The sequence below is a fragment of the Gordonia otitidis genome, from assembly GCF_020735545.1.
Taxonomy (GTDB): Bacteria; Actinomycetota; Actinomycetes; order Mycobacteriales; family Mycobacteriaceae; genus Gordonia; species Gordonia otitidis.
Genome location: NZ_CP085974.1, coordinates 2,994,119 through 3,109,461, shown reverse-complemented (window position 1 = coordinate 3,109,461; position 115,343 = coordinate 2,994,119). Strand labels below are relative to the sequence as shown.

110 protein-coding genes (2 of these 110 running past the window's edge) are annotated in these 115,343 nt (G+C 66.1%); 38 read left to right on the top strand and 72 right to left on the bottom strand.

Annotated features, from left to right (window positions below):
* Together LK459_RS14260 and LK459_RS14255 are read left to right on the top strand one after the other, a co-directional pair.
* On the top strand, positions 1 to 409 hold the 3' portion of the coding sequence (locus LK459_RS14260) for a hypothetical protein (protein WP_227919059.1). It extends 1,121 nt beyond the left edge of the window; 409 of the gene's 1,530 nt are visible here — the last part of the coding sequence; the start codon falls outside the window, past its left edge; its stop codon occupies positions 407 to 409.
* A gap of 36 nt (positions 410 to 445) precedes the next feature.
* A complete protein-coding gene (locus tag LK459_RS14255; protein WP_227919057.1) occupies positions 446 to 2,491 on the top strand; it encodes an acyl-CoA dehydrogenase family protein in 2,046 nt (681 codons plus the stop codon).
* Positions 2,492 to 2,563: 72 nt separating this feature from the next.
* On the opposite strand, the gene LK459_RS14250 is transcribed toward LK459_RS14255, so the two are convergent.
* The 9 genes from LK459_RS14250 to LK459_RS14210 all read right to left on the bottom strand — a co-directional run bounded on the left by LK459_RS14250 (position 2,564) and on the right by LK459_RS14210 (position 11,239).
* Positions 2,564 to 3,352 carry a hypothetical protein gene (locus tag LK459_RS14250; RefSeq protein WP_227919055.1) on the bottom strand — a complete coding sequence of 263 codons (789 nt, stop codon included), beginning with the start codon at positions 3,350 to 3,352 and terminating at the stop codon, positions 2,564 to 2,566.
* On the bottom strand, positions 3,349 to 3,888 hold the full coding sequence (locus LK459_RS14245; RefSeq protein ID WP_007237395.1) for a hypothetical protein: 540 nt from the start codon (positions 3,886 to 3,888) through the stop codon (positions 3,349 to 3,351). Before LK459_RS14245 ends, LK459_RS14250 begins: the two co-directional genes overlap by 4 nt.
* A 19-nt stretch (positions 3,889 to 3,907) precedes the next feature.
* Entirely contained in the window at positions 3,908 to 4,843 is a 936-nt protein-coding gene (locus LK459_RS14240) for a DUF4231 domain-containing protein (protein ID WP_227919053.1), read from the bottom strand.
* 204 nt (positions 4,844 to 5,047) lie between these two features.
* Positions 5,048 to 6,025, bottom strand: a complete 978-nt coding sequence (gene hemB / locus LK459_RS14235; protein ID WP_227919051.1) for a porphobilinogen synthase — start codon at positions 6,023 to 6,025, stop codon at positions 5,048 to 5,050.
* Between the two features lie 10 nt (positions 6,026 to 6,035).
* Entirely contained in the window at positions 6,036 to 7,724 is a 1,689-nt protein-coding gene (locus tag LK459_RS14230) for a bifunctional uroporphyrinogen-III C-methyltransferase/uroporphyrinogen-III synthase (RefSeq protein WP_227919050.1), read from the bottom strand.
* 53 nt (positions 7,725 to 7,777) lie between these two features.
* Positions 7,778 to 8,704, bottom strand: a complete 927-nt coding sequence (gene hemC / locus LK459_RS14225) for a hydroxymethylbilane synthase (RefSeq protein WP_227919048.1) — start codon at positions 8,702 to 8,704, stop codon at positions 7,778 to 7,780.
* Positions 8,701 to 10,095 carry a glutamyl-tRNA reductase gene (locus LK459_RS14220; RefSeq protein ID WP_007237390.1) on the bottom strand — a complete coding sequence of 465 codons (1,395 nt, stop codon included), beginning with the start codon at positions 10,093 to 10,095 and terminating at the stop codon, positions 8,701 to 8,703. Before LK459_RS14220 ends, hemC begins: the two co-directional genes overlap by 4 nt.
* 60 nt (positions 10,096 to 10,155) lie before the next feature.
* Positions 10,156 to 10,896, bottom strand: a complete 741-nt coding sequence (locus LK459_RS14215) for a redox-sensing transcriptional repressor Rex (protein WP_227919046.1) — start codon at positions 10,894 to 10,896, stop codon at positions 10,156 to 10,158.
* A gap of 85 nt (positions 10,897 to 10,981) precedes the next feature.
* Positions 10,982 to 11,239 (bottom strand): glutaredoxin family protein, encoded by a 258-nt coding sequence (locus tag LK459_RS14210; RefSeq protein WP_007237388.1) that lies wholly within the window; start codon positions 11,237 to 11,239, stop codon positions 10,982 to 10,984.
* Positions 11,240 to 11,354: 115 nt separating this feature from the next.
* Between LK459_RS14210 and LK459_RS14205 the strand changes: the two genes are divergently transcribed.
* A complete protein-coding gene (locus LK459_RS14205; protein ID WP_407648590.1) occupies positions 11,355 to 12,593 on the top strand; it encodes an HAD family hydrolase in 1,239 nt (412 codons plus the stop codon).
* A 64-nt stretch (positions 12,594 to 12,657) separates the two neighbouring features.
* Here LK459_RS14205 and LK459_RS14200 read toward each other — a convergent pair whose 3' ends face one another.
* From LK459_RS14200 to LK459_RS14155, 10 genes are all read right to left on the bottom strand, one after another.
* On the bottom strand, positions 12,658 to 13,821 hold the full coding sequence (locus LK459_RS14200; RefSeq protein ID WP_227919044.1) for a zinc-binding dehydrogenase: 1,164 nt from the start codon (positions 13,819 to 13,821) through the stop codon (positions 12,658 to 12,660).
* A 156-nt stretch (positions 13,822 to 13,977) separates the two neighbouring features.
* Complete coding sequence (locus LK459_RS14195; protein ID WP_007237346.1) at positions 13,978 to 15,135, bottom strand: lysophospholipid acyltransferase family protein; 1,158 nt, start codon at positions 15,133 to 15,135, stop codon at positions 13,978 to 13,980.
* Positions 15,136 to 15,350: 215 nt separating this feature from the next.
* Positions 15,351 to 16,415: an NAD-dependent epimerase/dehydratase family protein gene (locus LK459_RS14190; protein WP_227919042.1), complete on the bottom strand. Its 1,065-nt coding sequence runs from the start codon at positions 16,413 to 16,415 to the stop codon at positions 15,351 to 15,353.
* A 110-nt stretch (positions 16,416 to 16,525) separates the two neighbouring features.
* Positions 16,526 to 16,627 carry a 30S ribosomal protein bS22 gene (locus tag LK459_RS14185; protein WP_003402602.1) on the bottom strand — a complete coding sequence of 34 codons (102 nt, stop codon included), beginning with the start codon at positions 16,625 to 16,627 and terminating at the stop codon, positions 16,526 to 16,528.
* Positions 16,628 to 16,898: 271 nt separating this feature from the next.
* Positions 16,899 to 17,129, bottom strand: a complete 231-nt coding sequence (locus LK459_RS14180; RefSeq protein WP_007239748.1) for a helix-turn-helix domain-containing protein — start codon at positions 17,127 to 17,129, stop codon at positions 16,899 to 16,901.
* Positions 17,130 to 17,351: 222 nt separating this feature from the next.
* The gene (gene proC / locus LK459_RS14175) at positions 17,352 to 18,188 is read right to left on the bottom strand and encodes a pyrroline-5-carboxylate reductase (RefSeq protein WP_007239749.1); all 837 of its coding nucleotides are present in this window, start codon (positions 18,186 to 18,188) and stop codon (positions 17,352 to 17,354) included.
* Between the two features lie 35 nt (positions 18,189 to 18,223).
* Complete coding sequence (locus LK459_RS14170; protein ID WP_227919041.1) at positions 18,224 to 19,075, bottom strand: thioesterase family protein; 852 nt, start codon at positions 19,073 to 19,075, stop codon at positions 18,224 to 18,226.
* The gene (locus tag LK459_RS14165; RefSeq protein ID WP_227919039.1) at positions 19,072 to 20,016 is read right to left on the bottom strand and encodes a sugar phosphate isomerase/epimerase family protein; all 945 of its coding nucleotides are present in this window, start codon (positions 20,014 to 20,016) and stop codon (positions 19,072 to 19,074) included. The genes LK459_RS14170 and LK459_RS14165 overlap by 4 nt, the downstream gene beginning before the upstream one ends.
* 7 nt (positions 20,017 to 20,023) lie before the next feature.
* The gene (locus LK459_RS14160) at positions 20,024 to 21,805 is read right to left on the bottom strand and encodes a hypothetical protein (protein ID WP_227919038.1); all 1,782 of its coding nucleotides are present in this window, start codon (positions 21,803 to 21,805) and stop codon (positions 20,024 to 20,026) included.
* Between the two features lie 107 nt (positions 21,806 to 21,912).
* Positions 21,913 to 22,926: a Ppx/GppA phosphatase family protein gene (locus LK459_RS14155; protein ID WP_227919036.1), complete on the bottom strand. Its 1,014-nt coding sequence runs from the start codon at positions 22,924 to 22,926 to the stop codon at positions 21,913 to 21,915.
* Between the two features lie 128 nt (positions 22,927 to 23,054).
* Here LK459_RS14155 and LK459_RS14150 point away from each other — a divergent pair, with 128 nt between their 5' ends.
* The 3 genes from LK459_RS14150 (at position 23,055) to LK459_RS14140 (ending at position 26,252) form a co-directional block, all read left to right on the top strand.
* Positions 23,055 to 23,879 (top strand): hypothetical protein, encoded by an 825-nt coding sequence (locus LK459_RS14150; RefSeq protein WP_227923753.1) that lies wholly within the window; start codon positions 23,055 to 23,057, stop codon positions 23,877 to 23,879.
* 65 nt (positions 23,880 to 23,944) lie between these two features.
* A complete protein-coding gene (locus tag LK459_RS14145; RefSeq protein WP_227919034.1) occupies positions 23,945 to 25,039 on the top strand; it encodes a GGDEF domain-containing protein in 1,095 nt (364 codons plus the stop codon).
* A 94-nt stretch (positions 25,040 to 25,133) separates the two neighbouring features.
* Complete coding sequence (locus LK459_RS14140) at positions 25,134 to 26,252, top strand: GGDEF domain-containing protein (protein ID WP_227919032.1); 1,119 nt, start codon at positions 25,134 to 25,136, stop codon at positions 26,250 to 26,252.
* A gap of 28 nt (positions 26,253 to 26,280) precedes the next feature.
* Here LK459_RS14140 and LK459_RS14135 read toward each other — a convergent pair whose 3' ends face one another.
* The 7 genes from LK459_RS14135 to mshA all read right to left on the bottom strand — a co-directional run bounded on the left by LK459_RS14135 (position 26,281) and on the right by mshA (position 33,771).
* Positions 26,281 to 26,967, bottom strand: coding sequence for a response regulator transcription factor (locus tag LK459_RS14135; RefSeq protein WP_007239757.1), 687 nt, complete (start codon positions 26,965 to 26,967; stop codon positions 26,281 to 26,283).
* Positions 26,964 to 28,412, bottom strand: coding sequence for a sensor histidine kinase (locus LK459_RS14130; RefSeq protein WP_227919030.1), 1,449 nt, complete (start codon positions 28,410 to 28,412; stop codon positions 26,964 to 26,966). The genes LK459_RS14135 and LK459_RS14130 overlap by 4 nt, the downstream gene beginning before the upstream one ends.
* 119 nt (positions 28,413 to 28,531) lie before the next feature.
* A complete protein-coding gene (locus LK459_RS14125) occupies positions 28,532 to 28,870 on the bottom strand; it encodes a GNAT family N-acetyltransferase (RefSeq protein ID WP_007239759.1) in 339 nt (112 codons plus the stop codon).
* Between the two features lie 135 nt (positions 28,871 to 29,005).
* The gene (locus tag LK459_RS14120; protein ID WP_227919028.1) at positions 29,006 to 29,752 is read right to left on the bottom strand and encodes a phosphoglyceromutase; all 747 of its coding nucleotides are present in this window, start codon (positions 29,750 to 29,752) and stop codon (positions 29,006 to 29,008) included.
* Positions 29,753 to 29,939: 187 nt separating this feature from the next.
* Complete coding sequence (locus tag LK459_RS14115) at positions 29,940 to 31,547, bottom strand: AMP-binding protein (RefSeq protein ID WP_227919027.1); 1,608 nt, start codon at positions 31,545 to 31,547, stop codon at positions 29,940 to 29,942.
* 196 nt (positions 31,548 to 31,743) lie between these two features.
* Positions 31,744 to 32,391 carry a type III secretion system chaperone family protein gene (locus LK459_RS14110; protein WP_227919026.1) on the bottom strand — a complete coding sequence of 216 codons (648 nt, stop codon included), beginning with the start codon at positions 32,389 to 32,391 and terminating at the stop codon, positions 31,744 to 31,746.
* A gap of 42 nt (positions 32,392 to 32,433) precedes the next feature.
* Entirely contained in the window at positions 32,434 to 33,771 is a 1,338-nt protein-coding gene (gene mshA / locus LK459_RS14105) for a D-inositol-3-phosphate glycosyltransferase (RefSeq protein WP_007239763.1), read from the bottom strand.
* 183 nt (positions 33,772 to 33,954) lie between these two features.
* Here mshA and LK459_RS14100 point away from each other — a divergent pair, with 183 nt between their 5' ends.
* The 5 genes from LK459_RS14100 (at position 33,955) to LK459_RS14080 (ending at position 38,657) form a co-directional block, all read left to right on the top strand.
* Positions 33,955 to 35,295, top strand: coding sequence for a cytochrome P450 (locus LK459_RS14100; RefSeq protein ID WP_407648799.1), 1,341 nt, complete (start codon positions 33,955 to 33,957; stop codon positions 35,293 to 35,295).
* On the top strand, positions 35,292 to 35,876 hold the full coding sequence (locus tag LK459_RS14095) for a TetR/AcrR family transcriptional regulator (protein ID WP_227919022.1): 585 nt from the start codon (positions 35,292 to 35,294) through the stop codon (positions 35,874 to 35,876). Before LK459_RS14100 ends, LK459_RS14095 begins: the two co-directional genes overlap by 4 nt.
* A gap of 80 nt (positions 35,877 to 35,956) precedes the next feature.
* Positions 35,957 to 36,874: a metal ABC transporter solute-binding protein, Zn/Mn family gene (locus tag LK459_RS14090; protein ID WP_227919021.1), complete on the top strand. Its 918-nt coding sequence runs from the start codon at positions 35,957 to 35,959 to the stop codon at positions 36,872 to 36,874.
* A gap of 32 nt (positions 36,875 to 36,906) precedes the next feature.
* Positions 36,907 to 37,734 (top strand): metal ABC transporter ATP-binding protein, encoded by an 828-nt coding sequence (locus LK459_RS14085; protein ID WP_051997996.1) that lies wholly within the window; start codon positions 36,907 to 36,909, stop codon positions 37,732 to 37,734.
* Entirely contained in the window at positions 37,731 to 38,657 is a 927-nt protein-coding gene (locus tag LK459_RS14080; RefSeq protein ID WP_227919020.1) for a metal ABC transporter permease, read from the top strand. The genes LK459_RS14085 and LK459_RS14080 overlap by 4 nt, the downstream gene beginning before the upstream one ends.
* Before the next feature lie 967 nt (positions 38,658 to 39,624).
* Here LK459_RS14080 and LK459_RS14075 read toward each other — a convergent pair.
* A complete protein-coding gene (locus LK459_RS14075; RefSeq protein WP_227919019.1) occupies positions 39,625 to 40,164 on the bottom strand; it encodes a DUF2599 domain-containing protein in 540 nt (179 codons plus the stop codon).
* Positions 40,165 to 40,199: 35 nt separating this feature from the next.
* Between LK459_RS14075 and LK459_RS14070 the strand changes: the two genes are divergently transcribed.
* On the top strand, positions 40,200 to 41,327 hold the full coding sequence (locus LK459_RS14070) for a hypothetical protein (RefSeq protein WP_007239770.1): 1,128 nt from the start codon (positions 40,200 to 40,202) through the stop codon (positions 41,325 to 41,327).
* 55 nt (positions 41,328 to 41,382) lie between these two features.
* On the opposite strand, the gene LK459_RS14065 is transcribed toward LK459_RS14070, so the two are convergent.
* From LK459_RS14065 to LK459_RS14050, 4 genes are read right to left on the bottom strand one after another with little or no spacing between them, the layout of a single operon-like run.
* Positions 41,383 to 43,059 (bottom strand): ArnT family glycosyltransferase, encoded by a 1,677-nt coding sequence (locus LK459_RS14065; RefSeq protein ID WP_227919018.1) that lies wholly within the window; start codon positions 43,057 to 43,059, stop codon positions 41,383 to 41,385.
* Positions 43,056 to 44,642, bottom strand: a complete 1,587-nt coding sequence (locus LK459_RS14060; RefSeq protein ID WP_227919017.1) for a glycosyltransferase — start codon at positions 44,640 to 44,642, stop codon at positions 43,056 to 43,058. The genes LK459_RS14065 and LK459_RS14060 overlap by 4 nt, the downstream gene beginning before the upstream one ends.
* Entirely contained in the window at positions 44,639 to 46,177 is a 1,539-nt protein-coding gene (locus tag LK459_RS14055) for a hypothetical protein (RefSeq protein ID WP_227919016.1), read from the bottom strand. The genes LK459_RS14060 and LK459_RS14055 overlap by 4 nt, the downstream gene beginning before the upstream one ends.
* The gene (locus tag LK459_RS14050) at positions 46,174 to 48,105 is read right to left on the bottom strand and encodes a hypothetical protein (protein ID WP_227919015.1); all 1,932 of its coding nucleotides are present in this window, start codon (positions 48,103 to 48,105) and stop codon (positions 46,174 to 46,176) included. The genes LK459_RS14055 and LK459_RS14050 overlap by 4 nt, the downstream gene beginning before the upstream one ends.
* Positions 48,106 to 48,391: 286 nt before the next feature.
* On the opposite strand from LK459_RS14050, the gene LK459_RS14045 reads away from it, so the two are divergent.
* On the top strand, positions 48,392 to 49,210 hold the full coding sequence (locus LK459_RS14045) for an alpha/beta fold hydrolase (protein ID WP_227919013.1): 819 nt from the start codon (positions 48,392 to 48,394) through the stop codon (positions 49,208 to 49,210).
* Here the strand turns inward: LK459_RS14045 and LK459_RS14040 are convergent.
* From LK459_RS14040 to LK459_RS14015, 6 genes are all read right to left on the bottom strand, one after another.
* Complete coding sequence (locus LK459_RS14040; protein ID WP_227919011.1) at positions 49,181 to 50,791, bottom strand: carboxylesterase/lipase family protein; 1,611 nt, start codon at positions 50,789 to 50,791, stop codon at positions 49,181 to 49,183. The two genes, LK459_RS14045 and LK459_RS14040, sit on opposite strands and share 30 nt — an antisense overlap.
* 63 nt (positions 50,792 to 50,854) lie before the next feature.
* Entirely contained in the window at positions 50,855 to 51,808 is a 954-nt protein-coding gene (gene rlmB / locus LK459_RS14035; RefSeq protein WP_227919009.1) for a 23S rRNA (guanosine(2251)-2'-O)-methyltransferase RlmB, read from the bottom strand.
* Between the two features lie 27 nt (positions 51,809 to 51,835).
* Positions 51,836 to 53,224, bottom strand: a complete 1,389-nt coding sequence (gene cysS, locus LK459_RS14030) for a cysteine--tRNA ligase (RefSeq protein ID WP_227919003.1) — start codon at positions 53,222 to 53,224, stop codon at positions 51,836 to 51,838.
* Between the two features lie 56 nt (positions 53,225 to 53,280).
* Positions 53,281 to 53,745 (bottom strand): 2-C-methyl-D-erythritol 2,4-cyclodiphosphate synthase, encoded by a 465-nt coding sequence (ispF, locus tag LK459_RS14025; protein WP_227919001.1) that lies wholly within the window; start codon positions 53,743 to 53,745, stop codon positions 53,281 to 53,283.
* Positions 53,742 to 54,476, bottom strand: a complete 735-nt coding sequence (gene ispD, locus LK459_RS14020) for a 2-C-methyl-D-erythritol 4-phosphate cytidylyltransferase (protein WP_227923751.1) — start codon at positions 54,474 to 54,476, stop codon at positions 53,742 to 53,744. Before ispD ends, ispF begins: the two co-directional genes overlap by 4 nt.
* A gap of 31 nt (positions 54,477 to 54,507) precedes the next feature.
* The gene (locus LK459_RS14015) at positions 54,508 to 54,996 is read right to left on the bottom strand and encodes a CarD family transcriptional regulator (protein ID WP_005204805.1); all 489 of its coding nucleotides are present in this window, start codon (positions 54,994 to 54,996) and stop codon (positions 54,508 to 54,510) included.
* A gap of 354 nt (positions 54,997 to 55,350) precedes the next feature.
* Between LK459_RS14015 and LK459_RS14010 the strand changes: the two genes are divergently transcribed.
* The gene (locus tag LK459_RS14010) at positions 55,351 to 56,052 is read left to right on the top strand and encodes a hypothetical protein (protein ID WP_227918999.1); all 702 of its coding nucleotides are present in this window, start codon (positions 55,351 to 55,353) and stop codon (positions 56,050 to 56,052) included.
* Between the two features lie 84 nt (positions 56,053 to 56,136).
* Positions 56,137 to 57,522, top strand: a complete 1,386-nt coding sequence (radA, locus tag LK459_RS14005) for a DNA repair protein RadA (protein WP_227918997.1) — start codon at positions 56,137 to 56,139, stop codon at positions 57,520 to 57,522.
* Between the two features lie 138 nt (positions 57,523 to 57,660).
* Here the strand turns inward: radA and LK459_RS14000 are convergent, their stop codons facing one another.
* A complete protein-coding gene (locus LK459_RS14000; RefSeq protein WP_039994248.1) occupies positions 57,661 to 58,209 on the bottom strand; it encodes a PaaI family thioesterase in 549 nt (182 codons plus the stop codon).
* Positions 58,210 to 58,275: 66 nt separating this feature from the next.
* Here LK459_RS14000 and disA point away from each other — a divergent pair, with 66 nt between their 5' ends.
* Positions 58,276 to 59,376, top strand: a complete 1,101-nt coding sequence (gene disA, locus LK459_RS13995; protein ID WP_007239784.1) for a DNA integrity scanning diadenylate cyclase DisA — start codon at positions 58,276 to 58,278, stop codon at positions 59,374 to 59,376.
* Between the two features lie 22 nt (positions 59,377 to 59,398).
* Here disA and LK459_RS13990 read toward each other — a convergent pair whose 3' ends face one another.
* Entirely contained in the window at positions 59,399 to 60,151 is a 753-nt protein-coding gene (locus LK459_RS13990) for a hypothetical protein (RefSeq protein WP_007239785.1), read from the bottom strand.
* A gap of 129 nt (positions 60,152 to 60,280) precedes the next feature.
* Entirely contained in the window at positions 60,281 to 61,012 is a 732-nt protein-coding gene (locus LK459_RS13985; protein ID WP_227918995.1) for a carbonic anhydrase, read from the bottom strand.
* Between LK459_RS13985 and LK459_RS13980 the strand changes: the two genes are divergently transcribed.
* Together LK459_RS13980 and LK459_RS13975 are read left to right on the top strand one after the other, a co-directional pair.
* Positions 61,011 to 61,904 carry an HhH-GPD family protein gene (locus LK459_RS13980; RefSeq protein WP_227918991.1) on the top strand — a complete coding sequence of 298 codons (894 nt, stop codon included), beginning with the start codon at positions 61,011 to 61,013 and terminating at the stop codon, positions 61,902 to 61,904. The genes LK459_RS13985 and LK459_RS13980 overlap by 2 nt on opposite strands.
* A gap of 123 nt (positions 61,905 to 62,027) precedes the next feature.
* The gene (locus LK459_RS13975) at positions 62,028 to 63,269 is read left to right on the top strand and encodes a DUF2189 domain-containing protein (protein ID WP_227918990.1); all 1,242 of its coding nucleotides are present in this window, start codon (positions 62,028 to 62,030) and stop codon (positions 63,267 to 63,269) included.
* A gap of 39 nt (positions 63,270 to 63,308) precedes the next feature.
* On the opposite strand, the gene LK459_RS13970 is transcribed toward LK459_RS13975, so the two are convergent.
* A complete protein-coding gene (locus tag LK459_RS13970; protein ID WP_227923749.1) occupies positions 63,309 to 64,118 on the bottom strand; it encodes an alpha/beta fold hydrolase in 810 nt (269 codons plus the stop codon).
* Positions 64,119 to 64,183: 65 nt separating this feature from the next.
* Between LK459_RS13970 and LK459_RS13965 the strand changes: the two genes are divergently transcribed.
* The 3 genes from LK459_RS13965 (at position 64,184) to LK459_RS13955 (ending at position 66,807) form a co-directional block, all read left to right on the top strand.
* A complete protein-coding gene (locus LK459_RS13965; protein ID WP_227918989.1) occupies positions 64,184 to 64,492 on the top strand; it encodes an antibiotic biosynthesis monooxygenase family protein in 309 nt (102 codons plus the stop codon).
* Between the two features lie 69 nt (positions 64,493 to 64,561).
* Positions 64,562 to 65,173 carry an LON peptidase substrate-binding domain-containing protein gene (locus tag LK459_RS13960; protein WP_227923748.1) on the top strand — a complete coding sequence of 204 codons (612 nt, stop codon included), beginning with the start codon at positions 64,562 to 64,564 and terminating at the stop codon, positions 65,171 to 65,173.
* A gap of 140 nt (positions 65,174 to 65,313) precedes the next feature.
* Positions 65,314 to 66,807 carry an aldehyde dehydrogenase gene (locus LK459_RS13955; RefSeq protein WP_227918988.1) on the top strand — a complete coding sequence of 498 codons (1,494 nt, stop codon included), beginning with the start codon at positions 65,314 to 65,316 and terminating at the stop codon, positions 66,805 to 66,807.
* A gap of 18 nt (positions 66,808 to 66,825) precedes the next feature.
* Here the strand turns inward: LK459_RS13955 and LK459_RS13950 are convergent, their stop codons facing one another.
* The 14 genes from LK459_RS13950 to LK459_RS13885 all read right to left on the bottom strand — a co-directional run bounded on the left by LK459_RS13950 (position 66,826) and on the right by LK459_RS13885 (position 80,636).
* Positions 66,826 to 67,596, bottom strand: coding sequence for a glucose 1-dehydrogenase (locus tag LK459_RS13950; RefSeq protein WP_227918987.1), 771 nt, complete (start codon positions 67,594 to 67,596; stop codon positions 66,826 to 66,828).
* A 69-nt stretch (positions 67,597 to 67,665) separates the two neighbouring features.
* Positions 67,666 to 68,436, bottom strand: a complete 771-nt coding sequence (locus LK459_RS13945) for an SDR family NAD(P)-dependent oxidoreductase (RefSeq protein WP_227918986.1) — start codon at positions 68,434 to 68,436, stop codon at positions 67,666 to 67,668.
* A 263-nt stretch (positions 68,437 to 68,699) separates the two neighbouring features.
* Positions 68,700 to 69,485 carry a hypothetical protein gene (locus tag LK459_RS13940; RefSeq protein WP_227918981.1) on the bottom strand — a complete coding sequence of 262 codons (786 nt, stop codon included), beginning with the start codon at positions 69,483 to 69,485 and terminating at the stop codon, positions 68,700 to 68,702.
* A gap of 5 nt (positions 69,486 to 69,490) precedes the next feature.
* Positions 69,491 to 70,354, bottom strand: a complete 864-nt coding sequence (locus tag LK459_RS13935) for a hypothetical protein (protein ID WP_227918979.1) — start codon at positions 70,352 to 70,354, stop codon at positions 69,491 to 69,493.
* Positions 70,351 to 71,805, bottom strand: coding sequence for an MCE family protein (locus LK459_RS13930; protein WP_007239797.1), 1,455 nt, complete (start codon positions 71,803 to 71,805; stop codon positions 70,351 to 70,353). The genes LK459_RS13935 and LK459_RS13930 overlap by 4 nt, the downstream gene beginning before the upstream one ends.
* On the bottom strand, positions 71,802 to 73,112 hold the full coding sequence (locus tag LK459_RS13925) for an MCE family protein (protein ID WP_407648797.1): 1,311 nt from the start codon (positions 73,110 to 73,112) through the stop codon (positions 71,802 to 71,804). Before LK459_RS13925 ends, LK459_RS13930 begins: the two co-directional genes overlap by 4 nt.
* Positions 73,112 to 74,386 (bottom strand): MCE family protein, encoded by a 1,275-nt coding sequence (locus LK459_RS13920; RefSeq protein WP_227918975.1) that lies wholly within the window; start codon positions 74,384 to 74,386, stop codon positions 73,112 to 73,114. The genes LK459_RS13925 and LK459_RS13920 overlap by 1 nt, the downstream gene beginning before the upstream one ends.
* A gap of 1 nt (position 74,387) precedes the next feature.
* Positions 74,388 to 75,539 (bottom strand): MCE family protein, encoded by a 1,152-nt coding sequence (locus LK459_RS13915; protein ID WP_227918973.1) that lies wholly within the window; start codon positions 75,537 to 75,539, stop codon positions 74,388 to 74,390.
* Positions 75,536 to 76,603, bottom strand: coding sequence for an MCE family protein (locus tag LK459_RS13910; RefSeq protein WP_007239801.1), 1,068 nt, complete (start codon positions 76,601 to 76,603; stop codon positions 75,536 to 75,538). The genes LK459_RS13915 and LK459_RS13910 overlap by 4 nt, the downstream gene beginning before the upstream one ends.
* Complete coding sequence (locus tag LK459_RS13905; RefSeq protein ID WP_007239802.1) at positions 76,596 to 77,789, bottom strand: MCE family protein; 1,194 nt, start codon at positions 77,787 to 77,789, stop codon at positions 76,596 to 76,598. The genes LK459_RS13910 and LK459_RS13905 overlap by 8 nt, the downstream gene beginning before the upstream one ends.
* 4 nt (positions 77,790 to 77,793) lie before the next feature.
* A complete protein-coding gene (locus tag LK459_RS13900) occupies positions 77,794 to 78,645 on the bottom strand; it encodes an MlaE family ABC transporter permease (protein ID WP_007239803.1) in 852 nt (283 codons plus the stop codon).
* 1 nt (position 78,646) lies between these two features.
* Entirely contained in the window at positions 78,647 to 79,411 is a 765-nt protein-coding gene (locus LK459_RS13895; protein ID WP_007239804.1) for an MlaE family ABC transporter permease, read from the bottom strand.
* 60 nt (positions 79,412 to 79,471) lie between these two features.
* Positions 79,472 to 80,362 (bottom strand): 3-oxoacyl-ACP reductase, encoded by an 891-nt coding sequence (locus LK459_RS13890; RefSeq protein WP_227918971.1) that lies wholly within the window; start codon positions 80,360 to 80,362, stop codon positions 79,472 to 79,474.
* Between the two features lie 85 nt (positions 80,363 to 80,447).
* The gene (locus tag LK459_RS13885) at positions 80,448 to 80,636 is read right to left on the bottom strand and encodes a ferredoxin (protein ID WP_007239806.1); all 189 of its coding nucleotides are present in this window, start codon (positions 80,634 to 80,636) and stop codon (positions 80,448 to 80,450) included.
* A gap of 109 nt (positions 80,637 to 80,745) precedes the next feature.
* Between LK459_RS13885 and LK459_RS13880 the strand changes: the two genes are divergently transcribed.
* From LK459_RS13880 to LK459_RS13865, 4 genes are all read left to right on the top strand, one after another.
* The gene (locus LK459_RS13880; protein WP_227918968.1) at positions 80,746 to 81,948 is read left to right on the top strand and encodes an acyl-CoA dehydrogenase family protein; all 1,203 of its coding nucleotides are present in this window, start codon (positions 80,746 to 80,748) and stop codon (positions 81,946 to 81,948) included.
* Positions 81,949 to 81,986: 38 nt separating this feature from the next.
* Positions 81,987 to 83,141, top strand: a complete 1,155-nt coding sequence (locus LK459_RS13875) for an acyl-CoA dehydrogenase family protein (RefSeq protein ID WP_227918967.1) — start codon at positions 81,987 to 81,989, stop codon at positions 83,139 to 83,141.
* Positions 83,116 to 84,651: an AMP-binding protein gene (locus tag LK459_RS13870; protein WP_227923746.1), complete on the top strand. Its 1,536-nt coding sequence runs from the start codon at positions 83,116 to 83,118 to the stop codon at positions 84,649 to 84,651. Before LK459_RS13875 ends, LK459_RS13870 begins: the two co-directional genes overlap by 26 nt.
* Before the next feature lie 402 nt (positions 84,652 to 85,053).
* The gene (locus LK459_RS13865) at positions 85,054 to 85,893 is read left to right on the top strand and encodes a hypothetical protein (RefSeq protein ID WP_227918965.1); all 840 of its coding nucleotides are present in this window, start codon (positions 85,054 to 85,056) and stop codon (positions 85,891 to 85,893) included.
* 320 nt (positions 85,894 to 86,213) lie between these two features.
* Here the strand turns inward: LK459_RS13865 and LK459_RS13860 are convergent, their stop codons facing one another.
* A complete protein-coding gene (locus LK459_RS13860; protein WP_227923744.1) occupies positions 86,214 to 87,344 on the bottom strand; it encodes an NAD(P)H-dependent flavin oxidoreductase in 1,131 nt (376 codons plus the stop codon).
* Positions 87,345 to 87,363: 19 nt separating this feature from the next.
* Positions 87,364 to 89,010, bottom strand: a complete 1,647-nt coding sequence (locus tag LK459_RS13855; RefSeq protein WP_227918963.1) for an acyl-CoA synthetase — start codon at positions 89,008 to 89,010, stop codon at positions 87,364 to 87,366.
* Between the two features lie 110 nt (positions 89,011 to 89,120).
* Between LK459_RS13855 and LK459_RS13850 the strand changes: the two genes are divergently transcribed.
* Entirely contained in the window at positions 89,121 to 89,903 is a 783-nt protein-coding gene (locus LK459_RS13850; RefSeq protein ID WP_227918961.1) for a crotonase/enoyl-CoA hydratase family protein, read from the top strand.
* Positions 89,904 to 90,014: 111 nt separating this feature from the next.
* Complete coding sequence (locus LK459_RS13845; RefSeq protein ID WP_227918956.1) at positions 90,015 to 91,475, top strand: cytochrome P450; 1,461 nt, start codon at positions 90,015 to 90,017, stop codon at positions 91,473 to 91,475.
* Positions 91,476 to 91,556: 81 nt separating this feature from the next.
* Here LK459_RS13845 and LK459_RS13840 read toward each other — a convergent pair whose 3' ends face one another.
* Positions 91,557 to 92,594 carry an LLM class F420-dependent oxidoreductase gene (locus LK459_RS13840; protein ID WP_007239815.1) on the bottom strand — a complete coding sequence of 346 codons (1,038 nt, stop codon included), beginning with the start codon at positions 92,592 to 92,594 and terminating at the stop codon, positions 91,557 to 91,559.
* Positions 92,595 to 92,734: 140 nt separating this feature from the next.
* Here LK459_RS13840 and LK459_RS13835 point away from each other — a divergent pair, with 140 nt between their 5' ends.
* The 3 genes from LK459_RS13835 to LK459_RS13825 are packed head-to-tail and all read left to right on the top strand — an operon-like array spanning position 92,735 to position 95,987.
* Positions 92,735 to 93,715 carry a Zn-ribbon domain-containing OB-fold protein gene (locus tag LK459_RS13835; RefSeq protein WP_227923742.1) on the top strand — a complete coding sequence of 327 codons (981 nt, stop codon included), beginning with the start codon at positions 92,735 to 92,737 and terminating at the stop codon, positions 93,713 to 93,715.
* A 29-nt stretch (positions 93,716 to 93,744) separates the two neighbouring features.
* Positions 93,745 to 94,809, top strand: a complete 1,065-nt coding sequence (locus LK459_RS13830; protein WP_227918955.1) for a thiolase domain-containing protein — start codon at positions 93,745 to 93,747, stop codon at positions 94,807 to 94,809.
* Positions 94,809 to 95,987, top strand: coding sequence for a thiolase domain-containing protein (locus tag LK459_RS13825; protein WP_227918953.1), 1,179 nt, complete (start codon positions 94,809 to 94,811; stop codon positions 95,985 to 95,987). Before LK459_RS13830 ends, LK459_RS13825 begins: the two co-directional genes overlap by 1 nt.
* 113 nt (positions 95,988 to 96,100) lie before the next feature.
* On the opposite strand, the gene LK459_RS13820 is transcribed toward LK459_RS13825, so the two are convergent.
* The 5 genes from LK459_RS13820 to LK459_RS13800 all read right to left on the bottom strand — a co-directional run bounded on the left by LK459_RS13820 (position 96,101) and on the right by LK459_RS13800 (position 99,711).
* Positions 96,101 to 96,679: a hypothetical protein gene (locus tag LK459_RS13820; protein ID WP_227918951.1), complete on the bottom strand. Its 579-nt coding sequence runs from the start codon at positions 96,677 to 96,679 to the stop codon at positions 96,101 to 96,103.
* A 127-nt stretch (positions 96,680 to 96,806) separates the two neighbouring features.
* The gene (locus LK459_RS13815) at positions 96,807 to 97,052 is read right to left on the bottom strand and encodes a hypothetical protein (protein WP_227918946.1); all 246 of its coding nucleotides are present in this window, start codon (positions 97,050 to 97,052) and stop codon (positions 96,807 to 96,809) included.
* Between the two features lie 145 nt (positions 97,053 to 97,197).
* On the bottom strand, positions 97,198 to 97,659 hold the full coding sequence (locus LK459_RS13810; protein ID WP_007239820.1) for a nuclear transport factor 2 family protein: 462 nt from the start codon (positions 97,657 to 97,659) through the stop codon (positions 97,198 to 97,200).
* A gap of 3 nt (positions 97,660 to 97,662) precedes the next feature.
* Entirely contained in the window at positions 97,663 to 98,889 is a 1,227-nt protein-coding gene (locus LK459_RS13805) for a cytochrome P450 (RefSeq protein ID WP_007239821.1), read from the bottom strand.
* 189 nt (positions 98,890 to 99,078) lie between these two features.
* Positions 99,079 to 99,711 carry a hypothetical protein gene (locus LK459_RS13800; RefSeq protein WP_227918945.1) on the bottom strand — a complete coding sequence of 211 codons (633 nt, stop codon included), beginning with the start codon at positions 99,709 to 99,711 and terminating at the stop codon, positions 99,079 to 99,081.
* A 32-nt stretch (positions 99,712 to 99,743) separates the two neighbouring features.
* Between LK459_RS13800 and LK459_RS13795 the strand changes: the two genes are divergently transcribed.
* Positions 99,744 to 100,907, top strand: coding sequence for a steroid 3-ketoacyl-CoA thiolase (locus LK459_RS13795; RefSeq protein WP_227918944.1), 1,164 nt, complete (start codon positions 99,744 to 99,746; stop codon positions 100,905 to 100,907).
* A 34-nt stretch (positions 100,908 to 100,941) separates the two neighbouring features.
* Complete coding sequence (locus LK459_RS13790) at positions 100,942 to 101,433, top strand: nitroreductase family deazaflavin-dependent oxidoreductase (protein ID WP_227918943.1); 492 nt, start codon at positions 100,942 to 100,944, stop codon at positions 101,431 to 101,433.
* Positions 101,434 to 101,463: 30 nt separating this feature from the next.
* Here the strand turns inward: LK459_RS13790 and LK459_RS13785 are convergent, their stop codons facing one another.
* Entirely contained in the window at positions 101,464 to 102,084 is a 621-nt protein-coding gene (locus tag LK459_RS13785) for a TetR/AcrR family transcriptional regulator (protein ID WP_227918942.1), read from the bottom strand.
* Between the two features lie 243 nt (positions 102,085 to 102,327).
* Here LK459_RS13785 and LK459_RS13780 point away from each other — a divergent pair, with 243 nt between their 5' ends.
* Entirely contained in the window at positions 102,328 to 103,617 is a 1,290-nt protein-coding gene (locus LK459_RS13780) for a cytochrome P450 (protein ID WP_227918941.1), read from the top strand.
* 40 nt (positions 103,618 to 103,657) lie between these two features.
* On the opposite strand, the gene fadD8 is transcribed toward LK459_RS13780, so the two are convergent.
* The gene (gene fadD8 / locus LK459_RS13775; protein WP_227918940.1) at positions 103,658 to 105,295 is read right to left on the bottom strand and encodes a fatty-acid--CoA ligase FadD8; all 1,638 of its coding nucleotides are present in this window, start codon (positions 105,293 to 105,295) and stop codon (positions 103,658 to 103,660) included.
* Between the two features lie 150 nt (positions 105,296 to 105,445).
* On the opposite strand from fadD8, the gene LK459_RS13770 reads away from it, so the two are divergent.
* Positions 105,446 to 106,102, top strand: coding sequence for a GNAT family N-acetyltransferase (locus LK459_RS13770; protein WP_007239828.1), 657 nt, complete (start codon positions 105,446 to 105,448; stop codon positions 106,100 to 106,102).
* Between the two features lie 106 nt (positions 106,103 to 106,208).
* Here LK459_RS13770 and LK459_RS13765 read toward each other — a convergent pair whose 3' ends face one another.
* The 3 genes from LK459_RS13765 to LK459_RS13755 all read right to left on the bottom strand — a co-directional run bounded on the left by LK459_RS13765 (position 106,209) and on the right by LK459_RS13755 (position 108,419).
* A complete protein-coding gene (locus LK459_RS13765) occupies positions 106,209 to 106,604 on the bottom strand; it encodes a hypothetical protein (RefSeq protein WP_007239829.1) in 396 nt (131 codons plus the stop codon).
* Positions 106,605 to 106,668: 64 nt separating this feature from the next.
* The gene (locus LK459_RS13760) at positions 106,669 to 107,553 is read right to left on the bottom strand and encodes an SDR family oxidoreductase (protein ID WP_227923741.1); all 885 of its coding nucleotides are present in this window, start codon (positions 107,551 to 107,553) and stop codon (positions 106,669 to 106,671) included.
* Between the two features lie 56 nt (positions 107,554 to 107,609).
* Positions 107,610 to 108,419, bottom strand: coding sequence for an SDR family oxidoreductase (locus tag LK459_RS13755; protein WP_039994252.1), 810 nt, complete (start codon positions 108,417 to 108,419; stop codon positions 107,610 to 107,612).
* A gap of 88 nt (positions 108,420 to 108,507) precedes the next feature.
* Here LK459_RS13755 and LK459_RS13750 point away from each other — a divergent pair, with 88 nt between their 5' ends.
* From LK459_RS13750 to LK459_RS13735, 4 genes are read left to right on the top strand one after another with little or no spacing between them, the layout of a single operon-like run.
* Positions 108,508 to 109,278, top strand: coding sequence for an enoyl-CoA hydratase family protein (locus LK459_RS13750; protein ID WP_007239832.1), 771 nt, complete (start codon positions 108,508 to 108,510; stop codon positions 109,276 to 109,278).
* Position 109,279: 1 nt separating this feature from the next.
* A complete protein-coding gene (locus LK459_RS13745) occupies positions 109,280 to 110,221 on the top strand; it encodes a CoA transferase subunit A (protein ID WP_227918938.1) in 942 nt (313 codons plus the stop codon).
* On the top strand, positions 110,218 to 110,982 hold the full coding sequence (locus LK459_RS13740; RefSeq protein ID WP_227918936.1) for a CoA-transferase subunit beta: 765 nt from the start codon (positions 110,218 to 110,220) through the stop codon (positions 110,980 to 110,982). The genes LK459_RS13745 and LK459_RS13740 overlap by 4 nt, the downstream gene beginning before the upstream one ends.
* Positions 110,979 to 112,070: an NAD(P)H-dependent flavin oxidoreductase gene (locus LK459_RS13735; RefSeq protein ID WP_227918934.1), complete on the top strand. Its 1,092-nt coding sequence runs from the start codon at positions 110,979 to 110,981 to the stop codon at positions 112,068 to 112,070. Before LK459_RS13740 ends, LK459_RS13735 begins: the two co-directional genes overlap by 4 nt.
* 23 nt (positions 112,071 to 112,093) lie before the next feature.
* Here the strand turns inward: LK459_RS13735 and LK459_RS13730 are convergent, their stop codons facing one another.
* The 4 genes from LK459_RS13730 to LK459_RS13715 form a co-directional block, all read right to left on the bottom strand.
* The gene (locus LK459_RS13730) at positions 112,094 to 113,011 is read right to left on the bottom strand and encodes a TAXI family TRAP transporter solute-binding subunit (RefSeq protein ID WP_227918932.1); all 918 of its coding nucleotides are present in this window, start codon (positions 113,009 to 113,011) and stop codon (positions 112,094 to 112,096) included.
* Complete coding sequence (locus LK459_RS13725; RefSeq protein ID WP_227918931.1) at positions 113,008 to 114,495, bottom strand: sensor histidine kinase; 1,488 nt, start codon at positions 114,493 to 114,495, stop codon at positions 113,008 to 113,010. The genes LK459_RS13730 and LK459_RS13725 overlap by 4 nt, the downstream gene beginning before the upstream one ends.
* Entirely contained in the window at positions 114,488 to 115,165 is a 678-nt protein-coding gene (locus LK459_RS13720; RefSeq protein ID WP_227918913.1) for a response regulator transcription factor, read from the bottom strand. The genes LK459_RS13725 and LK459_RS13720 overlap by 8 nt, the downstream gene beginning before the upstream one ends.
* Positions 115,166 to 115,243: 78 nt before the next feature.
* Positions 115,244 to 115,343 carry the final stretch of an MFS transporter gene (locus tag LK459_RS13715; RefSeq protein ID WP_227918911.1) on the bottom strand. It continues 1,367 nt past the right edge of the window, so only the last 100 of its 1,467 coding nucleotides appear in the window; its start codon lies beyond the right edge, outside the window; the stop codon is at positions 115,244 to 115,246.

Here is a 115,343-nt window from a genome sequence, read left to right as displayed (position 1 = left end):
GCAGCTTCTCGACGACATCGGCGACTCGTTCAGCCCGCGGGGCACTCGCGCGGCAGAACCCGCCGCCGTGGCCAGCAAGAATCCCGGTCCGGCTGCACCCACGCACACGGCGGCCGCGTCGCATGTGGCGTCGCCAAGCACCGGGTCGTCGACTGAGCGCACCGTGGCGAACACACCGGCGGTTGTCACGCCGTCGACGTCTGCCGCTTCGGCACCCACACCCGCCGCCGACCCCGTCGGATCACAGATCGCACAGTTCGAAAAGGCGGCTCGCGATTTCCTCGCACCACTCACCGGAACTCCGACCGCCACGCCGTCCCCCGGGGCGCACGCCGCCGTGGCTGACGTGACTCGGTCGGCAAGCACCGCGCATCAGGGGGTGCCCACCGGGCGGCTTCCTGAGAAGTAATCCACGACACGCCCTCCGATCCGTAACGTGGACACCATGTCGACAACCGAGCATCCCTCGCCGCCCAGCACCGACAGCACCATCGACGATCCGCAGACCGACTCACAAAGTTCGACGACACCCGACGACGCAAGCGAGCTGTTCGGCGCCGATCGTGAGTTGCTGGTCGACAATCTCCGCTACGTCCTCGACGGGCGGTGGCGCGCGACTCGTGACGATGTCCGCACGCGCTCCAACCGCGCCGATCTCCTGCCTGATCCGTCGAGGACCCTCGAGCAGGCCAGGACACGCATTCTCGACGAGATGCGTGAACTCTCCGCGCAGGGGTTCGCATCTGCCGGGTTCGGCGCGGACCATGGGGGTACCGGCGATATCGGCGCGTCGATCACCGCGATCGAGATGCTCGGCTACGCCGACCTGTCGTTGATGGTCAAGGCAGGTGTGCAATGGGGCCTGTGGGGTGGAGCGGTCGAGAACCTGGGCACCGCAAGGCATCACGAGAAGTATGTCGCCGGCACCATCAATCTGGACCTCCTCGGTTGCTTCGCGATGACCGAAACCGGCCACGGCTCCAATGTCCAGGCGCTCGAGACCACCGCGACCTACGACGCCGCCACCAAAGAGTTCGTCATCCACTCGCCGACGCCGTCGGCGCGTAAAGACTACATCGGCGGCGCCGCCGAACATGCCCGCTATGCAGCGGTTTTCGCCCAGCTGATCACTGCAGGGCCCGGCCAGGAGCCGGAAAGCTATGGCGTGCACTGTTTCGTGGTACCGATCCGCGACGCCGACGGCAACGACCTGCCGGGCGTCACCACGAGCGACTGCGGCTACAAGGGCGGCCTGGCAGGCGTCGACAACGGACGCATTCTCTTCGACAGCGTCCGCATCCCCAGGGAGAACCTGCTCAACCGATACGCCGACGTCGAAGACGACGGTACGTACTCGTCGCCCATCGACAATCCCAACCGCCGGTTCTTCACCATGCTCGGCACGCTGATCCGTGGTCGGATCTCGGTTGCGGCAACGGCGGGCGCGGCCTCGCGCAAGGCGCTCGCGATCGCAACCCGATACGGATTGGTGCGCAGGCAGTTCGACGCTCCCGGCGACGAAGACGAGATCGTCGTGCTCGACTATCTCGGCCACCAGCGCAAGTTGCTGCCGCTGATCGCCAAGTCGTACGCGGTGGCGATGGCGCAGAACGAGTTGACCGAGGAGCTGCACGAGGTCCAGAGCGCTTCGCCCGACGATTCGGACGCGGGACGGCAGCGTGAACTCGAAGCGAGCGCCGCGGGGCTCAAGGCCTATGCGACATGGCACGCCTCGCACTCCATCAACGTGGCCCGCGAAGCGTGCGGCGGCGCAGGCTATCTCGACGAGAACCAGATCTCGATCATCCGCGGCGACATCGACGTCTTCACCACCTTCGAAGGCGACAACACGGTGCTCACGCAGCTCGTGGCCAAGGAGGTGTTGTCGGCATACGCCGACGACGTCCAGGGCCTTTCCGCGGGCGGTTGGGTGCGGTTCATCGCATCAATGGCGCGCGACGTCGTCGTCGAGAAAACTGCTGTGCGACAAGTGGTTCAGACGCTGCTTGAGAGCTCGGACGAAGACACCGAGAAGTCGGCGCTGACCAACCGCGGAACGCAGATCCGGCTGTTCCGAAATCGCGAGGACCACCTCGTACGCACCTGTGCGCAGCGTCTCCGTCGGGCCACCGACGACGACAACGACGCATTCGAGGTGTTCAACAACGCGCAGGATCATCTGCTCAAGGTCGGGCAGGCACGCACCGAACGCGTCGTGCTGGAGGCCTTCGTCCAGGCCATCAACGACTGCGATTCGCGTGCTGCGGCCGAGTTGCTCGGCAAGGTGTGCGACCTGTTCGTCTACTCGGCCCTCGAAGCCGACCTCGGCTGGTTCATGATGCACCGTCACATCTCCGTGGAGCGCGCCAAGGCGATTCGACGCGGCGTGAACGAACTGTGCCGCGACCTGCGCCCCTACGCGGCGACGCTCGTCGATGCATTCGGTATCCCCGAGGAGCTCATGGGCGCGCCGATGATCGAGAATCACTGACCCACGTCGTCGAGCGGATTCAGCTCGGGCAATCGCCCGGGGTGTCTCCGCTCGGCGCGGGTCGAAGGCTGGCTACTGCTCGGGCCCTCCGGGCCCGACACCGAGTTTCACCGCGAGATGCGCCTCGGTGAGTTCCTGTCGGAAGCGTTCGACGTCGCGTGCCCACGCCTGAGCGAGCTTGCCGTCGATGAGTTTCACACCCACACCCTTTCGGCGACGCGGAACTCCCGCCAACTCGCCGAGAGCGGGCGCACTCTCCCACTTCTCGTGTTCGCTGCCGTTGTTGGCGGGGTACACCGTGTCGATGTCGGCGAGCGGCATGAGCAGGGTTCCCTGCTGCAGGGTGGCCTCGGTGAGTTCGACGCCGACGTGCCGCCGGGCCGCATAGACCTGCACGATCGAGAACAGGGTGATGATCGCCCCGAGGATCGAGATCCACAGCCAGTGCACCCGACCGGGTCCGACGATGTCCATCACGAGCACCGCGCCCGCGAGCACCGGGCCGATCGCCACGACCCACCAGCTACCGCCCTGCTCGACGAACAGTGTCTCACCGCGATCCTCGGGCGCCGGGACACGATCGGCGGTGTCCGCGGTGCCGTCGGCGAGATCCGCGGTGCCCTCGGCGGGATCCCCGGTGCCCTCGGCGGAATCTCCGGTGCCGTCGGCGAGATCCGCGGTGCCCTCGGCGAGATCTCCGGTGCCCTCGGCGAGATCTCCGGTGCCCTCGGCGAGATCTCCGGTGCCCTCGGCGAGATCTCCGGTGCCGTCGGCGGTTTCTTCGGTGCCCTCGGCGGGATCCGCGGTGCCGTCGGCGGTTTCTTCGGTGCCGTCGGCGGGGTCGTCATCGGCAGGTGTCACGCAATGTCCCGTTTCCGGTCCTGCTTGCTACGAGCGGTGGCGGCGCTCTTGTCGCCCGACCTCTTCTCAGCAGGTCTGGTGTTGCCGCCCGGCCTGTTCTTGCCGGCCGACGAGCGACCCTTGGCGCCTGCTTTTCCCTTGCCCGCGGATGCCGACTTCTCCGGGCACTCCGGCGGACTGCCCGCGTTGAACCAGGCGTCTGCTTCGGGGCGGTATGCCAGCAGCGAGCCGAACAGTCCGATGACTGCGGCGAGCAGCGTGAACGCGAGGGCAGGATCGCCGAAACTCAACAAGACGAGCATGATCACCACGACGAGCGTGAGGGCCGCCAGCGAGGAACGCCATCGCGCGTCACCGACATACGCCTTGCTCCCGAGCAGCACGTACGCCACACCGACGGCGATCACGATGATGCCGATACCGATGGGCAGCAGCGTCGGGCCGGCCGCGAAGATACCGGCCACGATGTAGCCGACACCCAGCAACCCCAACAGGACACCCGACGCGATCCAGCATCGATACGCCCAGGTCACCATTTTCGGGCGTTTACTTGCATCAGGAAGGGTCACTGCTTTGCTTTCTCTCCGTCGGCGGCTGTGTGTGCGGCGTCGACTCGTTCGTGGGGGTGTCGAGGGGTGGCCCGTCGGAGTCGCCCTCTACCCGGGAAGAGTAGTCGCCATCGCGTGATCCCGACGGCATGCCGGTGGGATTCGGGTCGACCTGGGGAGATGTCGACGGACCTGTCGTCGGAGGTTGCCAACCCCGGCGGCGCGCTTCCTCCTCCCAGGAGGTCGGTGACGACGGGTACTGGGGATACACCGGCGGCTGCGGATACTGCTGCGACGTGGGCTGTTGACCGTACGAGGACTGCCCATACGGCCCCTGACCTGCGGGCGGTTGACCTTGACCGTACGGGGGCGGGTACGACTGCGGCGGGTACATCGGCTGGGGCTGGAACCGGGGCTGTCGGCGATACTCGGCCATCGCCCGACAGTAGGCATCGGACTCGCGCCGCAACAGCAAGACGGTCGCGCCCAGCGCGGCGATACCGGAGATGATCAGGGGGATTCCCACCCACCAGGGCTCGACCCCGGCGATCAGGGACGAGACCATGTCGATGAGGACGAAGGCGCCCATCGCGCCGAGCAGAACCCTGGCCCAGTTGTAGCCCTTGCGGGCGAACCAGACGAACGTCAACGAGATCGCCGACATCACCACGGCTGTGATGACGATTACCGTGACGATGAAACCCGTCGACGTGAACATGTCGGTCTCCGAGCGCGGGGTGTCGGCCGGGAGGTTGGCGACGTTCTCCTCCATGACCTTGCGGAGCGCCGGATACTGCAGGATGGCGGTGATCGTCCTGGCGATGACGACGACGATCCACAGCTCACACGCGATAGCGACCGAGTCGGGCAGCTTCGGGCGTTCACGGGTCACGTCGGGCCGCGAGGGTCCCTGGTCGCGACGCGGATCGAGGAATTGCGACATATCTCCAGCGTAATGAACGCAGCTTGGTGAACGATGAGCGCCCGCGAAGCGGACCTGCGTACACAACTCGTGCGTCAGCGCGAGGCCACGACAATAATCTCGACGGCGACGCGCTGGGGGCGCGATTGTGTACGGCGAGCGGCAGTGGACGGTCCGTTCGAGCGCTTCCTGGCCGATCGATGGGAGCGGCCCACCGCGACAGGCCTATGCCAACGCGGCAGCGACCTCTGCCGCCCAATACGTGAGGATGATCGAGGCACCGGCGCGCTTGATGGAGGTCAGTGACTCGAGGATCGCTGCGTCACGATCGATCCAACCGCGCTCGGCGGCGGCGGTGATCATCGAGTATTCGCCCGAGATCTGATACGCGGCGACGGGTACGTCCGAGATCTCAGCGACGTCGCGGACGATGTCGAGGTAACTCATCGCGGGTTTGACCATCACGATGTCGGCACCCTCATCGAGGTCGAGACGCACCTCACGGAGCGCTTCGGTGCGGTTCGACCCGTCCTGCTGATAGGTGCGGCGGTCGCCCTTGAGCGACGATCCGACCGCCTCGCGGAACGGTCCGTAGAACGCCGATGCGTACTTCGCGGAGTACGCGAGAATCCCTGTGTCGGTGAGTCCTTCGGCATCCAGCGCTGCGCGGATGGCCGCGACCTGGCCGTCCATCATGCCCGACGGGCCGAGTAGGTGCGCCCCGGCGCGCGCTTGCGCAAGGGACATCGAGACGTAGCGGTCGAGGGTCGCGTCGTTGTCGACGCGACCGTCGGCGGCGAGCACGCCGCAGTGGCCGTGGTCGGTGAACTCGTCGAGGCAGGTGTCGGCCATCAGCACCGTCGAATCACCGAGATCGTCTGCGAGGACGCGTAATCCGCGGTTGAGGATGCCGTCGGGGTCGTCGGCGCCCGAGCCGACGGCATCCTTGTCGTCTGCCGTGGGCACGCCGAACAGCATGAGTCCGCCGACGCCTGCGCGCACTGCCTCGTCGGCCGCCTTACGCAGCGAGTCGAGGGTGTGCTGCACGACACCGGGCATGGACTCGATCGGTCGCGGATCGTCGATGCCGTCGGCGACGAACATCGGCAAGACGAGATCGGCCGGCCGGAGTGCGTTCTGCGCAACGAGCCGACGCATTGCCGGTGTGGTGCGCAACCTACGGGGACGGATCACAGGTGCCATACAACCCACCCTACGACCGCGAGCGACGCGACTTCTTACGCGGCGGCGGCAGTGCCCCCTCTGCCCGCAACCGAGCGGCGTGCTCGGCGAGGGCGTCGACCAGTTCGGTCACCGATGCCGACTCCGGCTGAACGTCGACGCGCAGTCCGAATTCGGTTGCGGTCTCGGCAGTCTTGGGGCCGATACACGCAACGATGGTGCGCGCGTGTGGCTTTCCGGCGATACCGACGAGGTTGCGGACCGTCGAGCTCGAGGTGAAGCAGACGGCGTCGAATCCGCCGGTCTTGATCATCTCGCGCGTCTCGGCGGGCGGCGGTGCCGCACGCACGGTGCGGTAGGCGGTGACGTCGTCGATCTCCCAGCCCCGGTCGCGCAGACCTTCCGAGAGCGTCTCGGTCGCGATGTCGGCGCGCGGCAACAGGATTCGGTCCACCGGATCGAAGACGTCGTCGTACGGCGGGAAGTCGTCGAGGAGTCCGAGGCTCGACTGCTCACCGGAGGGGACCAACTCGGGGTTGATACCGAAGGTGCGCACCTTCTCGGCCGTCGCCTCGCCGACGCACGCGATCTTCACGCCCGAGAATGCACGGGCGTCGAGTCCGAACTCGGCGAACTTCTCCCACACGGCGCGCACGGCGTTGGTCGAGGTGAACACGACCCACTGGTAGCGGCCGTCGACGAGTCCCTTGACGGCGCGTTCCATCTGGGCGGGACTGCGCGGCGGCTCGACCGCGATGGTCGGGACCTCCTTGGGCATCGCGCCGTGGCTGACGAGGCGCTCGCTCATGTCGCCGGCCTGGTCCTTGGTCCGCGGCACCAGCACGGTCCAGCCGTACAGTGCACGCGATTCCCACCAGGAGAGCTTCCCGCGCTGGCTGACGACCTTGCCGATGGTCAGGATCAGCGGTCCGGTGAGCGCGTTGCCCTGCTCGTTGAGCGTTGCCAGCGTGGCCTCGATGGTGCGCTGGGCGCACGTGGTGCCGTTGATGGTGATGGCGACCGGGGTCTGCGGCGCGAGACCGTGCTCGGTCAGCGCGCTCGCGGTCTCGGCGAGGTGACCCGAGGTTGCGTGCAGCACGAGCGGTCCGGGTGCCGCGGCGAGCGCCGCCCAGTCGACACCCTCCGAGCGGACGTCGGCCTCGGTGTGGCTCGAGCCGAGCGGCATGCCCGCGTAGCTCGGGACCACCGATGCTGCCGGGAGTCCGGGAAGGACCTCGAAAGCGATCGAGGTGCGTGAGACGGCGTTGACCTCGGACAGCACCGAATCGGTTGTCAGCGGGTCGCCGGAGACGACGCGCACCACGTCGTCGCCCTCCTTGGCGGCGGCGACCAGCGTGCGCGCGACCTCTGCCGGATCGCCGAGCGCGGGGTGTACGACCTGGTCGTGCTCCTCGTCGCCCTCGGCGTTCTCGACGTCGGCGTCCTGGGCATCGGACGACGCGGCGTCGTCAGCGGCCTTGTCGGCCTTCTTAGCGTCGTTCTTGGTGTTCTTGCGCGCGGATTCCGTCGGTTCGTCACGGTGCGCGGACCCGATCATCGCCACGACGGCTGCCGGCACGTCGGGATCGATGAATGCGGTGGTTGCGCTCGCGATGACGGTTCGCGCGCGCACGGTCAGCAGGTCTGGATCGCCCGGTCCCGATCCCACGAACAGGATCCGGCCCGCTCGACCCGGATTGGCCTTCTTGGTACGGCTCATGCGTTCGCACTCTCCTGCCCTCGCTCCGGAGGGCTGCAGTTCTTCTCTGCTGCTCAGGAGTTGACGAGTTCGCCAGCTCCCAGATCCAGCAGTTCGGCGGCGAGAGTCGCACCGAGTTGGCCGGCGTTCTCGACGGGACCCACCGCCGAAGCGCGGATCACATCGGATCCGTCCTCGGCCGCCACCGCCGCGCGAAGCGACAGTTCGGCGAAGATGCGCCCGTCCTCGTCGATCGACTCGACCACTTCGGCTATCGCCCCGACCGGTGCGGTACATCCGGCTTCGAGTGTTGCCAGTACCGCGCGCTCGGCGTCGACCGCCACACGGGTGGCCTCGTCGTCCAACTCGGCGAGTATTCTCACCAGTTCGGCATCGTCGGAGCGGCACTCCACTGCCAGTGCACCCTGCGCCGGTGCCGGTAGCAGCACCACGGGATCGAACGCTTCGGTGACCTCTTCGGCCCTGCCGATGCGGACGAGTCCGGCACGGGCGACCACGACTGCGTCGAGTTCGCCGCCGGCGACTTTGCCCAACCGAGAATCTAGGTTGCCTCGTAGGGGGCGGATTTCCAAACCGAGACCCAATGCTCTAAGCTGCGCGGCCCTCCGCGGAGAGGACGTGCCGATCGTCGCGCCCGGCGGGAGCGCGCCCAACACCAGATTACCCCTGCTGACCAGGGCATCTCGTGGATCTTCCCGGGGCGGGACCGCCGCGATCCGCAGTCCGGGATCGGGTGCGGTCGGCAAGTCCTTGTACGAGTGGACCGCGACGTCGATCTCCCCGGCATGCAGCGCGTTGCGGATTGCCGTGGTGAACACCCCGACACCGATCTCGGCGACCGGAGCGGCCGAGGCGTCGCCTGCGGTTCGGATGACGACCAGTTCCGCCGGATGCCCGTTGGCGGTCAATGCGTCGGCGATGGTCTGCGATTGGGTACGCGCGAGCAACGATCCCCGCGTACCGATGCGGATGGGGCTCAACGCTCTCCCTGGTCGGCTGGGTTCTCACCTACGCCGGGCTTACCACCGAGGCCGCTCTCCGGCGCCGATACCGCCTCGGCCGCTCCCGGCTTGAGCTCGAACAACTCACGAAGTGCCTCGGCGTAGTGATCACCGTTGGGCGTCGACGCGAGCTGTTTCACGCGCACCGTCGGGGCGTGCAGGAGCTTGTCGACGACGCGTCGAACCGTCTTGGCGACCTCGTCACGCTGGGCACCCTCGAGGCCGGGCAGCCGGGTTTCGAGCCGCAGGATCTCGGCCTCGACGACATCGGCGGCACGCTGCCGCAGCGCTGCCACGGTTGGGGTGACCTCCGCCTGACGCTGCAGGGTGAGGTAGTCGGCCAACTCGCCACCGACGATCGAGCGCGCGGCGATCGTGTCGTCGTGCGCGGCCTGGGCCTCCGAATCGCCGCGTAGACCCTCGATGTCGACGACGTGCACACCGGGGAGGCGCGCCGCGGCCGGGTCGACGTTGCGGGGTAGCCCGAGGTCGCAGATGGTCAGCGGTGTCGGTGACACGCGCGCCGCGAGTGCCGAGTGGACGTCGCCGACGCCGACGACGGTCCCGATCGATCCCGTGCAGGCGACGACGACGTCGGCCGACGCCATCACTGCCGGGAGGTCGGCGAATCCGACGCCGCGCACGGCGACGCCCGGATGATTGGCTGCGATGTTGCCTGCGAGGTGCTCCGCATTGGCCACGGTGCGGTTGACCACGACGAGCTCTCGAACGCCTTCTCGCGCCAACTGGGCGGTCGCAAGGCCACCCATGGCACCCGCGCCGATCACGACGGCCTTGCGCAGCTGCTGTTCGGGATCGGCCTCGGGTGCGGATGTCCGCAGGAGATGCTGGGCACGGTGCAGCGCAACGGACACGACCGACGCGCCCGCGCGGTCGATACCGGTCTCACTGTGGACGCGTTTACCGACACGCAGTGCGTGTTGGGCGAGTTCGTGCAGCGTCCTGCCTGCGGTCTTGTTCGCGTCGGCCTCGAGATAGGCGTTGCGGATCTGACCGAGGATCTGCTGCTCGCCGACGACGATCGAGTCGAGGCCGGCAGCGACGGTGAACAGGTGCTCGACGGCGGCCTCGGAGTAGCGGACGTATGCGTGGCGGGTCAGGTCGTTGATGCCGAGTCCGGAATGATCGCCGAGCACATCGCCGACGGCTTCGAGCGCGGGATGGAATGCGTCGACGACGGCGTAGATCTCGACGCGGTTGCAGGTCGAGACGAGCATCGCCTCGGAGATCGCCCGCGAGGACAGCAGGTCGTCGACCAGCTTGGGTCGATCATGATCGGACACGGCGAGTCGCTCGAGCACGTCGACGGGTGCGCTCCGATGGCTGATTCCGAACAGCAGAACACTCACCGCGTCACCGTTTCCATCTCAGACCTCGCATTGATCATCCTTGATCCACACTCCGCACGTTCATCTGGGCACGTTCATCTCGGGCAGATCGTTGCCGGGGAGGTCGGCCCCGGGGAGGTCGACGTGGCCCTGCTGCCCGCTTTCGGCGACGGACAGCGCGGTACGTGACGCGTGAAACGTCAGCACCTGTAGCTCCAAGGCTAGATCAACCTGTCTGACGACGACATCGGAGTCCGTCGACAAAGTTGCGGCTGTCACGTTCAGCAGCTGTCTGATGCCCGCGGCCATCAACGCATCGGCCGCGCGTTGTGCCTTGTCAGGGCCGGTGGCGATCACGCCGATGTCGACCGACTCGATCGTCGGATCACTCGACAGTGACGCGAGAGAGGCGCACGAAGAGACGACGATGCCGTCGACCACTGTGCCGACGACGGCCGGGTCGTCGTCGAACATCGCGACGATGCGGAAGGTGCGGTCGGTGGCGGTGTGTGCGGCGAGGAGTCGACCGAGCCGCCCGGCACCGACGAGCGCGACGGTGTGCACGGTGTCGGTGTGCAGTGTGAGTGCGATGCGCGCCGTGAGCCGCGCGACGTCGTATCCGACGCCGCGGACACCGTTGGCGCCGACGTGCGAGAGGTCCTTGCGGAGAATGGCGGGATTGACCCCTGCTGCGGTCGCGAGCTGCCCGCTGGAGGCGACCAGGACGCCGCGCTGTCCCATCGAACGCAGGACGTGGAGGTAGGTGGCCAGACGGGTCACCGACGGCTCGGGGATGCGATCAGACGCCGACCCGACAGCCATTGCGCACACCCACTTTCGCCCGTCCCGACGGTTCCTCAGCGTAATACGCCGCATATCAGGCGCAGCACGCGACCCGCAGGCGCACTCAGCTGTTCCGGGCCGCCAGATCGGCACGCAGGCGCGGCTCGTCGACCTCCCAGTAGCTGTGCTCCTCGTCGTCGAGCAGCACGACTGGCAGCCGGTCGCCGTACTCGGCGCGCAGTTCCGTCTCACCGGAGTTCGCGGCGACATCGACGTCGACGACGTCGAACTCGACGGACAGGTCGCCGCAGATGCGGGAGAGGTCGGCCCGAGCGGCCTCACAGGCCGAGCAGCCGTCGCGGGTGAGCAGAGTGATCGACATCGAACGGACTCCTTCGACGTTGGTGTCAGCCGACGTTGGTGCCAGCACAGTCTGACACCATGACTAGTCTGTGGGGTGAGCAGGCCGCAGGGTTGGCATTCGTGAGAGGTGGAGTGTGGGCGTGACCTCTGAGAACGAGGAGCCGGACCGCAGGGGTTCCGATTCCACCGGGTCCGGTTCGGACGACACGCAACCCGGCGAGGCGAACGTCCCCGAGACACGGGCCGGGGCTCCCGTCGAGGAGCCCGCAGCGCTGTCCCACGGAGAGTCGACGCCGACGGCCGGGGAGCCCGCAGCGCCGCGGGAGCCCTCCGGCGAGGACTGGGAGTTCCACGCCGACGAGGTGGACAGCTCCGGCGGCGACGATGACGACCTGGACGTCGCCGACGACGAGGACTCCGACGACGAGGAGTCCGGTCGGGTCACGACATGGATCTCCGAACGGGCCACTGCCGCAACGGGACGCTTCCGACAGACCGCCCAGGAATTGCGGCAGGCACTCGCGGGCGAGGCGTCGGCGCAGGCGGCCGTCGACTCTCTTCGCGCGCGGCCACCCGCCGACATCGAATCCGACGTCGCTGTCGACCTCACCGCCGCGGCATTCTTCGACGTCGACAACACCCTGGTGCAGGGCGCGTCGATCGTGCACTTCGCACGGGGGCTCGCGGCGCACAAGTACTTCTCCTACTCCGACGTGCTCGACTTCGCATGGACCCAGGCCAAATTCCGCATCACCGGCAAGGAGAACGCCCAGGACGTCGCGGAGGGTCGCGAGAAGGCGCTGTCGTTCATCGCCGGGCGCGAGACCGCTGAGCTCGCAGCGCTCGGCGAACAGATCTACGACGACTACATCGCCGACAAGATCTGGCCCGGCACAAGGGCTTTGGCGCAACGTCACCTCGACGCCGGCCAGCAGGTGTGGCTCGTCACCGCAACGCCGGTCGAGCTGGCACAGACCATCGCCGACCATCTCGGCCTCACCGGGGCACTCGGCACGGTCGCCGAGAGCGTCGACGGCAAGTTCACCGGCCGACTCGTCGGCGACATCCTGCACGGCCCCGGCAAGGCACACGCCGTGCGCGCGTTGGCGATTCGCGAGGGACTCAACCTCAAGCGATGCACCGCGTACTCGGACTCACACAACGACGTACCGATGCTGTCGCTGGTCGGACGCGCCGTCGCCATCAACCCCGATGCCGACCTGCGCGAGGTCGCGAAGGTACGCGGTTGGGAAATGTACGACTTCCGCACCGCACGCAAGGCCGCGAAGTACGGGGCGTCGACGGCGCTCGTCGTCGGGGCCGCAGGCGCCGCGGGTGCGGGGGCGCTGAAGCTGCTGCGCAACAAGGGCTGAGCCGTCGCGCAGTACCGATGAGGTGAGCCGACCCGCGACGTACGTGGCGTGAAGCGGTCGCGCCTCAGAGTGAGGCGACGGAACTCGACGGATCGATGAGCACCTTCGCGTGGTGCTCGGCACCACCGAGGACGTCGAAAACCCCTGCGACAGCGTCGAAACCGACTACTCCGGTGACCAGCGGCGTGACGTCGACCCTGCCGTCGGCGATGAGATGCAGGGCAGTGCGGAACTCCGCCGGGTCGTAGTAGATCACGAACCGGAGGTCGACTTCTTTGTTGATCGCCATAGCCGGACGGAACCGGTCGAGTTCCATACAGACGCCGACCACGACGATGCGTGACCGCAGCGGAACCCCCGACACGATGTTCTCGATCATCCCCGGTACGCCGACGCACTCGAACACCACCGGCCCCTTCGGCGTTGCACCGATCTTGTCGCCGAGTGCGATGACCCGCCACCACGGCAGGCCCGGTACCCGGCGCAGGATGCGCATCGCCGTGAACGCGGTGTCGAGCAGTTGGCCGGTGCGCGTGAGGTACTTGCCCTTCTTCGCGGCGATGTCCCAAGGGGATTCGACCTTCGGGTCGACGACTATGTCGGCGCCGCAACGTCGTGCGAGGTCTCGACGACCGGCCGACAGATCGGAGGCGATGACCGTTTTCACACCCTTGGCCTTGAGGACCAGGATCACCGACAGTCCGATAGGGCCACACCCGACGACAACGGCGACGTCGCGTTTGCTCACGTCTCCACGGTTGACCGCGTGCACCGCCACCGACACCGGCTCGGTCAGTGCGGCATGGTCGATCGGCACACCGTCGGGCACCGGCATCGTCATGTCCTCGGACACGACGACGTACTCGGCGTACGAGCCCGGCGCGTCGGCGCTGAGACCCACCAGGTGCTCGGTGTCGCCGTGCTTGATGATCGGCAGCGCGGCGACCAGCGTGCCCGGCGCCCACTTCTTGCGACATTTCGGACCGTAGGACGCGACCTCGCCGATGAACTCGTGCCCCATCACGACGTGATCGGTGGAGCGCATGAAGCGGTCGTAGCCGACCTCTGCGGTGACGTCGGCGGTGTCGTCGCTGTGGGTACGCGCATGCAGGTCAGAGCCGCAGATACCGGTGCGCACCACCTTCAGCAGCACCTGGCCCGGCCCGGGTTGCGGCGTCTCGATCTCCTCGACGCTCAGCTCGCCCTCGTGACACACGACTGCACGCATCGGCTTCCTCTCCTCCGGCGGCGTTTCATAGCAACGTTCGTTGCCACGTTCTACCGGATACTGTGCCAGATGCGTGTGACCAGCATCTCGCCGGGCGAGGATTCCCGAGACCTCCACGTCACGAGCGCGCCGAGGACCGCCCCGGACCCCGGCGAGTCAGCCGAAGTAGACGCTGCCGCGGCGGCTCAGCATGCGGAACAGCGTCTGCTGGATCTCCTCGCGCACGTGGTCGGTGAGATCGAAGACGACCATCGGATCGTCGGCCGACGACTCGTCGTACCCGCCGGTTTCGATCGGACGCCCGAAGTGGATGTGCCACTTCGACGGCAACGGAACCAGACCGAGCGGTCCGAGCAGCGGGAACGTCGGCGTGACAGGCAGATAGGGCAACCCGAGGATGCGGGCGATCGGTTTGAGGTCGGCGAGCATCGGGTAGATCTCCTCCGACCCGACGATGGACACCGGGACGATGGGCGTCGCGTTGCGCAGTGCGGTGGTGACGAAACCACCGCGACCGAACCGCGCCAACTTGTACCGGTCCTTGTAGAGCTTGCCGATCCCCTTGTAACCCTCTGGCCACACCGCGGTCAGTTCACCCTGCCGCAGCAGGCGGTCGGCGTCGTTGGTGCATGCCAGCGTCGCACCGATCCGACGAGCGACCTCACTGACGCCCGGGGTGTCAAAAGCCATGTCGGCGGCCAGGATTCGCAGATACCGACCGGTGGGGTGGTTGTCGTGGACGGCCAGACTCGTCATCAGCGCGTCGACCGGGAGCGCACCGGCGTGATTGGCGACGAGCAGCGCACCCCCGGTGACGGGTAGGTTCTCGATGCCGGTCACCTCGACGCGGAACCACTTCTCGTACACCTGACGTATCGCAGGAAACCAGACGGAATCGGTGAAATGCGGGTCGAAACCGAAGTCGTCGACCTCGTAGTCTCCCGTCATCCGCTCACGGATGAAACCCGCTGTGGCGGTGAGTGAATCAGCCACAGCTCCGCGGATACCGCCGAGACTGAACAGTGGGCTGCGCGCGGGCCCGCGCTGCTCGACACCGAGCGCTGCGGTCTCGAGGGCCACGTCGTCGTTGATGGGCGTGACCGCCGCAGGCGTCGTGCCGAAGCCGTCGGTGTTGGGGTGGCCGACATTCGACGGCGCTGTCGCCTGCTGACTGGGGTGACGATGCCGCCCCTGATCGGCAGATGCGCCCGGGTGTCCGCGACGAGAGGCCTCGATGGCTGCCCCCGACCCCGCGTACAGCTGAATCACCTTGGCCGTGCGTGCATCACCGGACGACGTCACGTGATTCGACAAATTGTTCCACCCCCAACGGGTTCGACGCAGAAGAACGGGGAGGGCGCGCCTGGTTTCGCTGCGTCAACCAACCAGGTCTGACGTCCGAGTTTACGGGTTCGCCTCGCATAGTGCACGTTGCACCCCGGTATTTGCATTCTCATTGATTCGATCAAATCGAGCATTCAAATTGATCGCTAGAACGGACACTCTGTGCGATTTATCTGAGGATTTTTTCAGGCGAGCCGATGGGCTGCCGAGACAACCTGCCGTTCGGCTTTTCGCCAGGTGTCCGGTGCGATCACAGGGGTCACACCACTGCGCTCGACGAAGTCGTCGAGCGTCTCGAGCGTCGAATACCGTGGAGCGAAGCCGAGTTCTGTGCGCATCCTCGTGGTGTCGAGAACCCTTCCGTACGTGAGGAATTCGGTCTGCGACGACCGCAGGCGGGCCGACCGGAGGTTCTGCATCACCCCGGTGATCGGAGCGAGCAGTCCGCCCAACACGGGCAACTCGACGTGCCCGACGCGTCGAATCGCCTGGGTCAACGTGACCACTCCGTCACCTGCGATGTTGAAAGTTCCCGGCTTCCCACGCAACGTCACATGCTCCATTGCCGCGAGCGCGTCCTCTTCGTGCAGAAATTGCAATCTCGGCTGGTAGCCGATGACCGTGGGGACCACCGGGAGCGAAAGATAGGAACTCATCCTGGTGTTGATTCGCGGACCGAGCAACGCCTGCAGTCGCATGATCGAGACGTCGATGTCCTGCCGCCGACGCGCGAGCCCTCGCACGTACCCCTCGACGTCGAGCATGTCGCGTCCGTAGCCGCGTCGTGGTTCACGTTTGGCCGGTGCCTCCTCGGTGAAGTGCGCAGGATCGCGCGGACTCGCACCGTAGACCATCGCCGTCGATCGCAGGACGAGGCGCTTGACCGAGGGGCTCCGCTGGCATGCTCCGCACACCTGCATCGCGCCGAACAGATTGAACTCCTTGATGGCGGCCGAATGGGGGGCCGTCTCCATGATCGACGTCGCCGCGTGCACCACGGTGTCGACCTCGTAGTGCGAGATGGCCTTGGCGATCGCAGGCCTACGGATGTCGAGACGCAGGAACTCCGCCCGCCCCATGCGACGCATCAGGTCCTTACGCGGCACCCGGGAGTCGACGGCGATGACACGCTCGACGTCCGGATTGGCCACGAGCGTGGCGACGAGGTAACCACCGAGGAAGGTCGACGCCCCGGTGACGAGCACCGTACGTGGGACCTGGCGTATGTCGGAGCGAGAACCGTCGGGCATGGTCGCAAGGCTAGTCGGACAAAAAAGAACCCGCACTCAGGCGGGTTCTTTGGTGCGCGGTCTGCTGTGACCGCGATCGAGTCGGTGGCGCGCAACGGCACGCCGCCGACTCACTTACCGAGTTTGCGACGCTGCACGCGAGTCCGACGCAGAAGCTTGCGGTGCTTCTTCTTCGACATGCGCTTGCGGCGCTTCTTGATCACTGAACCCATCGGGGCACTTCCTTACCTACACGGTCTCACGCGGTTTCACGGCACGCTGTCGTCGGCACCCACCTGGTGGTGAGGCCTGCCCGCCGGAACCTTGCGGCGAGATCAGCTACGCGATCATCAACACTACCGGGCGGGGTCGCAAAGAGAAAAATCAGGTCGTATCCGGTGCACACCACAACTCCTGCCGACGACACGCGATGGTCGCTCGACAGGAGTCACGGACACGTCTCGATGCACCGGGCGGGCACGGACAAGCGCACCCGAACGGCAACTAGCCTGCGTCGAAGTAGGACGTCTCCAGGTAGTCGTGCACCGCCTTGGCGTGCACCCGAAACGAACGACCCACGCGCACAGCCGGAAGCTCTCCGCTGTGGACGAGACGATAAACGGTCATCTTCGAGACGCGCATCAGGGATGCGACCTCGGCGACGGTCAAGAACTGCGACCCTGAAGCCGCGTTGCCGACCGCGCCAGACCTGTCACCAGGAGTCTCTGCTGCCATGAGTTACTCATACCTCCGGAGCACGCGTCGCGGCCGCCGGCTTCCCCTCCGGCGGACACCAGACACGCACGTGCTTGAAGCAGCTTAGCGTGGCAGATGTGAAAAAAGCGACGTAAGTGGCCTGGATTTGCATTGTTCAACGCCACTGACCACAACATACTGGGGTTTTGGCGAGAAGAAACCCTAAATATTGGGTGTTGGCAGTCGGGCGTGGCAGCCCGATCAGGCCCCTAAACCCTCAACGTCGGGTCGACGTCCCGCGCGTGCGCTGGCCTCCGCACAGGCCTCGGTTGCCCGGTACATCGCTGCTCGTGCACCGTTTTCCTCCAGCACGCGGATCGCAGCCGCCGTTGTTCCGCCCGGCGATGTGACAGCCGCACGCAGGTCAACGGGCGAGATCCCGGAGTCGCTGAGCAGAATGCCCGATCCGCGGATGGTCTGCACCGCGAGTTCGCTGGCCTGCACGCGTGTGAGGCCGAGCGCCACACCCGCGTCGATCATCGATTCGGCGAGAAGAAACACGTACGCCGGTCCCGATCCGGAGATCGCGGTGACGGCATCCATCTGCTTCTCGGGTACGACGAGCACCTTGCCGACGCTCTCGAGCAGCCCCACGACGGCGGCGAGCTGCTCGGGGTCGACATGGCGTCCCGGCGACACGGCCGACATCGCCTCGTTGACGAGCATGGGGGTGTTGGGCATGACCCGCACGACCGGCACGCCCGCGGGCAGCGCGTTCTCGTAGCGCGCGATCGGTACGCCCGCGGCGAGGCTGACCGTGACGCGCTCGGTGTCGCCGTTGTCGTCGACGCGTGCGAGTTGACGCAGCACGGAGTCGACGATGTCGGGCTTGACCGCGACGAACACGTACTGGGCACCCTCGACGGCGGTGGGCACATCGGTGACCAGCACCCCGTACTCCTCGGCGAGTTCGCGGGCGCGCGCCTCGTTCGGCTCTGCGACCACCAGGTTCTTGGGCTGGTGCCCCGCTGTGACGAGCCCGGCGAGCAACGCCTCACCGATCTTGCCGCCGCCGATGATGGCGATCCGTTCACTCACGTCGTGCTGCCTTTCTGGTCAACCCGGGGGTCGGTTCAGTCCTGTCGCTGCGGTATCAGTGCAAGCTGACGTGACTGCGCGACCACGGTGCCTGTCGAGTCCACCACGAGATGGTCCTCCTCGAACATCCCGGGTCCCACCTCGGTGCTCGACGCGGCGAACCGCAGCCATCCCGCCGCGGGACGTCGCCGCACGTAGGTGGTGAGCTGGACAGTCGGCGCCCAGCCGAAGAGCGCGAGGTTCATCACCACCGGTGGTGAGATGTCGCAGACGAGCACCGCGAACTCGACGTCGGGCTCGGTGTTCTTCGGTCGTGTCCACCCGCGGACCACCGGCTCTCCGGTCTCTCCACGGGCGACGGGAAAGCTGGTGGGGTCGAGCACGACGTCGAGGGCCGAACCGAGATGCATGACCTCGGCGATCGGCGACCCGTCGATGTCGATTCCGTCCGACGTCGGTTCGGGCGGCAGGTCGTCGAGGACCGACGGAGACGAGTGATGCGGCGTGCCACTGTCGGGACGTGCGAGCGTCACCGACGACGACACCATCAGTCGTCCGTTCTGACTGAGGTCGACGGTCAGCAGCGTGACGGTGCGCCCGCGTTTGCGCAGCGTCACCGCGAGGTCGACGCCGGCGGGATCGGGTGCTGCGAGGTAGTCGCTGGCGATGGCGACGGGTACGAGGTCGCTCGCCGAGGGCCGGGACTCGTCGGCGTCGACGAGGTCGTCGTATGCGGTCAGTGCTGCGCGCGCGACGAGCATCTGCATCGAACCACCGTGCACCTTCGGGCCGATCGTGAATGCCGGGTCGATGACAGCGCGGTAGTTGACGTCGCCGGGACCGTCCGAGGGGTGCAAGGTCAGCAGTTCGGCGATCTTGTCGCTCATTCGGTGTCGGTCTCCGGGTTCGCGAGGTCGGGCTCTGGTGGCGGATTCGTCGGGGTGCGGCCGGCAGTGGGTGAGGTCGGGGCGACCTCTCGGCGCAGATTGGTGCGAGCGAAGTCGAGAGCTCGGGACAGGAGTGCGGCGCGTTCGGGTTTGGTGCGGGCCGACCCCGTGCTGACCTCGAGGATGACGCCGCCCGCGAAGTCACTCGCGGCGAGACGGCGGCACACCTCGACGCACGGTTGCGAGCCGTCGCCGGGAATCAGGTGCTCGTCGGTCGCCGCGCCGCTGCCGTCGGCGAGATGGAGGTGTGTGAGCCGTGAGCCCATGCGCTCGAACAGCGCGACGGCGTCGACGCCTGCGGTCGCCGTGTGTGAGAGATCGAGGGTGTAGTGCGCGTACCCGTCGTCGGTGGGATCCGTCGACTTGCCGAACGCCGATGCCGCGCGTCCAGGTCCTCCCCCGCGTGCGTTCAGTCGCTGCGCGGACCGCTTGCCCGCGCCGAAGAGTCGGTCGGCGCGCATCGGGAACATGTTCTCCACCGCGACGGCGACGCCGGTGTTCTCCTCCAGTTCTGCGACGAGGTCGTCGAAGGCAGCGGTGTAGGCGCGTTGCCATCGGAAAGGCGGATGCACGACGACGGTCGGCGCTCCGAGGTCCTCGGCAGCCGCGACGGCGCGTGCCAGTTTGGCCTGCGGATCGCGGCCCCACACCCGCTGCGAGATGAGCAGGCACGGCGCATGGATGGACAGCACCGGCACCTGGTACCGCTCCGAGAGGTATTCGACGTGGGCGATGTCCTGACTGACCGCCTCACCCCACACCATCAGTTCGACACCGTCGAAACCCAACTCGGCCGCGTACGCGAACGCCGCCTCGGTGTTCTGCGGATAGACCGAAGCCGTCGACAGCCCGATCGGGATGTCGGCCATGGGGTTGATCATCAGGTGCTCACGTCGCGAGCAACACCAACGGACCGATGGTTACGATCAGCCCCACACCGAGCGCGAGCAAAGTGGTGAACAGATCACGCGAATGCCGGACGGCATGCGTGAACGAGACGATGCCGAAGATCACCAGAACCGCCAACACCAGAGCGAAGTAGACGTTCCAGCGCCAGAGTTCCGTGAATCCCCAGAACAATCCGACACCGACCGCGAGCCCGAGAATCGCCTCGCCGATGACCAGGAGCCATGCCTTCGCGGGCGATCGCTCGGCGGAGCCGGTCTTCGCAGCCGCGGAGTCTGCTGGTGCTGCCTTCTCTGTTGCTCCCCTGTCCGCTTCCCGCGTGCTGGCGGGCGCGTCGGCGGATCCTGTGTCCGCTGACGCCCCGGCCGCCGGCGTGGACGTCTCGGCGTTCTCGTGCGCGGTGGCGTCGACTGTCGCTGCCGAGTCTTCGGCGTCGGTGCCTGCCGCTGTGTCGCCGGCTGCGGTGTCGTCGGCTGCGGTGTCTTCGGCTGCGGTGTCGTCTCTGTCGGGATGGGGGTCGAACGCCGAGTAGGCGTACGAGTGCGGGGCGGTCTCGCCGATCCGATCCGCGGCGGGTGTCATGTCGAGCGTGTCCTCGACGATCTCCATCGCCGTCGTCTCCTCCACCAACTCTGCAGCGCGCCGGTCCTCTCCGGGTTCGTCGTGCCGATCGTCGGCGAGCGGGGCGGCGTCTCCGCTGTCGGCGACGCCGGCAGCCGGGGTCCGCGCGACGGCCGTGTGGACCTGGTTGTCGGACTTCCGGTCGCCGGGGGTCTGGGGAACGGGGGTCTGGGCGCCGGGGGTCTCGACGTTGCCGACACGCGAGTCGGAACCGAGATCGCTGCGGGGCTCGTCGAACCTGTTCTCGGTGGTGCCGGTCCCGGTCGTGACAGCCTCGGTGGTGTCAGCCTCGCGCTTGGCAGCCTTGCGCTTGGCGGCCTTGCGCGCGAACCATCCGCGCTTCTTCTTCGGCTTGTCACCGCCGCGGGCGTCCCGCGCGGTGGAGCGCTTGCGACGCTTCGCGTCGGTGTCGTCATCGTCGTATTCCGAGAACGAACGGTAGGCGTCGAAATCGTCGTCGATGACGTCGGCGAACCGTCCCGGCCTGGCGGGCGGCGCGTCGAGTTCGACACCGACGAGGTCGTCGGCCTCGACCAACTGCACGTCCTCGTCGCGCGGGTCCCCACCCTGCAAGTCACCGCCCTCTAGGTCACCGCCGTGCACGTCGTCGCCGCCGACGATCGGGATGATCCCGGTGACGGCATTGGCGTGCTCGTCGTCGGCGGTGTCGGGAGTCCGCGGGGCCGGAGGCGAGGTGCGGACGCCGGACGTGGGCTCGGTGCGCGAGACCCGCTCGGCGACGGCGGCGGCGTTGAAGTCGCGAGTCTGGGGTGGGGCGTCGTAGACCGATCTGTCGAATCCCGTGGTCGACCCCGCGGGGTCGGCCGAATCCTGCAGCGGCCGGCTGTCGGAGGCTCGGCGCGGGACCGGGCTCGACGATCGGGGGAAATGCTCCGCGGCGTCGGACGTGGTCGGCGACGTCGGGGCGTCGGTGATGCGCGGGATCTCTCCGGTCAGTTCCGACACCGACACCGAGCCGTCGCGACCCGCGCGCCGTCTGCCACGTCCCTCGGCGCGCTTCTCACGCTCCTCGTCGGCAATGGCGGCGTCGCGACGCGCGAGGAGTTCGGACACGGAGATCGGGCGCGATTCCGCCGCCGAATCGCCTGATCCGCCAGAGGGTGACCCCGGTTGCTTGGCCATCGAAATTCGCTCTCCGTCCTCGCCGTCGTCGTGACGACCGCTTCGCCGCAGCCGTGTCAACCGCGCCGTCCGTCCGTGCAGGCAGCTCCGGCGCGCGTCCTGAGCGCCTAGCGGGAGCTGTTGGTCGCGGCTGGTACCGAACCCGCCGACTCTGCAGTCTCTGTCTGTTCTCGGGTGTCCGTGAACTCCGTGTCGAGGAACTCGGTGTCGAGACGACGCAGGATCACACCCTCACGCAACGCCCACGGACAGATCTCCAGTGTATCGACCGACAGTGCGCGCATCGCCGCCTCCGCGACCAGCGCGCCCGCGACGAGCTGACCGGCTCGGTCGGCGCTGACACCCTCGAGTTCGGCACGGTCTTCGCGGGTCATCCGGGAGATGAAGGAGATCAACTGCCGCAGGCCGCTGGCGGTGAGCTGGCGCTTCACGCGCAACCCTGCACCCGACGGTGCGGCGCCGGTCAGTCGCGCGAGACTTCGGAACGTCTTCGACGTCGCGACCGCGAGGTCGGGTTTGCCGGCCGCGCGCAATTCGCGAGCGGGATCCCTGAGCTCCGCGTCGAGCCAATCGCGCAGCACGCCGATGCGTCGTCGGTCCGGCGGATCGTCGGGAAGCCATTCGCGGGTCAGCCTGCCCGCGCCCAGCGGAAGGCTCAGCGCGACGTCGGGTTCCTCGTCGACGCCGTTGGAGATCTCCAGTGATCCGCCGCCGATGTCGAGTGCGAGGATGCGACCGGCGCTCCAGCCGTACCACCGGCGCACGGCCAGCGAGGTCAGTCGCGCCTCGTCGCGTCCACTGAGCACCGTCACCCGCACACCGGTCTTCGCGGCGACACGGTCGAGCACCTCATCGGAGTTGGTGGCGTCGCGCACCGCCGACGTCGCGAACGCCATGGTCTGTTCGCAGCCGGACGTCGCGGCGATGTGAGTGAATTCGTCTACCGCGTCGACGAGCGACCGGGCACCGCGCTCGGTGAGCCTGCCCTTGCCGTCGATCTGCTCCGCGAGGCGCAGCACCGACTTCGTGGAGCTCATCGGAGTCGGATGTCCGCCACGATGGGCATCGACGACGAGCAGGTGGACAGTGTTGCTGCCCACGTCGAGCACTCCTAAACGCACGGATACACGGTAGTGCGTCGACGATTCGCCACGTTGCGGGGGTGACGGAACACACGAGTGCAGTCGGACGGCGCACCGTCGATGCGGTTACCGTGAACGGCGTGCACAGTCCCACCCGTTCCGCACAGATCGCCCCGGCCCCGGAGGTACCGCTCGACTTCGCGCGCGAGTGGTACGAGTTCTTCGATCCCGCGGACCCCGAACATCTCATCAATGCCGACCTGACCTGGCTGTTGTCACGCTGGACGTGTGTCTTCGGCACACCGGCGTGCCAGGGGATCATCGACGGCCGGCCCGACGACGGCTGCTGCAGTCACGGGGCCTATCTCACCGACAAGGACGACCGGAAACACCTCGCGAAGAGCGTCGCGATGCTCACCCCTGACGACTGGCAGTTCCACGAGAAAGGTTCCGGCAAGGATGCCCTCGGCAAGAAGGGCTACCTCGAGGAGGGCGACCTCGACGACGAACCCGCGCTCAAGACGCGAATCCACAAGGGCGCGTGCATCTTCCTCAATCGTCCCGGCTTCGACCGCGGCCCGGGGTGCGCGCTGCACGCGATGGCGTTGCGCAAGGGCATCGAGCCGTGGAGCGTGAAACCCGATGTGTGCTGGCAACTTCCGATTCGTCGAGAGCAGGATTGGGTGGAGCGTCCCGACGGTACCCAGGTACTCAAGACGACGATCACGGAGTTCGATCGACGCGGCTGGGGCGAGGGCGGACACGACCTCAAGTGGTACTGCTCCGGTTCACCCGACGCTCACGTCGGCGCGACGCAGGTCTTCGAGTCCTACGCCCCGGAACTGACAGAACTGCTCGGCAAACCCGCCTACGACGAACTCGCGCGAGCGTGCCGACGTCGCAACGGCCTGGGCATCGTCGCCATACATCCCGCCACCGCAGCCGCGACGACCCGCCGCGAGACCGACATCAAATACGAGGAGCTGGGCTGACCGAGCCCGCGTCGGCGAGTAACAGAACGCGCGCCGGGTGTGAATAGAAGACCGTGCGGGTCACAGTGTCTTCCTTTCTTCGCCAGTTGCTGAGCCGTGCGGACTACTCGTGGCTGCTGTCCTACCTCGAGTCCAGGGGATTTCTCATCTGGGTCAGGTGCGCGATCGCGGTCGGCGGGCTCGCGATCAGTCTCACCGCGCTTCTTGCAGCGTTCGCACCGCCAGGTGTGCTGTGGCCGCACGGCAGGAGCGTCATGCTCGCGATGTCGGTGGTGGCGCTGTGCTGGGCTGCGCGCTGGCTGCTGTGGCGCTGGCCGTCGAGAACGCAGTCGTTGGTCATGATGAGCGGAGCCGATATCGGGATCGCGGCAGCGTGCTTCATCCACCGCGACCTCGTACTGGGCATCGCCGCCACTCCGCTCTTCGCAGTCACCGGTGCTTACCTCTCGTTCTTCCACAGCGTGCGGGCCAACCTCTGCCACGTCCTGTTCGCGTTTCTCGTGGCCGCTGCCGCACTCATCGCATGCGGCTACGTCCAGGGCACGCAGTGGCTGCCTCTCGCGGCGAGCAAGGCATTCATCGGCCTTTTGTCGACGGCACTGGTACTGCCGTTCATCCAGGTCGGCTACCGCATATTCCGTTCCAGCGCAGACGAATCCACGTTCGACACCCTCACCGGCCTGCTGAATCGACGTGGACTGAAGCGTGAGGTCGCCAGAACAGAGTTCGACGATTCGCCGCCCCAATCGCCGTGGACGGTCCTGCTGATCGACCTCGACGACTTCAAATCCGTCAACGACACGTACGGTCACGCTCGCGGCGACGACGTCCTCGTCGCCGTCGCGGAGGCGATGACGCGGACGGTCGACCGGGACGCCACGGTACTGGCCGCGAGATTCGGCGGTGACGAGTTCGTGTTGGCGACACGAGAACCCCCGCTTGTGGGGCGCATCGTCGCCGAACGCATCCGCGAGACGATCGGTGCGCTGACCGACCCCACCGTGTCGGTCAGCGTCGGCGTCGCCGGCGACGACGACGGTCGGCGCGGGGTGTTCGAACTGATCACCGAGGCAGATCGGGCAATGTACAAGGCGAAGCGATCGGGCGGAGATCGCGTGATGAGCGCGGCGAGCAGGTCGGGTCAGGGCCCGGGCGCATGACGGCGCCCGGGGTAACCGGTAGCCGCACATCAGAGGCCCGCACCGGCCGCGCGGGGTAGTGCTCGGTCCACCGAAACCATTGCACAATGTGCCCATGGAGATCGATGGGGGGCGCGGCGTGCGGGATGCTGCCCGCCAGTGGCTGAGGCAATCCGATGACCGTTGGGTGCTCGACTTCTTCGGGTACCTCAACCTGATCGGCTTCACCAAGATCGTCGTCGCGGGCGGCGGCGTGCTCAACGGCGTGATAGCCGCGCTGTCCCTACTCGGGCCCGACGGTGTGCTGTGGCCCGGTGTCGGCACGACTGCGATGATCGTGGTGGTCGTCGTCTGTCTTGGATGGACGGTGCGCTGGCTCCTGCTCCCCTGGCCGACGCGCTCCGAATCCCTGATGTTGTGTGCCGTCGCCGACGTCGTGATCACCGTCACGGTCTTCGCTCACCAGAACATGCTGCTCGGCATCGCCTCGGCATCACTGTTCGTGGCGACGAGCATCTACCTGACGCTGTTCCACGGCGCCGTAGCCAATCTCTGCCACATCGTCTTCACCGCGGTGGTCGTCGTGGCCGCTGTCGTCACGTGCTGCGTCGTGCAGGGAACGCAGTGGCTCCCGATCGCCACCGCGGAGGCGGCCATTGTCGTCATGGCCGTCGTGGTGGCGCTGCCCATCCTCCACATCGGATTCAGCATCGTCCGCAGGAGCGCCGTCGACTCGTTGACCGACTCACTGACCGGCCTTCTCAATCGCCGGGGTTTCTACCGGGCCGTCGCCGCGGCGTCGTCTCGAGGCGTGACGACGCCTGCGCCGCACCGCCGTTCACGATGGATCGTCGCGGTCGTCGACCTCGACAACTTCAAGGTCGTCAACGACATCCATGGCCACGTACATGGAGATCGGGTGCTGGTGGACGTCGCGTCGGCGGTACGACTCGCCGCGGAGAGTCACACGATCATCACGCGCTTCGGTGGCGACGAGTTCGTGCTCGCCACCCAGTACGACACCGAGTTACCCGACGCCGACCGGTTCGCAGCCTTCGGCGAACGACTCGTGCGCGCCGTCGTCGAGGCGAGCGGCGGTGCGGTGACGGCGAGCGTCGGAATCGCCAGCGGAGACAACGACGACGACGGACGCATCACCACTGTCATAGCCGACGCCGATCGCGCGATGTATGCAGCCAAGATTCATGGTGGCAACCGGTTCGAACTCGGCTGAGCAGCGTCGGTCGTCGAGTCGTTGCGGGTCAGGGCTCGAGCTTGTATCCGAGTCCGCGGACCGTCACGAGGTGCTTCGGGTTGGCCGGATCCGGCTCGATCTTCGACCGCAGACGCTTGACGTGCACATCGAGGGTCTTGGTGTCGCCGACGTAGTCGGCGCCCCACACCCGATCGATGAGCTGACCGCGGGTGAGCACCCGACCCGAGTTGCGCAACAGGTACTCGAGGAGGTCGAACTCCTTGAGCGGCAACGTGATCTGTTGTCCGTTGACGGCGACGATGTGCCGCTCGACGTCCATCCGGACAGGTCCGGCCTCGAGGACGCCGATGGCGAGGTCGTCGTCGGCTGCGTCACCACCGCGACGCAGTACCGCACGGATGCGGGCGATCAGCTCGCGCGCCGAGTACGGCTTGGTGACGTAATCGTCGGCACCGAGTTCGAGTCCGACGACCTTGTCGATCTCGCTGTCACGTGCGGTCACCATGATCACCGGCACACTGGACCGTGTGCGCAGCGACTTGCAGATCTCTGTGCCGGACATGCCCGGCAGCATCAGATCGAGCAGGACGATGTCGGGGCTGACGCGGTCGAAGGTACCGAGCGCCGCCGAGCCGTCGTTGACGACTGTGGCCTCGAATCCCTCCTTGCGCAACAGGAATGCCAGCGGATCGGCTAGCGATTCCTCGTCCTCGACGATCAGAACGTGAGTCACCTGTCGGTTTCCTTCGGTCGTGCGGTTGACGCAGGCGGAAGTGCCTCGTCCTGGACAGCGGCGGGGGCCGCAAACTCAGAGATCTCGATGTCGGGTTCTGCCCAGTCGATCTCGGCGCTCATGTCCTGTGGGATGCACAGGGTGAACGTCGAACCGGTGCCCGGCTTGCTCCACAGGGAGATCAGCCCGCCGTGGTTGGCGGCGACATGTTTGACGATGGCCAGCCCGAGTCCGGTGCCACCGGTACTGCGTGAGCGGGCTTTGTCGACGCGGAAGAAGCGTTCGAAGACTCGTTGCTGGTCAGCGGGTGCGATCCCGATCCCACGGTCGGTCACGGCGATCGCGACCATGGGGCGGCCGTCATGACGGGTCACTCGTCGACTCACCGAGACGGTGGTGTGCGGCGGTGAATACGAGATCGCGTTCACGATCAGATTGTTCAGCGCCGTCAGCAGCAGCATCCTGTCGCCACGCACCGTCAGTCCGGCGGCGGCGTCGGCACGCAGCGAGATCGACGCCGCCTCGGCGGCAACCGAAGCGGACTCGATGGCTTCGTCGATCAGCGAGTCGACGTCGACCAGCGAGAAGTCGGCCGTCTCGCCCTCCTGTAGCCGCGACAATGCGAGCAGTTCGGTGACCATGTTGCCCATCCGGGTGGCCTCGGCGACGACACGGGTGCCGAAGTGCTGCACCGAGTCGGAGTCGTCGGAGGACTCCAGCAGGGCTTCGGCCAGCAGGCTGATCGCGCCGACCGGAGTCTTGAGTTCGTGCGAAACATTGGCGACGAAGTCCCGACGAGTCGCTTCTACGCGCAGATGTTCGGTGTCGTCGACGCCGTACACAACGGCGTAACGCTCATCGCCCTGACGGACCAGCCGCGCGATACAGCTGACCGACTCGACGGTCTTGCTGCGGGTGCGTCCGGTCGACAGGAAGCCCAATGCCGACGCGGGAGGTTCGAAATCGAACCGCCGCTCGACCTCGGTGTCGAGGACCTCTTTGGCGGCTTCCCAGACAGAGTCGTCGAGCAGTCGGTCGCGTACCAGAGCCAGTTCGAGGGCCCGGTGGTTGTAGAGCACGACGTCGCGGAACTGGTCGACGACGGCCACCGCGGTGTCGGAGTTGCGCACGATCAGCCCGAGCAGGCCCGCGGTCGTCATCCGACCGTCCTCGGTGGTGCCGTTGACGTCGCTGTCGCGTAATTCGGCGTTCTCGGGAACCACCCTGGGCCGATCGGCGAGGGTCAGCGTGTACGTGGGCTGGTCGGCGGCGATGTCGGGGACCACGGCGTGGGCCTGGGCGGGCTGCGCCGCGTCGTCGGGATGGTTGACCGCTCCGCGCGGTGCGGCATCGCGACGCCAGAAACGACCGAGCACGAAGCCGACGACGACTGCGGCCACGAGGGCGACGGCAACTGTCACGCCGCCCACGAATACACCGGTCACAACGTCAGCTTACGGCTCACCAAACTGCGGGAACACTCAGCGCTGGAGTGTTCGACCGGTGTTCACACACAGTTCCACCGGCGTCGACCCGAGAGCGGGAGACGTGCGTCCGACGATCCTCACGACGTGACGGACGCCACCATATCGGCGTATTCGGGGTGCTTGTCGATGTAGTGGCGCACGTACGAGCAGACCGGCACCACCTGCTTGCCCTGGGACCGGATGTCATCGAGGACGGCGTGGACCAGTTGTGCGGCGTAGCCCCTGCCGGAGTAGGCGTCGAGGATCACGGTGTGGGTGAGGATCACCTGATACGGCTCGGAGACGTAGTCGAGGTAACCCACGAGGTGCTCGTTGGACTCGGTGTCGCGCGGATCGGACTCGGGATCGGTGAGAATCGCCTCGTACCGTTCCTGCGGTGCCGAGTGGACTATGCGGAGGGTTCCAGAGTCGGCCATGCACCCAATGTAACCGCCGTCACACCATTACGTCCGTGACGATTGGGTTACGGACGGTGGGGCGTAACGATTGTCTCGATGCGATTGCCTCGATGCCCGGACAGCGGGATCTGCTGCCCTCGCTCGCGATACGTCCTACTTCTTGCCCTGAGCTGCGACAGCTGCGGCGCCCGCCGCCGCGGCCTCGGGGTCGAGATAGGTGCCACCGGGGTTGAGGGGCTTGAGGTCGTCGTCGAGGTCATAGCGCAGCGGGTTGCCGGTCGGGATGTTGAGTCCGGCGATATCGGCGTCTGAGATTCCGTCGAGGTACTTGACCAGCGCACGCAGTGAGTTGCCGTGTGCGGCGATCAGCACGGTCTTGCCGGCCTTGAGGTCGGCGGCGATGTCTGACTCGAAGTACGGGATGAGTCGCTCGACCACATCCTTGAGGCACTCGGTCAGCGGAACCTCGTCGAGGTCGGCGTACCGGGGATCGTGCGTCTGGCTGTACTCCGACTCCGGATCGATCGGCGGCGGCGGGGTGTCGTAGGAGCGGCGCCAGAGCATGAACTGCTCCTCGCCGAACTTCTCGAGGGTGTCGGCCTTGTTCAGACCCTGCAGTGCGCCGTAGTGGCGCTCGTTGAGGCGCCAGTCGCGGACTACGGGAATCCAGAGCCGGTCGGCGGCGTCGAGCGCGATGTTCGCGGTCGTGATCGCGCGACGGAGCAGCGAGGTGTAGAGGACGTCCGGCAACACGTCGTGTTCGACGAGCAGCTCACCCGCCCGCGTCGCCTCCGACCTGCCTTTGTCGGTGAGCGCGACGTCGACCCAGCCGGTGAACTGGTTGGACGCGTTCCATTCGCTCTCGCCGTGCCGCATGAGGATCAGGGTGCCGTTGCTCATGGGACAACAGTTTTCCACACAGCCACGGCCAGCTCTCGGCAACGCCACGAGGATCGCCATACGCGGTTCTCGACACACACGCGGCCTCGGTTGGTGAACGCGGCCGGTGTACCGGCCGCGTCCGCCGAACCGGACCGCGTCTGTGCAGTTTTCACACTGTGTAGTTCCTACCGCCGGAATCCGACCGTTACTTGCGCAGATCCTTGCGCAGGATCTTGCCCGACGACGACTTCGGGATCGCGTCGATGAACTCGACGCGGCGCACCTTCTTGTGGGGTGCGACCTTGGCGGCCACGAACTCCATGACCTCGTCCTCGGTCAGCGCGGCGTCGGCCTGCTTGACGACGAATGCCTTGGGGATCTCCTCGCCGCTCTCCTCGTCGATCACGCCGACCACGGCGGTGTCGGCGATCTGCGGGTGGGTGAGCAGCAGCGCCTCGAGTTCGGCGGGCGGCACCTGGTAGCCCTTGTACTTGATGAGTTCCTTGAGCCGGTCGACGATGTACACCGCCCCGGCGGCGTCGACCTGTGCCATGTCACCGGTGTGCAGGAAGCCGTCGGCGTCGATCGTGTCGGTGGTCGCCTGCTCGTTGTTGAGGTAACCGAGCATCACGTTGGGCCCGCGGACCCACAGCTCACCCGGCTCCGACATTCCGTCGCCCGACACGGCGACCTCCTCGCCGGTGGCTGGATCGACGATCTTGTTCTCCGAGTTCGGGATCGGCCAGCCGACCGAGGAGAGGGGCGGCTCGTCGAGGCCGAGGACGGCCTTCGAATCGAATGGGATCAGGTGGCTGACCGGAGAGAGTTCGCTCATGCCGTAGCCCTGCAGCATGTGCAGGTTGAGCCGCTTGGCGACTGCCTTGCCGAGCTCGTCGTCGAGCGGTGCCGCTCCCGACAGCATGGTGTGCAGCGATGAGAGATCGTAGTTCTCGACGATGGGGTGCTTCGCCAGTGCGACGGCAACCGGGGGCGCGATGAACGCGTAGGTGACCTTGTAGTTCTGGATGTTCTCCAGGAATTCGACGAGGTCGAACTTCGCCATCACGACCAGGCTCGCGCGTGCGCGCAGCGCGGCGTTGAGGAGCACGGTCATGCCGTAGATGTGGAAGAACGGGAGTACCGCGACGATCACGTCGTCGCGAGCCATGCCCTGCAGCGGGGCGATCTGCGCGACGTTGGCGACGAGGTTGGTGTGAGAAAGCTTGACGCCCTTCGGATTCCCGGTGGTCCCGGAGCTGTAGGGCAGGACCGCGACGTGCGTGGCGGGATCGAAGGTCACGTCGGGTGCCGGCAGGTTGGGTCCGAGCAGGTCGGCAGCGTTGGGATGTCCCGACGCGTCGGCACCCTCCCCGTCGAGGATTATCACGGCGTCGTCGGCGATCCCGACCTCCTTGGCGGCCTCGAGTGCCTGCGCCGCCATCGGCGAGATGGTGACGAGCATCTTGGCGCCGGAATCGTTGAGCTGCTTGGCGATCTCGCGTGCGGTGAACAGCGCGTTGATCGTGGTGGCCGTCGCGCCCGCCCGCAGCACGCCGTGGAAGACCGTGGCGAACGCCGGGATGTTCGGCGAGAGGATGCCGACGACGTCACCCACTCCGATGCCGCGCGCTGCGAGTGCTCCTGCGGCAGCGTTGATCTGGCCGATCAGCTGACGGTAGGTGGTCTTCGTGTCGGTCTTGGGGTCGATGAGCGCAACCCGCTCGAGATCGTCGTCGGCGATACTGCCGAACAGGTACTCGTAGACGCTGACGTTCGGGATCTCGACGTCGGGGTAGGGACTCTTGACGCTCATGGCACCTCCGTTGGTAAATCAGTCAAATGCGATCGTACCAACGCGCATTGCCACGGTGTGACCTGGGACGCGCGGGATATGCGCAGTGCGCGAAAACGCGAGTCGCCCGACGGCGTTCCACGCATCACGTTTCAGAAACCGCACGTCACCGAGGCTCGGATCACGCATCGAAGATCACTCGTCACCGGCCCTCGACTCAGTCGTCGAGTTGCGCTCCCGTGTCCGGGGCGGTCTGCGCGGCGTCGAGGACCGACGACCCGCCCGTTGCACTCCCGACCGAGTCACTCGTTTCCCCGGGCACGTACCTGCCCGGCAGCGGCTCGCCCGGTGCGGGCAGCGACTCCTTGTCGATGAGGTGCTCGAAGGCGAGCAGGTTACGCAGCGACTCGCCCCGCGACACGCGCCACGCCCATTCACGGCGGATCGACGTCGCGAAGCCGAGCTCGAGGAGCGTGTTGAAGTCGCCGTCCGCGGCTTCGAGGACCTGCCCGAGCACACGGTCGATCTCGTCAGATGTCAACGCATCCACCGAGATCCGCCCCACAAGGTAGATGTCGCCGATGTTGTCGATGGTGTACGCGACTCCGTAGAGACGACGATTGCGTTTGAGCAGATACCGATACACGGCCTCGTGATTCTCGTCGGCATGCCTGCAGACGAAAGCCTCGACGCGCACACCATAGGGGCCCGCGGTCAGCAACACCGTCGTCTTGAGCTTTTTCTCGCCGGGCAGTTCGAGGACGACGTGTTCGGATTTCGCTCCGCCGGAGCTCTTTCGGCTGTATGGGATGTCGCGCTCGGTCAGCGACTTCTCCAACAGTTCGAGATTCTCGATGTGGCTCACCGCTATCACTCCTGACGACGCTGGGTCGGTTACCTGCTCGGATCAGACATTCGTGCGATGACGACGACGCCACCGCCGCGAAGCGCGCCGCGCCGCGCCGCTGGGGCTCACCCGCGCGCCCGGCGCGGCGGCGAACGAGGCCATCGCTCGGGAGTAGCTCTCCTGTAGCGCATCTGCGGTGTGGTCCCACGAGAAGTTCTCGGCGTGCGCGCGAGCGTGTCGACGCATCGCGGACAGTTCGTCGGGTGAGGCGATCATCTTCTCGATCGCGTTCGTCCAGTCGCCGATCGCGTGACCGTTCACCAGAATCCCACTGCGGCCGGCGGAGACCGCGACGGACAGACCGCCGACGTCGGCAGCGATCACCGGCGTCCCGCACGCCTGCGCCTCGATGGCGACCAAGCCGAACGACTCCGAATAACTCGGCACCGCAACGATATCCGACGCCCGATACACCTGAGCGAGTCGTGCGGAAGGCTGTGGCGCAAGGAAGATCACGTCGTCGGAGATGCCCAGTTGCGCAGCGAGATCTATCAGCGCAGAGGGCGTGTCGAGTCCCGAGCCGGACGGACCCCCGACGATGAGCACACGCACGGGCCGCGCCGTGTCGCGCGACCGCTCGATCAGCGGGGCCGCCGCCCGCAGCAGGATGTCGGGCGCCTTCAGCGGCTGGATACGTCCGACGAAGGTCAACAACGTTGCGTCGGTCGGCAATCCGAGTTCGGCGCGCGCCGCGGCCATCGACCCGGGCGTGTAGCAGTCGAGGTCGGCTCCCGGCGTCACGACGTCGATGCGCGCGGGATCGGCGTGATACATCGACACCAACTCGTGCGCCTCGGTCTCGGTGTTGGCGACGAGCCGATCGGCCTCGTCGACGACCTGCTGCTCCCCGACCACCCGCAGCATCGGTTCGGCGGTGTCACCCGCCGCCAGTGCCGCGTTCTTGACCGCCGCAAGGGTGTGCGCGGTGTGCACCAGCGGCACCCCCCACCGGTCGCGGGCGAGCCATCCGACCTGCCCCGACAGCCAGTAGTGCGAGTGGATGAGGTCGTAGTAGCCGGGCCGCTGCTGCGCCTCCGCGCGCAGCACGCTCGCCGTGAACGCGCACAGCTGCGTCGGCAGATCTCGTTTGTCGAGCCCCTCGAACGGTCCTGCCACCACGTTGCGCACGGTCACGCCGGGCGCGGCCTCCACGATCGGGGCATCCGACGACGCCGTCGCCCTGGTGAAGATCTCCACCTCGACGCCGCGTCGGGCGAGCCGTTGGGCGGTCTGCCACACGTACACGTTCATGCCGCCGGCGTCGCCCGTCCCGGGCTGGGCCAGCGGTGAGGTGTGTACCGAGACGAGCGCGACACGCCGCGGCCCCCTGAAGCTCATCTCTCCACTGTAGAGAACGCGGCGCGGGCGCCGATCGTCCGCACACCAGGACGGTGCAGGTAGACGCGTGGTCGGCTCGAGCGCGTACGGTTCCGCCGACTCGGAGACGGATCGTCGTCGAGTCGCGGCTTCGGCGTTGACAGATAGCAATAGATGACTCACTGTCGAGACATGAGCACCAGTATGTCTCGCAGTGGCACGGCTGGATTCGAGCTCCGCTCCGGAGCGTCGTGGCGCGATCCGTTCGACATGTATGCGCGGCTGCGACGCGACTCGCCGGTGCATCACGTGGTCGACGACGCTCCCGACACGGGCGAGCACCCTGACGATCGCGACTACTGGGTCCTCACCCGGCACGCCGACGTCTTCGCCGCGTCGTCGGACCCGGAGACCTTCTCCTCGGCCGCCGGACTGACCGTGCTCTACGGCGAACTCGACGCGATCGGCCTCGCCGACAATCCGCCTCTGGTCATGCAGGACCCCCCGCAGCACACCGCGTTCCGGTCGCTCGTCGCGCGCGGGTTCACGCCCCGACAGGTGACCGCGATCGAGCCGCGTGTGCGTGAATTCGTCGTCGAGCGCCTCGAACGTCTGGCAGACGACGGCCCCGCCGACATCGTCGGCGAACTCTTCAAGCCGCTGCCGAGCATGGTCGTCGCGCACTACCTCGGTGTTCCCGACGAGGACTGGACCAGGTTCGACCGCTGGACCTCAGCGATCGTCGGCACGATCACGGGACCCGCCGAGCCTGCAGATGCGGCGACGGAATCCACGACGACCACCGGCACAGCCGCTGACGCGGCCGCATCAACCGCCGCTGACGCGGCCCTGTTTGCCGCCGCTGACGCGGCCGGGGCCACGACTGAGCTACTCGGCTACTTCGGCGAACTCGTCGAACACCGCCGCGCCCATCCCGGCGACGACACCGTTTCGGCACTCGTCGACGCCGGTGTGGCCGACGACCCGGCGGGCCTGGTGTCGATCCTCGCGTTTGTGTTCACGATGATCACCGGCGGCAACGACACGACGACGGGAATGCTCGGCGGCAGCGTCGACCTTCTGGCCACCCGCACCGACCAGCGCCGACGACTCGTCGACGACCCGACGCTGGTCACCGACGCCGTCGACGAGTTGCTGCGGCTGACTTCGCCGGTGCAGGGGCTCGCTCGCACCACCACCCGCCCGGTGACCTACACCGACACCCCGGACGGGGATGTGACCATCCCGCAGGGCCGAAAGGTGCTGCTCTGTTATGCCGCGGCCAATCGCGACGAGACGGTGTACGGGCCGGACGCCGAGGATCTCGACGTCACGCGCCGACCGCGTCGCATCCTGACGTTCGGTCATGGCCACCACCACTGTCTCGGCGCCGCGGCCGCACGCATGCAGGCGCGAGTCGCGCTGACCGAGCTTCTTGCACGACACCCGGAGTTCGACGTCGACTCCGACGGCATCACGTACGCGCCCGGCAACTACGTGCGACGCCCCACGTACGTGCCGTTCTACGCGGGTCGTCGGCGATGAGCGCCCCGGGTACCGACTGGCTCGCCGACGACCGGGCACGGATCGCGTCGACGCGCATCCTCGACACCGCACGCGACCTGTTCGTCGAGCACGGCGTCGGAGCCGTCACGATGCGCGACATCGCCGAGGCCGCGGGGTGTTCTCGCGCAACTCTGTACCGCCATTTTCCCGGGAAGCGCGATCTGATGGCCGCCTACGTCGAACGCGAGACGCGGGCGCTGGCACGCGACGTCGACGACGCGATCGCAAGCTCGGCCGCACCCGGCGAACAACTCCTCGCCGCGACACAGGCCGTGCTGCACGGGGTACGCGCGAATCCGGCTCTGTCGGGATGGTTCACCGCCGACATGGCGGCGACGTCGAGTCAGCTCGCGCTGCTGTCCCCCGCCATCGAATCCGTGAGCACCGGATTCCTACGCCGCATCACGTCCGGCGTTTCCGATGCCGACCTCGAGGCGCGGGCCGCATGGCTGGTACGCGTCATCGTGTCGCTACTCAGCGCGCCGGAACCGACTGCCGCTGCCGAGCGCGAACTGTTGACTCGTTTCGTCATTCCGACGCTGGTCACCGCGCCGATCTGACCCCGGAGCGCGTTCGGTCGCGTCGTCGCCTACACTTCTTTCGGTAACGATTGTCATTAGCAGAAGCGGGTAGGCGAACGATGAAACGAGCTGTCCTGGCACTGACCACAGCCCTTGCGGTCGGCGGAGTACTCACACTTGCCGGATGTTCGAGCAGCGACTCGGGCAGTTCGGACGGCAGGCCGACGGTGGTCACCTCGACGAATGTGTGGGGCGCTGTCGCCTCGGCGGTCGCGGGTGACAAGGCGTCGGTGACCGTGCTGTTCAACGACCCGACTGGCGACCCGCATGAGTTCGAGCCGTCGGCGGCCGACTCGGCGAAGGTGGTCGACGCGGACGTCGTGCTGATGAATGGCGGCCACTACGACGAGTACATGGAGAAGGCCTCGCAGAACGCCAAGGGTGCGGTCGTCAACGCGTTCGACACCATGACGAGCAACCACGAGAACACGGTTCCCGAGGCACACGGCGAGACCAACGAGCACGTCTTCTACAACCTGCCCGTCGTCGGCCAGGTGGCCACCCAGCTCGCAGACGACCTGGCGAAGAAGGACGAGGCAAACGCGACCACCTATCGCGACAACGCCAAGGCGTTCAACCAGGAGATCGACGGACTGCGCGGCTCGCTCGCCGAGATCAAGAAGACCCACGACGGGACGAAGGTCGCGCAGACCGAACCGCTCGCCGCGTACCTGCTGACCGAGGCGGGCCTCGACGACGTCGCGCCCGAGGGCTTCACCGCGGCCGTCGAAGAAGGTCAGTCACCTTCTGCGGCCGACCGCGCCGCGATGGAGGACCTGCTCCGCGATCGGACCGTCAAGGTGTTCGTCTACAACACGCAGGCCGTCGACTCGGTGACCGAAGCGTTGCTGTCGATCGCGAAGTCTGCCAACGTTCCTGTTGTGGAGTTCACCGAGACCCTGCCCGAGGGTCAGCACAGCTACACCGACTGGCAGCAGAAGCAGATCACCGCACTAGCGTCGGCACTCTCCGCGTGAGCGACGACGCACCGTCGGCCCACCGCGACAGCGTGAACGGCCGAGCCCGCAGCGGGGCGGCCGAGCGCGAGGCCACGCCCGTCGCGTCGTTCCGGCATGCTCGGCTCGCCTTCGGCAACCGAGTGCTCTGGGACGACCTCGATCTCGACATCATGCCCGGGGAGTTCGTTGCGGTACTCGGCCCCAACGGCTCGGGAAAGACCTCGTTCCTGCGAACCCTGCTCCATCAGTACGAACTCAACGAGGGCACGCTCACGGTCACCGACCGCGTCGGCTACATCCCTCAGCAGCACGCCGACGACGCCGACTCGATGGCCATCCGCGGACGGGACCTCGTCGGATTCGGCGTCGACGGCGCGCGGTGGGGGCTGGGTTTGCGCGGCCGACGGGCGCGCAAGGCAAAGGTCGACGCCGCACTCGCCGAGGTCGACGCAACCGCATACGCCGACGCCCCGGTCGGGCTGCTCTCCGGTGGCGAACAGCAGCGGTTACGCGTGGCGCAGGCGCTGACCACCGATCCCGAGCTGCTGCTCTGCGACGAACCGCTGGCCAGTCTCGATCCGGCGAATCAGGAGCGGGTCGTCGAACTCATCGACAAGCGCCGCCGGGAAGCGGACACCGCGGTCGTGTTCGTGACCCACGAGATCAACCCGGTGCTGCCCTACGTCGACCGCGTGCTCTATCTCGTCGGAGGTAGGTTCCGCATCGGCACGACGGAGGAAGTGATGAACACCGAGACGCTGTCGGAGCTCTACGGCAGCGACGTCGAGGTACTACGGGTCAACGGCAGGCTGCTCGTCGTCGGCGGCGAAGAGGATGCGCACCACTGTACAGCGCCCGAAGGACTTCCGGCCACATGACAATCGGTTCCGTCGCCCCGGATCTCGCCACGAGCCAGACCGCGGTTGCCGCAGATGTGCGCTGGAGTGATTTCTGGAACTTCTCCGTCACCGCCGATCTGCTCCACTACGACTTCGTCCTGCAGGCCATGCTGGCACTTGCCCTGCTCGGGCTGCTCGGAGGCGTTCTCGCCCCGCTGATCGTGGTACGTCAGATGTCGTTCGCGGTACACGGCGCCAGCGAGTTGTCGGTGACCGGTGCCGCCGCGGCACTGCTCGCGGGTATCAGTGTCAACGTCGGCGGGATCATCGGCGCCGTCGTGGCCGCCGGAGTGTTCGGGTACCTGGGAAACAAAGCGCGCGAACGTGATTCGGTCATCGGCGTGGTGCTGGCGTTCGGACTGGGACTCGGTGTGCTGTTCCTCGCGCTGTATGGACGCATCGGCACCGGGTTCGCCTTGCTCACCGGTCAGGTCGTCAGCGTCGGCGTGCAGGGTCTGACCGCCATCGCGATCACCACCGTCGTCGTCCTCGCGGTGCTGGCGCTGATCTATCGCCCGCTGCTCTTCGCATCACTGGATCCGCGGGTGGCGGAGGCCAACGGCGTGCCGATGCGCGCGTTGTCGGTGATCTTCGCGATCCTGATGGGTCTCGCGTGCGCGCAGGGCGTGCAGATCATCGGCGCACTGCTGGTGATGTCGCTGATGATCACCCCGGGCGCCGCCGCCGCGCGGTTGACCGCCAATCCAACACTGATGATGGTGCTTTCGGTGATCTTCGCCGAGATCGCCGCCGTCGGCGGACTGATCCTGTCGTTGGCGCCCAAACTGCCGGTGTCGGTGTTCGTGACCACCATCTCGTTCATCATCTACGTCATCTGCCGACAGATCGGCGCGCGGCGCGAGCACACCACGCGCCGCATCATCGACGCGGTGTCTGCGTAGAGCGCGGGTTCGGTTCCTTCCCCTGGTTTCTGGCGGTTCGGTCGGGCTGGCTGGCTAGCTGAAAGTAGGGGAAGGGTTGCGGGCTTGGTCCTTCCCCTGGTTTTCGACGCTTCCGCGCGAAAAAACCCGCGGAAAGGGACGGAACTAGCGGAGGGATCGTTTCCCCTAGTTCTGCACCCTCACCCGGTCTTCGACGACGCGCGGGCTGAAAGTAGGGGAAGGGTTGCGGGCTTGGTCTTTCCCCTGGTTTTCGTCTCTTCCCCGCGAACAAACCCGCGGAACGGGACGGAACTAGCGGAAGGATCGTTTCCCCTAGCTTCTGCACCCTCGCCCGGTCTTCGACGACGCGCGGGCTGAAAGTAGGGGAAGGGCTGCGGGCTTGGTCCTTCCCCTGGTTTCCGACGCTTCCCCGCGAAAAAACCCGCGGAAAGGGACGGAACTAGCGGAAGGATCGTTTCCCCTAGTTTCTGCACCGCCCCGGAGGCTCGTCCCTCAGCTCCAGCAACCGGGCCTCGGTGTCGGCGAGACCGCACGCAGACCGATCACGCGCACGCCGGAATCACGCGGAAGAGTCTCGGAGGAGCCTCAGCCCAAGCCTCCCCCTAGTTTTCGACGTTGCTCGCGGGCTGAAACCCGCGGAAGAGCCGCCGCCCAAGCCCTTCCCCTACTTTCCGACCCTTCCCCGCGAAAAAGCCCGCGGAAAGGGACGGAACTAGCGGAAAGATCGTTTCCCCTAGTTTCTGCATCGGCCCAGAGCCTTCCCCTAGTTCCTGCACCACCCCGCAGCCTTTCCCCTAGTTTCTGCACCACCCCGCAGCCTTTCCCCTAGTTTCTGCACCACCCTGGAGCCTTCCCCGACTTTTCCTGCACCGCCCCGCAGCCTTCCCCTAGTTTCTGCACCGCCCCGGAGCGCTCCCCCGCCTTAGCCCCGACCATGCCGACTGAGCCGGGCGGCCGCCGCGCCCGGTCACTCCTCCGGGCCGCCCGGGTTGCAGCGCGTGGCGATCATCGTCGAATCGTCGACGACGGGACGTCGGGGTTCGATGTTCCAGCTCGGTTTGTTCGGCTCGACGGCGCGCGCGAAATCCCAGTGGCACACGAACTGCGCCTTCATGCCCGGATTATCGGCGTCGGGGGCCAGCGCGAGCACCTCACGCCAGGCGACGTCGGCACCGTCGTCGGCGATGCTCGCCCGTCCGTTGGGCGTCGGATAGATCTGCAGGCTCGGTCCGACCGCGGTGTCGACCCACCCGACGTGGTCGATGTAGGGCGGCGGATGCGCCGGGTCGAGCACCGGTGCCGCGCCGGACGCGCCCGCTGAAACAGAACTCGAAGGCAACACAGAACTCGACGGCGACACAGAACTCGACGAGGCGGCGGAGGCAACACTCGACTCGCCGGCAATCGCGTCCGACGGTGATCCGCCCCCGCAGCCCACGAGCACCACCGGGAAGAACGCCACGATCGCCGACATCGTCCCGACCCGCCTCGCGCGCATTCTTCTCATCCCCCCGACCGTAGTCGGCGAGTAGGGTTCGAGCCGTGACCCTCCGGCGAGCGCTGCGACTCTTGGTGGTGTTCGCGCTGGTCATCGTTGCCTCGGCATGCAGTCAGCCGGACCCGACACCGCTGCCCGAGGATTCCGAACCGGTACCGTCGGCCAACCACGACTTCTCCGGTCGGGTGTCGACCACCGATACCGGGCTCATGCTCGACGGCCGCACCTGGTTCCCCGCGGGTTTCAACAGTTACCAACTCGGCACCGACTGGGCACTCAACGCCGGCTGCGGGGCGCAGGTCGACCTCGACGAGTACTTCGCCAAACTCCCGCCGCGAGCCCTCACGCGTTTCAATCTGTTCTCGGCGTTTCTCGTCGACAAGGTCGGCAAGAACAACTACTCACGTCTCGACGCCATCTTCGCCGCGGCCAAGCGGCACAACCAGATGATCCTGCCGGTGCTGACCGGCAGTTCCGGCGCCTGCGAGGACGAGAAGTTCAAGGAGCGCTCGTGGTACCAGAACGGTTGGCAGAAGACCGAGATCGCGGCGGGGATGACCTTCGCCGACTGGCTGAGCACCGCTGTCGCGCGCTGGCATGACGAACCGACGCTCGCCGGGTGGGAACCCGTCGGAGAGCCCGAGGCGAGCAATTGCGGACCGACCGGATGCGCATGGCAGACCCGGACGTGCCCGCCCAACGGGGCGGCAGTACTGCGAGCATTCTTCGACGACGTCGGCGCCCGGATTCGCGCGATCGACGACCGTCACCCGATATTCGCCGGCTTCGTCGGCGGCGATCAATGCGGGCTGACCGGAAGCGAGTACGCACGCGTCGCCGCCTCCCCAGGTCTCGACGTTCTCGACTATCACGACTACAGCGCGGGCGGTGCCGTCGCGCCGGGCGGCAGCGATCTTCCGGCCCGGCTGGCGCAGGCGCGCCACCTCGACAAACCCCTCGTGGTCAACGAGGTCGGCATCGACGCCGGATCGTGTCTGCCTCTCGACACCCGGGCCAAGCAGTTCGGCACCCTGTACGAGACCTATCGGTCGGCCGGGGTCGCCGGGGCACTGCTGTGGGCATTCGTACCCGACCCACGCCCAGCCGAGTGCACCTTCGACATCGGCTTCGACGACCCGGCCTGGCAGGTCGTCGAACGCGAGATCTCCTGAGCCACAGCCGCTCTGACGCAGCCACGCCCGTGCGAATACTGCGAGCAATGAACCGTCACGACGCTGACGGATTCACCTCGTATACCCGCCAGATCGGCATGTTGGCGCCCTGATTGCGCGCCTCGAGCACCAACGTCGACACCTGGCCACCGTTCTCGTAGAGAGTCGGATAGCGAATGTTGAGGGCATCCGACGACCCGCGGCCCGAGCGCGGTACGGCGAGCAGGAACCGCACGCCGAACCTGGCCGGGTCATTGAGGATTCGGTCGAAGTCCTGATCCGACGGGATGACGAACTGCTTGGGATGTCGCGACTGGACGATGACCGCGAATCCGAACACGGTGTCGGCGAGCACACTGCCGTCCGGGAGATGGAGAGAGTCGAGGTACTGCGCGAGGGCTCGCTCGGTGGAGAACGACCTCAGCACCCGCGCCTCGTCGAGGTGTCGTTTCTCCGTCGAATCCGGGGTGGGCGCAACGACTGATCGATACGCGAACTCCTGCGGTGCGTACTTCGCTGACGTCATGCCCGCCGCAGTGACCGGCAGCCCGACCGCGAATGCGAGTACCGCGACGGTGCCGATCACGCCGTAGCGCCACCCCCTCCCGGCCCGCGAATCGACCTGCGGCAGTGCGGCGCGCGGACCGAGTCGCAGGTAGGGCTCGACGCGCCGCGCAGGCGTGGCGAGCAACGCCGTCACCGCGGCCAGCAGGATGACGGTCATGTAGAAGCGCAGGAAGCCGAACGTCGTTCCGCGCACATAGCTGTACACCTGGAAAGCGATCACCGCGCCGATGATCAACACGGGAACCACGAGCGGATACAGCCGATGACGGCGGATACGGACCCACGCCACGAGCACGAACAACACAACATACAGCGGCGCGAGGATGAGCAGCTCCGTGATCGCGAAGCGCAACGAGTCGATGCCCGTGTCACTGCCGGTGCCGCCGGACTGGTCGATGATCGCGGTGTTGCCGTACTGAGAGGTGAACTGCGCGAACGCCTGACCGGTGATCAGCCAACTCGTCATCGCCCAGACGATGAACGCGAGGAGACTCGGTGAGGCGACGAGCACGACATCGAGGAGAGCGCGCTGCACGCGGAGTCGGCGCCCGAATGCCTTGTCGGAGCGTCGATAGGTCACGAAGGCGACGAAGCAGCCTGCAACGAAGGCGGCCACGGCACCGTCGTACCTCGTGAGGTAGGCGAGTCCCAAAGCGATTCCCGCAACGATCAATTCGTGAACGTCGTCGGTGTCGACCCATCGGATGAGTCGACGGACCGCCCACGCGAGAAAGAAGATGTACGGAGCCTCACTCATCCCGTTGGCGGCGTAGAGCACGATCATCGGGTTGAGAGCGAACACCAGGGTCACGACGATCGCCATGGTCCTCGGCAGCGCACGGTCGCGCGCGATGCCCGACACCTGCACCACGGCGCCCGCCATGAACGCCGACGACATGATCGCGGCCGACAACGCGTCGGTGGTCATCTGCGGCCACCACACCGACAGTGCGGTGAGCGGCAGTTGCACCAGCGCAGTCAGCGGAGTGAAGATGAAGCCGATGGCAGCGAGGTGGGGATCCCGACTGAACAGCACGCTCTGCGCCGCCTGGACCCGCGACAGCGAATCACCGAAGTAGACGTGCAGGCCCGCAGCCAGATACACACCGAACGCCAGATAGGCCAGCCACACGACCAGCCACAGAGCGACCGATCGGCGAGTCATGGGGCCGCCTGCGGCGAAGTGCTCGACGACCCCGACATTCCGTCTGCGGTGGCGGACGAATCGTCGGCACCGCCACCCGCCGTCGGCGTCGCATCAGAGGTGAGACCGTGGGCTGTCTTCTCCCAGTACGACGGCCGGAACAGCAACTGCCACATGCCCTTGATCGCCGCGATGCTCATCATCACCCAGTAGAACGGGACGATCAGAGCCGACCAGAGCAGTTCGCCCCGATCGTCTTCACGGTTGGCGACGAGCGTCATGTAGATCGCGGCGCTGTTGCCGAGGACGAACGAGATGAGCGACAAGTAATAGATGGGGCCGGGGAACAGCTCGGCGATGAACGACGGCTGCCCGGCGATCCACACGATCAGGATCAACCAGAAGATCATGTTCATGCAGGCGATGAATGGTGTGCCCGCGATCAGCAGGGTGAAGCGCAACATGCCGATAAGGCCCATGAAGTGGAACAGCCGTCGCGGCCTACGCATGTGGACGAGCCACGTCTGCATGTAGCCCTTGTACCAACGGGAGCGTTGCCGAATCCAGTTGATGCCGTCGACGTTCGCCTCCTCGAGGGTCACCGAGTCGAGCACCGCGGTGCGGTAACCCTGCCCGGCGATGCGCACTCCGAGGTCGGCGTCCTCGGTGACGTTGAACGGGTCCCATGCGCCGAGTTCGACGAGCATGTCCTTGCGGAAGTGATTCGACGTGCCGCCCAACGGAATCGTCGCCTTGCTGACCATGAGCCCCGGCAGCAGGTAGCCGAACCAGATGCCGTAGTCGGCTGTGAACCACTGTGTGAGCACGTTGTCGGTGACGTTGTAGAAGCTCAGTTTGCCCTGCACACAGATGACGGAGTCGTCGTCGAGTTGCCGCAGTGTCGCGACAACCCGGCGCAGCTGTAACGGGTCGGGATGGTCCTCGGCGTCGAAGATCGTGACGATATCGCCTGTGGCGAAGTGTAATCCGTAGTTGCAGGCCTTCGGTTTGGTCCGCGGGTCGCCCGGCGGGGTCAGCACAGAGGTGATGATCGGCGACGAATCGACCGCGTGCGCGGCCTCGATGGTCGGTGCGTCGTCCTCCTCGAGCAGCAGCAGCACCTGCAACTTGTCCTGTGGGTACTCGAACGACTCCATCGCCTCGATCAACTGGCCGACGACCTCCGGTTCACCGTAGGCGGGCACGAGGACGGTGTAGCGCGGCAGTTCGTCGTCGGGGATGGCTCGGGCGTCGTCGTCGGAGATCCGGATCGCGCCGTTGACGAGGCCGAGACGAAATGTGTTGAGGCGCTCGATGAGCGACACGATGTAGATCAGCGTCGCGATCGAGACCAGCGTTGCCGCGGTACCGACCGGCCAGAACACGAAGCCCACCACGATGACGGCGAGTACGACAGCGCCGATGACCTTCTGTGCGCGACTGAACGCCACCGATGCGGTCATCATCGGGTCCTCGCGGCGCAACCGGTTGATCGCGTCGTCGAGCGCCGCTGTGCGGTACTTCTCGTCCGAGAGCCGTTGGTCTACCTCCGCTTTCGTCGTCGGCGAAGTGAAATCGAAGTGACCGGGCACGGATTCGGTCATGGCTGATCCTCTCGCCGGACGCGGGAGAGTTGTGCGTTGACGACGTCGCGTCCCGCGTCGAGCACCAACTGGCGGTCCTTGAAGTCGGGCTGGTCGTCGCGGATCACCGCGTCGCCGCGCAGCGTGACGTTGAACAGCTGGCGCAGGTTCTTGAGGATCGTTTGATCGGGTTGGGGGAAATAGGCGTCCGGCTCGTGGTTGTCGACCGACCACAGCGCCACTTTCTGCGCGTGCTCGCCGTTGCCCCACTGCCACGACAGCACGGTGTAGGTCAGGTACCGGGTGTCGTCGAGGATCACCTCGAGGACCGCGGGAATGCCGTGCGGCAGCATCACCAGCACCGGGGCGGAGAAGCGGTCTCCGAAGAGGTCGTAGGTGAAGACCAGCGGGTAGAGATCGAAGCGAAACGGATACCGCGTCTCGATGGTGTCGGCAATCAGCTTGCGTGGGCGGGCCTCCTTGTCGAACGCCACGTCACCGGTCTGTTGCAATAGATTCTGGCGTGCCAGCACGGCGCCGGGACCATAAAAGTCTCCGACCCAGTCGTAGCGCAACGTCGGCCCGTCCTGTCGCCAGGCGTCGGGAACGATCAGCGGAGCCCTCGTGGTCAGACCCGCGATGGTCGGAGTAGGAGTCACCACCACCCGCTGATAGGGCAGGAGCAGCGTGATGACTGCTGAGACAACCAGAACTGCCGCCGCCCCGACCTTGACGCGGTCGACTCCCGGCTCGTAGAGCGGCCGGTCGAATGGACGCGGCGAAGTGCGCCTGCGCCGACGCAGATAGGCGATCAGACCGACGACGAAGACGCTACCGACGGCGGGCAGTGCCTGATAGACGAGCAGGGGTGCGCTCGGACGGACGGCTCGCACGACCGCGATGATCACCAGCCCCACGACGCCCGCCGCGACGAAGCCGACGAGTGCCGACCTGCGATCACGACCGACGGCGATGGCTGCCGCGAAGGCACCGAGAGCCGTCATCACGATGCCCGCCGCCACCTCGTTTCCGCCCAGCGACAGCAGCGCGACCCGATAGACGATCGGAAAGGCCGCCAGTCCGAACAACCAGACCCAGTGATAGCGCATCGTCGGCCGTAACCCGAACATCAGGATGCAACCACCGAAGAAGAAGGTCCACAGCCCGAGGAGATCGAGATGTGTCAGCAGATACAGCGATCCGGTGAACCTGTTGGTCAGCGCTCCGGCGAAGCAGAACGACAGCAGCATGACGATGACGCCGACGATGATGTCGGTCTGTCGGTCCCGGATCGCGCGTTCCTCGCTGCGTCGAAGCGTCACCCCGTAGGCGGCCATGATCGCGAGGACGAGCACGACGACGATGTAGTCGAGATCGGAGCCCAGTATGACTATCTCGCGAGCGATCTGGCCCAGGTTGTGCCAATACGCGAGCACTGTCAGAGCGATCAACGCCAGCCAGCGCAACAGCAGCCGCTCCACGATCGACCGCCCGGCGCGCCTCGACTCGTCCGACGACGCGTCGGGGGATTCCTCGGGTGCTTCGGTGACGGTCATCGCTCGCTGTCGTCGCCTCGGTGCCGGCGCGCCACGAGTTTCACCGCCGCGGCGACGATCAGGACCAGGATGACCGCGCCCAGCAGCACACAGACGACGATCAGCCACGCGAGCGGGTGACCGGTCGAGGCCTCCGAGTGGTCGCCGGCGTCGACGGTGATCGGATCGCGGCCGGCGATCTTCAACGCCGCGTCCCCGGAGGCGCCCGACGCGTTGTCGGTGTCGGAGAACCAGCGCAACAGGTCGTCGAGGTCTGTTGCATCGTCGGTCGAAGTGGCCACCAGCACGCTACGGCCATCGTCCCGTGTCACCTGCAGGGATCCGAATTCGACCTGGGGGCTCAGCGTGACCTTCGACGTCGCACCCGATGCGGAACGGACGGTGATGGTGCCGGACTTCTGCGTCACCGGCAGCGAGAGTCCGCCGGGCAATCCGGACCCGTCGGCGGCGACGACCACCGCGGGCTGGGTCGACGACGAGACGTCGGACATCGACACCACGTCGACGCCGATCGGTACGGTCGACAACCGCTGCATCGTCGTCATGAGCGACACAGCACGCGCGACGTCGGGGACGTCGCCCTTGGTCCATGCGACTTGTGTTCGCGGCATCAGCGCCTGGGGCATCGAGCCCAGTCCCGCGGGCAGCGGCTCGTCGGGTTCGGTGCTGCGGACCTCGCCTGCGGCCGAGACGCTCAGCGATCCGCGGGTGCCGTTGCCACATCCTTCACGGACGCCGCCGCGCTCGAGAGTCACGACCAGTTCGTTGTACCTGCTCAACGCATTGTTCGGGAGATCGACCCACTGGTTGAACGATCCTGATGCGCCGGTCTTGATCGTCGCGATCACACGCTGACCCAGGCGTACCGACACCACCGGCGACGACCCGTCGGCTGCCGGTGTTGCCGACCCGATGAGCTGCACACGGATGTCCTTCGACGGTCTGCCCAGTCGTGTCTGGTCGATGCCGAGCGTGATCGACGGCCACGCCGACGACGTGACGATCTGATCGGTGATTCCCAGATCGGCCAGTGTCTGGACGTCGGGGCTGAGCTGCGGTGCGCTGTGCAGCGGCCCGGCGACAGCCGACGAACTCTGGGTGATGGCCGACAAGTTCGAGGTCAGCGCGCGGGCCTGCGTTGTCAGCTGATTCGGTTGGCCACCGATCGTCAGATACGCGGACCCGTTCTGATCACGTACCGTCAGGCCCTCCGGGGCGGCACTGCTGATCACGATCTGACGTTCCAGTGAATCCGGCTGACCGGTCGGTGCGGTCGACCCCGCCTGCAATGCCTCGACGTCGACGTCGAAATCTGCGGTGCCGTAATTCGCGGCGACGGACGTTGCCAGACCGACTGCTGCCGCCCCTTCTTCTCGCGACGGTTTCTGTGGGACGAAGATCGTCAGCTTCCGGAGGATGGGTGGGAGGAACTCGGCAACGTTCCGCGGTATCGCCTCACGGCCGGTGAACGAGACGGTCGCGTCGCGGATGTGGAATGCGTTGTCCGGATCGAACTGACAGATGCCACTCACAGTCAGGTACGCACGCAACGTGATGTCGGCCGCGTTCCTGGCGACGGTGGCACCGGAGAGTGACAGTTCGATGGGCGAGTTCGGCGCGGGATTGATCGGCGTACGCGAGATCACCCGGTCTCCCTGCATGACGTCGACGGTTCCGCCGGTCACGAAGGGAGGCACCGAGACGGTTCCGCGCAGCTTGTCCGGCGAGAGATTCTGCGGCACCGGAATCGACATGCTGACCTGCGCCTGCTGTCCCGCGAATGTGATGTCGTCAGCCGCGCCGATCGATCGCAGGCTCAATGGGGGCGGAGTGTCGCCCTGCGCAGCGAGCGCCTGACCGACGCCGGACAATGCGAGTACGGCACACAATGCCGTGGCGATCACGAGAACCCGACGGCACGCGCTCAATCTTCACACCCAATCTCCCGTGACGGGGATCCACCAACCTCTTCGTGACACGCTTCTGACCGACAAGCAAGCACTTACACGTTCGAGGCTAATGGTGCTCTGATCCGCCTGTCAGGCAACACACATCACCATGTCAGCGTCGCAGTGGTTGACCTGCGGCGTGTGTGCTGCCGTTGCGCTTTCGAGTCCTTTCCGTGTCCAAACGCCCGACGGTCTCTGGAAGCATGGGCCGCATGTCCAACGGCAGTTGTCGCCGCCTGGGAGGGTTGGCCGGAGTCTTGAGCGGATGATCGACACGCATTTCCGCGATGCGCCACCGAGTGTCGGCGACCGGGTCGACGGCGGAACGTTCGTCGACATCGACGGCGACCTCCTGTGGCATTTCCAGGGTGGCGATCCGATGGGACCGCCGACGGTCCTGTTGCACGGCTCGTTCTCGTCGGCGTCGAGTTGGGGCGCCCAGTTCGGCGATTTCGCCGACGCCGGTCTACGTCTGTACGCGCCTGAGCGCAGCGGCCACGGTCACAGTCCCGAGCGTGCGGGCCCGTCCAGCTTCTCCTCGATGGCCGACCAGGTGATCGTGTACCTCGAGAACGTCGTGCGCGAACCCGCGAACATCGTCGGTTGGAGCGACGGTGGTGTGGTCGCGCTGATGATCGCCCTGCGTCGCCCCGATCTCGTCGCGCGGATCGTCACGACGGGCAGCTACGTCAATCGTCGCGGCCTGGCGCCGATCGATGACCCCGACGACCACGACGGCGACGACGACCACGACGCTGTCCTCGTCGAGTGCCTACGTGAGGGCTTTCTGCACAGCGCTTCCGAGACCGATGCGAGCTTCGACAAGACCATCGCCATGCTGCGGGTCGAACCCACCTTCGAGACCACCGATTTCGCGGCGGTGACCGCCCCGACCCTCGTGGTCGCCGCCGACTGCGGCATCGTCCGAATCGAGCATTCCCTCGACCTCGCATCGACTCTCCCCCACGGCCGACTCGCCGTCCTTCCGGGCACACACATCCTGCCGCTCGAGTCGCCGCATCTGTTCAATCCGCTGGTGCTGACCTATCTGGCGTCAGATCCCCCGAGCAGCGTCGAATTCTGATCCGAGCTCCTCGGCCTCCTCGAGGACCCCGCCGGCGACGAAGCCTGTGCCTTCATGCCACGCGAGGCGACGCTCGCCGTGCGGATCCGTCTCGATGTGGTCGGTCCGGTCGATGACCAGGATCTCGCGCGTGTCCTCCGAGTAGCGAGGCCAGTCCGAACCCGGCACACCGGTACGTGCGAACGCCCCCCACCGTGACTGCACGTCGGCGGTGACCCGTGCGACGGCGCGCCAGTCCCCGACGCTCAGAGGCGCGCCGAGCGCGGACCGGAACGCGCCGAACACCGCGAACAACTCGGTCGCGTGTGTCGCGCCGACGCCCAGCTTGCCGAGCACCTTGGTGAAGAAGTCGTAGCGATAGGAGAAGGTCGGCGCTGTGCGGCTGTGCCCGTCGGCGAAGGCAACCGTCGGCGCCCAGAACGTGGCGTCGGCCGAGAGCCGCAGTCTCTCGCCCGGACCGGTGTAGAGCGCCGATATCTGCTCACGAGCTCCCTCGTCCTCGACACGTAGCAGCATCCGTTCGGCGTCGGGCAGCATGTTCCAGAGCTTCTCGAAGAGCTTGCCCTCGTCCCTGTTGCCGCCGACGATCAGCGGAACCGGATGTGTGGTCCCTTCTCTCGCTGCCACGACAGGCAGTTGCGGCAGGAGCCTGCTACCGGCGACGGGTGCGAACGGCACCGGCTCCGGCGTCTGCGCCCGCGACGCGAAGCGCATCAGACGATTGCTCGCGCGGAAGATCTCCTCGGTGCTCGCACCGTCGAGGAGTCGACGGGCGAGGGCGGGATCGATCGCCGCGCCACGATCGTCGACGCCGCTGCTGCGTCGGTCGGGATCGCGCAGGAGACGCACGAACTCGTCGGCGAACACCGTGGCACTCGACTTGTCGATGACCAGCTCCGGGGCGGGACTCTCTGCGATGGCGCGTGCGAACAACCCCTCGGCGTCGGGGGTCGCGAGCAGTGTCAGCACGGCAGAGCCGCCGGCGCTCTCGCCGAACACCGTGACGTTGTCCGGATCGCCGCCGAAGGCCGCGATGTTGCGTTGCACCCAGCGCAGCGCGGCGAGCATATCCGACAGCCCGGGGTTCTCGTCGAAGGTGCGGTCACTCGTCGAATACTGGCTGAAATCGAGCAGTCCGAAGGCCCCGAAGCGGTACTGCACGGTGACGACGACGACGTCCTGGGCACGTGCGAGCAGCGAACCGTCGTACAGCGGCGTGGCAGCCGTGCCGAGGATGTAGGCGCCTCCGTGAATGAACACCATCACCGGCCGCGGCGTCGACGGCTCGGTCTCCGGCGAGAAGACGTTGAGTGTCAGACAGTCCTCACTGGTCGGGGCGTATCGCCCGGGCCCGGTTGCGGTGAACCGACGCTCCTGGACCGCGGCGTTGCCGAACTTCGTGCAGTCACGCACGCCTGGCCACGGCGCGACCGGCTGCGCCTCCCGGAACCGGCCCGCACCGACGGGCGGAGCGGCGAAGGGGATGGCTTTCCAGCTGATGGTGCCGCGTCGCGCGAGCTTGCCCCTGCGCCCGCCGACGAGCCCGTCGGCAGTGGTCACGATGGTGTCGATGAGCGTCATGTACACCAACCTAACGAATGCTCGGGCGCGCTGGTGACGGGCCTGACCTCCTACCGGTCGGGACTACTGTTGCCGACGCTGCCGCGCGAACTCTGCGAGCACCACGCCCGCCGCGACCGAGGCGTTGAGGCTCTCGACATCGCCCGCCATCGGGATCGACAGGATCGAGTCGCAGGTCTCCCGGACGAGGCGCGACAGGCCCTTGCCCTCCGACCCGACGACGATCACCGTCGGGCCGGTGCCGTCGTAGTCGTCGAGGGTCACGTCGCCTTCCGTGTCGAGGCCGACGATCTGCGCACCTGTCTCCGCCCAGTCTTTGAGAGTGCGGGTCAGATTCGAGGCCTGGGCGACCGGCAGACGGGCGGCTGCGCCCGCGCTGGTGCGCCATGCGACAGCCGTGACACTGGCACTGCGGCGCGCCGGGATGACGACGCCGTGCCCGCCGAACGCGGCGACCGAACGGATCACGGCGCCCAGGTTGCGCGGGTCGGTGATGTTGTCGAGCGCCACGAGCAGCGGCGGTGTGCCCGATTCGATGGCATCACGCATGAGATCGTCGGGGTGGGCGTAGCGGTACTCGGGCACCTGCAACGCGATGCCCTGGTGGAGTCCGTTGGCCGACATGCGGTCGAGTTCTGGCTTGCCGACCTCGAGGATCGCGATGCCATTGTCTGCAGCGAGTTTCACCGATTCCGCGACGCGGTCGTCCGGTTCGCTGTTGACTGCGATGTAGAGTGCCGTCGCCGGAACGCCGGCGCGCAGACACTCGAGGACCGGGTTGCGGCCGAGCACGTACTCCGGACCGTCGTCCTTGCGACGCGGATTCGGCCGTCCCGCAACACTTTTCCCGGCCGCCTTCGCCTTCTTGTGGGCCGGATGGTACGGACGGTCGACGGCCTTCGGGGTCGCTCCCCGACCTTCGAGTCCGCGACGCCGCTGGCCGCCGGAGCCGACCGTCTGGCCCTTCTTGCTGCCCGACTTGCGCACCGCGCCTCTGCGTTTGGAGTTTCCGGCCATCGTTGTCGTCCCGTCCGCTGGAGTTGCTTACTTGCCCTTGAGCGCCCAGGTGGGGCCGTCGGGGGTGTCGGTGACCTCGATACCGGCCACCGACATGCGGTCACGTACGGCGTCGGCCGTGGCCCAGTCCTTCTCTGCGCGAGCCTGTGTCCGCCGGTCGAGTTCGGCGTGCACCAACACGTCGAGCGCCGACATCGCGTCGGTCTCGTCTCCGCCCTCCGCCCAGTGTTCGTCGAGCGGATCGACGCCGAGTACACCCATCATCGTGCGCACCGATGCCGCAGCGGCGAGTGCCGCCTCGCCGTCCCCTGCCTCCAGCGCCGTGTTGCCCTCACGCACGACATTGTGGATCGTCGCCAACGCCGCAGGGACGCCGAGATCATCGTCGAGAGCCGTGGCGAAGTCGGGATGGATCTCCCCGAGCGGGACTGCACCCACGCGCGAAACCACCCGGCCGACAAAGGATTCGATCCGCCGATAACCGGCGGCGGCCTCGGTCAACGCGCCCTCTGAGTACTCGAGCATCGACCGATAGTGCGCACTTCCGAGGTAATAGCGCAGTTCGACGGCCCGCACCCGCTGCAGCATCGCCGGAATGGCCACGACGTTGCCGAGCGATTTGCTCATCTTCTCGCCCCCCATGGTGACCCAGCCGTTGTGCAGCCAGTACCGGGCGAACGGGTCGCCGGCGCCGTGCGCCTGCGCGATCTCGTTCTCGTGGTGCGGGAAGATCAGATCCATTCCACCGCAGTGGATGTCGAACTCCGACCCCAGCAGCGACGTCGCCATCGCCGAGCATTCGAGGTGCCAGCCCGGCCGACCCGGCCCCCACGGCGTCGGCCACGACGGTTCACCCGGCTTCGCCGCCTTCCACAGGGTGAAGTCCTGCGGGTTGCGTTTGCCGGTGCCCGCGCTCTCGCCCTGGTGCATGTCGTCGAGCTTCTGCCCCGAGAGCGCACCGTAGTCGGGAAGACTGCGCACGTCGAAGTACACGTTGCCGTCGGAGGCGTAGGCGTGTCCGCGCGCGATGAGACGCTCCATGTACTCGACCATCTGCGTGACGAAGCCCGTGGCGCGCGGCTCGGCCGACGGCGGCTGCACACCGAGTGCGTCGTAGGCATGCGCGAACTCGCGCTCGTGCGTTGCGGCCCACTCCCACCAGGGGCGCCCGGCGTCGGCTGCCTTGCGGAGGATCTTGTCGTCGATATCGGTCACATTGCGGACGAACAGGACGTCGTTGCCCTTGTACTCGAGCCAGCGCCGCAGCACGTCGAAGGCGATGCCGCTGCGCACGTGACCGATGTGCGGGACACCCTGGACGGTGGCACCACACAGGTAGATCGTCACTCGGCCGGGGTGCAGCGGAACGAACTCGCGCACCTCTCGAGCAGCGGTGTCATGTAGGCGCAGGGTCACGACGTGCGATTCTACCGGTCGCAGATCTCAGACCTGCGCCGGTGAGCCCGGTCGGCTCAGCCGCGGGTGACCAACGCCGTCGCCACTGCGGCGACACCTTCGCCGCGACCTGTCATGCCGAGTCCGTCAGTTGTCGTGGCCGAGACCGATACCGGAGCGCCGAGGGCGTTGCTTAGCGCGTCCTGGGCCTCCGCTCGACGCGGGCCGATCTTGGGCTTGTTCCCGATGACCTGCACCGCTCCGTTGACCACCGTGAACCCGGCGTCGGAAACCAATTGCGCGACATGCGCGAGCATCGTCGTGCCAGAGACCCCGTCCCACTCGGGGCGTCCTGTACCGAAGACCGATCCGACATCGCCGAGACCCGCCGCCGACAGCACGGCGTCGCACAGCGCGTGCGCGCCGACGTCACCGTCGGAGTGCCCGGCGCATCCGGGCGTGTCGGGAAAGAACAACCCAACCATCCAGCACGGGACGGTCGGGTCCAGGGCATGTGCGTCGGTACCGATACCGACCCTCATGAACGGACTCCTTGCGAGAAGACGCCTCCGTCAGACGAGCTCTCCGGTCGGGGATTCGCCACACGGAGACGTTCTGCCACCAGGTCGCGTGCGACACGAAGGTCCCACGGTGTGGTGATCTTGAATGCCAGTGGATCGCCGACCACGACGTGTACGTCGATGCCTATCCGCTCGACGAGTCCTGCGTCGTCTGTTGCGAGACCCGCATCGCCGGCGTGGGCTGCCGCCAGGGCTTCACGGGCGAACCCCTGCGGAGTCTGGACCGCGCGGAGCGGTTCACGGTCGACGGTGTCGAGAACCCGTCCGTCGTTGTCGACACGCTTGAGCGTGTCGACAACGGGCAGTCCGGGGACCACCGCCCGATGTCCGGAGAGGACCGCGTCACGCACCCGGCGAAAAACGGCGGGAGGTGTCAGCGGCCGCGCCGCGTCGTGCACGAGCACGATGTCGGCGTCGCCGCTGATCGCGAGCCCGGCTCGCACCGACTCGGACCGGTGCGCTCCCCCGGCCACCACGATTGCAGACGGAACGAGCTCGGCTGCGCGCTCGACCAGATCGGCAGGAACGACGACGACGATCTCGACGTCGATGCTCCAGTCTCGAACGCCCGCCACACAATGCTCGAGGATTGTCGAACCGGCGAGATCGACGAATGCTTTCGGCTGGTCGAGTCCCAACCGTGTGCCCGATCCCGCGGCGGGGATGATGACCCTCGTCGTCGGCGCGGTCACAGCCGCCACATCGGTCAGTTGATCGTCAGCGTCACGACGCTGCGGCCAGCACCTCGTCGAGAATGCTGGTGGCTCTCTCGTCGTCGGTGTTCTGCGCGAGGGAGAGTTCGTCGACCAGCACACGACGAGCGCGGGTCAGCATGCGCTTCTCGCCTGCGGACAGACCACGGTCCTGCTCGCGACGCCACAGGTCGCGAACGATCTCGGCCACCTTGATGATGTCTCCGGAGATCAGCTTCTCCTGATTGGCCTTGAAGCGACGAGCCCAGTTGGTGGGCTCTTCGGTGTGCGGCGCCCGCAGCACCTGGAACACCTGGTCGAGACCCTCTTCACCGACGACGTCTCGGACGCCGACGTATTCCAACTTGGTCGAGGGAATCTGAACGGTCATATCACCATCGGCAACCTTCAGAACGAGGTATTCGATCTGCTCACCCTTGATGGTCCGGGTAACGATGTCTTCGACCCGAGCAGCACCGTGATGGGGGTAGACAACGGTGTCGCCAACTTTGAAATTCAATGTTCCATGCCCCTTTCGAGTAGGCCCAGTCTAGCACGGTGGTCATTTAGGTCACATCCAACGGTGCAGGTCAAGGCACTACTCCGAGCCCGCAGCCCAGCTCGGACCGGTGTTAGGGCAGGTGAGCGGGTGAGGCCATAACAGCCTCGGAGACAACACGCAAGAGCTCGTTTCACAGCCTCCGGATGAGCGATTCGCCGAACCGCCGACGCCCCGCCCGCGGGCGACGTCGAACGCGGCTCGCAGATACCAATCCGGTACCCCGTCGGGCTTTTGACGCGCCCGCCCACTACGCTGCGTAGTGCAGGGTTCGCGCCAAGCGATTTCGGCCTTTCGATTACCTGGGAGGAACGGGTGTCTGTGTCATCGCTCAAGGGGTCAACCGACGGTGGATCCACCCGACCGAGTCGTCGTGTGCGTCGCCTCGGCCAGGCCACTGTCATCGCCGCCGTCGGAATCGCGGTCGCTTTCGGCACAACCGGCTGCGGAGCGGGCCAGATCGCCCAGACGGCCAACCAGTTGCCCGCGGTCAACGGCAACAGCGCGAACCTCGGCAAGATCGAGCTGCGCGACGTGCAGATCATCTACCCCGCGCAGAATGCGGCGTCGGTCTTCGACAACGGCGGCCCGTTCGAACTGTCCTGGGTGATCGCCAACCAGAGCGAGATCGACACCTACCGTCTGACCAACGTGACCGCGCAGCAGGGCAACGTGACGCTCGAGGACAAGTACGACCTCCTACCCGGCAAGGCGCTGCGCGCGGGTGAACCCGCTGCGCTGATCCAGCAGACCGACATCCCCAACCCCGTCGAGGAGAAGCGCATGACCGCCACCCTCGACGGCACCGGCAAGTCCGTCGCTGTCGGACTGACCACCAAGCTGACCTTCAGCTTCGAGAAGGTCGACGCCAACGGCGCTACGACGCCGGTGGGTTCGGTCACGGTCGACACCCCGGTCGACTCCGGCACCTTGCTCACCCGTCAGGACAAGGTCCGCGAGGCCGAGAACCCTGCCGACGAGCACGCCGAGGAAGCCCCGAACGTCCTGCCCAACTGACACTCACCGCCACACGCATTCCTCACACAAGCCCCGGAGCAACCGCTCCGGGGCTTGTCGGTGCACTGCCCTAGTCTTGTCTGCGTGGCCAAACCCAAGTCGTCGTACCGTTGCTCGGCCTGCGGCCATACCGTCGCCAAATGGGTCGGCCGATGTCCAGAATGCGGCGAATGGGGCACCGTCGACGAGGTCGCGGCTCTGCCGTCGGCCACCGCATCGCACAGCGCCGTCGCACCGTCGAGTCCGGCGGTTCCCATCACCCAGGTCGACGCCGCCTCGTCGAATGCGATCCCAACGGGCATAGGCGAATTCGACCGCGTACTCGGCCGCGGTGTGGTCCCGGGGTCGGTGATCCTACTCGCGGGCGAGCCGGGGGTCGGGAAGTCGACGTTGCTTCTCGAGACCGTCAAGCACTGGGCTCGCAGTGGGCGTACCGCGTTGTACCTGACCGGCGAGGAGTCCGCCGGGCAGGTTCGGCTGCGCGCGGAGCGCACCGACGCTGTCCACGAAAACGTCTATCTCGCAGCCGAAACCGACCTCGCGACCGTACTCGGCCACGTCGACGCCGTCCGACCCTCCCTCCTCGTGGTCGATTCGGTACAGACGATGGTCGCCACCGGAACCGACGGCGTGACCGGCGGGGTGACGCAGATCCGCGCGGTCACCACGGCACTCGTCTCGCTGGCCAAGAACCGCGGGATCGCCGTCATCCTCGTCGGGCATGTCACCAAAGACGGCGCGGTCGCCGGACCGCGGTCGCTCGAGCATCTCGTCGACGTCGTGCTGTCGTTCGAGGGCGACCGCCACACGTCGCTGCGCATGGTCCGCGGCATCAAGAACCGTTTCGGTTCCGCCGACGAGGTCGGGTGTTTCGAGCAGCGCTCCGACGGCATCCACCAGGTCACCGATCCGTCGGGACTCTTCGTGCACCACCACGATTCGGACGTGAGCGGTTCGTCGGCGATCGTCGCGATGGACGGCAAGCGCGCTCTGGTCGGTGAGATCCAGGCGTTGCTCGCCGACTCGAAGATGGCCAACCCACGGCGTGCGGTGTCAGGTCTCGACTCCGCGCGTGCCTCGATGGTCCTCGCGGTGCTGCAGGGTCGGTCCGGGCTGCCTCTCGGCGAACGAGAGGTCTACCTGTCAACCGTCGGCGGCATGAAGGTCACCGAACCCGCCGCCGACCTCGGGATCGCGCTCGCGGTGAACTCCTTCATCAAGAACAAGCCGACGCCACGTACCACGGTCGCGATCGGCGAGGTGGGTCTCGCGGGTGAGGTGCGTCGTGTCTCCGCGGTCGGGCGTCGGGTGGCGGAGGCCAAACGATTGGGTTTCACGCACGCGATCATCCCGGCAGGCTCAGACGATCAGCTTCCCGAGGGCATCAGGATCACCCGCGTCTCAGTGCTCGCCGACGCGATGCGTGCAGCATTCGTCACCCCGGTCGACGCCTCCCGCGCCCCGTTCTGACCCGTACCCGTTCAGATCCGACCGTAGAGCCGGCCCACACGCCGCCCGAGTCGGTGGACGCGGTCGGTGTACCAACCGCGTTCCCCGATTCGGGCCGCGTCTACGACGCCGCCGCGCTGGGTGTGGCTCCCGGGCGACTCATGGCCGGGACATGCGCTGCTTGTACTCGTCGGCCATGGCGCTGTTGTCGACGTGCTGCGCGAAGTGTTGGCGCGCGTCGATGGTCACGAAGATGCTGTGCCCCGCCACGACCGGCTGCGACGGGTCGCCGAGGTGTCCCACGGCCTCGACATAGACCTTGCGGCGCTGCCTGCCGAGGATCTCCGCGCGCAGGTACAGCGTCGAACCGATCGGAACGGGCGCGACGAAATCGACCTCGAGGTGCACCGTGACCGCCGACGGTCCGACCAGCAGCGGGACCGTACCCATGACCTCGTCCATGGCCGTCGACAGGATGCCGCCGTGGATCACCCCCGGGCCGCCCTCGAATCGTGGCTCGACGCGCATCGACGTCTCGACCGCGAACCCGTCGGACGCGCGCACCTCGAGGTGCAGTCCCTGCGCCGATTCCGCACCGCAGCCGAAACACAGCGGATTGTGCATGCGGATCACCTGGCCGGGGGCAGCGGCCTTCGGGTGGCGTACCAGGGGGTCGAGGTCGGTGGGCACCACGAAGTCACGTCTCACGTGCCGTTACCCTAGTCTGCGACGGACCGCGACCTTCATGCGCGGCCGTGGAGAAGGGACCTGAGCATGAGCGACGTCGCGCGAACCGAGCCGGGCGCACGCTCCGAGCTGATGCGTGAGACGCTCGCCCGGGTGGCTCCCGGGACGGGGCTGCGCGACGGACTCGAGCGCATCCTCCGCGGCGGCACCGGCGCGCTGATCGTCATCGGACACGACTCCGATGTGGAGAAGATCTGCGACGGCGGCTTCCACCTCGACGTCGAATTCGCACCGACGCGTTTGCGCGAGCTCGCCAAGATGGACGGCGCGGTGGTGTTGTCGACGGACGGTAAGCGGATCGTGCGGGCCAACGTCCAGCTCGTCCCCGACCCGTCGATCCCCACCGAGGAGTCGGGTACCAGGCATCGGTCGGCCGAGCGCACCGCCATCCAGACCGGACACCCGGTGATCTCGGTGAGTGCGTCGATGTCGATCGTCAGCGTCTACGTCGACGGACTGCGCAAGGTGGTCGAGAGTCCCGACCCGATCCTCTCGCGCGCCAACGTCGCATTGTCGACGCTCGAGCGGTACAAGGCGCGACTCGACGACGTCAGCGCCGCGTTGTCGCGCGCCGAGATCGAGGACTACGTCTTGTTGCGCGATGCGATGTCGACCGCTCAACGGATGGAGATGGTCCGTCGGGTCTCGGCCGAGATCGACGACTACGTGCTCGAACTCGGCGTCAACGGTAGACAGGTGAGCCTGCAGCTCGAGGAGCTCATCGCCGAGAACGACACGATGCGCGAACTGCTGGTGCGCGACTACTACGCGAGTCCGGAACCTGCGACAACCGAGGAGGTCCGCAGCTCGCTGGAGGCAATCGAGGAACTCTCCGACGCCGACCTACTCGACCTCAGCCTGCTGGCGGGAGCGTTCGGGTATCCGACGACGATCGAGGCGCAGGACACCGCGATGAGTCCGCGCGGCTACCGCCTGCTGGCAGGTATCTCGCGGCTGCAATTCGCACACATCGATCGCCTCGTGCGCAGCTTCGGCACGCTGCAGGCACTGCTCGCGTCGTCTGCCGCCGACCTCCAGGCCATCGAGGGCATCGGTGGTATCTGGGCGCGCCACATCCGCGAGGGCCTGTCGCGACTGGCCGAGACGAGCATCGAGAGATTCGACTAGCGGCGACGCCCTGATCGGATGGCTACTGCTGGGCGGGTGCCACCACGTTGAACGTGATCGGCGCCGACTCCTTCTCGCCGATCTTGCCGATGGCCTGATACGAACCGACAGGCACCTGCACGCGCGGCTTGTCGCAACCCGGATTGCTCGTGGTCCCCGACCAGGTGATGGTGTCCTTGGCCTGCTGCTGCGGCTGCAACACAACCGTGTTCACATCCTTGAGCGGCGAACAGTCCTGCGCCGCCCACAGCGTGCGCGTGCCGTCGAGGGTTCGCACGACGACGTTCTGTGCCGCCTTCCCGACGTCGCGGGCGCACGCGGTCAGTCCGGCGTTGGTGGTGACGATCGTGAACACGGGCTGGTCGCCCACGGTGTATGTCGGCTTGTCGGTGTAGAGCACCACGGCGATGTTCTGGTCCGGGCACAGCGGCGTGCCGTCCGCTCCGACGGCCGGAGCCGCTGCGCTACCCGACGCCGGCGACGCACCCGGCTGGCCGGAGGCGCCCGCGGCCGCGCCGCCCCCTCCGCCCGTACCGCCACCCGACACCGCCCCACCGGACGGCGCGCCCGAGGATTCCGACGATCCGTACGCCGGACTCGTGGTGGTCGACATCGACGATGCCGATGCCGTGTTCGACGGCGACTTGTCGCCGCCGGAGGTCGTCCACACGATCAGACCGATGACCAGGGCGAGCGCGGCAACCGCGACACCACCGGCGACGATGCGACGACGCCAGTAGATCTCAGACGGAAGCGGGCCCTGCGGTTCGATCACGCGTCCACGCTAACGGCCAGTTTCTGCAGCACGGTTGACCCGATGCGGCGTGTCGCCGAGAAAAGCGCGCCTGACCGGCGCAAAGTCTAAAGGTTGACTCGAGCTGCGGCGTCCTGCCGCCGGCGCTCATCAGGCCGAGGCAGCCTCGTCCACGGCAGCGCCGTCCACTGCGGCCGATGCCGCGTCGGATGCTTCGTGGTGACCCTTGTGCACGTGTCCTTCGGGTCCGCCGATCTCGACGTAGCCCTGCCCGATGTCGCCGTAGGCACCCCGCAGCTGAACTGCGCCCTCGTTGAGCGCGTACGTCAGACCCACGATGGCGAGTTTCCCGTTGGCCACGCGGTCGGCGATGATCCGACTGCGCTGCATCAGCAACCGCCCCGTTTCGACGACGTGCCGTGCCTCGAACTCGTCGACCCTGGTCAGCCCCTCGCTGCGGCCCGCAAGGATGCTCGGCGTGACGCGTTCGACCACGTCGCGGATGTACCCGCCAGGAATCTGCAGGTCGTCGAGGGCGTCGAGCGTCGCTTTGACCGCACCGCAACTGTCGTGGCCCAGAATCACCACCAGCGGCACCTCGAGTACCTCTGCCGCGTATTCCAACGATCCCATCACCGCGGAGTCGACCACGTGGCCTGCCGTGCGGACGACGAACATGTCGCCGAGCCCCTGGTCGAAGATGATCTCTGCGGCGAGACGAGAGTCCGCGCAGCCGAACAACACCACGTGAGGGTGCTGGCCCGCGACGAGTCGCGCGCGGTCCTCGATACCCTGACTGGGATGTTCAGACTCTCCGTTGATGAAGCGCCGGTTGCCTTCGCGCAGCACGTCCCACGCCTGTTTCGGGGTCAATCCGATCATGCCGTTTAGTCTGCCACCTCAAGTGCTCCTGGGTTGGTTCGACGCCAACGAACGCGACCTCCCGTGGCGCGAGCCCGGGCTCTCCGGCTGGCAGATCCTCATCAGCGAGATCATGCTCCAGCAGACCCCGGTCTCGCGGGTCGTCGAACCATGGCGCGAGTGGGTGCGACGTTGGCCCGTACCGTCGGCGATGGCAGCGGCATCACCCGGCGACGTGCTGCGCGCGTGGGGCAAGCTCGGTTACCCGCGGCGCGCGCTGCGGCTGCACGAATGTGCGCGCGTGCTCTCCACCGAACACGACGACGTCGTGCCCGCCGACGTCGCGACGATGCTCACCTTGCCGGGCATCGGCGACTACACAGCCAGGGCCGTGGCCTGTTTCGCGTACGGACAGGCCGTCCCCGTCGTAGACACCAACGTCCGTCGTGTGGTCGCCCGAGCGGTCCACGGACGTGCGGAGCCCGGCAATCCGTCGAAGCGGGATCTCGCCGACGCAGACGCCCTGCTCCCCCGGGATGTCGACGGCGACTACGCGTCCTCGGCTCCGCGTTTCAGCGCTGCACTCATGGAGCTCGGCGCTCTCGTCTGCACCGCCCGAAAGCCCGATTGCGGGGCGTGCCCGCTGACCTGCGCCTGGGTCGAGGCAGGCAGACCCGCGCACGCGGGGCCGCCCCGGAGGGTGCAGAAGTTCGCGGGCACCGACCGCCAGGTTCGCGGCTTACTGCTCGACGTTCTACGCGGCACCGACGAGCCGGTCGTACGTGACAGGCTCGACGTCGTCTGGCTGACCGACACCGCCCAGCGCGACCGCGCACTCGACTCACTGCTGGTCGACGGGCTGGTCGAGATCACTGCCGACGGTCGTTTCTGCCTGGCAGGCGAGGCGGGATGAGCAACGTGCGCCGTGACGTGCCGTGAGGTTCGGAGGACCGTGGCTCGAATCGAGTCGCGACACGGCGAAGCTTTGGCCCGTCTATGTATTCACCTGGACGCCCGGTGTTGCTAATTTTGCTGGATGACTGAGCCGCCGAACGAGTCGACGCCTTCTTCCACACCCGATCCCGACAAGCCGTACGGGACTGACCCCGCGCCGGGCCAGCCGCAACCGGGCCAACCCGGAGCAGGCCAGCCTCAATACGGAAACCCCCAACACGGTGATCCCCAACCCGGAGATCCCCAGTACGGAAACCCCCAGTACGGGCAACCCGGTACGGGGCAACCGTCCTACGGGCAACCCCAGTACGGGCAGCCCTCCCCCGGACAACCGCAATACGGTCAGCCCGCCCCGGAACAGCCGCCATACGGACAACCCCAATACGGGCAGCCCCAGTACGGACAACCCCAGTACGGGCAGCCCCAGTACGGACAGCCCGGCCCGGAGCAGCCCCCGTACGGGCAGCCCCAATATGGGCAACCCCAGTACGGGCAACCGCAATATGGCACCCCGGCGCCGGGCTCGGTCCCCCCGGGCGGTACACCGCCGCCTCCCGCAAGTCCCTACGGCGCCGCACCCGGCTACGGCGCTCCCGTGCCCGGTGGTCCCGGCACACCGTTCAGCGTCGGTGAGAGCTTCAGCTGGGCATGGAGCCAGTTCAAGGCACACCCCGGCCCGATGATCCTGCCCGGCGTGATCATGGCACTCGTGGGAATTGTGTTCTGGGTCCTGATCTTCTGGGGATCGTCCATATTCGACACGACGACCACCAACACCGTGGGCGGTAGTGACTACGGCGGCTACAGCTACAGCTACGAGACGACGACAATGAGCGGCGGAGCGCTGGCGGGCCTGATCGCGATTTACATCATCGGGCTCCTGCTCCTGCTGTACATCCAGGTCTCGATCCTGTCCGGCGCCGTCCGCGTCGCGAACGGCGAACCGGTCGACGCGAAGTCGTTCCTGGTCCCGATCCGATTCTGGCCGGTCATCGGAACGACGATCCTCGTGGCCCTGATCACTTTCGTTCTCAGTTTCTGTGTGATCGGCGGAATCATCGCGGCGTTCTTCCTGCAGTTCGCCGTGCTCGCGACGATCAGTGAGCGTCTCTCACCCGCGGACGCGATCGGAGGGTCGTTCCGCGTGACCACGAACAGAATCGGCGACTCCATCCTCACCCTGATCATCGTGTGGTTGACGAACTTCGTGGGCGCGCTGCTGTTCGGCATCGGACTGATCGTCTCTGCACCGCTCGCGGCGCTCTTCCAGGTGCACGCGTACCGACGCATCGTCGGCGAGCCGATCGCCCCGCCCGCTCCTTGAGCGACCCGACAACCCGAATCAGATACGACGCCGAGCCGGTCAGCGATACGGCAGAGCAGAGAGAAACGCTTCGACGGCGCCCCGGAAGACCTCCGGGGCGTCGTCGTGTACGAGGTGACCCGATCCGCCGATCCTCAGGTGCGCGGCGTGGTCGTTGATCGAGGCCATCTTCCGCATCTGTCCCTCGGGGGTGACGGTGCGCTCCGCTTCGATCAACAGGCTCGGGACCGGTACGGCACGCCACTGTTCCCAGAACTCGCGCACACCCCACTCCTGCGCGATGGCCGTCCACGTGGCGAGCTGTCCGTGCAGCCTGCCGTCGTCGAATGCCTCGTAGAAGTATCGGCCCGCAACATCACCGAACATCTGACGCGCGTGCTCGAGCGAGTCGAACCGCTCGGGCCACGAATCGAACCACGGCGCCCACTCGTTGGTGGTGCGTCCACGGAAATCCGGGGCCATGTCCTCGACGACCAGCGCACTCACGAGTTCCGGGTACTCCGACGCAGCGCACCACGCGTGCAGCCCGCCCATCGAATGTCCCACCAGGACAGCAGGTCCGAGATCGATCCAGGTGAGTATCTCGGCGAGGTCGGCGACGAACCGCTCGGTCGAGATCTCCGCCGGGTCGGACATCGACGCAGCGTCGGCGCCGGTGTGGAACGCGGCGTCGAATGTGAAGACACGACCGTACCTGCGCAGCCACGGCACCTGGCGACGCCAGGTCCGACCGCGACCCATCAGGCCGTGCAACAGCACGATCGGTCCGACACCCGCCCCGTCCGACGACTGCTGCGTGTCGAGGCCACGGTCGGGACCACCGTGGTCGAGCAGTCCCGTCTCGGCCATCGCGTACGCAGTCACAGGAAACGAGGTTAATCAAAAGCGCGCGCATTCCGAACTAGGCTGAGGACATGACTGTTGTGAAGATCAACGCAATCCATGTCCCCGAGGGCGCGGGCCCCGAACTCGAGAAGCGTTTCGCCAACCGCGCGCACTCGGTCGACGGCTCGAAGGGCTTCCTGGGATTCCAACTGCTGCGGCCGGTCAAGGGAGACGAGCGGTACTTCGTCGTGACCCAGTGGGAGTCCGAGGAGGATTTCCAGGCATGGGCTGCCGGACCCGCCCGTGAAGCCCACTCCGGCGAACGCGCCAAGCCTGTCGCCAGCGGCGCCGACCTTCTGGAGTTCGAGGTCGTACTCGACGCGAAACCGTCTGCCTGACAATACGTGTCGCGGCACCCGCGTCGCGTTGATCCACCCTCCAGGGAGAGCCCGATGAGCGCACTGCCGATGTTCCCGCTCGGGACGGCGCTGCTGCCCGGCGAGGTATTGCCACTGCGGATCTTCGAACCGCGGTACCGACAGATGCTCGATGATTGCCTCGCGGTCGACGACGGCGCGCCCCGTTTCGGGGTTGTGCTCATCGCGCGTGGGTGGGAGGTCGGTGGCGGCGACGTCCGACACGATGTCGGAACGTTCGCGACCATCGACCTCGTCACCCGAGACCCCGATGGGCAGTCGTTCCTGCGCGGCGTCGGCACCCGACGTTTCCGGGTGACGGAGTGGCTACCTGACGACCCGTATCCACGGGCGGAGGTTTCAATCCTCGACGAGCCCGGCCTCGACAAGGCATCGCACGCCGAGGCGATCGCGCTCGGCGTCCGCATCCGGGAGGTCGTGGTCGACGCCTTCATCCGACGCGGCACACCCGTCCCCGACGACCTCCCGTCCTTCGACGCCGCAGATCTCCACGACGCGGGCCTGTTGGGGTGGGCGGCCAGACTCCCGATCGGCCCCGCCGACCGTCAGGCGCTTCTCGAGGCAGCCGACACCCCCGAACGGATCGCGGTGCTCGGCGATGCGGTCGAAGGTCTCGCCGCCCGCATCGCATTCGAGTCCTGATCTCGACACCAAAGTTAGAACGTGTTCTAGTATTGGATGTGCGGTGGTTCACACCTGTCCGCACCTCCCCGGGTCGAGTTCGATCATCCGCAGCGGGTCGAGTCGAGGGAACACATCGGGTACCAACTTCAGGAGCACGCATGACCCAGACCGTCGAATCACGTTCATCGAGCGACGCAGGCACGCCCGACGACCGCACGCAGCTCTACATCGGCGGCGAATGGGTACAACCGCATTCGACCGAGTCCCTCGAGGTGTTCTCGCCCGCAACCGGTGAGCGGGTCGCGTCGGTGCCACTCGCCGACGAGGTCGACGTCGACACCGCGGTGCGCACCGCGCGCGCGGCCTTCGAGTCAGGAGTCTGGTCACGGAAGTCCGCAGAAGAGCGCGCTGCGGTGCTCGACAGGGTCGCCGACATCATCGACGAACGCGCCGAAGCGATCTCCGCGCTGGTGTCGTCGGAGATGGGGGCGCCGCCTGCCGCCGTCGACATGTTGCAGAAGCTGCCGGGTACAGGCGTGCTGCGCTCGTATGCCGAAGCGGCCAGGAACTATGAATGGACCGAGTACCGCACCGGCCTGTTCGGCACCACCCGCATCACCCGCGAGCCGGTCGGCGTCGTCGGGGCTATCACCGCATGGAACGTCCCACTCTTCCTGGTCTGCAACAAGCTCGGCGCAGCGCTCGCAGCGGGTTGCTCCGTGGTGCTCAAACCCGCACCCGAGACCCCGCGGACGGCCAACGCTGTCGCCGAGATCTTCACTGAGGCAGGCGTTCCCGCAGGCGTGATCTCGGTCGTCCCCGGCGGACCCGAGACCGGCAAGGCCCTCGTCGCACATCCCGACGTCGACAAGATCACTTTCACCGGCTCGACCGCTGCGGGCCGTCAGATCGGTGCGGCGTGCGCCGAATCACTCAAGCGGTGTTCGCTCGAACTCGGCGGCAAGTCCGCCGCGATCGTCCTCGACGACGTCGACATCAACAACATCCCCATGATGGTTTTCCTCGGACTGTTCAATACCGGCCAGGCGTGTGTCGCACAGACCAGGGTCCTGGTGCCGGCGAGCCGCAAGGACGAGATCGTGGCGGCGATGATCGAGGCGGCCAAGGCCATGAAGGTCGGTCTACCCAGCGAGGCCGACAGCCAACTAGGACCGGTGATCAACAAGCGTCAGCTCGAGAAGATCGAGGGCTATATCGCCAAGGGCAAACAGGAGGGCGCCACCGCCGTTCTCGAGGGCGGGCGCCCCGAAGGACTCGACGCCGGCTACTTCCTCTCGCCCACGATCTTCACCGACGTCACCAACGACATGACCATCGCCCGGGAGGAGATCTTCGGCCCGGTGCTCTCGGTCATCACCTACGACGACGTCGACGACGCGATCGCCATCGCCAACGATTCCGACTACGGCCTCGCGGGTACCGTCTGGACCGCCGACGTCGAACGCGGCATCGAGATCTCGGAGAAGATCAGGACCGGCACGTTCGGGATCAACTTCTACGCCATCGACCCCGGCTCGCCGTTCGGCGGCTTCAAGAACTCCGGGATCGGCCGGGAATGCGGCCCCGAGGGTCTCGAGGCATTCGTCGAACACAAGTCGACGATGCTCCCGATGGGGTACCAGGTCTCCTGACACCGCTCTCGATGCCGCCTAGAGCAGCGAACTCACGAATCCGCCGTCGAGCACGAGGCTGCTGCCGTTGCACCACGACGACTCGTCCGAGGCGAAGAACGTCACCGCTGCGGCTACCTCTTCCGGCGTTCCGTAACGTCCCTGCTTCTGCGCCATGACTGCGTCGAAGCCGCCTTCCGGTAGTCCGAGGGCGGCTTCGAACAGCGGGGCGGCGGTGGTGACCAATTTCGTGTCGATGAAGCCCGGAAGTACGGCGTTGACCCGGATGCCGTGGGCCCGGAACTCCGCGGCGGCGGTCTCGGTGAGATTGCGTACGGCAGCCTTGGCCGCGGCATACGGCGCAATCAGTGCAGAGCCCGCGGTCGCTGTGATCGAGCTGATCGTCACGATCGAACCGCCGCCGGAGGCGATGATCGGCGGTGCGGCGTAGCGGATCGAGAGGAACACCCCGTCGAGATTTACCGACGTGGTCTTCCGCCAGTCGGCGTAGGACATCTCCGCGATGGGCTGCACGGAACCGACTCCAGCGTTGGGAACCATGATGTGCAGCGCGCCGAAGTGTTCCTGCGTGTCGGTGATCAGTTGCTGCACCTGTGCTTCGTCGGTGACATCCGTTGTGCACGCGATCGCGCCGTCGATCGAGTAGGCGACCGACTTGGCGGCGTCAGCGTCGATGTCGGAGACCACAACGCGCGCACCCTCCTGCCCGAAACGCCTGGCGATCGCGGCGCCCAGTCCTGCGCCTGCTCCGGTGACGACGGCAACGCGGCCATCTAGTTTCTGTGCCATGGATCTGTCTTCTTCCTCTACGGGTGTGGCGTTTGTCTACGTGTGGTCGGAGTGGATCGAGATACGAAGTCAGACAAGGGATGCGGTCAGTCCACCGTCGAGGACGTAGTGGCTTCCGGTTACCCAGCTCGCGCGGTCGGATGCGAGGAAGCACGCGACCTCCGCGATGTCTTCCACGGTTCCGAGCCGCCCCTGTTTTGCCGCAACCAGGTCACCGAAGGGGGCGTCGGTCGCGGCTTCGAACTCGGGGGCGAGCCGGTCGACCATGGACGTATCCGCAAATCCGGGACAGACGGCGTTGACGCGGATTCCGGTCTGGCGAAGTTCGACCGCGAACACGCGGGTGAGCTGGATGAGCGCCGCCTTGGTGGCGCAGTACGAACCGAGCAACGGACTTCCGCCAACCCCCGCGACCGATGCGATGTTGACAACGTTGCCCTTGCTTTTGGCAAGCGCAGGCACGGCAGCCTTGGTGGCCACGAACGGTCCGCGGACGTTCACCGCGAAGATCTTGTCGAAGCTCTCCGTCGACTGCATCGCGAGCGGGGCCGCGACCTCGATGCCTGCGTTGTTGACCAGCACATCCAGCCCACCGAGCAGCTCCTGCACACGAGCGATCGCGTCGACGACGCTCGCCTCGTCGGTCACGTCGCAATTGGCCACGCCTGCCGCACCCAGATCCGCTGCCGTTTTGTGCGCCGCGTCCTCATCGAAGTCACTGATCACGACCTGCGCGCCGCGGTTGATCGCCAGCTCGGCGATTCCCCGGCCGACACCGCGTGCAGAACCGGTGATGAAGACGCGCTTACCCTGCAATTCCCCATTGGATGTTCCCGACATTTACACGGACCCCTCTCGAATCTGTTGGCACAGTGCACAACAGGCGCAACGACCGTCATCAAGCGGACCGAAAGACGCCGAATCCGACGACGATGTCGTGGACCATCGCGAAAGTCATTGCGGCGGAGGAAAACTCGCGCTGGCTACGCCGACTCACCTGTGTGCCACACGACACTATCGAGGTCGGAGTGACCTACGCCATGTCCTTTCGACATGAAGTCCGCAGATGGATTTGGTTCGTCCGCACAAAGAGGACGACGCCGCTAGCCGGCAGCAGGTGCCGACGGCTCGGTCGGGACGGCTGACGAATCAGAGGGCGACGGGCTTGCAGATGACGGGCCAGGGAGCGGGACCGCACCCGCCGGTGGAGTCGATGTCTGCTCGATACGACTGCGGAACGAGTCGTCGGTGATGATCTCGATCTTGTCGATCATCCAGGTGCCGTCATGCTGGACCATCGAGAACGTGAGTCTGCTCGGGTCGACCCGTACGAGGTCTTTGCCGTTGCGGCTGACCGATTGGTTCATGAAGATCAGCACGGTCGAGGTGTCGCGCGTGTTGGTCACGACACCCGCATCCTGAATCACCGCCTGCGACACCACCCGCTGCTTACGAACCCCTTCGACGAAGTCGTCGTTCTCGTTCGGGAGCGGTTTGGCAATGAGGCGGTCGTACTCGGCTTTCGCGTCACCGGTGACAACGCGTTGGGAACGCTGCACGTGGTCGGCGACGTTGACCGGGTCGTAGCCGAACATCGTGGTGGCGTAGTCCCGTGCGGCCTCGAGCGACGACTCACGCGAGTTCTCGGTGGCACGGGCGTCCCAGTACCTGAACCCGAGAAACCCTGTCAGGACAGCGCAGGCCACGGCGACGACGGCAAGGCCCACCCCGACCAGACGTCCCGTGGTGATCACGGTTCTCGTCGACGTCTTTGTCTTTGTCTCTGCCTTTGTCTCTGCGTTTGTCTTTGTCTTCGTCTCTGTCACAGGCTTGGCGCCCGCCGTGTCCTCGGCGGGTGCGGTGTGCTCGGACCGTTCAGTCGTGTTCATCGTGCTCAGATCACCCACTCGAAGTTGGTCATCTTGAGATCGTCGTTGATGCGCGTGATGTCGACCCGCCAGCGGAACGTCTGGACGACAGTCTCCTGCTTCGGATCCTGCGACTTCATCTCCCAGCCGTAGACCACGATCACCGAGCCCTCGTCGTCGGTCGCCTTGGTGACCGCATCGGTGATCACCGACGAGGTGACGGTCTGGTTCTGCGTACGAATGAGGTCTGTCACCTGGGCCATCGACTGTCTGATCCGTTGCTGTGCGGGACCACTCGTCTTGTCCTGCACGGTCTGGAGCGCCTTGTCGACGTTGCCGGGATTGAGAGAGGTGAGGTCGATGGTCATCTGACGCGCGAACGTCGAGTACGACGCACGCAGGTCGTTGCGGTGGTCGAGTCGACTGGTGCCGACGGCGAACAGCGTCGACGCGATCAGACACGCGACGATGAACACTCCACACACCGCGCCCGCGACGATCCACCTGAAGTTGCGGCCCCGGCTCACCCGAGCGCGCCGCACGGGTTGACGCTCCGCGGTTCGCTGCTGCCGCGCACGCCGCTCGCGGTAGCTGACGGGCTGTGCTGCGGTGCCGTCGGCGGCTTCCGCGGTGTCCTCAGCGACTTCCGCGGTGCCGTCGGCGGATTCTGCGGTGCCGTCGGCGAGAGCTGCGGTGCCGTCGGCGAGATCTGCGGTGCCGTCGGCGGCTTCCGCGGTGCCATCGGCGGCTTCCGCGGTGCGCTCGGCGGCTTCCGCGGTGCCCTCGGCGGGAACCGCGGTGCCGACCACCGGCTCGTCGACGCTACGTCGGCTCCGTCGCCTGCGTAGGGGCGCGGAGCGTACGGGTCGCGATGCCGTCTGCCGACTCACTCGTCCATCCCGCTGGTGATCAGTCCCTGCCACGTGCCTCTATTTCCCTGGTCGACGCTGTGCCCCTGACCGTTGCTCTGTCCTCGAGTGTCTGTGCCGGTTCCGGCGTTGTATGTCTTCCCGTCGGGGCCGATGAAGTCGCCCGTATCCGGATCGTACGTGGTGCCGTAGACGGCGGGTCCCGGCTCGTACGAGTCCGGGGTGGCCTGCGTCGTGTATCCGGCGGGGGCGGGCACGAGACCGGGGATTCCGTTGGGCAGGGCGACGTTCTTCTTGGTGCTCGCCTGGAAGCCGGTGCGACACTCTTCCGGTGTCGGTGCTCGCCTGCCGGGAAACTCGGCACAGGGGAAGTTCCTGGCGCCACGGACGGCGATCTGCGAGTCCTGCGGCAGCCGACACAGCAAACCCGGTGGGAGTTCCTGGGCGGTCTGAACAGCCGGACTGCGCCACTGATCCGACGGGAGGAATCCGACGGTGCACGGCGGTGGATCCTGGAAGCCGAGCGAGAACAGGACGCTGGGACCGTACTCGGCCGATCCCTGGTGCACGGCCGTCAGCAGCGCACTGATCAGCCGCGGATAGATCACCACGACCTGCTGCAGATTCGGCAGGTACACCGCGAGCGTCTTCGACGCGACGCCCAGATTGTTGATCATCATCGGCAACGTCTGATCCATACTCGCGAACAGTTGCTGCGACTTCGACGCTGTCGACGGCCCCTTCTCGAGGATGTCGGTGATCTCGGGTTTGTTCGCCCGCAGTTGATCGGTCACCTTGACCGCGTCGGCAGTCCAGGCACGGATCGAATCGGCGGTCCTGTTCTGGGTTTCCAGCAGGGGGCCTGTCTGCTTGATCAGGTCGATGGTCGCGTCGACGTTCTTGTCGGCGTCGTCGACGAGCAGTGTCATCGAGTCGAGTAGTCGCCGCAGGTCCTCCCCCGTTCCGTTGAACGCGGTGAACGCCTCGTCCATGACATCGCGCAACCCGGTGTCACCCACCTTGTCCAGCAACGCGTTGGCCTGTTCGAGCACAGATGAGATCTCCACGGGTACGTCGGTGCTGCGCACGACGGCACCGTCGCCGAGGTACTCGCCTCCCGCCCCGGACGCCGGCGTGAATTCGACGAATTGCTCGCCGACGGCCGAGACACTGCGGATCGACGCCTGCGAGTCTGCGGGGATCTTGGCCGAGGACTCGATCGACAACGTCGCCGCAACACCGTTCTCGGTCAAGCGCACCTGCGTCACCTTGCCGACGTTGACGCCGCGATAACTGACGTTCGCGTTCGTGTAGATACCGCCCGTACTCGGCAATTCGAGGGTCACGGCGTACCGTCCGACACCGGCCATCGCGGGTAGCCGCACGTAGTACACGGCCATCGCAACGAGCGCGACCACGGTGACGATCGCGAAGATGGTGAGCTGCATGCGCACGAACCTGGTGATCTTCATCGTCCGCCCCCGCTCGGGGATGAGGATGTCGGGGACGGCGTCTGCGTCGATGCCGACGTTCCCGTCGCGGTCGATTCCGGCGATCCCGCGGGAACCGGGTCGGTGCTGTCCGGCCGCTTCTCACCGCCCGGAACGAGCGGCGAGGTGAACGGATCGAGTCCGCGTTTCGCCGCGCCTGCGGGCTGACCTGTCACGCCCTCGGGTCCCACCAGTCCCGACGTCATCAGGATGGTCTGCTTGAGTCGGTCGACGGTCAGATCGAGCACGAGGTCGGAGTTGACGTAGTCGCCCTTGACGATCTGCGGAATCGTTTCCTCGAGGAACGGGAACGTGAACAAGATCTTGGTCGCCGCGGGCAGCGCCGGGCCCGCCGCTGCGAGCGCGCCGAGTGTCGGGTTCAGATTCGCGACGATGGTCTTGATGTCGGCGGTGTTGGCGCGCAGCACGTCGTTGACCGTCCTCGACAGGCCACTCAACGCCGACAGTGCCCCGGTGAACTTGTCCCGTTCGTCGTTGAGCATGCGAAGGATGTCGGGTCCGTCGGCGAGCGCCTTCTCGACGGTCGGCTTCTGCTGATTGATCGTGGTGCTCAACCTGTCGAGCCCGTTCATCGCGTCGATGATGTGGCCCGATTGCCCCGCGAGGTCGGAAACGAGCGTGTCGAGACGCGGCACGAGTTGCCTGATCGAGTCGGCGTTGCCGCCGAGGATCTGGCTCAGCTCGTGGGTGACGTCACCGAGCTGTGAGAGGCCACCGCCGTTGAGCACCACCGACAATGCACTGAGCACCTGCTCGGTGGTCGGGAACGCACATTGGGGCACCTGCTGCGCGGAGTTGATGTCGGCAACTCGTTGACCCGACGGCTGGGCGATGTTCTTCTGCTCTGGGCACGACGGCAGCGGGATCTGATCCCCTGCATGCAGATAGCCGGCGGTCACCTGCTGCGGTGGGACGATCTGCAGGTGAGTCGAACCGAGCACGCTCGTCATTCCGACCTTGACGTACGAACCGCGGGGCACCTGCACCCCGGGGTTCAGTCGAATCGGCAGTTTTGCATGCCAATCGGTGTCCACATCGATGTCTCCGACGCTGCCGACGGTCACGTCGTTCAGCATGACCGGCGAGTTGTTGGTCAGCCCTGCCGCGGTCGGGATGACCGCCGAGATCTCCCACGATCCGTTGCCCGTTCCCTGGGCTCCCGGCACCGGTAGGCTGTCGGCGCCGTCGAATCCGCACGCCGTCGCGACTGTGGTGACCACGGCGACCATGAGCGCGGTACGCCACCCACGAGTGAGCCTGTGCCGCATCATCCCTCACCTCCCCAGGGCACGAGGAGATCGCCGAGTCCACCACCGTTGCCGCGTCGGGTTGCGGCGTCCTGGTCACGGATTCCCTGCTGTGCACGAGCTTTGACGTCAGCGTTCTGGTAGGTGATCTGACTGGGCAGCGCACTCTTGCCGACCACGGGATCCGACATGAACGGCGGATACGCCACCGATAGCGACCCAAGGACCGGAGCCAGGACGTCGACGCACTTCTCGACGTCGGCCTCACTCTGTCCCGGTCGGTTGTTGGCCTCGATCGTCCCGCAGAGCAACGTGATGAGGTTGTTGCCCATCCCGAGTCCGAAGACTCCCGAGAGCGACCCGGTCAGCGGGTTGTAGATGTTGTAGAAGTTGGCGAGCTGATTGGGCGCGGAGTGCAGCAAACCGCGGATCTGTTTGTCCTTCTCGGCAAGGATGCGCGTGGTGTTTGACAGCTTCGCCACCGACGAGGTCAACGCGTCCTTGTTCTGGTCGATGAATGTCTGGACGTCGGTCATCGCGGAGTCGAGGTTGTGCATCGCACCGTCGAGTTCCGTGGTGTTGTCGGCGAGGACGTCTGTCACCGAGGCGATCCGGCCGTTGAACTGCACGAGTTCCTCGTGACTGGTCGAGAGGGCGTCGGTCAGCTTCTGCAGGTTGCGGATCGTCGAGAACAGGTCGTCGCGGCCGGACGACAACGTCGACATCACGTCTGACAGATTCGTGATCGACGAATTCAGCGCTGATCCGTTGCCCTGCAGGTTCTTGTTGGCGACGTCCATCAGCCTGGCAGCCGATCCCTTGTCGGCGCCGTCCGGTCCGATCGCCTTGGTCAGCGTCGCGAGTTGCTTCTTGACGTCGTCCCATTCCATCGGGACCGCGGTGCGCTCCATGGGAATCGCACTGCCGTCGTCGAGTTGTTTGCCGCCCGCGTACACCGGTGTCAGCTGAACGAACCTGCCCGACACCAGACTCTGCGCGACCACGACAGCTCGGGCATCGGCCGGAATCGGTGTGCTGCGGTCCACGTCGAGCGTGACCTTCACGTCGCCCGAACGCGGGGTGATGGCGGCGACCTTCCCCACCTTCACCCCGAGCACTCGCACGGTGTCGCCGGTGTAGAGGCCGTTCACGGACGGGAAGTATGCCGTGATGGTCTTGGTGGTCGCCCGGTCGTAGAGCGCATATCCGACGATGCCCGCGAGTACCAGCAACGCCACGAGACCTGCCGCGCCCCACGCCTTGCGGCTACCTGGAAGTGAACGACGCAATGCCATGTCAGCCACCTCCTGTCGGGGTCGGATATGTCGGCGCGGGAGCCGGGGCGGTGTTCTTCGGCGGCATCGGCGGCGCTTGACTCCAGGCTTGCGGCAGCAGCGGGAAACCGCTGTAGGAGAACGCCTTCCACGCCTCGGGATACTTCTGTTGAAGGATCTTCATGAATGTGGCCGTGTAGTCGCCGAAAGTGCTGACGCCGACGAGGGATTCGAAGCGCGGACCCGACGCAACGGCTTCGCCGAGCGCGTTCGCATATGGCCCGAGACGGTCGAGCGTCTGCTTGAGGTTGTCCTCGTTGTCGTTTAGGATGTCGAGCACCCCGTCGAGTTTGGTCAGCGTCGGGCGTAGTTGTTCGTTGTTCTCCTTGATGAACCCGGAGATCTGCTCCGCGACGTCACGGGTGCCGCTGATGAGCTGCGCGATGGCGGCACGGCGGAACTGCAGTTCACCGACCAGCGAATTCGCGTCCACGAGAAGCTGGTTGATCTGCTTGCTGCGGTCGCCGATGACATCGGTGACCGCGCTGGCCTTCGCGAACAGCGCCCGCAGATTGTTGTCCCGGTCGGCGATCGCCTTCGACAACCGCGAGACGCCCTCTACAGCGCCCTGTACTTCGTCGGGCGTCGAGGAGAACGTGACCGAGAGCGTGTCGAGCGCCTTGTTGAGCTGGTCGGTATCGGTCTGCGCGAGCGAATTGGTCGACTCGTCGAGGGCATCGGTGAGCGAGTATGGCGCGATGGTGTTGCGGTTGGCGATGGACCCACCCGGTCGGATCCGCTCGCCGCCGTGCGGCAGGATCGTCAGATTTCTTCTGCCGAGCACGGTCTCGGTCTTGATGGCGGCCTGGGTGTCGGCGCCCATGACCACCGTGTCGTTCATTCGGAAGCCGACAGCGGCCTTCGTGCCCTGGTCGGTCGGGGCGAGTTCGATCTTCTCCACCGTTCCCACCGTGACGCCGGATACGGTCACGATGTCACCGGTGACCAGCCCTCCCGCGTCGTCGAAGTAGGCGGTGTAGGTGCTGATCGGCGAGAGGTAGGGCAACTTGTCCATCTGCATCGCGACGATCACGACGAGCGCGGTGACCACCACGCCGATGAGGCCGATCTGAATGCGGCTGCGCCCGTTCATGAGCTTGCGCTTCTCGCTCATGTGGCCGCGCACCTCCCGCCGGCCTTCGTGGTGTCGCCCATGACGTCGTTGGACGTGAAGAAATACTGCTTGCCGTCGGGACCGCTGAGCAGCAACCTGATTCGGCAGAAGTAGATCTGCAACCACGCACCGTAACTGCCGAGGTTGGACAGCTTCTTGAAGTCGTTGGGCAGCCGACCGACGAGTTGCCGAAGATAGGGTTCGGACTTCAGCAGGTTGCCCGACACCGCACCCGTCTCGTTCACGATCTGCTTGAGGTCAGGACGGGTCGCTCCCAGCAGTCCCGACAGGCCGGTGGTGACTGCAGCGGTCTGGGTGAGCGCGTCGCCGATGGTGCCGCGCTGAGCCGAGAGTCCGGTGATCAACTGCTGCATCTGGTCAAGGCTGGTGTCGAGACCCGCCTTGTCGCCGTCGAGAATGCCGACGGTCTGGTTCAGGTTGTCGATGACGTCACCGATCAGCTGGTCGCGGTCGGCGAGTGCGCCGGTGAACGACGACGTCTGCGCGAGGAGGTTCGTCAAGGCCTCGCGCTGTGCGCGCCCCTGGAACACCTCGATCAACGACGCCGAGAGCTGGTTGACCTCGTCGGGTTTCAAGGTCCGGAACAGCGGTTTGAACCCGCCGAGCAGTTTGTCGAGATCCATCGCCGGCTCGGTTTGGCCGATCGGGATCGTCGCACCGGATGGCAGGGTGTCATCCGGGTCACCCTCACCCTGCTCGATGTCGAGGTAGCGGTCGCCCGTGAGGTTCTCGTAGCGGATCAATGCGCGCACCGATCGCGGCAAGCGATATTTCTCGTCGACGCTGAATGACACCTCCGCGTCGTTGTCCCGGGTCAACCCCACCTTGTGGACGGTGCCGACCTGCACCCCTGCGATCTTCACCTTGGAACCGGACTTCATCTCCGATGCACTCGTGAACACGGCGGTGTAGTCCGACGACGATCCGGGTCGATAGTTGCTGAACACGGCGACGAGCCCGACGAACACGATGACCATGACCGTAGCGAACGCACCCAATTTGATGACGGTGGCGCGGAAAGCGCGCGTGCGATTGTCAACCACCGGCCTGCCCACCTCGCTGCGGCTCCCCGAACAGGAGCTGGAACAGTTTCTGGCGCGACGCCTTCGCCGTTGTCCGTGGCTGATAGGGCACCGGCGCGTTGTCGGTCACGTAGAAGCCGGTGTTGACGTCGGTGGTCGGATTGCTCAATGCGCCCTCGCAGGTCGGTGGCCCATCTGCACCGACGATCGGCAGGCTCTGCGGATACGTGTACGGGTCGGTGCCCGGCTGCAATCCCGCGTACAGCAGGAGGTTTCCGTTCTTACCGCCGAGCATGGGTTTGGCGAGGTCGGCAGCCTGCGCGCTCGCGGTCAAGAAGCAGGCGAGTCCCGGTGACTGGTAGCCGAGCAGGCGTGCGACGGGATTGAGATTCGACAGCGTCGTGATCAGCGTCTGCTTCGGCGGGGCGAGCACACCGTTGATCGTGTTGGCCATCCCGGTCGCGTTGATCAGCAGTGCGTCGAGGTTGGCGGAGTTGTCGAGCAGCGTGTTCCCGATGAACGTCGCATTGTCGATGGTGCGCATCAGGTCCGGCATCGCGTCGGCGTAGACGTTGGTTGCTCCCGCGGCCTGCGTGATCGCCGCGTTCAGTTCGTCCAGGTGAGGATTGGTCTTCGCCAGAAGGCCTGACAACTGGTCGAGCGAGGCACCGATCTGCTTGCCCTGCCCCGACAGTGCGGTGTCGACGGCACCCATCACGGCGTTGAGCTTGTCGGGTTGCAAATCGGCAAGGACGTTGACCAGTTGCTGGAACACGGTGTTGAGCTCGACGACCACCCTGTCGGCTCCGATGACCTGTCCGGACTGCAGGTGCCCTTCTCCTCCGGTCTCCGGGATCACCAGGTTGACAGCCTTGGCACCGAAAACGGTGTTGGACTTGATGTCGGCGGTGACGTTGCCGGGGATCTGCGACATGGAGGCGGTGTCGATGTCGAGGTCGAGCACGGCGTGCCCGTCCTGCTGACGGATCGAGGCGACCTTGCCCACCTGCACACCCCTCAACTTCACCTTGGCGTCAGGACTCATCACGAGGCCTGCCCGCGGGGTGTTGAGGGTGACCGGCTGAGTGTCGGCGAACCAGCCGAGGAATTGCGCGCCTGCACCCACGACAACAGCGACGAGGCCACCGACCATGATGACCGCTGCTGTCTTGCGGACCAGAGGGCTCCGCTCCTGTCGACGTGCCATCTGTTCAGCCCGCCAGATTGAACTTGCCGTCGGCGCCGTAGATGGCGAGCGAGGTGAGCAGGGTGATCACGACCACGACGACGAGCGACGCACGCACCGCGTTGCCGACGGCGACGCCCACACCGACGGGCCCTCCGTCGGCGTTGTAGCCGTAGTAGGTGTGGATGAGCATCACGGCGATCGCCATGCAGATCGCCTGCACGAACGACCACAGGATGTCCGACGGGATCAGGAACGTGTTGAAGTAGTGGTCGTAGACACCCGACGACTGGCCGTAGAGCACGACGGTCGCAAAACGACTGGCGATGAACGCGGCGAGTGACGCGAGGGAGTAAAGCGGGATGATCGCGATCATCCCCGCGACGATCCGGGTGCTGACCAGGTAGGGGATCGATGAGATCGCCATGGTCTCGAGCGCGTCGATCTCCTCACTGACCCGCATCGCGCCCAGTTGTGCCGTGGCGCCCGCCCCGATGGTCGCCGCGAGGGCGATACCGGCGATCACCGGCACCGCGATGCGGACATTGATGAACGCGGAGAAGAATCCGGTGAGCGCCTCGACGCCTATGTTGGCGAGCGAACTGTAGCCCTGCACGGCGATGGTGCCGCCGGTGAACAACGTGAGGAACCCGACCACGACGACGGTGCCGCCGATCATCGCGAGCGCGCCGGAACCCATGGAGATCTCGGCGATGAGCCGCAGCGTCTCTTTCTTGTACTGGCGAACCGCGCGGGGGATGGCGATGAGGCTGTCCCAGTAGAACAGCGCCTGATCGCCGATCTGATTCCAGTCGTCGCCCGCGCGTTTTATCGCGACTCGAGCTGTCTGGAGTCGTGTGGTGAACGGAAGGACCATGTCAGCCCGCCGTCGCTTTCACACCGACGGCGGTGACCACGACGTTGACCACGAACAGTGCCATGAACGAGTACACGACCGTCTCGTTGACGGCATCACCGACGCCCTTCGCGCCGCCCTTGACGTTGAGTCCCTGGAAGCACCCGACCAAACCGGCGAAGAGCCCGAACAGCGCGGCTTTGACCATCGAGATCATGAGCTCGCCGAAGCCGGTCAGCAGGGTGAGACTGGCGAGGAACGCGCCGGGGTTGACGTCCTGCAGATAGACGGAGAACAAGAAGCCGCCGCCGATACCGATCGTGCACACGAGGCTGTTGAGCAGCAGCGCCACCCCGGTCGACGCGATGACTCGGGGAACGACGAGTCGGTGCACCGGATTGATCCCGAGCACCTCCATCGCGTCGATCTCCTCGCGGATGGTGCGTGCGCCGAGGTCGGCACAGATGGCTGTGGCTCCCGCGCCGGCAACGATGAGCACGGTGACGATCGGACCGATCTGTGTGATGGTGCCCAGTGCCGCACCCGCTCCGGAGAGGTCCTGGGCACCGATCTCGCGCAACAGGATGTTCAGCGTGAAACTCACCAGGACCGTGAACGGGATCGCAACGAGCAGCGTCGGCATCATCGAGACACGGGCGATCGCCCACGATTGCTCCACGGTCTCCCGCCACTGAAACGGCCTGCGGAACAGCTCACGAAAAGCATCGACACCTAGGGCAACGAAGTCGCCGACCTGTTCCAGCGGCGCATCAAGCCTGCGCGACAAACGTCTGCTCCTCTTCCCCGGTTCCCAAGCAACCTAGCACGCACAACAGCCAGAAGTGGGTCAGTTGACCAGCCCACGCGCCGTGAAGGTTTTCGAGGGGTCACGCGCTGCGAAGTACGAGGTGAGAGTCTTGGTCAGATCGTCGGAATCCCACGCGTCACCGTCGGCGGTGAAAACCTCGTCGACGGTCGGCGCGGCCATCAGCGTGACCCGCGGACCATAGACGACGAAAACCTGTCCGGTGACGTCGTCAGAGTCGGGGGAGGCGAGGAATTCGACCAGTCGCACGACGTGGTCGGGCGACAACGGGTCGACGCCGTCAACAGGCGCCTCGCCGAACACGGCAGCCGTCATCGCCGTGCGCGCGCGGGGACAGATGGCGTTCGCACGCACGCCGTAGCGCTTGAGCGCCCGCGACGCCGACAGGGTCAGTGCGGTGATCCCTGCCTTGGCCGCACCGTAATTCGCCTGCCCCTCGGGACCGAGCAGACCTGCTTCCGACGACGTGTTGATCAATCGCCCGTAGACCGGCCGGCCTTCCTTCTTCGACTCACCACGCCAGTACGCCCCCGCATTCCGGTTGAGCAGGAAGTGACCGCGCAGGTGCACCCGGATCACCAGATCCCACTCGTCGTCGGACATGTTGAACAGCATCTTGTCGCGCACGACGCCCGCATTGCTGACCACGATGTCGAGCCGTCCGAGATCCTCGGTGGCCACTCGCATGATCTCGGCCGCGACAGCGGAGTCGGAGATGTCACCGGCGACCGGGACGGCGCGCCCACCGGCCGCTGTGATGCTGTCGATCGTGTCGCTGGTATCCAGGGAACCCGAGAGATCGTTGACGATGACCGTCGCGCCTGCCGCTGCGAGACCGATTGCCTCGGACCGCCCGAGACCCGCGCCCGCTCCGGTGACGACGGCTACGCGATCATTGCAAGACTGCCCCACGGGGTACACCTTTCCTCGACTAGAACATGTTCTAACATGCGACCCCGCGAGTCCGAGTAGGAACCCCCGAAAACCGCGCGGCGCCTCACTCGAGCCGCAATGCCGACTTCGGGCAACCGGCAACCGCCTGACGAACCTCGTCGACCTTGTCCGCCGGAACGTCATCGGAGAGAATCACCAGGTAGTCGTCATCATCGAGGTCGAAGAACTCGGGTGCGATGCCCACGCACACGCCGTTGGCCTCGCACAGGTCGAAATCCGCCTTGATTCGCATCAGTACCCCTCTTCGTTGTCAGGTCCGCTGGTTGACGGGCTGGGTGGATACAGGTTAGAACGTGTTTCAGAAGTTGGCGAGCACCCACCGGAAAGCACAGGGCCGAACAATGCGCATCGCGTACACAGACCAGCAGGCCGATCTCCGTCGCGAACTGCGGTCGTACTTCGCCGGATTGATGACAGACGAACGACGCGCCGCGCTTTCCGGGGGTGACGGAGAACTCGGCGAAGGCGATGCCTATCGCGACGTTGTGGCACAAATGGGTGCCGACGGGTGGCTGGCACTGGGATGGCCCACGGAGTTCGGCGGCCAGAACCGGTCGATGATGGACCAGTTGATCTTCACAGACGAGGCGGCGATCGCCGGCGCACCCGTCCCCTTCCTGACCATCAACTCGGTCGCCCCGACGATCATGCATTACGGCACCGATGAGCAGAAGGCGTTCTTTCTACCGAGGATCGCAGCGGGTGAATTGCACTTCTCGATCGGATACTCCGAGCCCGGCGCGGGAACAGACCTGGCAGCCCTGCGGACCACAGCGGTGCGTGACGGCGACGAGTATGTGATCAACGGACAGAAGATGTGGACGTCGCTGGTCGCCTACGCCGACTACATCTGGCTGGCCTGCCGTACGGATCCCTCCACCCTCGATCCGGGAGGTAAGAAGCACAAGGGCATCTCGATGCTCATCGTGCCGACCACCAGTTCGGGCTTCGACTACACGCCGGTGCACACGATGTCGGGTGTCGACACGTCGGCCACCTACTACTCCGACGTACGGGTGCCGGTCAGTGCACGCGTCGGCGAAGAGGGTGGCGGTTGGCCGTTGGTCACCAATCAGCTCAATCACGAGCGGGTGGCGTTGTGCAGCGCCGCACCCGTGCAGACCGCGCTGCGCGAGACCGTCGCCTGGGCGCAGCAACACAAAACCGGGGACGGCCAACGGATCATCGACGCGCCATGGGTGCGCACCAACCTCGCCAGGGTGCACGCGAAGGTCGAGTATCTCAAGCTGATCAACTGGAAGATCGCCTCGGCAGCCGCGTCCGGTGGATCACCATCGCCCGCCGACGCTTCGGCGACCAAGGTCTTCGGCACCGAATTCGCCACGGAGGCATACCGTTTACTGATGGAGGTGGTCGGTCCCGCCGCGACGCTCCGGCAGGACTCGCCGGGCGCACAGTTGCACGGCAGACTCGAGCGCTACCAGCGGACATCGCTGATCCTGACTTTCGGGGGCGGCACCAACGAGGTTCAGCGCGACATCATCGGCATGCTCGCCCTCGGTCTCCCTCCACAGCGGCGCTGACTTGCCACCCATCCAGCACTGAGCCGAGGAGCACGTACATGGACTTCACCCTCCCCGAAACCGCAACCGCCGTGCGCGATCTCGCGGCCGATATCGCCACCAAGATCAGCTCCGACGACCGGGTCGCAACGCTCGAGGCCTCGTCGGCTCCCCTCGACGATCTGCTGTGGCGCGAACTCGCCTCGGCGGGCCTGCTCGCCCTCGAGCTACCCGAAGCGCTTGCCGGTGACGCAGCGGGCGACCTCACGGCCGTCGAAAACACCACTGTCGCTGAGCAACTCGGCCGCCACCTGGCTCGGGTTCCCTTCGGTCAGCACGCGATCGCGGCGGGCCCGCTCCTCGCTCGAAATGCCACCACGACCCTCGCGACCGATTTGCTCCCCCGCATGGCGGACGGCACCCTCGTCGCGACAGCGGCCGTCGAAGAGGATCTTGGCGACGATGTACTTTCGCCCACCACCGCACTCACCCGATCGGGCCGCGGATACCTGCTGCGCGGCACCAAGATCAACGTCCCCTACGCCGCGGCGGCCGGGCTCCTACTGGTCACCGCCACAGATGCCGACGGGGTCGCCGTTGCGGTCGTCGACGCGACCACGGACGGCATCACCGTCACCGAGGCCCGAACCACCGGCCTCACCCCCACCTACCACGTCGAATTCTCTGACGTCGCAGTCGACGACGCACACGTGCTCCACGGCGCCGACATCGTTTCCGACCTCGTCGATCGCCTCACCCTCGCACTGTGTGCCGAACAGTCCGGCGTGCTCGCCGCAGCGCTGGCGGCCACGGCGTCCTACTCGCGCGAGCGGGAACAGTTCGGCCGGCCGATCGGCTCGTTCCAGGCCGTCGCACAGCGCCTCGCCGACGGCTACATCGACGTCTCGGCACTCTCTCTGACCACCACGCAGGCCGCGTGGATGCTCGCACAGTCTGCTGTCGGCACCGGACGATCCGGAGACGGCGATCGCGCGGATGTCTCCGCCGCGATCGCCACCGCCAAGTTCTGGGCGGCCGAGTCGGGACATCGAGTTGCCCACACAGCCGTGCACGTCCACGGTGGCGTCGGACTCGACACCAGTCACCCCACGCACCGATACTTTCTGCGCGCCAAACAGAATGAGTTCACCCTTGGGTCGGCCAGCACTGCGCTTCGACGACTCGGCGATGCGCTCGCGGCCGACCCGGCATGATCGCGGTGCAACCGTGACGATCACCGACCTCTTGTCGAAGCTGGTCGATGTCACCGATCGAGGGCTCCACGTCGAGGATGGTTTCGTCTCGTGGAGTGAGCACCTCCGCCGCTCCGCACAGCGCGCTGCTGCGGTCACCGAACTGCTGACTCAGGGCCGACCACCACATGTCGGTGTGCTGATGAGCAATGTCGCGGAGTTCAGTTATGCGATCGCTGCCGCCGTCCTCGGCGAGTTCGTCGTCGTCGGGCTCAATACCACCCGGCGTGGTGCCGCGCTCGCGGCCGACATCGCCACCGCCGACTGCGATCTGATCCTCACCTGCTCGGACACCCGCCACCTACTCGACGGCGTCGACCACGGTGCGCGGGTCATCGACGTCGACTCCGACGAGTGGTCCACACTCCTTGCGCCACACAGCGACACACCCGTCGATCTCCCTGATTCCTCCGACGACGATCTGCTGATGTTGATCTTCACGTCCGGCACCACGGGCGAACCCAAGGCTGTCCGCTGCACGCATCGCACGTTTGCAGCAAGCGGAACGATGCTCGCCGAACGCTTCGACATCGGCCCCGCCGACAACGTCTACCTGTCGATGCCCATGTTCCACTCGAACGCCACGATCGCAGGCTGGTCGGTCGCGGTGGCGGGCACGGCGTCGATCACGTTGCGTAACAGGTTCTCTGCGCGTTCGTTTCTGCCGGATGTCCGCCGCTTCGGGATCACCTACGCCAACTACGTCGGAAAACCGTTGAACTACATACTTGCGACTCCAGAGCGGTCAGACGACGCCGAGAATACGCTGCGAATCGTGTACGGCAACGAGGCGTCGGCACGCGATCGTCGACGCTTCGCCGCACGGTTCGGTTGCCGCGTCGTCGACGGCTTCGGTTCCACAGAGGGCGGTGTGGCCATCACACGCACTCCCGACACCCCCGACGACGCTCTCGGTCCCCTGCGGCCGCCGACAGCCATTGTCGGCCACGACACCGGCGCGCCGCTGCCCGCGGGCGAGATCGGAGAGATCGTGAACAGCTCTGGTCCGGGGCTGTTCAGTGGCTACTACGGGAATCCCGATGCCACCGCGGAACGGATGCGCGGCGGCGTCTACCACACGGGCGACCTCGGGTGGGTCGACGACGCCGGCTACGTCCACTTCGCGGGCCGCCTCGGCGAGTGGATGCGCGTCGACGGCGAGAACCTCTGCACTGGACCGATAGAACGAATCCTGCTACGGCACAGCAGCATCAGGCAGACTGCGGTCTACGGGGTACCGACGGAGATCGGCGACGAGATCGAGGCGGTACTGGTGGCACCCGCACTCGATCCCGGCGAGTTCGGCGACTTCCTGGCCGCGCAGCCCGACCTCGGGCCCAAGCAGTGGCCGCACCGCGTGCGCATCGTCGACTCCCTGCCGGAGACCGCGACCTTCAAAACACTCAAACGCACACTCCGCGAAACCGATTCAGTCCCGACGTGGACCCGCCGCGGCCGCACCTACGCGTGACCGCTGGCCCGGTCGCCCCACTCCCCCGCGCGCGCAGAAAGTAGCGAAAAGACCCCTTCCCCGACTTCCCTCCCCTCCCCCTACAAACTTCCCGCGGAAACCACAGAAACCAGGGGAAAGCCCGACGCTGCCCCACCGCTCACCCCATCCCGCACCACGACTTATCCACAACCGCGCGACTCCGTCGAGTTATCCACAACCAGGTGCACAGGCCGACACCTTTCCGCGACTTTCGGCCACGATCACTGCAAGACCTCATTCCACGCATCCGACCCCGACGGCTCGGCGTCGGACAGTCGAATCATCCATCGGCGCACCGTCATCGGCGAAGGACACACTGACCGCGACATCCGGCGCGCGCTCAGAGATCAACAGATCGAGCGCCTGCGACAGGGCTCGTACGTGTCCAGCTCTGCCTACGCCGACCTCGAAGACTACGAACGCGCCGAAACCAGATACCGCGACATGGTCGTCGCCGCGGCGCGTAGTGGAGGCCCGCGTCGATTCCTGAGTCATCAGTCGGCGGCTGTCATGCTCGGGGTCCCGCTGCTGAACCCCGACCGGTCGACGGTGCACTTCGTCTCCGAGCGCTCCGGACGTACCTCGCCCGGACTCGCGATCCATCAGGCGCCCATCCCCGACGAACACCTGGTGAGCGTCGACGGAATCCTGGTCACCTCGATCGGACGAACGGTCTGCGACGTCGCGCGCCTCGGCAACCTCCGACAAGCCGTCGGCGCACTCGACAGTGGGCTGTATCAAGGACGAATTCGTGAACAGCCCATCGACCTCGCCGCCATCGTCGACGCACTCGGCCCCTGCCACGGGATCAACGTGCTCCGGACCGCACTGCTCCTGGCCACCGACCTATCGGAGTCGATCGGTGAGACGATCAGCCGTTGCATTTTCTGCGAGTCGGAGCTCATCCCCGACCCGGAACTGCAGGTGGTCATCACGCTCCCCGACGGCACCATGTACCGCTGCGATTTCGGGTGGCGGGATTCTGAAGGCAATCTACGAGTGGTCGGCGAGTTCGACGGCCGGCTCAAGTACCACCGCGCCTCCGCCGACAGCGGAGCGATGCTTCCGGAAGAGGTGATCTACGACGAGAAGCTGCGTGAGGACGCGATTCGTGCCCGCGACATCACCTTCGCGCGGTGGACCTGGAACGAACTCGCCGCACCGAGGCGCCTCACCGAACGCATCCACGACGCATTGCTGCGCGGAGGCGTCCTGAAGTGAAGTCACCTACCGCGAATGTGCCTCACTCCGACCATCGGCCCGGGCCCCACGAGTGCGCCTCGACACGCAACCCCCGTCTCCTCTGCATCGCGCATCTCCTCTCGCATCGCTGACCTCACCTTCGTGACGCTCGACGCTTCTCTGGCACACCCTTCCCCGACTTTCACGCCTTTCCGCGCGAAACAACCCGCGGAACAGCACAAAAGCAGCGGAAGGGATCTTTCCCCTACTTTTGGCGGACAGCGCGGGGCGAGCAGCGCGGGCGATGCACCGAGTCCGCCGGGCCGCCGGGCCGCCGGCCCACCGGCCGCCGAGGAGCCCTACTCCAGCGTCTTGCCCAGCCGCACGGCGGATTCCTGGTACTCGCTGACCAGGTCAGCGATCAACTCGGCGACCGGAGTGATCGAGTTCATGCGCCCGACGATCTGACCTGCGGGCATCGCGACGACGTCCGCGTCATCGGCCTGAGAGATGCGCGCATGCGCTTCCCCCACGAGAAGATTCTGCAGCGGCATCGGCAATGGTTCCGGAGCGCCGGGTGCATCCCAGGCATCGGTCCACTTCGTCTTCAGCAGGCGGGCAGGCTTGCCCGAGTAGATCCGGCGTCGAACGGTATCCCGCGACGACGCCGCCAGCAGCGCCTTCTGCACGGTCGACGGTCCGTTTCCGGTCGCGCCGAGCCGGTATTCGGCGGCGGTCAGCCAGTAGGTGCCCATCCACACGCCCTGCGCTCCCAGCGCAATTGCCGCGGCCATCTGCCGCCCACTGCCGACGCCACCCGCCGCCAAAACCGGGGCCCGATCGCCCACCGCGTCGACGAGTTCCGGCCACAACACCATCGAGGTGACCTCACCGGTGTGACCGCCACCCTCATATCCCTGCGCGATCACGATGTCGACGCCAGCGTCCACGTGGTGCAGCGCATGGTCTTTCGCTCCGGCAAGGGCCGCGACCTGTACTCCGTTCTCGTGCGCGACGCCGATGACGTCCGGCGGCGGCGACCCGAGCGCGTTCGCGATCAGCTTGATCTGCCCGTACTTTCGGGCGTGCTCCATCGCGACGTCGACATGCGAGCGCGCGACCGAATGCAGCCACCCGAGCACTCCGGTGTTGAGCCGTTCACCGTTCTCCAACGGCGGCACCCCGAGATCGTCGAGGGTACGTTCGACGAAAGCCCGGTGCTCGGGCGGAATCATCGATTCCAGATCGACCTTGCTTCCCTCCGTGGGGATCTTGGCGGGCATCACGACGTCGACGCCGAACGGCTTGCCGTCGGTGTGTTCGTGCATCCACTCGAGCACCTCGTCGAGTTCGGACGCCTCATTGAAGCGGACACACCCGAGCACACCCATTCCACCTGAGCGGCTGATCGCGGCAGCCACCTCCTGGCTCGGCGTGAAGCCGAAGATCGGGTAGTCGATCCCGAATCGTTCGGTGAGTTCTGTTCTGATCACACGGTTACTCATGCTGTCATGCCCTTCCGCTGACGACCTGCGACGACGCGTCGGCCGGTCGTGACTCGGTGATGTCTCTGCCCCACGCGTAGTTCGGCTTACCAGCGGGCGAGCGCTTGATCTCGTCGACGTACCAGACACTGCGCGGACACTTGTATCCGGCAACCTGTTCCCGCACAACATGGTTCAGTTCATCGAGACTCGGCTTGGCCCCGTCACGGGTCGCGATGACGGCCGCGACTCGCTGTCCGTATCGATCGTCGGGGATGCCGACGACGACGGTGTCGAACACGTCGGGGTGTGCCTTGAGCGCGGCCTCGACCTCCTCCGGGAAGACCTTCTCGCCGCCTGTGTTGATCGACTGGGAGCCGCGACCCATCATCGTGATGGAGCCGTCGACGTCGACCGTCGCGAGGTCGCCCGGAATGGAGTACCGGATACCGTTGAACTCCTTGAAGGTTCGGGCAGTCTTCTCCGGATCGTTGTAGTAGCGCAACGGTATGTTCCCCGACCTCGCGAGGATTCCGACCTCGCCGGAGCCCGGCTCGACCGGACTGCCGTCTTCACGCAACACCACGGCAGCCTTGTCGGCCGTCACTCTCGGTGCGCCCGTGTGCGATTGCCCCTTCTGCGCCGCGGACATGCCGCTGAATCCGGTCTCCGACGATCCTATGGCGTCGATGACGAGCAGATTCGGCATGAGTTCGAGATATTCGTCCTTCACGCTGGCCGAGAACAGGGCGGCCGACGACGCAAGCGACACAACGGATGCGGTGTCATAGCGCCGACCATCGGGATGCCCCGCGCGCAGTGCGTCGACCATCGGTCGCGCCATCGCGTCACCGGTGATCATCACGACGTTGACCTTGTGCTGCTCGATGATCTGCCAGGTGAGGTGCGCACCGAACTCGGGGTAGATCACCGCCTTGCCGCCGGCGAAGAGCTCTTGGAATACGGCCCACTGCGATCCGCCGTGGATGAACGGCGGGATCGGGTAGCGAACCAGTTGACCACCGGCCGCGCCGTCGCGAGCCTGCTGCCATTCGTCGGAGATCTTCTCACCCGTGTAGAAGTTGATCCCACCGCCCAGCACCCGCCAGATGTCCTCTTGCCGCCAGACGACGCCCTTCGGGAGTCCCGTTGTTCCCCCCGTGTACAGCATGTAGAGGTCGTCGTCGCTGCGCGGCGCGAAATCACGCTCGACGCTCCCGCGGTCCAGAGCATCGGCATACGAAATCGCGCCGTCGGGTGCGTCCACGTCCGAGCCGTCGTCGACGACGATCACGTGGCCCAGTTCCGGTGCCTTCGGTAACACGTTCCGCACCCTGTCGCCATACTGTCGTTCGTAGATCAGGACCTTCATGTCGGAGTCGGTGACGATGTGTTCGAGTTCGGCGGTCACGTACCGGTAGTTGACATTGACCATCACCGCCCGAGCCTTGAAGATGGCGAACATCGCCACAACGCATTCCAGCGTGTTCCTGCTGTACAGACCCACCGCGTCACCCGGCTCCACACCGAGTGCGATCAGCTCGTGGGCGAGCGCGTTCGCGTCGCGCTCCACCTCGGCGTACGTCATCGATCGGTCGGCGGTCTCCAACGCGGTTCGGTCGGACATCAGGTCGACGGCGTGTTCGATCAGGTCGGCGATGTGGAAGGCCATGACGATAAAATTAGAACGTGTTACTGTTTTCGGCAAGGCCTGATCACGTGTTCGACGCGCCGTGTCCGCCGTCGGAGGCAACGGGATCACAACGACCCCAAGGAGTACCGATGCCGGAGTGCCTCGTCGAGAAGCGCGGCCACGTTCTCGTCGTGACCATGAACCGCCCGCAGGTCCGCAACGCACTGTCGACCGAGATGATGGCGATCATGGAGGATGCCTGGGATCAGGTCGACGACGACCCCGACATCCGCGTCGCCATCCTGACCGGAGCCGGTGGCTATTTCTGCGCGGGCGCCGACCTCAAATCGATGAACGCCAAGCCCGCGGGCGACAAGTTCGCCGAGGGCGGTTGGGATCTCACGCGGATGCCCGCTTTGCTGAAGGGTCGTCGGCTCACCAAACCACTCATCGCAGCGGTGGAGGGTCCCGCCATCGCCGGCGGTACCGAGATCCTGCAGGGCACCGACATCCGCGTCGCAGGCGAGAGTGCGAAGTTCGGTGTGTCCGAAGCGAAGTGGGGGTTGTTCCCGCTTGGCGGCAGTGCAGTGCGGCTGGTCCGCCAGATCCCGTACACGATCGCCGCCGACATCCTGCTCACCGGCAGACACATCACCGCGGCAGAGGCCAAGGAGTACGGCCTGATCGGTTACGTCGTCCCCGACGGTTCCGCACTCGACAAAGCACTCGAGATCGCCGACGTCATCGCGGCCAACGGTCCCCTCGCCGTGCAAGCGATACTCAGGACCATCCGTGACACCGAGGGCCTTCACGAGGAGGACGCATTCAAGATCGACGCCGACCTCGGCGCGCGCGTCTTCATGAGCAAAGACGCCAAGATCGGCCCCAGAGCGTTCGCCGCCAAGGAAAAGCCTGTCTTCACCGGCGAATGACCTTTAGGCGACAGCATCGAGTCTCACTCGCAGACCCAACCGGGGTCATCATTCGTCCACCTGGGGGCGCGGTTCGTTGACACCTCGAAGCACGCACGGCAGGGTCGTGACATGTCACGCCTGAGCGTCGAGAACAACTGGTCAGGTCAGCGCTTCCCCAGTCCCGGACGTCGCAGGCCACTGATCGGCGATCTCGGTGTCGCCGATCCGCGGCATCCGTTGCTGAGCATGCTGACGCTCGGCGCCGATCTCGGCCCGATCTACGAGATGCAGGTTTTCCGCCAGAAGTTCGTCTTCGTCGCATCAGCCGAACTCTCCGCCGAGCTCTGCGACGAAACGCGATTCTCCAAAGCACTTCCACCCGCGATCGAGGCGCTACGCGACTACGTGGGCGACGGCTTGTTCACCGCCCGCAACGACGAGTCCAATTGGCAACTCGCGCATGACCTCCTGATGCCCGCATTCACCAAGTCGGCGATGCGCTCCTATCACCCGATCATGCTCGAGACGGCGAACGAATTGTTCGACTACTGGGACCGGCTACCAGCCGACACCTCGGGAGCGACGACCGTCGACGTGACACGGGACATGACGAAACTGACCATGGAAACGTTGAGCCGCGCAGCGTTCAGCCACGACTTCGGGTCGTTCACCTCCGCACAGCAGCACCCGTTCGTCGGCGCCATGATCCGCGCGCTGGAGACCGGTCGCCGTAAGGGCGCGCTGCGCACCGCACCTGGCGGCCGTTACCTCACGGCGCTTCTCGACCGCCGCAACGCGCAGACCCAGAACTACGTCGACGCACTACTCGACGACCTCATCGCCGAACGAGAGCACACCACCGATCAGCACGATTTACTCGGGATCATGCTCAACGTCGCCCACCCCGAAACCGGTGAACGCCTGTCGCCGTTGAACATCCGCCACCAGATCCTCACCTTCCTCGTGGCAGGACACGAAACGACCTCGGGTGCTCTGTCGTTCACGCTGCACTACCTGTCCCAGCACCCCCACTGTCTCGCTCAGGCCCAACGCGAGGCCGATGACGCACTCGGTCACGACCCGACCTCGATGCCGACGTTCGAGCAGGTGCCTCGTTTCCGCTACATCCGTCGCGCGCTCGACGAGGCGTTGCGCATCTGGCCGACGGTTCCCGCGTTCGCGCGCAGCCCACGATCGACGACGACGCTCGGCGGCCGCTACCGGATGACGCCGGACGACTGGGCCGTCATCGTCCTCGCCCAGGTCCATCGCGACCCCGCCGTCTGGGACGATCCCGACACCTACGATCCGGATCGCTTCCTGCCCGAGAACGTCAGGAAGCGCCCTGCACACACCTACAAGCCGTTCGGCAACGGCGTGCGCGCCTGCATCGGACGGCAATTCGCGCTCCATGAAGCCGTGCTCGTGCTGGCGAGCCTGTTGCACCGCTACGAGATCGCACCCGATCCCGGCTACCGGCTCCGCGTCGACGAACGACTCACGATGGTGCCGAAAGACTTTCAGCTCACGCTGACGCCACGGCGCGTGCCCGCGCAGACGTCCCGGGAGCGTAGCGCCAGCCAGCCCTGACCCACTCCCCGTCAGCCCCACTCCCCGCCGGCCCCACTCCCCGTCGGCCCCACTCCTCGTCAGCGACGTTGCACAGACGCCTCACACCAGCGTCGCGAGTTCACGGATCGTCCCGGCGTCGCGCGTGGTCACCATCAGCATCGACACACCCGCGGATTCCCACTGCTTGATCTGTTCGCGCACCTCGTCGGCCGTACCGACGATCATCGTCTCACGCACCATCTCGTCGGGAACCGCGGCGAGTGCCTCTTCTTTGCGTCCGGCGAGGAACAGCGCGCCGATCTCGTCGACGACGTCGCCGTACCCCATTCGCCGATACAACTCGGCGTGGAAATTCTTCTCCTTGGCGCCCATCCCGCCCACGTACAGCGCGGTCGCGGGTCGATATGCGTCGATCGCTGCATCGACATCGTCGGTGATCTCCACCTGCACGGTCGCCGCGACCTCGAAGTCGTCCCGTGTCCGACGCGCCCCGGGACGCGCGAATCCCTCCGCCAGCCACGACTCGTACTGATCGGCGAGCGAGAGGCTGTAGAAGATGGCGAGCCAACCGTCGGCGATCTCCGCGGTCTGCGCGACATTCTTGGGCCCCTCCGCGCCCAACCAGATCGGGATGTCGGCGCGCAGCGGATGGGTGATCGGCTTGAGCGACTTACCCAGCCCTGTCGCGCCCGGCGCGTCGGCGGGATAGGGCAACGGGTAGTGCGGGCCTGCGCTGCGGACACGATCTGCCCGCGCCAGCACGTCACGCACAATCTGCACGTATTCTCTTGTGCGCGCGAGAGGTTTGCCGAAGGGCTGCCCGTACCACCCTTCGACGACCTGCGGACCTGACACGCCGAGTCCGATAATGTGCCGTCCCGCCGAGAGATGGTCAAGGGTCAGCGCGTGCATCGCCAGCGAGGTCGGCGGACGTGCCGACAACTGGGCGACGGCGGTACCCAGACGTATCCGCGACGTCGACGCTCCCCACCAGGCGAGCGGGGTGTAGGCGTCCGACCCCCACGACTCGGCGGTGAACACCGCGTCGAACCCTGAGTCTTCTGCCGCAGCGATGAGCCCCGGAGCGTCGTCGATGGGTCCAGCTCCCCAATATCCCAGTTGCAGCGCGAGTTTCACCGGTCGACCTCTTCCCTGTCGCCGCCGCGACCACCACCGCGGTCACAGCCTTGTGCCCCAATACTAGAACGTGTTCTACTCGAAGTGTGAGCAGCATCGACACTTCTCCCGACGCGACCGCCTCGAGTCCCGTTGTCAGCGTGCCCGATCCCGGGACCACCATCCTGACCGCCGAGCTGAGCAACACGTTCGCCTACACGCGGTCGCTCGGACCGGTGTTGAGCCAGTTCGCACTCGGCCTGCGCGACGGCCGCATAGTGGGCTCACGCTCGTCCGACGGGACCGTCTCGGTGCCGCCGATCGAATTCGACGCCGCGTCGGGCGCGCCGATCTCCGAGGTCGTCGACGTCGCACCCGTCGGCACGGTCACCACCTGGTCGTGGAATCCCGAGCACATCGACGGACAGCCCGTGGAAGCACCGTTCGCGTGGGCGCTAATCCGCCTCGACGGCGCGGATTCCGCGCTGCTGCACGCGGTCGAGGTGTCCAGTGCATCGGAGATGTCGACCGGAATGCGCGTGCACGCCGTCTGGCGCGCAGCGCGGAGCGGTCGCATTGACGACATCGCCTACTTCGCGCCCGGCGAGACCGCCGAACCCGCGGAGCGCAACACCGCCGAGAATCCGGACGGCGAACAGTTCATCATCACCACACCGATCACCACGACGATCACCCATTCGGCCACCGAGGAGGAATCCCGCTACCTCGAAGGCCTCAAGGCGGGCAAGCTCATCGGCACGCGCATCGGGTCGGGAGTCGACGCCGGTCGCGTCTACTTCCCGCCACGGTCGGTGAGCCCCGCCGACGGTGCGCCCGCGGTCGAACACGTCGAACTCCCCGACACCGGGATCGTCACCACGTTCTGCATCGTGAACGTCCCGTTCCAGGGCCAGCGGATCAAGCCTCCCTACGTCGCCGCATACGTACTCCTCGACGGCTCCGACATCCCATTCCTGCACCTCATCCTCGACTGCCCCGCCGACGAGGTCCGAATGGGGATGCGTGTCGAGGCCGTCTGGGTACCAGAAGACGAGCGCGAACTGTCCATGGGCTCGATCAGTCACTTCCGGCCGACCGGTGAGCCCGACGCCGAGTACGACAGCTACCGCGAGTTCCTCTGACCCGCGATCTCTACCTCCAGGAGCACCACGTGACCTTCCCCCGTATCGCGATCGTCGGGTTCGCCCACAGTCCCAACATCGTCGGCACACACGGCACCACCAACGGCGTCGAGATGCTCATCCCCTGCTTCACCAAGCTCTATGCCGAGCTCGGCATCTCGCGCACAGACATCGAGTTCTGGTGCAGCGGTTCGTCGGACTACCTCGCCGGACGTGCCTTCTCGTTCATCTCGGCCATCGACTCGATCGGCGCGATGCCGCCGATCAACGAATCGCATGTCGAGATGGACGGTGCGTGGGCACTGTACGAGGCATGGGTGAAGATCGCCAGCGGCGAGGTCGACCTCGCCCTGGCCTACGGTTTCGGCAAATCCTCAGCGGGAGACAGCAACCGAACACTGTCGATGCAGAACGATCCGTACACCGTCGCGCCACTGTGGCCCGGTGACCGATCCCTTGCCGGGTTGCAGGCGCGTGCGGGCCTCGACTCGGGCACGTGGACCGAGGCCGACATGGCGGCCGTGGCGGCACGGACAACCGGCTCGTCGGTCGAGGAACTGCTCGCAACCGACTACGTCGCCGATCCCCTTCGCGCGCATGACATCGCACCATTCACCGATGCAGCCGCCGCAGTGATCATCGCCAGTGAGCGGCGCGCCCGGGAGCTCGTCGCCAATCCCGCCTTCGTCACCGGCTGGGATCACCGCATCGACAGCGCGAACTTCGGCGCGCGGGATCTGACCATCTCGCCATCGACCGCGCTGGCCGCCGACACCGCATTCGGAGACAGGACACGCGCCGTAGACGTTGCCGAGATCGCAGCGCCGTACACGCACCAGGAGATCATCGTGCGCAACGCGCTCGGCATCCCCGCCTCGGTGCGGATCAATCCGTCCGGTGGTCTGCTGACGGGCAACTCGTTGTTCAGCGGCGGGTTGCAGCGCATCGGGTACGCGGCTCACGAGATCCTCACGGGCAATGCGCACACGGCACTCGCGCACGCGACGAGCGGACCTCTGCTGCAGCAGAACATGGTGGTCACGCTGCAGAGTGATTCGAACAGCGGGGATTCGAACGTGGGAGACGAGAACTGATGGCACACAACAACCGTGCGGCAGTCCTGGGCACCGGACAAACCAAGTACGTCGCCAAGCGACACGACGTCACGATGGCAGGCATGTGCCGCGAGGCGATGGACGCTGCGCTTACCGACGCGGGTGTGGGCATCGACGACATCGACGCGATCGTCATCGGAAAGGCGCCGGACCTCTTCGAGGGTGCGATGATGCCCGAACTCGCGATGGCCGACGCCCTCGGTGCCGTCGGCAAGCGGATGATCCGCGTTCACACAGCAGGGTCGGTGGGCGGCTCGACCGCCAACGTCGCCGCCTCGTTGGTGTTCGCCGGTGTGCACAAGCGTGTGCTCGCCATTGCATGGGAAAAGCAGTCGGAGTCGAATGCCATGTGGGCACTGTCGCTTCCGGTTCCGTTCACCAAACCGGTCGGCGCGGGCGCGGGAGGCTTCTTCGCACCGCACGTGCGTTCGTACATCCGACAGTCCGGCGCTCCCGAACACATCGGCGCGATGGTCGCCACCAAGGATCGACGCAACGGTGCCCGGAATCCGTTGGCACACCTTCATCAACCCGACATCACGGTCGACAGCGTGATGGCCTCACAGATGCTCTGGGACCCCATCCGCTATGACGAGACCTGCCCGTCGTCCGACGGCGCGTGCGCCGTGGTGATCGGCGACGAACAGGTCGCCGACGCCGCTGTCGCCGACGGCCATCCGGTCGCCTGGGTGCATGCCACCGCCATGCGCACCGAACCCCTGTTCTTCGCGCACCGCAACACCGTCAACCCGCAGGCCAGCCGCGACGCCGCAGCGGCACTGTGGAAGTCGGCAGGCATCGACAACCCGATCGACGAGGTCGACGTCGCAGAGGTCTACGTCCCGTTCTCATGGTTCGAGCCCATGTGGCTCGAGAGTCTCGGCTTCGCCCCCGAGGGCGAGGGTTGGAAACTGACCGAGGCCGGCGAGACCGAGATCGGCGGCCGCATCCCGTTCAACCCGTCGGGCGGTGTGCTGTCGTCCAATCCGATCGGGGCGTCGGGCATGATCCGCTTCGCCGAGGCTGCGATCCAGGTGATGGGCAAGGCCGGTGACCATCAGGTCGCCGGCGCCCGCAAGGCACTCGGCCACGCATACGGCGGTGGGGCGCAGTACTACTCGATGTGGCTCGTCGGCGCCGACAAGCCGTCGAGCTAGCCGGGCCGCGCGCGAGCGACCCGGCGCGCGGCTACCTCATCTGTACACAGCTACCTTCTGCACCGTCGAAGGTAGCTGCGCACAGGTCAGGTAGCTGCACGGAGCGCACCCGGTCAAGCCGCGCGCCGACCGAGCATACGCATGACCCGCTCGGCCAGCACCGCCGGTTCGTCGAGGTCGCGCCAACCCCACCGCAGCAGCGCGTGCCCGGTCTCGACGACCCCGTCGGCGCGTGCCTTCTCGCCGACCAGCGCACGCCGTATCTCGTCCGGGTCGTCGCCGTACTTCTTGTTCCCATCGGCCTCCCCGCAGAGGCGTCCGTCGCGCCAGTACAGGTCGACGCGTGCTAGGAAACGCCCTTGCGCGTCGTAGATGTTCACCTGCAGTTCCGGTTCCGGCACGCCGGCGTCGACCAGTTCGACGCGGCTGCGGGTCTCCAGCACTGACTCCGCCTTGCCGTCACACCGACCGATCACCCGGATCGCCGCAGGCCGCCCACGCATTCCGGTCAACAGGTCCAGCTCGTTCTGCAGGTCTTCGACGGTGCACAGTCCTGCATGCAGGGCGGCGTCACCCACCGCGATGGCGGGTATCCGTGCGGACGTCCGGGCGATGTCGACGACTGTGCGGGCCGGGGAGACGACCAGCACGCCATCGACGTCGACCAGAGCAGGCGGCCGGGTGTCGGTCATCAGTCGGGTGCGTGAGGTCGTGCGCGTACCAGGCGTACGCCCGCTGTCGGCGATGGACACCCGCGATGTGTCGAGACCCCAGACCGGCAGCCCCAATACTGCGCCGGCCGATGAGAGAGCCAGCGCGCTAGTGTGTTTCGCGTCGCAGCACCTCGGGACTGCGTGCGTCGCGCCGTACCGCGGCCAGCGCACGGTGGCGGTGTCGTTGCTCAGGGGTGTCTTCCGTGAGTAGTTCCCGGGGAATCACCACTCCGGGCGCCAGCGCCACGAGTGCTCCGACCTCGACCGCACGTCGAATTTCACGGTCGACATAACCAGCCGCGAGGAGTTCGGCGCGATTGACCGCACCCGTGATGCCATGGAAGTGGACCATGCACGTCGTGACGCACACAGCGGCGGCTCGGTTCCACGAATAATCCGCACCTCATCTGTCACCAGCTACCTTCGGAACCGCCGAAGGTGAAGTGCAACAGACGAGGTGCGGATCTCGACGTCAGGTCAGGAAACGTGTCCCAGAGTCAGGCCGGCCGCACTGAGTTGATCGTCTTCTCGACCTCCCAGAAGGCCCGCAGCGCCGACAGTTTGCCGTCGTCGTCGGCGCGATAGGTGAACACGCCGTGCGCCTCCGACACATGGCCCGCGATGTGCGTCACGATCTTCCCGACGTAGGCGACCTCGTTGCCGCAGATGATCTCGTCGTCGAAGACGAACTCGATACTCTCGGTGGTCCCGATCGACAGATCCCAGAACTGCGAGATACGTTCTCGGCCTTGGAATCCAACCCCTCGTTCGTCGAACATCGACGGCCCGACCGGATCCTCGACCTTCGCGTCCGGCGCGAAGTTGTCAAGCCACGCCTGCTTGTCCCGAGCCGCGACCGCCTCCCGCGATCGGCGACCCGCCACGACGGCGGGGTGGTTCTCCCGGTCGATCCCCAGGTATGCGGGTTGACTCGAATCCTGTTGGGCGGCAGTGCTCATCGATCAACGTGTTCCATAGTCGACCTGCAGTTCCTTCACTCCGTTGATCCATCCGTGCCGGAGTCTGCGTGGTTCGTTCAGCCGCGAGATGTCGGGAACGAGATCGGCGATGGCATTGAACATCAGGTTGATCTCCATGCGGGCGAGATTGGCGCCGACACAGAAGTGCGCTCCGTTGCCACCGAATCCGACGTGTGGGTTGGGATCGCGCAGGATGTTGAACGAGAACGGATCGTCGAACACGTCTTCGTCGTAATTGGCCGAACCGTAGAACAATCCGACGCGCTCTCCCTGCTTGATGTCGATGCCGCCCACCTGGGTATCGCGCTTGGCGGTGCGCTGGAAGCAGTTCACCGGCGTCGCCCAGCGGACGATCTCGTCGACCGCGGTGGCCGGGCGCTGCGCCTTGAACAGCTCCCACTGCTCGGGATGTTCGAGGAAGGCGTTCATGCCGTGGCTGATCGCATTACGCGTTGTCTCGTTGCCGGCGACGGTGAGCAGGATGAAGAAGAATCCGAACTCGGCCTCGTCGAGGTGCTGGCCGTCGATGTCGGCGTTGACCAGCGTGCTGACGATGTCGTCGACAGGACATTTCCGACGCTCTTCGGCCATGTTGTAGCCATAGCCGAGGATCTCGGCCGAGGCCACCTGCGGATCGACTGCGGCGAACTCCGGGTCGTCGTAGTTCATCATGTTGTTCGACCACTCGAACAGCTTCGTGCGATCGGTCTCGGGTACCCCGAGCAGATCCGCGATCGCCAGAAGCGGGAGGTCGACGGCGACGTCGTGCACGAAGTCGCCGGTGCCCCTGTCTGCAGCCTGCTGCACGATGGCGCGGGCCGCGTCGTCGAGCTTCTCCTCCAGCGCCTGCACCGCGCGAGGCGTGAACGCCTTCGAGATCACCTTCCGCAGGCGCGTGTGCTCCGGCGGATCGTGATTGATCAGCAGCGCCTTGGTGACGTCGAGCTGGTCCTGCGGCATCTCGTCGTCGAACCGCATGATGACGCCGTTGGTCGACGTCGCCCAGTCCTCGTTGTTCTTGGAGATCTCGCGGACGTGCGCGTGCTTCGAGACGACCCAGTAACCCCCGTCGTGGAATCCGCCGCCCTTACCGGGGAGCTGGGCGTTCCACCACACCGGGGCGGTCTTGCGCAGCGCCGCGAATTCGGCGACAGGGATGCCCTTCTCGAGCAGGTCCGGATTGGTGAAATCCCACCCCTCCTGATGCATGAAGGGACATGATGCTGTTGGTGAGGATGACGTCTGGTCGGCCCCCACGCCGTCGGTCTGGATCACGGAAATACCACCCTGTTCTCAGCGTTGTGCAACCCGAGACGCGAACGTGTTCACGTCTCACTAGCGCTCACTGTACACACACTATCGTGTCAAAACAGGAACTCGTTCTACTTTTCCGCCGGCTTACTTTCGGTAGTCGATCTTCGGCGGCGCCCCGGGAGCCGGCGGCTGCACGCCGAGCGGCGACGGTCCGCCGGTATACCCGGACGACGGGTGCTGCGGCGACGACTGCGGGTGCCCCACATACGGCTGGTGGTGCGGATACTGCGATGGACGAGGCTGTCCCGCTTGCGGGTACTGCCCGGGCTGTTGGGAATAGTGCGGCGAGTGGGGCTGCCCCGCCTGCGGATACGGTTGCGGTGGGATGCCCGCGCCGACAACGGTCGCTGGGTGCGGACCGCCGTTGGCACGACGTCGTCCCGTCCGCCTCGCATTCACAGCAATCCAGATCCCGCCACCGATCAGGGCCGCGGCCCCGCCTCCAAGCATGGAGTAGTTCCCCGTCCGATTCTCCGATCGCGTCTGCTCCAAGTCGGTTTCCCTACCGCTCTTCATCTCGACGCACCGATCACCCGAACTCATCGTCTGCCCGCCGCAGGTGACATCCGTCGAGCTGAGCCCCGAGATCCCGAGCGCGAGCAACACGACGCCCAAGACAGTGGTGTGACCTATCCGCTCGAATGACCTGTTCTCGACGGCATCGGGACCAGAACGAGGCCCGACATGGACATAAACGAGAACATGTTCTACTTTCATGCGAGAGCAGTCGAGCCCGAAAGGTGACGGACATGGGTGTGCCGGTAATCGTCGAAGCAGTGCGAACCCCCATCGGCAAGAGGGCAGGTTGGCTGTCGGGCCTCCATGCAGAAGAACTTCTCGGTCTCACGCAGCGCGGACTCATCGAGAAGGCGGGAATCGACGCGGCGCTCGTCGAGCAGGCCATCGGCGGGTGCGTGACCCAGGCAGGCGCACAGTCGGGAAACATCACCCGCAAGGCATGGCTGTCGGCCGGGCTTCCCGAGCAGACCGGCGCCACGACCGTCGACTGTCAGTGCGGCTCCGCGCAACAGGCCAATAATCTGATCGCGGGACTCATCGCCACCGACACCATCGACGTCGGGATCGCCTGCGGCGTCGAACTGATGTCGCAGACACCCCTCGGCGCCAACATCGGAGTCGACGCCGGTCCGTACCACGCGGAATCGTGGAACGTCGAGATGCCCAATCAGTTCGAGGCCGCCGAGCGCATCGCCACTCGACGCGGGATCACGCGCGCCGATGTCGACGCCCTCGGCGTACGGAGTCAGCAACGCGCCCGACAGGCGTGGGACGAACACCGATTCGACCGTGAAGTGCTGAGCGTCAAAGCACCCGAGCGCACCAAAGACGGCACAGTGACCGGCAACATCATCGACGTCACACGCGACCAGGGCCTGCGCGACACCACACCGGAAACACTCGCGGCACTCAAGCCGGTGATCGATGGGGGAATCCACACCGCAGGCACCTCCTCCCAGATCTCCGACGGCGCGGCCGCGGTCTTGCTGATGGACGAGACAAAGGCCCGTGAACTCGGCCTGCGACCGCGCGCCCGGCTGCGCACCACGGCCCTCGTGGGTTCCGAGCCGTACTACCATCTCGACGGCCCGGTACAGGCCACCGATCGCGTGCTGAGCAAAGCCGGAATGTCGTTGTCCGACATCGATATCGTCGAGATCAATGAGGCATTCGCCTCTGTCGTGCTGAGCTGGGCCCAGGTGTACGACGCCGACATGGACAAGGTGAATGTCAACGGCGGCGCCATCGCACTGGGCCACCCCGTGGGCAGCACCGGCTCACGTCTGCTGACCACCGCACTTCACGAACTCGAACGACGCGACGCGGAGACGGCACTCGTCACGATGTGCGCGGGCGGAGCACTCGCGACCGCAACCATCCTCGAACGCATCTGAGCGCTCGCGACCACGAGAGCAAAGGTAACTGCCGATGAAAGCCGAATCCCGGCCGGCCCAACTCGATTCCCCGGTGGTGGCCAGGGCCATCAAGATCGGCTCCCGACTCAACACGAAGCTGTACCAGGTCAGCGGCGGCCGACTCGGACGCAAGTGGCGGGTCGGCGCCGGGCTGCGCAAACCCGTCGACGTCTGCCTCCTGACCACCGTCGGACGTAAATCCGGACAGCCACGCACCGTCCCGCTGCTCTACCTTCGTGACGATGGCCGGATCATCGTGGTCGCCTCGCAGGGCGGGCTCGCCTCACATCCAGCGTGGTATCTCAATATCCGCGACAACCCCGATGTCTCCATCCAGATCGGTTCTACGACAGCCGAGTACACCGCCGCAACTGCGAATGACACCGAGCGCGAGCAACTCTGGCCACGACTGACGCAGCTGTACAGCGATTTCGACACCTACCAGGCGTGGACCAACCGCACGATCCCGGTGGTCATCTGCACACCGCGCTCGCGACAGCCGTAAAAGCTCGCGCGGACCGCCGTGTCGGGCACGTCAACGAGGTACGCCGACCGGTGCGGGCAACGCGCGGATCGCCGCACCCACCCACGCGTCGAGAAAGGCGCGACGCTGTGCGGGCGAACGACCATCCCCATGATCGAGCACCATGGATTGCAACGTCCGCACGACGATTTCGGCGATCACGTTCGTATCGGCTGAACTGTAACCGCGAGCTGTCCAGTCCACATCCATGCGTTCGATTATCGATCGTGCGAATCCGCGACCGGCCTCCGATGTCACCTCACCCACCGCGAACAGGCTCATGCTGTCTGCACTGAACAGCAATCCGACGTAACGATCGTCGGGCAGTTCGTCGAGCACCGCGCCGATTCCGTCCACGACGGCGGCGTCGGGTTCACGAATCCCCTTGATGCGGGCTGCAATTCGTTCGAGAAAGTCTCCGACCGCGTCGAACGCGGTTGCCTGCAGCAGCGCCTCGGTGCTCGGGAAATACCGGTAGACGGTCTGACGAGTCACTCCGAGGGTTCGGGCGACGTCGCTGATCGTCGTGGAGACGCCGTGTTCGTCGATCGCCGAACGCGCGGCAGCCAGTATCCGTGCGGTCGCCTCTGCGTCATCGACCGGAACACTTCCGCCCCAGCCGTGTGTGCGCATCGCGCGACCGCCTCTCGCTCGCTCCGGTGACCATGTCGACCGGTGTGCCACCGGCTCTCATCAGGGCAGACGCTATCACGACGGCACGCGCGGGCGGCGGCACCGGTGGCTGCGATTTCGTCGGCGAATTGACCATACAACTACGCATTGGATGTATGGTGGAGTGGTGTCGGACACACACCGACGAGCGCCTTTCGCAGCGATGTGTGCGGAGACGCGGAATCCGTCCGCGAATGAGGAGATATGACAGCGATCTCAACTGATGCCACGTGTCCATTCGGCAAGGGCTTCGATTTCACCAACCCCGACGTGCTCGAGGCCGGTCTGCCCATCACCGAGTTCGCCCACCTGCGCAAGACGGCGCCTGTCTGGTGGAATGAGCAGCCGATCGGCACATCTGGATTCACCGACGGAGGCTACTGGGTCATCTCCCGACACAAGGATGTTCGCGAGATCTCGAAGAACAACCAGGTGTGGTCGGCCAACGCCAAGGGCGCGGTGATCCGGCTACCCGACTACATCACCCCCGACCAGATCGAGTTCACCAAAGCTCTTCTCATCAATCACGATCCGCCGGAGCACACACGTCTGCGCAAGATCGTGTCACGATTGTTCACCCCGAGGGCCGTCGGCTCGTTGGAGGAGAACCTGCGTGAGTCCGCACGGAAGATCGTGGAGGCGGCCGCCGACAAGGACTCGGGCAACTTCGTCGACGACGTGTCGATTCACCTCCCACTGCAGGCGATTCTGGATCTGATCGGTGTGCCGACAGCCGACCGCCCACGCATCCACGAGCTCGTCGACGCGATCATCAACAGCGACGATCCCGACCACACGATCGATCCGGCGATGGCCAATGCCGAACTGCTCGGTTACGCCTACTCCATGGCCGAGGAGCGTCGACGCAATCCCACCGACGACATCGTGACGACGTTGGTCGAAGCGGATATCGACGGGGATTCGCTCTCCGACATCGAGTTCGGCTTCTTCGTCATCCTCCTGATCACCGCGGGAAACGAGACCACCCGCAACGCAACCAGTCACGGCATGAACGCCTTCCTCTCCAATCCCGACCAGTGGGAGCTGTTCAAAACCGAGCGTCCGCGGACCACTGTCGACGAGGTGTTGCGCTTCTCCAGCCCGGTCAATGCCTTTCAGCGAACCGCTAAGGTGGACACGAGCATCGAGGGAGTCGACATCGCAGCAGGCCAACGTGTCGGGCTGTTCTACGGCTCCGCCAACTACGACGAGGACGTCTTCGACGAGCCCTTCACGTTCAATATCCTGCGGGATCCCAATCCGCACCTGGCCTTCGGTGGCAGCGGGGCTCACTTCTGCATCGGCGCCAACCTCGCCCGCCTGGAACTGAACCTGATCCTCGACGCGATCGCCGACGTCCTGCCCGATATCGAGAAGGTCGGTGAACTCCGTCGCGTACGGTCCGGCTGGCTCAACGGGGTCAAAGAGTTTCCCGTGCGCTACGGCGCAGCGTCAGCGGGGCTCACCGGCGAGGGCTGTCCGGTCGCGCACTGACCGGACGCGGCCTCCGCAGTGTCAGCCTCCGCAGTGTCGCCTACCCGACGCCGCGCTCCGCCGATGCCCAGAACTGCGCCCGTAGTGCCTTCTTGTCGGGCTTGCCGAGTCCGGTCAGCGGCAACGATTCCGCGAAGATGACCTCTTTGGGTGACTGCACCGCTCCCTTGCGCTGCTTCACCGCGTCCTGGATCTCCGCGGTGATCCGCTGTCTGTCGTCATCGTTCGCCTCGACGTCGCTGCGCAGTACCACCACAGCCGTCACCGCCTCACCCCACTTCTCGTGCGGCACCCCGATGACGCCGACCTGCCCGACCGACGGATGCTCTGCGACAACGTCTTCCACCTCGCGCGGGAACACGTTGAAGCCACCGGTGACGATCATGTCCTTGGTGCGGTCGACGATGTACCAGTATCCGTCGGCGTCCTCGCGTGCGACGTCTCCGGTACGCAGCCAGCCGTCGCGGAAGGTCTCGGCGGTCTGGTCGGGCAGTCCCCAATACCCTGCTGCCAGAAGTGGTCCGGCAACACAGATCTCACCGGGCTCGCCCTGCGCGACCGGCTTGTCGTCGGGTCCCAACAGGGCCGTGTGCAGAAACGACGACGGTCGGCCGCAACTCGACAATCGCCGCGGATCGTCGCCCGGCTTCGGGTGCTCGTCTTTTGCCAGGTAGCTGATGACCATGGGCGCTTCGGACTGGCCGTAGTATTGCGCGAAAATCGGCCCGAAACGTTCGATGGCCTCAGCCAGCCGCACCGGATTGATCGGCGAGGCACCGTAATACACGGTTTCCAGGGACGAGAGATCGCGCGTGCGGGAATCAGGGTGGTCCATCAGGGCGTAGAGCATCGACGGGACGAGCATCGTCGCACTGATCTTCTCCTCCTCGATGGTCCGCAGCACCTCGGCCGGGTCGAACTTGCTCAGCACCACCATCGAGCCGCCCTTCATGAGCGTCGGGAGGAAGAAGGCAGCACCCGCGTGCGACAGCGGCGTACACATCAGGAATCGCGGCCGCGTCGGCCATTCCCACTCCGAGAGCTGGATCTGCGTCATCGTGGTCATGGCGCGCACGGTGCCGATCACGCCCTTGGGTTTGCCGGTGGTGCCACCGGTGTACGTGATCGACATGATGTGGTCGGGCGAGAGTTCCGCGGCGGTCAGCTCGGTCGCGTCGTAGCCTGCTGCTTCGGCGACGATGTCGCGGCCGACGTCGGACAGCGCTTCGGGTACGGGCCCGAGTGTGAAGATCTGCTTGAGACCATCGACGCGTTCCATGAGCGCGACAGCACGTTCGACGAACATCGGGACCGGGTCGATGACGAGAGTGGTCACCCCGGCATCGGACAACACGTACGCGTGGTCGTCGAGCGATCCGAGTGGGTGCAGCGCGGTGCGGCGCCACCCCTGCGTTTGACCCGCACCGATGACGAAGAGCACTTCGGGACGATTGAGCGCGAGCAGACCGACCGATGATCCCGTACCGGAGCCGAGCCCTTCGAAAGCCTGCACATATCGGCTGATCTCGTCGGCCATCTGTGCCCCGGTGAGTGTGGTGTCGCCGAGTTCGAGCACCTTGCCCGACGCGTTCTTCGCCAACGCCGCAACGAGAAGATCTCCCATATGGGCCGCTCCCCGCAGGTGATCGATTTCGGTGTCAGAATTCTCAGATGCCATAGCGCAAGACTAGGACGTGTTCTACATAGACGGAAGACGATCGATGGAAATATCAGCTCCTACGTGCTTATTCATCCACGATGAGCCGACTATGCGTCACTAGAACACGTTCCATGTCGTACCGGCCGGTAGCTGATTAGGATCGACGGTATGACTGATGTGGACCTGGCAACCGAGCGTCGCGACATCGCCGACGCACTCCTCACCGCTCTCGACCGACGACACGAGGTGCTCGACGCCATCGTCGACGCCGACGATCACGCCCAAGCCGTGTCCGCGATCGCCGACCTCCTCGGCAAATCGCAGATCGGGGCCTCGGCGATCCTCGACATGAAACTCGATCAACTCACCAAGGACGAACGTCGCAGGAATCAGACCGAACTCGACGACCTGAACCACCAGCTCACCTTCACGCTCGCCGAACGACCCGCGAGCAGCGGCGACACCGTGACTCTGCGCGCGTTCTCCCCCACCGACGACGCCGAACTGTTCGCAGAGCGCACGCGTGAACTCGGGGTGGCAGGCGACGGCTCGGGCCAGCCCGCCCGCGAGATCGACCAGGAGATCGCACAGGCCGCAGGCCGTGTCGACGAGGAAGAGGCCGCCTGGCTCGTCGTGACCGACGGCGACGACAAGGTCGGGTTCGTGTTCGGTGAACTGACCGACGGCGAGGTCGACGTACGCGTGTGGATTCACCCGGACTTCCGCAAGCAGGGCTACGCCACCGCCGCCATGCGCAAGGCGCGCTCGGAGATGGCGGGCTATTTCCCCGGAGTGCCGATGGTGGTGCGAGCACCTGGCGTCTGATCTCACCACGCACAAAGACGACGGGACCGACTTCGCCGAGTCGGTCCCGTCGTCGTGTGTATGCCCCGGCCTTCGATGCCCCGCTCTGGTTCCTGCGCTCGAGAATTCAGCGGCGCCGCGGAAGCCCGAAGCGCGCGACTATGGTTCGAATCCGGAACTCGTCGTCGATCAGGAACGACTCGCTCACCGGCGCCCACAGACCGAGTGCCCTGGGGACCACGTGTACCCGATACTTCGTCGAGACCGTGTGGCCTTCGACGGTCGCCGTGAATCCGCTGACCCGATGGATGAGGCGGAACTGCGGGCCACGCGCGAGGCTTCGGGCAATGTGGCTGCCGCTTCTCCCGGTCTTGATCCCCATCTCCACACGTGTGCAGTCCGGATGGAGGTTGACACCCGACGGATCGTGACTCACCAGCGCATCGACATATGCTCGTGCAGCTGCTATCCGTTGGCCGCCAACGGAATCGCCGTCACCACTCGCAGATGCGGGATCGCTCATCGTGTCCTTCTCGTCATCTCGCCCTGTGTCTCATTTCGACCGGTGTCTCATTTCGCCCTGTACCTCATCGCGCCCCGTACACGGGCACCGGAGGGGGTGTCTTGGCCAGTAGATCGTCGACGACCGGCGTCAGTTCGGCAGGCTCCCACCGCGCACCCTTGTCGATCGACGCGGCGCGCTGCCAACCGTCGACGACGGTGATCTTTCCGCCCTCGATCTCGAAGACCCGTCCCGTGACGTTCGACGACTCGACCGACCCGAGCCACACGACCAGTGCCGAGATGTTCGCGGGGTCCATCGCGTCGAACGAACCGTCGTCGGGCGCGGCCATCTGCGCCGCCATCGCTTCGCCCGCCCCGAGTGTCATCTGCGTGCGCGCCGACGGCGCGATCGCGTTGACCGTCACGCCGTAGGCCGCCAGCTCTGCTGCCGCCTGGATCGTGAGCTCCGCGATGCCAGCCTTGGCCGCCGAATAGTTGCCCTGCCCGACCGACCCGAAAAGCCCTGCCCCAGAAGACGTGTTGATCACGCGCGCCTGCCGCGCCGAGCCCGCCTTGGACTGCGCCCGCCAGTACGCTGCCGCGTGCCTGAGCCCGACGAAGTGCCCCTTGAGGTGAACACGGACGACGGCATCCCACTCGTCCTCCGACATCGCGACGAGCATCCGGTCGCGCACGAATCCTGCGTTGTTGACCAGGATGTCGAGGCCGCCGAACTCGTCGAGTGCGGTCTGCACCATTGCGGCACCTGCATCCCAATCGGCAACGTCGCCGACGGACACCACCGCGCGGCCACCGCTCGAGGTGATCTCGTCCACGACCGCCGATGCCGCGTCCTGCGCGTAGTCGTTCACCACGACTGCGGCACCATCGGCGGCGAACGCCAACGCGTGAGCACGCCCGATCCCCTGACCGGCTCCCGTGACGATCGCCACGCGATCGCTGTTCATCGGATGTCCGTTGTCGCTCACCACAGTCCTCTCGGTAGTTGCTGATTCTGGTTGGCTCACAGCCCGTTCCCCGCATTCGCCGCGTCGAGGAAGGCAGGTCTCTCACCGCCGCCGTGAACGGTGAGGGTCGAGCCGGTGATGTAGGCGGCCAGCGGCGACAACAAGAACGCCACCGCGTTACCGACATCCTCCGGCGTGGCCATCCGCCCCATCGGGATGGTGCGTCCCACAGCCGCCACCCCGTCGGCATCGCCATAATGCAGCTGCGCCAGTTCCGTTTGCACGGGTCCCGCGACCACGGAGTTGATCCGTACGCGCGGTGCCCATTCGACGGCAAGCGACGAGGTCACGTTGTCCAATCCCGCCTTCGCCGCGCCGTAGGCCGATGTGCCCGGCGACGGTCGGTGGCCACTCACACTCGAGACGTTGACGATGACGCCGCCCGACTCCTGCTGCTGCATCACCGCGTTCGCGGCACGTGCAACCATCAACGGCGCAAGCAGATTCAGCTCGATGATCTTGCCCGCGAACGTCGATGACGCGTCGGCAGCGAGGGCGAACGGCGAACCCCCCGCATTGTTCACCACACCGTCGAGCGTCCCATGCGTGTCGACGATCCGCTCGACCATCGCCGCCACGCCCGCCTCGTCGCGCACGTCGCACGCGATGAACTCGCCGAGCGCCTCGGCGTCGTCGGTCGGGTTGCGGGCGCAGATCACCGGAATGGCACCGAGGTCGCTCAGGACCCGTGTGATGCCGAGACCGACACCCCGCGCACCACCGGTGACGAGCACGACCCTTTTCTCCAACCCGACATTCATCTCCACTCGGGGGTCGTGACCTGTGACCTGTGACCGCGAGCTCATGGGTGCTACCCTACCAAACAACCAAGCATTTGCTTGGTACGTGTTGGCTGCTGAGAAAACGGGATCACTCCCGAGAGGAGGACATGGCGTGCCGATCACCAGTACGCGCTCGGCAAGTGGTGTCACGACCACCACCGTCGACTACCCACCGGTCAACGCGCTGCCCTCGGCCGCGTGGTTCGAATTGGCCGAGACGATCCTCGCAGCGGGCAACGATCCCGACACCCACGCGGTGGTGTTGCGGGCGGAAGGTCGGGGATTCAATGCGGGCGTCGACATCAAGGAGATGCAGGCGACCGAGGGTTTCGATGCACTGATCGGCGCCAACCACGGCTGCGCGGCCGCATTCTCCGCGGTCTACGACTGCAAGGTGCCAGTTGTCGTTGCCGTCAACGGGTTCTGCGTCGGGGGCGGAATCGGCCTGGTGGGCAACGCCGACGTGATCGTCGCGTCCGAGGGCGCCGTCTTCGGACTCCCGGAGGTCGACCGCGGCGCGCTCGGGGCGGCGACACATCTCGCCCGGCTCGTCCCGCAGCACATGATGCGCACGCTCTACTACACAGCGAGCAACGTCACCGCAGAACAGCTGCTGCACTTCGGATCGGTCTACAAGGTCGTCCCCGCGGACGAACTCGACGCGACCGCAACAGATGTGGCCGAGCAGATCGCAGCCAAGGACACCAGAGTCATCCGCGCCGCGAAGGCAGCGATCAACCACATCGATCCCGTCGACGTGAAAGCCAGCTACCGCCTCGAGCAGGGATACACCTTCGAACTCAATCTGGCCGGTGTCGCCGACGAGCACCGCGACGCTTTCGTCGCGACCGGAAAGCCGAAGACAACGCAGGGGAGCCGCTGACATGGCCGACGGCCACACACCGACCGACAAGACCGCCACACTCGACGAGGTCATCGGCGAACTCCGCGACGGTATGACCGTCGGCATCGGCGGATGGGGCTCGCGGCGAAAGCCCATGGCACTCGTCCGAGCTCTCGCCCGCTCCGATGTCAAGGACCTCACCATCGTCAGCTACGGCGGCCCCGACCTCGGAGTGCTCTGTGCCGCGGAGAAAGTGCGACGCGCCTACTACGGCTTCGTCTCACTGGACTCGGCGACCTTCTACGATCCGTGGTTCTCGACGGCGCGCACAAGTGGCGCAATCGAATCCAGGGAGATGGACGAGGGCATGGTGAAGAGCGGACTGCAGGCTGCCGCTGCACGCCTGCCCTTCCTACCGACCAGGGCTGGTCTCGGCTCCTCGGTGCCCGATTTCTGGGAAGGTGAACTCAAGACCGTCACCTCTCCCTATCCGGACCCCGACGGCCGCACCCAGACCCTGATCGCCATGCCCGCGTTACGCCTCGACGCCGCATTCGTCCATCTCGACCTCGCCGACTCCCGTGGCAATGCGGCCTATACCGGCGTCGACCCGTACATGGACGACCTCTTCTGCGCCGCGGCCGATCGCCGCTACGTCGAGACCGACCAGCTCGTCGACACCGAGGTGTTGGTCAAAACCGTTCCGACGCAGCGCCTCCTGCTCAACAGGATGATGGTCGACAAGGTGGTTCACACGCCCAACGGCGCACACTTCACGTTCGCGGGAACAGCGAGCGAGGCGAGCGGGCCGAACGCGACGAGCGATTACGCACGCGATGAACGGTTCCAGCGTTTCTACGTCGAGTCCGCCAAGGATCCCGAGCAGTGGTCGGCCTTCCGACGTCGTTTCCTCGACGTCGACGAGGAGACGTATCAGCGCGAGGTCGAGGCCTGGCGCAGCGAGCAGGAGGATTCGAAGTGACAACTGCGGCAACAGATACCGTGATCACACGCGCAGAGTTCTGTGTCGTCGCGTGCGCCGAGATCTTCCGCGGTGCCAGCGAGATCATGGCATCGCCGATGGCCCCGGTGCCGCTGCTCGGCGCCCGACTGGCACGGCTGACCTTCTCCCCTGATCTGCTGATCACCGACGGTGAGGCACTGATCCTCGCCGACACACCGCCGATCGGGAAGTCGGGACCCATCGAGGGATGGATGCCGTTCTCCAAGGTGTTCGACGTCGTGGCGTCGGGTCGGCGCCATGTGGTGATGGGTGCCAACCAGATCGACCGCCACGGCAACCAGAACCTCTCGGCATTCGGCCCGCTGCAGCACCCCACACGCCAGATGTTCGGTGTGCGTGGGGCGCCCGGCAACACCATCAACCACCCGACGAGCTACTGGGTACCCCGACATTCGGCCCGCGTGTTCTGCGAGAAGGTCGACGTCGTGAGCGGAATCGGTTACGACAAGGTCGATCCCGACAATCCCGCATTCGACGACCTCGACATCCGACGCGTCGTCACCAACCTCGGGGTCTTCGACTTCGGCGGCCCCGACCACACGATGCGGGCGCTGTCGCTGCATCCAGGCGTCGACGCCGACGAGGTCGCCGAGAACACGTCGTTCGAGGTCGCCGGACTTGCCGAAGCTCCGTCCACCAGACCGCCGTCTGAGACCGAACTCGGGATCATCCGAGACGTGCTCGATCCCAAAGGCGTTCGTGATCGGGAGGTCAGATGAGCTCGACGGCCCGTGCCGCTGCACTGCCGACCCGGTTCACCGAGCTCGTCGGCGTCGAGTACCCCATTGTGCAGACCGGCATGGGCTGGGTGTCGGGCCCGTCGTTGACCTCGGCGACGTCGAATGCCGGAGGGCTCGGCATCCTTGCGTCGGCGACGATGACCTACGACGAGCTGGCCGCCGCGGTTGCGAAGACGAAGTCGTTGACCGACAAGCCCTTCGGGGTGAACATCCGCGCCGACGCCACCGATGCCCGCGAACGCATCGAACTGCTGATCCGCGAGGGGGTGCGGGTCGCGTCGTTCGCGTTGGCACCGAAGAAGGAGCTGATCGCAGAGCTCAAGGACAACGGCGTGGTGGTCATCCCGTCGATCGGGGCGGCGAAACACGCGGTGAAGGTTGCCTCGTGGGGCGCGGATGCGGTGATCGTGCAGGGCGGCGAGGGCGGCGGACACACGGGACCCGTCGCGACGACGCTGTTGCTTCCGTCGGTACTGGATGCATTGCACGACAGCGGCTCCGACATGCCCGTCGTAGCGGCGGGAGGGTTCTTCGACGGCCGTGGTCTCGCCGCGGCACTCGCGTACGGAGCCGAGGGTGTCGCGATGGGCACGCGCTTCCTACTGACCTCGGATTCGGCCGTACCCGACGCGGTGAAACAGGAGTATCTTTCGCGCACGCTGAACGACACCGTCGTCTCGGTGAAGGTCGACGGTATGCCGCATCGCGTGCTGCGCACACCACTGGTCGAGGCGCTCGAGAGCGGTAGTCCGATCCGCGCGCTGTACGCCGCGGCACGGAATGCCAACGAGTTCAAGCGGTTGACCGGCATGAAGTGGACCACGATGCTGCGCGACGGCCGTGCGATGCGTAGGTCGGGTGAACGTACGTGGCAACAGATCATCATGGCAGGTAATACCCCGATGCTCTTGCGGGCGGGCCTGGTCGACGGTGACACGCGCGCAGGTGTTCTCGCCTCCGGTCAGGTGGTGGGGATGATCGACGATCTGCCGACGTGCGACGCGCTCGTGCAGTCGATCATGAACCAGACACACGAACGGTTGAAAGCGCTCGGCACACTCGGCTGAGTACCGCGATCAGGCAGCCCGCGTCACCCGTGGTGGCGACGGTATGCGGCGGCCGCTGCAGGGTGCAGGGTGAGACCGTAGACCTGGATCAGCGTCTGGGTGTCCAGGAACTGCACGCCAACAGTGCCTTTCGGGATGAGCTGCGAGGCGTCGTCGACCAGCGCGTCGACCACCGCCGTCACCGCGGCATCGGGTGTCGTGGCGGTGGTGAGCAGCACGCTCGGCACCCCGATAGTGGCTGTCTCGGTGCGAGTGCCATACATTCCGGCGGGCACGGCGACAGGTTCGTAGAGTGGACCATACCGTTGCCGCAGCACGGTGAGCTCCGCCGAGAGATCGAGCAACCGGATACCCGCCGGCGGCCCGTAGCCCGGTCGGGGTATCGCCGACGGTGTCGGCACACCGCCGGCCCACATGGCTGCGGCCACGGTTCCCGTTTCGAGCGACTCGAGGACGTTGGTCAGCGACACCGGAGTGATTTCGACGTCGGCAGGCGTCAGTCCGGCGGCGGCCAGCACGCGGCGCCCCGTCCACTCGGTTCCCGAACCCCGCGCACCGAGACTCACCCGTCTGCCGCGCAGATCGGAGAATGCCTTGATGTGGCTGTCCGCGGGCACCGCCAACTGCACGTAGTTCTCGTAGACCCGTCCGACCGCACGCAGTGGTCCGCCGGTTGCCGCCGCGACGTCGCCGAGTGACAGACCGAAGTCGACGTTGCCCCGTTCGAGCAGTTCGATGTTCCGGACGGAGCCGCTGGTGTTTATGGGCTGCAGATGCGTCCGGCTGTCCGCCATCGCGGCCGACAACAGCTTGGCGAACTCCGCCTGGAATCCTCCCGGCTCACCCGTCGCGATCCGGTACGCACGCGACGCCCCTCCCGCACATCCGGCTGCCACGATTGGCAGCACCGCGATGCCCTTGAGCAGAGTCCTGCGTCTCATGACCCGACTCCGCCCCGGTCATCCTCGATTTCGTCCGCGGCATCGCCACTGCGCGCAGTGGCGGGAAGCCGTGAGTCGACCCGTACACGCACACGCAGTCCGCCGTCTGCGGACCGGCCGAACTCCACGTTCCCGCCCACACCACGTACGAGGATGTCGACGATCGCGAGCCCGAGACCGGTGCCGTGCGCTGCGTCGCGGGTGAAGAACCGTTCGGTAAGTCGCGGAAGATCGTCGTCGGCGACCCCCGGTCCGTCGTCGGCCACCTCTATCTCGAGCAGCGGCCGGCCCGGGCGATCCTCGACCGTTCGTATCGAGAGGGTGATCGCGGGGTTCGGTCCGGCATGGCGCGTGGCGTTGTCGACGAGCACGTCGATCACTTGCGAGAGTGCGTCTTCGCTGATCCTGGCCTGGGTTGCCGCGTCGTCGAGCTCGTCGTGAAAGGTCAGTCGCGCACCCCGCTCGCGAACGGGCACCGACCAGAACTCGGCACGATCGGCGAGTACCGCTGCTGCCGTGCACCATTCGTCACGTCGCGCACTGTCGAGCACCGGGGTTTCCGCACTGGCGAGCGTGAGTAACTTGTCGAGGATCAGTTGCAGCCGCTGTGTCTCGGCGCCGATGGTGGCGAAGTCCTCGGAGAGTTCGTCGGGTATCTCGGATTCGACGATATCGAGCCTGAACTGTAGTGCCGCCAACGGATTACGAAGTTGATGTGAGGTGTCGGCCACGAGTTGGCGTTGCATCTCGACCGAGCGTAGGACCGTGCCGACCAGCCCGTCGAAGGTGTCGGTAAGCTGTCGTACCTCCGGCGGACCACCGGCTCTGGTCGCCGCCGTCGTCGGGTTCGTCTCCTCGGTCACCGTCGCCGGGATGACCGGCAACTCGGCGGCGAGACCGGTCATCGCGTCCGAGAGATCAGCGAGCGGACGAAGCACCCAGCGGCTCAATGCCACTGCGAGCGCGGCGAACGCGAGGACGACGACCACCGCACCACCGACGATGAGCAACCACCATCGTCCGATGTCGGCTCGTGTCGCAGCCGTCGAGGACCGCAGCACAGCGGTGCCGTTCACCTGGGCACCGCTTCCGACGGGCGCGACGAACACGACCGAATTCGGGCCCCACGGCGCCACGTGTCGCAACTCCGACGACCTCTCGTTGCGTAGACCGCGTGCCACCGCAGCCCGCATCTCCTCGTCTATCGGGCCGACCGAGAGGTCGGGCACGCCGCGGGTGGAGACGATCAACACCGAATCCCCGTAGACCTCGTGGTATGCACTGATCTCGTCGGCGATGCGCGCCGAATTCCCGTTCGTCACATATTCGTTCGACAATGCTGCGAAGCGGGTCACGTCGGAGTCGCGTTGCTGCACGAACTGTCGCGTGCGCGCCTGAGACGAGACCTCGATGAGCGGAACGGCGAAACCCGCGATGCTGACTGCGCCGATGATCGCGAGAACGAGCAGCAGTCGCCTACGCATCGTCGATGACCCCGTCCCAGCGATAGCCGAAGCCTCGCACCGTGGCGATGAGTCCCGGGCGACCGAGCTTGGCACGCAAGCCCGTCATGTGGACGTCGAGCGAACGCGACACCGCGACGAAGGCATCGCCCCAGACCTGATCCATCAGTGCGGCACGGCTCACCGCGGCACCAGCGCCTCGCACGAGAACGGCGAGGATGTCGAACTCCTTTGCGGTGAGCTCGATGTCGTGTCCGGCAACGGTTGCCACCCGCGCGTCGAGATCGACGACAACGTCGCCGCTGGTCACAATGCGTTGCGCTGCATCGGGTTCGGTGCGCGCCGCGCGACGGCTGACGCTCTCTATACGCGCGACCAACTCGGCGAACCTGGCAGGTTTGACCAGGTAGTCGTCGGCACCGAGTCGCAAACCCCGAACCACCGATCTCTCGTCGCCGCGCGCGGTGAGCGCGATGACGGGTAGTGCGCTCACCTGACGCAGCTGCCGAAGCACCTCGAGTCCGTCCTGATCGGGTAGACCGAGGTCGAGCAGGACGAAGTCGAACTCGTTGTGGTGGAGCAGGAGATCGACGCCGACGGAGTACCTGGTCGGTTCGTGCCCGAATCGGCGAAGACCTGCGACGATCGCGCCTGCGACCCCGTCGTCGTCTTCCACCACCGCAATACGCACGACGCCCATTATCCGCGTCCCGGTGGGCCGAGACGCGGATAATGATGCTTGTCAGACGGATTCATCTCCGCCGCAGTTCTATCTCTGTGCAGTCGGGTTCTCCTCGATCGTCGCGCCGACGGCCTCCGGAGTGTGGTGCGGCGTCGTGCCGTCGGCCGCAGCCGGAAAGTCCACGGTC

Bases quoted from the DNA above. Each gene is read 5' to 3' on its own strand.
- LK459_RS14095 (WP_227919022.1), top strand. From the start codon at position 35,292: ATGAGCGCCCCGGGTACCGACTGGCTCGCCGACGACCGGGCACGGATC.
- disA (WP_007239784.1), top strand. From the start codon at position 58,276: ATGAGCGACGTCGCGCGAACCGAGCCGGGCGCACGCTCCGAGCTGATG.
- LK459_RS13880 (WP_227918968.1), top strand. From the start codon at position 80,746: ATGCGCATCGCGTACACAGACCAGCAGGCCGATCTCCGTCGCGAACTG.
- LK459_RS13805 (WP_007239821.1), bottom strand. From the start codon at position 98,889: ATGCATCAGGAGGGGTGGGATTTCACCAATCCGGACCTGCTCGAGAAG.
- LK459_RS13795 (WP_227918944.1), top strand. From the start codon at position 99,744: ATGGGTGTGCCGGTAATCGTCGAAGCAGTGCGAACCCCCATCGGCAAG.
- LK459_RS14200 (WP_227919044.1), bottom strand. From the start codon at position 13,821: ATGCGTGCAGTCGTGTGTCACGAGGGCGAGCTGAGCGTCGAGGAGATC.
- LK459_RS13875 (WP_227918967.1), top strand. From the start codon at position 81,987: ATGGACTTCACCCTCCCCGAAACCGCAACCGCCGTGCGCGATCTCGCG.
- LK459_RS13970 (WP_227923749.1), bottom strand. From the start codon at position 64,118: ATGGCCGAGACGGGACTGCTCGACCACGGTGGTCCCGACCGTGGCCTC.
- LK459_RS14065 (WP_227919018.1), bottom strand. From the start codon at position 43,059: ATGACTCGCCGATCGGTCGCTCTGTGGCTGGTCGTGTGGCTGGCCTAT.
- fadD8 (WP_227918940.1), bottom strand. From the start codon at position 105,295: ATGGCATCTGAGAATTCTGACACCGAAATCGATCACCTGCGGGGAGCG.
- LK459_RS14215 (WP_227919046.1), bottom strand. From the start codon at position 10,896: ATGGCTGTCGGGTCGGCGTCTGATCGCATCCCCGAGCCGTCGGTGACC.
- LK459_RS14165 (WP_227919039.1), bottom strand. From the start codon at position 20,016: ATGATCAACCCCATGGCCGACATCCCGATCGGGCTGTCGACGGCTTCG.
- ispF (WP_227919001.1), bottom strand. From the start codon at position 53,745: ATGAGGGTCGGTATCGGTACCGACGCACATGCCCTGGACCCGACCGTC.
- LK459_RS13755 (WP_039994252.1), bottom strand. From the start codon at position 108,419: ATGAGCTCGCGGTCACAGGTCACAGGTCACGACCCCCGAGTGGAGATG.
- LK459_RS14080 (WP_227919020.1), top strand. From the start codon at position 37,731: ATGACAATCGGTTCCGTCGCCCCGGATCTCGCCACGAGCCAGACCGCG.
- LK459_RS13800 (WP_227918945.1), bottom strand. From the start codon at position 99,711: ATGAAAGTAGAACATGTTCTCGTTTATGTCCATGTCGGGCCTCGTTCT.
- LK459_RS13745 (WP_227918938.1), top strand. From the start codon at position 109,280: ATGGCCGACGGCCACACACCGACCGACAAGACCGCCACACTCGACGAG.
- LK459_RS13915 (WP_227918973.1), bottom strand. From the start codon at position 75,539: ATGAGCGAGAAGCGCAAGCTCATGAACGGGCGCAGCCGCATTCAGATC.
- LK459_RS13885 (WP_007239806.1), bottom strand. From the start codon at position 80,636: ATGCGAATCAAGGCGGATTTCGACCTGTGCGAGGCCAACGGCGTGTGC.
- LK459_RS13985 (WP_227918995.1), bottom strand. From the start codon at position 61,012: ATGATCGGATTGACCCCGAAACAGGCGTGGGACGTGCTGCGCGAAGGC.
- LK459_RS14180 (WP_007239748.1), bottom strand. From the start codon at position 17,129: ATGGCAGCAGAGACTCCTGGTGACAGGTCTGGCGCGGTCGGCAACGCG.
- LK459_RS14185 (WP_003402602.1), bottom strand. From the start codon at position 16,627: ATGGGTTCAGTGATCAAGAAGCGCCGCAAGCGCATGTCGAAGAAGAAG.
- LK459_RS13770 (WP_007239828.1), top strand. From the start codon at position 105,446: ATGACTGATGTGGACCTGGCAACCGAGCGTCGCGACATCGCCGACGCA.
- LK459_RS13980 (WP_227918991.1), top strand. From the start codon at position 61,011: ATGCCGTTTAGTCTGCCACCTCAAGTGCTCCTGGGTTGGTTCGACGCC.
- LK459_RS13965 (WP_227918989.1), top strand. From the start codon at position 64,184: ATGACTGTTGTGAAGATCAACGCAATCCATGTCCCCGAGGGCGCGGGC.
- LK459_RS14055 (WP_227919016.1), bottom strand. From the start codon at position 46,177: ATGACCGTCACCGAAGCACCCGAGGAATCCCCCGACGCGTCGTCGGAC.
- LK459_RS14160 (WP_227919038.1), bottom strand. From the start codon at position 21,805: ATGGCCAAGCAACCGGGGTCACCCTCTGGCGGATCAGGCGATTCGGCG.
- LK459_RS13950 (WP_227918987.1), bottom strand. From the start codon at position 67,596: ATGGCACAGAAACTAGATGGCCGCGTTGCCGTCGTCACCGGAGCAGGC.
- LK459_RS13900 (WP_007239803.1), bottom strand. From the start codon at position 78,645: ATGGTCCTTCCGTTCACCACACGACTCCAGACAGCTCGAGTCGCGATA.
- LK459_RS14115 (WP_227919027.1), bottom strand. From the start codon at position 31,547: ATGAGCGTCAAGAGTCCCTACCCCGACGTCGAGATCCCGAACGTCAGC.
- LK459_RS13920 (WP_227918975.1), bottom strand. From the start codon at position 74,386: ATGGCATTGCGTCGTTCACTTCCAGGTAGCCGCAAGGCGTGGGGCGCG.
- LK459_RS13825 (WP_227918953.1), top strand. From the start codon at position 94,809: ATGGCACACAACAACCGTGCGGCAGTCCTGGGCACCGGACAAACCAAG.
- LK459_RS14170 (WP_227919041.1), bottom strand. From the start codon at position 19,075: ATGAGCGACAAGATCGCCGAACTGCTGACCTTGCACCCCTCGGACGGT.
- LK459_RS13855 (WP_227918963.1), bottom strand. From the start codon at position 89,010: ATGGCCTTCCACATCGCCGACCTGATCGAACACGCCGTCGACCTGATG.
- LK459_RS14040 (WP_227919011.1), bottom strand. From the start codon at position 50,791: ATGACGCTCATCGACACCATCGTGACCACTGCCGACGGGCTCGTCGGC.
- LK459_RS14120 (WP_227919028.1), bottom strand. From the start codon at position 29,752: ATGAGCAACGGCACCCTGATCCTCATGCGGCACGGCGAGAGCGAATGG.
- LK459_RS14060 (WP_227919017.1), bottom strand. From the start codon at position 44,642: ATGACCGAATCCGTGCCCGGTCACTTCGATTTCACTTCGCCGACGACG.
- LK459_RS13930 (WP_007239797.1), bottom strand. From the start codon at position 71,805: ATGAAGATCACCAGGTTCGTGCGCATGCAGCTCACCATCTTCGCGATC.
- mshA (WP_007239763.1), bottom strand. From the start codon at position 33,771: ATGAGCTTCAGGGGGCCGCGGCGTGTCGCGCTCGTCTCGGTACACACC.
- LK459_RS14230 (WP_227919050.1), bottom strand. From the start codon at position 7,724: ATGAGCCGTACCAAGAAGGCCAATCCGGGTCGAGCGGGCCGGATCCTG.
- LK459_RS14100 (WP_407648799.1), top strand. From the start codon at position 33,955: ATGTCTCGCAGTGGCACGGCTGGATTCGAGCTCCGCTCCGGAGCGTCG.
- LK459_RS13870 (WP_227923746.1), top strand. From the start codon at position 83,116: ATGCGCTCGCGGCCGACCCGGCATGATCGCGGTGCAACCGTGACGATC.
- LK459_RS13955 (WP_227918988.1), top strand. From the start codon at position 65,314: ATGACCCAGACCGTCGAATCACGTTCATCGAGCGACGCAGGCACGCCC.
- LK459_RS13760 (WP_227923741.1), bottom strand. From the start codon at position 107,553: ATGAACAGCGATCGCGTGGCGATCGTCACGGGAGCCGGTCAGGGGATC.
- LK459_RS13845 (WP_227918956.1), top strand. From the start codon at position 90,015: ATGTCACGCCTGAGCGTCGAGAACAACTGGTCAGGTCAGCGCTTCCCC.
- LK459_RS13945 (WP_227918986.1), bottom strand. From the start codon at position 68,436: ATGTCGGGAACATCCAATGGGGAATTGCAGGGTAAGCGCGTCTTCATC.
- LK459_RS14090 (WP_227919021.1), top strand. From the start codon at position 35,957: ATGAAACGAGCTGTCCTGGCACTGACCACAGCCCTTGCGGTCGGCGGA.
- LK459_RS14255 (WP_227919057.1), top strand. From the start codon at position 446: ATGTCGACAACCGAGCATCCCTCGCCGCCCAGCACCGACAGCACCATC.
- LK459_RS13725 (WP_227918931.1), bottom strand. From the start codon at position 114,495: ATGCGTAGGCGACTGCTGCTCGTTCTCGCGATCATCGGCGCAGTCAGC.
- LK459_RS14210 (WP_007237388.1), bottom strand. From the start codon at position 11,239: ATGTCGATCACTCTGCTCACCCGCGACGGCTGCTCGGCCTGTGAGGCC.
- LK459_RS14140 (WP_227919032.1), top strand. From the start codon at position 25,134: ATGGAGATCGATGGGGGGCGCGGCGTGCGGGATGCTGCCCGCCAGTGG.
- LK459_RS13815 (WP_227918946.1), bottom strand. From the start codon at position 97,052: ATGGTCCACTTCCATGGCATCACGGGTGCGGTCAATCGCGCCGAACTC.
- LK459_RS13785 (WP_227918942.1), bottom strand. From the start codon at position 102,084: ATGCGCACACACGGCTGGGGCGGAAGTGTTCCGGTCGATGACGCAGAG.
- LK459_RS14190 (WP_227919042.1), bottom strand. From the start codon at position 16,415: ATGCCCGACGGTTCTCGCTCCGACATACGCCAGGTCCCACGTACGGTG.
- LK459_RS13780 (WP_227918941.1), top strand. From the start codon at position 102,328: ATGACAGCGATCTCAACTGATGCCACGTGTCCATTCGGCAAGGGCTTC.
- LK459_RS14245 (WP_007237395.1), bottom strand. From the start codon at position 3,888: ATGGTGACCTGGGCGTATCGATGCTGGATCGCGTCGGGTGTCCTGTTG.
- LK459_RS13975 (WP_227918990.1), top strand. From the start codon at position 62,028: ATGACTGAGCCGCCGAACGAGTCGACGCCTTCTTCCACACCCGATCCC.
- LK459_RS14125 (WP_007239759.1), bottom strand. From the start codon at position 28,870: ATGGCCGACTCTGGAACCCTCCGCATAGTCCACTCGGCACCGCAGGAA.
- LK459_RS13850 (WP_227918961.1), top strand. From the start codon at position 89,121: ATGCCGGAGTGCCTCGTCGAGAAGCGCGGCCACGTTCTCGTCGTGACC.
- LK459_RS13905 (WP_007239802.1), bottom strand. From the start codon at position 77,789: ATGGCACGTCGACAGGAGCGGAGCCCTCTGGTCCGCAAGACAGCAGCG.
- LK459_RS14240 (WP_227919053.1), bottom strand. From the start codon at position 4,843: ATGTCGCAATTCCTCGATCCGCGTCGCGACCAGGGACCCTCGCGGCCC.
- LK459_RS13810 (WP_007239820.1), bottom strand. From the start codon at position 97,659: ATGAGCACTGCCGCCCAACAGGATTCGAGTCAACCCGCATACCTGGGG.
- LK459_RS13765 (WP_007239829.1), bottom strand. From the start codon at position 106,604: ATGAGCGATCCCGCATCTGCGAGTGGTGACGGCGATTCCGTTGGCGGC.
- LK459_RS13730 (WP_227918932.1), bottom strand. From the start codon at position 113,011: ATGAGACGCAGGACTCTGCTCAAGGGCATCGCGGTGCTGCCAATCGTG.
- LK459_RS14075 (WP_227919019.1), bottom strand. From the start codon at position 40,164: ATGAGAAGAATGCGCGCGAGGCGGGTCGGGACGATGTCGGCGATCGTG.
- hemB (WP_227919051.1), bottom strand. From the start codon at position 6,025: ATGGCACCTGTGATCCGTCCCCGTAGGTTGCGCACCACACCGGCAATG.
- LK459_RS13820 (WP_227918951.1), bottom strand. From the start codon at position 96,679: ATGACCGACACCCGGCCGCCTGCTCTGGTCGACGTCGATGGCGTGCTG.
- LK459_RS13940 (WP_227918981.1), bottom strand. From the start codon at position 69,485: ATGAACACGACTGAACGGTCCGAGCACACCGCACCCGCCGAGGACACG.
- LK459_RS13960 (WP_227923748.1), top strand. From the start codon at position 64,562: ATGTTCCCGCTCGGGACGGCGCTGCTGCCCGGCGAGGTATTGCCACTG.
- LK459_RS14045 (WP_227919013.1), top strand. From the start codon at position 48,392: ATGATCGACACGCATTTCCGCGATGCGCCACCGAGTGTCGGCGACCGG.
- LK459_RS13735 (WP_227918934.1), top strand. From the start codon at position 110,979: ATGAGCTCGACGGCCCGTGCCGCTGCACTGCCGACCCGGTTCACCGAG.
- rlmB (WP_227919009.1), bottom strand. From the start codon at position 51,808: ATGGCCGGAAACTCCAAACGCAGAGGCGCGGTGCGCAAGTCGGGCAGC.
- LK459_RS13790 (WP_227918943.1), top strand. From the start codon at position 100,942: ATGAAAGCCGAATCCCGGCCGGCCCAACTCGATTCCCCGGTGGTGGCC.
- LK459_RS13925 (WP_407648797.1), bottom strand. From the start codon at position 73,112: ATGCGGCACAGGCTCACTCGTGGGTGGCGTACCGCGCTCATGGTCGCC.